The sequence below is a fragment of the Pseudomonas sp. P2S-1 genome (assembly GCF_057197725.1).
In genome coordinates this window covers 3,680,001-3,793,383 of record NZ_CM170068.1, presented here as the reverse complement: position 1 = coordinate 3,793,383, position 113,383 = coordinate 3,680,001, and the positions used below count along the sequence as shown (strand labels likewise).

Below are 113,383 nucleotides of genomic sequence, written 5' to 3'. Positions count from 1 at the left end.
GACGCTGGAGGCCATCGGCGTGACGGACTGCTTCCCGGTGGACAGCGTGCTGGGGCGCGATGAAGCGCCGCCCAAGCCGCATCCGGGAGGATTGCTGAAGCTGGCAGAGGCTTGGGGTGTGCAGCCGGCTGACATGGTGATGGTTGGCGACTATCGTTTCGATCTGGATTGTGGCCGGGCGGCGGGGACGCGGACGGTGCTGGTGAACCTGCCGGACAACCCATGGCCGGAGCTGACGGACTGGCACGCGGCGGACTGCCGGGCGTTGCAGGTCCTGCTCGGACACTGAGATTTTCCGAGGTCTTTCGGGCCTCATCGCTGGCAAGCCAGCTCCCACAGGGACCGCGTGCACCGCCCTTGTGGGAGCTGGCTTGTCGGACCGCCGCACCGCAGCGATAGGGCCCGAGAGACCATCACTCACTCCCAGGAGAACCCATGAGCAAAGCCATTTACGTTCAACCCGGCGGCGGCTACGACAAGGTCGGCCTGGGCACTGCCGAGGCCGCGGCCCCCGTAGCGGGCGAAATCACCGTGCGCCTGCACGCCAACTCCCTCAACTACCACGACTTCGCCGTGGTCAGCGGCATGTGGGGCCCGAGCGCGCCGCGGATCCCCATGGCCGACGGGGCCGGCGAGGTGATCGCGGTGGGCGAGGGTGTCAGCGAGTTTGCCGTGGGCGACTCGGTGGTCAGCACCTTCTTCCCCGACTGGCTCGATGGCGAGCCGCTGGTGGAAGGCTTTGCCACGGTGCCGGGCGATGGCATCGACGGTTATGCCCGGGAACTGGTAACCGCCCGCGCCACCTCCTTCACCCTTGCGCCGAAGGGCTACAGCCATGCCGAAGCCTCGACCCTGACCACTGCCGGCCTTACCGCCTGGCGTGCGTTGATGGCCGATGATTCGCTCAAGCCCGGCGATACCGTGCTGGTGCAGGGCACCGGCGGCGTCTCGATCTTCGCCCTGCAATTCGCCAAGGCCGCGGGCGCCACGGTGATCGCCACCTCGTCCAGCGACGAGAAGCTGGAGCGCCTGAAGACCCTCGGTGCCGACGAGGTGATCAACTACCGCAGCACGCCGGACTGGGGCGGGAAGGTGCGCGCCCTCACCGACAATCGCGGTGTGGATCATGTGATCGAGGTGGGTGGTCCGGCGACGCTGGAGCAGTCGATGATTGCCGCGCGGATTGGCGGGCATGTGTCGCTGATCGGCATCCTGACCGGTGTCGCCGGGCAGTTGCCGCTGGTCCAGGCGCTGGTGCGGCAGATCCGCTTGCAGGGTGTGCTGGTGGGCAGCCGGGCGCAGCAGCAGGCGATGATCCGGGCGATCGATGCCAATGGGCTGCGGCCGGTGATCGACAAGGCGTTCGAGCTGGAGCAGATCGTCGAGGCGTTCCGTTACCAGGAAAGCAACCAGCACTTCGGCAAGATCTGCCTGAGCTTCTAAGCCCCCATCGCCGGCAATGCCGGCGATGAGGCCCTCGATCAGAACGCGTAGGTCGCCGACAGGATCGCCGAGCGCGCATCCCCGTACTCGATCGCCGACGACCGCGCCGCCGTACCGTTCTGCTGGCGCACGCGCTCGACGTAGTCCTTGTCGAACAGGTTGTTCACGTTCAGTTGCAGGTCCAGGTTCTCGTTGACCCGGTACGCCACCATCGCGTTGTGCACCCAGTAGTCCGGCAGCTTGGCGGTGGTGCTGGAACTGACATTGCGTTCGCTGACATAGCGCGCGCCATAGCCCAGGGTCCAGCCGGCCGGCAGCTCGTAGGTGGTCCACAGGTTCAGCGAGCGCGGCGGCGTGTTGCCCAGGGCCTGGCCTTCGCGGGCGATGCCGGCGGCGGTGTCGGCGGCCTTGAGGGTTTCGCTGTCGAGGAAGGTGTAGTTGGCGAACACATCCCATTGCTCGGAGATATGCCCGGTCACGCCGACTTCCACACCTTGCACGCGCTGCTTGCCGGCCAGTTGGGTGGAGCCGTCGGCCATGGTCTCCCGGGCGTTGTCCTTGGTCACCCGGAAGATCGCCGCGTCCAGTTCCAGGCGCTTGTCCAGCAGTTCCCACTTGGTGCCCAGTTCCCAGGTTTCGTTCTTCTCCGGCTCCAGGCTCTCGGTGGTCGCGCTCAAGCCGCCGCCGCTGGAGGCCAGGCTCTCCGCCGACGGGTTGAAGGAGTTGCCCCAGGCCAGGTAGATGCGCCCATTCTCCGCCGGCTTGTAGACCAGGCCGGCGCGGCCGCTGAGCTTGTCGTCGTTGGACTCGAAGGTCGAGGTGCGCACCTTGGTCGCCGAGTAGCCGTGGGCTTCGCCTTCGAAACGGTCGTAGCGCAGGCCGAGGTTGAGGTCCCACTGTTCATGCAGGGCGATGGTGTCGAAGACGTACAGCGCCTTGTTGGTCAGCTCGGTCTCGGTGTAGCCGCTGACGGTCTTGGGGGCCGGGCCGTTCCAGTGGCCGGGCGGGTTGCCCAGGTCGTAGCCGGTGCTTGGGTAGAGCGCGGTGCCGAGGCCGTGGTTGTAGGTCTTCAGATCGAGGGTTTCGCGGGAAATCTCTGCCCCGGTGACCAGGTCGTGGCGCATGCCCAGCAGGTCGAAGTTGCCGATCAGGTTGGTCTGGTTGATCCACATTTCCGTGGTCGCGTCGCGGCCATAGGCCTGCGGGCCGGCCGGCAGGTAGCGGCCGCGTGGTACGCCGACGGTGTTGACGTGGGACGCCGAGACCACGGTATCCCTGGCCACCTGGCTGTAGCGGGTGAGGTTCTGCAGGCGCAGGTTGTCGTTGAAATCGTGTTCGAGGTTGGCGGTGAACGCGCTTTGCTCGATCTCTTCCTTGTCCAGGTTCTTCCAGCCGAAATAGCTCTCGCGGTCGACACCGGCCAGCTTCTTGCCGTCCAGGGCCGGGACGCCGTAGTCCGGCAGGTTGTCGTCTTCCTGGTGGAAGACGCTGAGGGTCAGGCGCGTGTCTTCGCTCAGGCCCAGGCGCAGGGACGGGGCGATGCCCCAGCGTTCGCGGTCGATCTCGTCGCGGCCGGCGACGTCGTTCTGATGGCCCATCAGGTTGATGCGGAACGCGCTGTCATGGCCGACGCCTTCCAGCGGCTGGTTGCTGTCCAGGGTCATGCGGTAGTAGCTGTCGGTGCCGACGCTGCCGCCGAGACGAGTAAAGGCCTGGTCCCGTGGCTGCTTGCTGATCACGTTGATGCTGCCACCGGTGGTGCCGGCGCCGCCGAACACCGAGTTGGGGCCCTTGATGACCTCGACCTGCTCGATATTGAAGGTGTCGCTGCGGGTGGTCTGGGCGCTGTCGCGCAGGCCGTCGATCTGGATGTTGCTGTTGGCCGAGAAGCCGCGGATGTTGATGCTGTCGCCCGAACCGCCGCCGCCTTCGCCTGCATTGAAGGTGATCCCGGAAACGTTCGACAGCACCTGGCGCAGGCTCAGGGCCTGCTGCTCGGCGATCAGCTTGGGCGGGACCACGGTGATGGTCTGCGGAACATCCACCAGCGGCTTGGCGTATTTCGCCGAAGCGGATTGTTCGGTACGCGAACCCTGGTCCTGGGTGGCCTGGACGTTCAGGCTGTCCAGTTCGAGCGGCGGTTTCTGCTCGGCCAGCGCGACCGTGCCGGAAGAGGCAACGGCCATGCCGATGGCAGAGACGAGGAAGCGACGGTGAGGCAAGGCAGACAGCTTGTTTTTGTACATGAGAATCGTTCCCTTTTGAAATCTGGGCGCGATTTAATTACGAAATTTTCACAATTACAAATAATTTACATTTCTATTTGTTGACAAATTTGGATCCAATGTTTCGAGGCCTTTTCCCGGGTAATCCGAATGAACCCCAACGCCTCTGGCTCGCCTAATGGAAACATCCAAACGGGAGACAGCCTATGGAACACGGACATTTGTGGATCGCCCTGGCGGTGCTGCTGGCAGTGCTGGAGGTCTGGGCCATCAAGCGCATCATCGGCAGCCCGGCGCGGGCTGAAGGCAAGATGATGTGGATCATTTTCGTGGTGTTCGTGCCGGTGGTCGGGCTGCTGGTATGGGGTATCAATGGACCGAAATCCCGTCCCGGTGTGCCCCTGTCCAAAGAGGGCTGAATCAGGCGAGCAGGCGCTCGCCCAGCAGCACGGCGGCGATGGCAATCATCGCCACCCCGGACAGGCGGCTGACGTTGCGCGCCGCCGCTGGCCGGGTCTGCAGCACGCTGCGGGCGCTGTAGCCGACCAGCAGGTAGATGATCCCGCAGCTCACCAGGTGGAGCAGGCCGAGGGCGATGATCTGGGTCGCCACCGGCCAGTTCGACAGCGGGTCGGTGAACTGTGGCAGCAGCGCCAGGAACAGCAGGAACACCTTCGGATTCAACCCGCTCACGCAGAACCCGCGCAGCACCCAGCGCGACCACGACTCGGCCTTTTCCTCGCCGGCCGAGGGCGTGGACGGCTTCCACAGCATGTTCACGCCCATCCACAGCAGGTACGTCGCGCCGACCATGGTCATCACCGACAGTGCTGCCGGATTGCTGGCCAGCAGCGCCCCGGCGCCGGCGGCGACGATCAGCGTTGCCAGCAGATGTCCCGACAACAGTCCCGCCACCGCCGGCACCACCCAGCGACCGCGGATGCCTGCGGAAATCACATAGGCCCAGTCCACGCCGGGGGTAATCACGAACAGAAACGACACCGCCCAGAAGGCGGCCAGGACACTGACAGTCATATGGAACTCCCCGGAACTGCGCTGAAGATGTCCTCAGAAGACTACGCAAGCGTCGCGGGGATTATCTTTCGTATATCCTGCGGGTTCGCCCCTAGTGTGGAAGATCCTTCCAGATGGACCGTATTGATCGAAAGATTCTTGCCGAGCTGCAGCGCGATGGCCGGCAATCGCTGACTGAACTGGCCGAGCGGGTCGGCCTTAGTCTCTCGCCCTGTCATCGCCGGGTTCGGGCGATGGAAGAGTCGGGAGTGATCCAGGGATATCGGGCGTACCTGTCGCCTACGGAGCTGGGGCTGAATTTCGCGGCGATCGTCTTCGTGACCTTGCGGGAAGGGCATCAGCAGGCGGTGCAGGCGTTCGAGGCGGCGTTGCCGGAGATTCCGCAGATACTGGAAGCGCAGCGGCTGTTTGGGGATCCGGACTACATGCTGCGTATCGTCACCCGTGATCTGCCGGCGTTCCAGCAGCTGTATGACGAGCATCTGGCCAGGCTGCCGAATGTGCAGCGGTTGAGTTCGACATTGGTGATGAAGCAGGTGATTCAGGGGCGGGCGTTGCCGCTTTGAGAAAATGTCAGCAGTGCTGACACTATTCCGAAGCTGACCGCGAACCCTGTGGGAGCTGGCTTGCCAGCGATTTGGCCGGGCCTGACGACATCATTGCTCCTGCTGGCCTCATCGCTGGCAAGCCAGCTCCCACAGGGTTCGCAGTGAGGCTTCAATTCTTGATCTGATCCCACACCAAATCAAACCGCGCCAGATACTTGCGCAAGCGATCCGCATCATTCGGCGTCTGCTTCGCCTGCCGCGATACCGCGAACAACTGCCGCCCCGCCTCCGACAGATTGCGCGCCTGCCGGCACACCTCAATCACCGCCTGCAATTGCACCCGGTCAAACAGGTCCAGCTCTTCGAACCCATCCCCCAGCAGTTCGCGCAGCGGTTCGGCCTGTGGCGCCGCCCCCCAGGCCCGGCGTAACCTGGCAATCTCTTCCTCCACCAGATCCTCATCGATCCGCCCACTGTCCGCCAACGTCGCCATCCGCGTGATCGAAGCCGACAGCTCCCGGAAATTCCCCGCCCAGCGCGCTTCAGCCGAGTGCGCGAACGCCAGGTACTTGCGTCGTGCCTCCAGATTGAAGCGCACCAACCGCCCCTGCTCCTGGGCATGCCGCTGCAACTCGAAATCCAGGTTCGGCTCGATATCCTCGCGCCGCCCCGCCAGCCCGGGCAGCTCGAAGGTCCACAGGTTGATCCGGGCATACAGGTCTTCGCGGAACAGCCCGTCGGCCACCCGCTCGCGCAGGTCGCGGTGGGTGCCGGCAATCAACTGGAAGTCACTGCTGACCTCGCGATCCGAGCCGAGCGGGAAGAAGCGCTTCTCCTCGATGGCCTTGAGCAACATCGCTTGCTCATCCGCCCCCAGCTCGCCGATCTCGTCGAGAAACAGCATCCCGCCGTCCGCCGCCCGCAGCAGACCCTCACGGGCATTCTGCGCACCAGTGAAGGCACCTTTGACATGCCCGAACAGCGCCGACATGGCGCCGTCGCCGCGCAGGGTGGCGCAGTTCACTTCGACGAAACGCCCCTGGAACTGATGCCGCGCGCGCTTGAGTTCGTAGATGCGCCGGGCCAGGAACGACTTGCCGGCCCCGGTCGGACCGATCAGCAGCATCGGCGCCCTGGAGCGCCCGGCAACCCGCTCGATCTGCTCGATAGAGCGGTTGAACGCGGCATTGCGCGTGGCGATGCCGGACTTGAGGAAGGCCAGGCTCTCCTCGTGCTCACGGCGAAAGCGCGAGGCGATGCGGTCGTAGCGCGACAGGTCGAGGTCGATCAGGTTGGCCTTGCCCTCGGGGTGCTTCGACTCCTCGCGCCTGCGCAGCGGCTGGGTCTGCACCAGCCGCGCCGGCAGGTAGCGCGCCTCGGTCAGGAGAAACCAGCAGATCTGCGCGACGTGGGTCCCGGTGGTGATATGCACCAGGTAGTCCTCGTGCTCGGTATCCAGCGGGTAGCCGCTGACGAAATCGTGCAGGGCGCCGTAGACCTCCTCGAAATCCCAGGGGTTGCGCAATGCCATCGGCTGCAGGCGCACTTCGGTGTGGGGCGAGATGGACTGCACATCCTCGGCGATACGCTTGGCCAGGCCCAGGTCCCGGGCATCCAGGCCATGGATCAGCTCCAGGCGGTCGATGCGCAGGTCCGGCTGCTGGCACAGGCCAACGCTGGGCCGCCAGTGCTGCCAGCGCGCCGCGCCCTTGCCTACCCGGTCGAGGGTGCTGCCGAGAAATCCGAAGGCGACTGTTTTCCTTGCTTGCATGGCTTATCCATAAAGATAAATAGCGATATGTAAATATACGTTCGATCGAGTTCGCAAGCAGCCTGGAAATGCCTCAACTGCGCGGCTTGAAATTTAAATCTCATATAAATCAATAGGTTGATCGTTTATTCAGATTGATTTGGCAAACCTGGCACGTCCCTCGCTATATCCCCTTCGACCATCGCTCCACGGCCCACGGGCTGGGGTTGTTACCCCGCCGGTGCCCGAGCCCGCCTCACAAGGTGTCGGTATCGTGCATGCCGCCGCGGATCAACGAGGTCACGTTTGCGATAGCTCAGTCCGGTAGAGCAATCACCCCGTGGTGATCCGTCGCAGGTTCGAATCCTGCTCGCAAAACGTTCGATAGCTCAGTCAGGTAGAGCGGTCATCCCGGATGACTTGGCGCGGGTTCGAATCCCGCTCGAACACTGCCCTGTTAAGGCAGTTCCACATTGATAGCAGTACCCGCCGGTGGGGCGTGATGGATGTGCAACCTGCATCCCGATCGCCACCGCCGGCCCGCCCGGTACGCGGATCGGGCAGGGGACAAGACGAACGTCGGCCGCAGGGTGCGGCCACGGGGCCAGGAGGTCCGGACGCGTCGTCTCTCCCCGGCTTCATCCGCGCTACCCGGCGGGTCGGCGACCACCGGCACCAAGGACAAACGAAAAAGGAAGACAGAATATGAAAATGCTCAAGCGCTTTACCGTGAAGAAGAACGAACGTGGCCTGCTCTATTCGGAAGGGGACTTCGTCGCCATTCTGGAACCGGGCACCCATCGCCATTTCGACCTGCACAATCGCCTGAGCGTGGAAACCTTCAGCCTCGACCGGCCCCTGTTCGAGCACCGCCTGGCGGGTTATCTGCGCCAATCCGAGCCGGCGCTGGTGGAGCAATACTTCACCAGCATGGACGTCGGCAGCGATGAAGTCGGGCTGCGTTACGAGGACGGCCAACTGGTTGAGATCATGGCACCCGGCATCCGCCGCCTGTACTGGAAAGGCCAGATCGAGCAGCGCCTCGAACGCCTCGATTTCAGCGAGCGTTATCGCCTCGACCCGGCGCTGGTGGCACGGCTCAACCAGCCGGCCCAGCGCGGTCGTGGTATCGCCGGGCTCGACGCGGTGCTGATGGTGCAGGTACCGGCCTACCAGGTCGGCCTGCTGAAAGTGGACGGCGTGGTGGTGGAATTGCTGCCGGCCGGGCAATACGGCTTCCTGCGCTTCAACCGCCAGGTGACGGTGGAAACCGTCGATATGCGGATCCAGGCCCTGGAAGTCGGCGGCCAGGAAATCCTCACCCGCGACAAGGTGAGCCTGCGCCTGAACCTGGTCGCCAGCTGGCGCTACAGCGATGTATTGACTGCCTTCGCGCAATTGAGCAAGCCGCAAGAGCATCTGTACCGCGAGCTGCAGTTCGGTTTGCGCGCAGCGGTCGGCACCCGCACCCTCGATGAATTGCTGGAGAACAAGCAGTTGATCGATGAAGCGGTGACGGCATACCTCGACGAGCGTCTGCCGGGTAGCGGCATCCAGGTCAGCAGCCTGGGTGTACGGGACATCATCCTGCCCGGCGAGATGAAGACCCTGCTGGCCCAGGTGGTGGAAGCGGAGAAATCGGCCCAGGCCAACGTGATCCGTCGTCGCGAGGAAACCTCGGCGACCCGCTCGCTGCTCAACACGGCCAAGGTGATGGAAGAAAACCCCGTCGCCCTGCGCCTGAAGGAACTGGAAACCCTGGAGCGGGTGGCCGAGCGGATCGACCGGATCTCGGTGTTCGGCGGCCTCGACCAGGTATTGAATGGATTGGTATCGCTGAAGCCGGCCTGAGCCGGCTTCGCAATCACGGAACACGATCATGAAAGACACAAGCTACACAGTGCTGGAAGTGGCCGGCGGCAAGCCGGTCAAGGCCTGGATCGACGGCGTACCGCTGGACCCGGGCGCCCGCGAGCAACTGCTGAACACGGCACGCATGCCGTTCATCTTCAAGCACCTGGCGGTGATGCCGGATGTGCACCTGGGCATGGGCTCGACCATCGGCAGCGTGATCCCGACCCAGGGCGCGATCATCCCGGCGGCGGTCGGCGTGGATATCGGCTGCGGCATGCTCGCGGCGCGCACCTCGCTGGTGGCGGCGGACCTGCCGGACAACCTGTTCGGCCTGCGCAGCGCCATCGAAAAGGCCGTGCCCCATGGCAAGACCCATGGCCGTAACGACCGCGGTGCCTGGCAGGACGTGCCGGGCCAGGCCGACCAGGTCTGGGCAACGCTGGCGGGGCGCTTCAAGGCGATCACCGACAAGTACCCGAAGCTGGAGAAGACCAACAACCGCGTGCACCTGGGGACCCTCGGCACCGGCAACCATTTCGTCGAGGTCTGCCTGGATGAAGCGGACCGGGTCTGGTTCATGCTGCACAGCGGCTCGCGTGGCGTCGGCAATGCCATCGGCAGCCTGTTCATCGAACTGGCCCAGGCCGATATGCGTCAGCACATTGCCAACCTGCCGGACCGCAAGCTGGCCTATTTCGAGGAAGGCAGCCGGTACTATGACGACTACGTGGAAGCGGTGGGCTGGGCCCAGGACTTCGCCCGGCAAAACCGCGAACTGATGATGAGCGCGGTGATCGCGGCGACCCGCACGGTGATCCGCAAGCCGTTCGAGGCCAGCCTTGAAGCGGTCAACTGCCATCACAACTATGTGCAGAAGGAGCGGCATTTCGGCGAGGACATCCTGGTCACCCGCAAGGGCGCGGTGTCGGCGCAGAAGGGCCAGTTGGGGATCATTCCCGGGTCGATGGGGGCGAAGAGTTTCATCGTCCGCGGGTTGGGCAACGAGGAGTCGTTCTGCTCCTGCAGTCACGGTGCCGGTCGGCTCATGAGCCGCACCGAGGCGAAGAAGCAGTTCAGCGTCGCCGACCAGCAGCGCGCCACCGCCCATGTGGAATGCCGCAAGGACAAGGACGTGATCGACGAGATCCCGATGGCCTACAAGGACATCGACGCGGTGATGCGGGCGCAGCGCGAGCTGGTGGAAGTGGTGCACACGCTGCGCCAGGTGGTGTGTGTGAAGGGTTAGAGAAGGGAGAATCGTGATGAGCATGGATGAACGCCATCCACTGCCTGCCGCCATGCGCGAGCGGGTGCTGGAGGAACTGGAACGGGTCGAGCGCGAGCATCAGGTCAAGGTGTTGTTCGCCTGTGAATCGGGCAGTCGCGCCTGGGGTTTTGCTTCGCCGGACAGCGACTTCGATGTGCGCTTCGTCTACGTTCACCGGCCGGAATGGTACCTGCGGGTGGAAGAGCCGCGGGACGTGCTGGAGCGGCCGCTGACCGACGAACTGGACCTGTGTGGCTGGGAGCTGCGCAAGGCCTTGCGGCTGGTGCGCAAGTCCAACCCGACGCTGCTGGAGTGGCTGGATTCGCCGTTGGTGTATCGGCAGGACGCTGAGGCTGTGGCGGGGTTGCGTGAGCTGGCGGAGGCGTTCTATTCGCCGGCGGCGGTGCGGGCGCATTACCTGGCGATGATGAAGAAGAACTACCGCACGTACCTGTTGGGCGATGAGGTCCGTTACAAGAAGTACTTCTACGCGCTGCGGCCTCTTTGCGCGGTGCGCTGGATAGACCAGGGGCTGGGACGGCCGCCGATGGTGTTCGAGGCGTTGCTCGACGCGACGCTGGATGATCCGGTGCAGCGGGCAGCGATCGAGGAATTGCTTAGGCTCAAGCGGCGCTCTGGCGAAGCCGAAAGCGGGCCGCCGCGGGCGGTGTTGCAGGCGCTGGTGGAGGCTGAGCTGGAGCGGGCGGAGGCGGGGAGTGCGCCGAGGTCTCCGGCGGGTGATGTGGCGCGTCTGGATGAGTTCCTGCGCAAGTGGGTAGGGATGCCACTCACTTAGGCTTGCCACTAAACCCTGTGGGAGCTGGCTTGCCAGCGATTTGGCCGGGCCTGACAACATCATTGCCCTTGCCGGCCTCATCGCTGGCAAGCCAGCTCCCACAGGTTCAGCGGTGACCGTCAGAAGTGCGCTTTCACCAACAGGCTGATCGCACTCTGGTTGGTCCCACCAAGGATTTCCTCACCCAGGTAGCTCTTGTCGCTGATCCCGTACTTGTCGCTCCAGTAGTCATATTCCACCCCCACATAGAACTTCTCGCCCCAGCCCATGGCCTTGGCCAGGTCGTACTTGATCTGCGGGTTGAAGTGGAAGTTGGCGTGGTAGCTCTTGTCGTTGTCCACCACCCAGTCGATGAAGCCGTCGATCACCACGTTGGAGTTGCCCACCGGCACGGTGTAGCTCCACACCGGGGTGATCTGCCAGACGTTCTTGCCGTCACGCTTGCCATCCGGGGTGCGCAGGTAGGTGTTGAGCTGGAAGTAGTCGAAGCCGGGAATGTTCAGGTCCACCGCCGGGCCGATCAGGTAGGCCTCGACATCGTCCTCGCCGAACTCGTAGGTGGCCGCCAGCAGCACATCCTTGATCGGACCGAACGACAGGTCGGTGCCGCTGATCTTGCCGAACGACAGGCGCGGGCTGATCTCGCCGTAGAAGCTGTGGCCGTCGCCCGCGCCATTGGTGGCCTCGGTGTTGTACTTGATGCCGTCGACGAAGATGAACAGGTCGCCAAAACTCCAGCCGCTGGCATGCTCGAAGGTGACGGTCTGCTGCTTCGGCGGGTCGATCTTGAAGTCGATGCCGTTGAGGTAGGTGAGGCTGTTGTCCTGCCACAGCAACAGGTCGCCGGCCAGCGCCTGGCCAGACGCGAGCAAGCCGCCCGCCAGCAATAGGGAAGGGGTGGTGAGTTTCATCCGGAGCTCCTGGTTTTCTATTTTTTAGACGTGTGTTGTTTGGCAGTCGGGGAATTCAGGCCTTGGCCTCTTCACGGCGATAGGCGTAGGTGTCGGCGAAGCGCGAGAGCATGTAGGCGCTACACGAGACGGCCGGGTATTTCGCCGGGTTGTCGCTGCCGGAGCAGTTCGGCAGGCAGCTGATCTCGGTGTCCGGGTGCGGCTCGGCGAAGAACGGCATGGAGTAGCGATCGACCCCCAGCGGGCTGATCACCCGGTGCGGCGTGGACTTGTAACGATCGTTGCTCCAGCGCGCCATCATGTCGCCGATGTTGACCACATAGGTGCCCTCGATGGGCGGTGCGTCGATCCACGCGCCATCGAGGCTCTGCACCTGCAGGCCGCCGGCATTGTCCTGGTACAGCAAGGTCACGCAGCCATAGTCGGTATGCGCGCCGGCGCCTTGCTGGTCGGCGCTGCTGGCGGTCTGGCGCGGCGGGTAGTGGATCATGCGGAACACGCTGATCGGCTCGGCGAAACGCTGGTCGAAGAAATCCTCCTCGATACCCAGGGCGTCGGCCATGGCCCGCAACAGGGTCAGGGACAGCTGGTGCATATCCTCGTAATGCTGTTGCAGCAGCGCCTCCCAGCCGGGCATGTCCGGGTGGCGGTTGGGCCCGCGCAACGGCTTTTCCGCGAGCACGTCGGGGTGCTCCGCGTCCATGTGGAAACCCATGTCGAAGGTCTCCTTCAGGTCGCTCGGCCGGCTCGGGTCGAGCTGCTCGGTGGCGATGGCGCCATAGCCGCGGTGGTGTGCGCTTTGGGTGATATCGATGCGCAGCTTTTCCTCGGCCGGGCGGGCGAAGAAGTCCTCGGCGATGGCCTTGAGCGCGGCGATGCGCGACGCCGGGATCGGGTGGCCCTTGATGTAGTAGAAGCCCCAGTGGCGGCAGGCGGCGTCGATCTGTTTGGCCACGGCCTGGCGGGCGGCGGGATCGTTCTGGTACAGCGGCGCGATGTCGATGATCGGCAGGGTGTTCATGAATGGCTCCAGGAAGACGGCGGGAGCGCCTGGCGCTCCCGCCCGGCGGTCACTTCGGCAGTTGCGCGGTGATGCCCTTGACGTAGTAGTTCATGCCGGCGAGCTCGGCGTTGGTCGCCACCTTGCCTTCAGGAATCTTGACCGCACCGGCCTGGTCGAGGATCGGCCCGGTGAAGGGGTGGAACGAACCGTCCTTGATGCTCGCGATGATCTGCTCGGCGCCGCTTTTCACGTCGGCCGGGACCAGGTCGCTGATCGGCAGTTCGACGGTGCCTTCGGCCAGGCCGCCCCAGTAGTCCTGGGACTTCCAGGTCCCGTCCATGACCGCCTGGGTGCTCTTGATGTAGTGCGGGCCCCAGTTGTTGACGATGGAGGTCAGTACGGCTTTCGGGCCGAAGTGGGCCATGTCCGAGGCGTAGCCCACGGCGTAGACGCCGCGGCGCTCGGCGGTCTGGATCGGGGCCGGGCTGTCGGTGTGCTGGAACAGCACGTCGACGCCCTGGTCGATCAGGGCGTTGGCGGCGTCGGCTTCCTTGCCCGGGTCGAACCAGGAGTTGACCCACACCACCTTGATCTCGGTGCCGGGGTTGTACTTGTCCAGCGCCAGCTGGATGGCGTTGATGTCGCGCAGCACTTCCGGGATCGGGAAGGAGGCGACGTAGCCGATCTTCCTGGTCTTGGTCATCTTCGCCGCGAGGTAGCCGCCGACGTAGCGGCCTTCGTAGGAAGTGGCCAGGTAGGTGCCGAGGTTCTTGTCCTGCTTGTAGCCGGTGGCGTGCTCGAAGGTGACTTTCGGGAACTGCTTGGCCACCTTGGCGGTGGGGTTCATGTAGCCGAAGGAGGTGGCGAAGACCAGGTCATAGCCGCCCTTGGCCATGTTGCGGATGACCCGCTCGGCGTCGGCGCCTTCCGGCACGTTCTCGACGAAGCTGGTGTCGACCTTGTCGCCGAACTGCTTGATCAGCGCCTGGCGGCCCTGCTCGTGCTGGTAGGTCCAGCCGTGGTCGCCGATCGGGCCGATGTAGACGAAGCCGACCTTCAGCGGGTCGGCGGCGGAAGCGGACAGGGCGGTGCTGAGGCCGATGGCGGCGGCCAGGGTGCGCAGCAGGTTCTTGGTTTTTTTCTGTTGCATCGGGGGTGGGCTCCTGTGGGTCTTTTCTAATGGCCGTGTCGGGCTTTTCTGGGTAGTGCAAAAAGCTGACCAGGTGGGCAAAAAATGCTGTTTCGGGGGTTGCAGGGGGTTTGGGGTGATTGGGGTGGTGCACCAGAGGGGGGAGTGCCCTTGAGTAGTGCAGTGCTGCTGATGGCCTCATCGCTGGCAAGCCAGCTCCCACAGGGATCGTGCAACCTGTGGGAGCTGGCTTGCCAGCGATAGGGCCATCAGCAGCACCGCCCAACTTTCCAGGGTTGCCCCAACGAAACCGGCGCATACAACCGGGTCTTGATCGCATCCCGCGACAGCACCACCAGCACCAGGATCGTCGCGACATACGGCAGCATCGCCAGCAGGTTGGCCGGGAAGCTCACGCCGATACCCTGGGCCACCAGGTGCAGGATGCTGGCAAGGCCAAACAGGTACGCGCCGAGCAGCACGCGGAACACCCGCCAACTGGCGAACACCACCAGCGCGAGAGCGATCCAGCCACGCCCGGCGGTCATGTTTTCCGCCCACATCGGGGTGTAGGCCAGCGACAGGTAACCCCCCGCCAACCCGGCCATGGCGCCGCCGAACAGCACCGCCAGGGTCCGTACCCGCAGCACCGGCAACCCCATGGCACTGGCCGCATCCGGGTTTTCCCCGACCGCCTGGAGAATCAGCCCGGTCCGGCTTTTCAGCAGCACCCAGGCGATCACCGCGAAGAGCACGAAGGACAGGTAGACCAGCACATCCTGGTTGAACAGCATGTGGCCCACGATCGGCAGCTCGGACAGCAGCGGAATCGCCACCGGCTCGAAACCGGTCAGCGGCTTGCCGACCCAGGCGGAGCCGACGAAGGACGACAGCCCCACGCCGAAGATGGTCAGGGCCAGCCCGGTCGCCACCTGGTTGGCCTGGCAACCCAGGGCCACCAGGGCAAACAGCGAGGACAGGAGCATGCCGGCCAGGCAGGCCATCAGCACCCCGAGCCAGAGGTTGCCGGTGGCGAAGGCGGCGATGAAGCCCACCACCGCGCCGAACAGCATCATGCCCTCCTGGCCGAGGTTGAGTACGCCGCTCTTTTCGCAGACCAGCTCGCCCAGGGCGACCAGCAGCAGCGGGGTGCCGCAGCGCACCATGGCGTAGAGGATGTTGCCAAGCAGATCGAGATCCATAGTCGAAGCCTCAGCCCGCGCGCCACCGGCGGCGGGTAAACGAAAGGGTCAGTCGGGGTCAGGCATTCGCCGGTTCGGCCAGCGCCGCAGGTTGGCGCCGCTTCAGTTTCAGCCGCGGCCGGTAGAGGATCAGCACGTCGCAGGCGAGCAGGTAGAACAGCATCATTCCCTGGAACAGCCCGGTCAGGGACTGCGGCAGGTTGAGGCTCATCTGCGCGTTCTCGCCGCCGAGGTAGAGCAGGGCCATCAGCAGGCCGGCGACGAGGATGCCGAGGGGGTTGAGGCGACCGAGGAAGGCCACGGTGATCGCCGCGTAGCCGTAGCCCGGCGACACCTGCGGCACCAGTTGGCCGATCGGCCCGCTGACCTCGCTGACCCCGGCCAGCCCGGCCAGGCCACCACTGATCAGCAGCGCCAGCCAGACCAGGCGCTTCTCGCGGAAACCGACGAAGCCGGCGGCGCGCTGGTCGAGGCCGAGCACCTTGATCTGGAAGCCGAGGAAGCTCTTGTGCAGCAGCACCCACACCGCCACCAGGGCGAGCAGGACGAAGTACAGGCCGATATGCACCCGGCCATCCTCGAACAGCGCCGGCAGGCGGCTGGCATCGCCGAACATCGCCGACTGCGGGAAGCTGAAGCCGTCCGGGTCCTTGAGCGGGCCGTGGACGAAGAACAGCAGCAGGTTCAGGGCGATGTAGTTGAGCATGATGGTGGTGAGGATTTCATTGGCGTTGAAGTGCGTGCGCAGCCATGCCGCGAGCGCGCCCCACAAGGCACCGGCGAGGGTCCCGGCGAGCAGCACCCAGAGCAGCGCCCAGCGGCTGTCCCAGTCGATGATCTGGATCGCCAGGGCACTGCCGGCCAGGGCGCCCATCAGCAACTGGCCCTCGGCGCCGATGTTCCAGATCCGCGCCTGGTAGGCCACGGCCAGGCCGAGGGCGCAGAGCAGGATCGGCAGGGCCTTGAGCAGCAGTTCGGAGACGCCGTAGAGGTCGCTGACCGGTTCGATCAGCAGGGTGTGGAAGGTCTGCAGCGGGTCATGTCCGAGGACGCTGAACAGGATCGCCCCGCTGACCAGGGTCAGCAGGCCGGCGAGCACGGGCGACAGCAGGAGCATGGCGCGGGATTGCCGGGTACGGGGTTCGAGGGATAACAACATGGCGGGCTCTCGTCAGGCGGCGTCTTGCGCGGTATCGAACTGGCCGGCCATCCAGCCGCCGACCTCCACGGTATGGGTTTCGGCGGTGGCCTTGAGCGGGGACAGGCGCCCGCTGCACAGGGCGCCGATGCGGTCGCTGATCTGGAACAGTTCGTCGAGGTCCTCGGAAATCACCAGGATCGCCGCGCCGGCATCGCGCAGGGCGATCAGCGCGCGGTGGATCGCCGCGGCGGCACCGACGTCGACGCCCCAGGTCGGGTGGGCGGCGACCAGCAGCTTCGGGCTCTGCAGGATCTCTCGGCCGAGGATGAACTTCTGCAGGTTGCCGCCGGACAGGCTGCGGGCGCTGGTCTGCGCATCCGGGGTCTTGACCGAAAAGCGCTGGATGATCTGTTCGGCCAGCTCCAGGACCTTGCCCGAGCGGATCAGGCCGCGGCTGACCAGGCCTTGCTGGAAGGCGGTGAGCAGGGCGTTGTCGGCCAGGCTCATGTCCGGCACGGCGCCGTGGCCGAGGCGTTCGGCGGGCACGAAGGCCAGGCCCAGGGCGCGGCGGGCATCCGGGTAGAGGTTGGCCATGGGCTGGTTGTCGAGGGTGATGCGTTCGCGCTCGCCGGACGGCAGGCGGGTTTCGCCGCTGAGCAGGGCCAGCAGTTCGTCCTGGCCGTTGCCGGCGACCCCGGCGATGCCGACGATCTCGCCGCTGCGCACTTCGAGGCGCAGGTGTTCGAAGGAAGTACCGAAGGGGTCCTTGTTGCGCCAGGTCAGGTCGTCCACCCGCAGGCGCGGCAGGCCGCCGGCGCTTTTCGGGTAGCTGGCCTCCAGGCCCTCGGCGTCGCCGACCATCAGCCGGGCCAGTTGCAGGTCACTGCACTCGGCCGGCACGCAATCGCCGGACACCCGCCCGCTACGCAGCACCGTGGCGCTGTGGCAGAGGGCGCGGACTTCGTTGAGCTTGTGGCTGATGAACAGGATCGAGCAGCCCTCGGCGGCCAGGGCGCGCAGGGTGACGAACAGCTCGTCGACTTCCTGTGGGGTCAGCACCGAGGTGGGTTCGTCGAGGATCAGCAGCTTGATGTCCTGCATCAGGCAGCGAACGATCTCGACCCGCTGGCGCTCGCCGATGGACAGGCTGTGTACCAGGCGTTCCGGTTCCAGGCCCATGCCATAGCGCTGGGAGACTTCGCGGATGCGCGGGGCGAGCTGCTTCGGTGTGCCGGCATCGCGGCCCAGGGCCAGGGCGATGTTTTCCGCCACGGTCAGGGTCTCGAACAGGGAGAAATGCTGGAACACCATGCCCACTCCCAGCCCGCGGGCCTGGGCCGGATCGCGCACCTGCACGGGTTGGCCTTCCCACAGCACCTGGCCGGAATCGGGGGCGGTGACGCCGTAGATGATCTTCATCAGGGTGCTCTTGCCCGCGCCGTTCTCGCCGAGCAGGGCATGGATTTCACCGGCGGCGATACGCAGGTCGATGCGGTCGTTGGCCAGGGTGCCGGGGTAGCGCTTGGTAATGGCGCGTAGCTCCAGACGCAGGGGGGATTCGGACATGGGACTGCTCGGGGATCAGTGTGTTGAGCAGCTTGCAAAGCAAAAACATGGCCAAGTGGTCAGATTATTACGGGAAGGGCCGGGGTAAAGGGGTTGGGGGCTGTCGGAAGGTGGTTGTGAGGTGGGCAGGAAAGGGGGAGTGGTTGGTTTTGGGGCGGGTGGGGGCATCAAACTGGTGCGGTGCCGCTGAGGGCCCTATCGCTGGCAAGCCAGCTCCCACAGGTACAGCGGTGCTCTCGAGAACGCTGGTGAACCTGTGGGAGCTGGCTTGCCAGCGATGAGGCCCTTCAGTGCATGAGCATTTTCAGTCCCCACAAAGCCCCCATCCCGACAGCCAGGGTCAGCACGGTATTGCGGGTTTTCCAGGCCACCAGCGCCGCCAGCACCGCCGCCGGGATCTGCGGATTGCCCAGCACGAAATCCCCATGCCCTTCCGGATACACCACCGCCGGCAGCACCAGCGCCGCCAGTACGCTGGCCGGCACGTAGGCCAGGGCCCGGCTCACCAGCGGCGGCACCCGCAGGTTGCCATACAGCTCGACGAAGGACAGGCGCAAGGCAAAGGTCCCCATTCCCACCACCAGGAACAGTCCCCACAAGGCCAGATCGCTCATTGGCGTTCTCCTTCCGGCTGATAGTCCGCTTCCGACGATTTCCTGCGCAGGCTTTCCGCCGTCACCCCGGCAATCACCCCGCCGATCGACGCCGTCACCAACCCAAGGTTGTAGGGCAGGTCCACCGCCGCCACGGCAATCCCGCCACCGACGATGGCCGCGACCAGCGCCGGGATGCTGCGGATCCCCGGCACCAGCAAGGCCAGGAACGACAGCGGAATGGTAAAGCCCAGCGACCAGCTTTCCGGAATGCTCCCACCGACGAATACGCCAGCGACCACCGACAGGTTCCACGCCAGCCACATGGCCACCGCCGTGCCGGCGTAGTAGTGATAGCCATAGCGCCCCAGCTCGCCGGACGACAGCCGCAAAGCGCAAAGCGCGTAGGACTGGTCGGAAAGCATGTACGACAGCGGCCAGGTCCAGCGACGCGGCAGTTGGTGCAGATGCGGCGCCAGCGAAGCGCTGTACATGATGAAGCGCAGGTTGATGATCAGCGCCGTGGCGACGATCGCCACCGGCAGTACGCCGCTGTGGATCAGTTGCAGGGCAACCATCTGCGCCGAGCCGGAATAGAACAGCAGGGTCATGCCAATGGCCATGGTCGGGCTCATGCCCATCTTGATCGCCATGACCCCGGTGACCAGGCCGAAGGGGATGACACCAGGGGTGAGGGGCAGCAAGGCACGGACGCCGGCGCCGAAGGCGGCACGGCCGGAGGGATAAGGCATGTCGCCTCCTCGTTATAGGTTTTGTATGACAGACGCATCCGTCCGCATCGTGGGATAGAGTGTAGGGCTTGGGCGTTGTCGTCCTGAATCGACTTTTTTTCCGGGAAAGCAGGCAGTTTTTGTTATGGCTAAAAACGCTCCGCCAGATCAATCGCTGATCGCCATGCCGTCGTTCAAGGCCGTGCGCTCGTTTGTTGCGGCCGCCAAGTACCGCAATTTCACCCGGGCTGCCGAGTCGCTGTGCGTGACCCAGGCGGCGATCAGCCGGCAGATCCGCGACCTGGAGCTGTACCTCGGCACCGAACTGTTCAACCGCACCGGGCGCGAGGTTTCCCTCACGGCAGCGGGCGCGACGCTGTTCGATGCGGCGCAGTTGTCCTTGCTCAACATCTTCCAGGCCACCGAGCGGATCCGCCGCGACAAGAACGACAAGCGCAGCCTGACCCTGTGCTGCTCGCCGGCCTTTTCCGGGTTGTGGCTGGCGCGGCGCCTGCAGGACTTCTTCGGCGCCAACCCCGATATCGACCTGAACGTGGTCACCACCCAGCATTTCCTGACAATCGAGCCGGGGATCGAGCCGGATATCTTCATCACCCGGATCTTCGATTCGCGGCCCGGCTATCTGCAGATGCCGCTGTTCCACGAAGTCGTCTACCCGGTGTGTTCGCCGGGCTATCTGCAGGCCCATCCCGAGTCGAACACCCTGGAAGGCATTCGTCGCGGCGTGCTGCTGGACGTCAATCCCTATGGCCGCGCGCAGCTGTCGGAGCAGGTCGACTGGGACGTGTGGTTCGCGTTGCATTCCCATGGACAACAGGTGCCGCTGGTCGACGCGACAAAGCGTTTCAGCAGCAATGATTTCGTCCTGCTGATGCAGATGGCCCTGGACGGGCAGGGGCTGGCGCTGGGCTGGGATCATCTGGTCCGCGACCTGATCGAGGAAGGGCGCCTGGTGCGGCCGGTCAGCGATGAGCTGGTCCTGGCGCAAAACCGGCATTGCCTGATCTTCCGCGAAGAACTTGCCGACGACCCGGACTTCCTGCGTCTGAAGGACTGGCTGATCTCCCGGTTCAGCTAGGCCATACGGACAGAAAACGCAGCACACGGACAGATTGCGCCGGCATTTTCCCAGGCCGGCTTTTTGTAATATTCAGTCACATAGCCCTGACGATAGTAGCCGCCTCACTTCGCTCAAAGAGGCTACGCCGTGCTGCTCCGTGTCCTGTTTTCCCTGTCTGCCCTCAGCCTGTCCATCGCCGCCCATGCCGCCGAGACCTACGAGCTCGACACCCCGCGCCTGACCGGCATGGACAACTTCCGTGATATCGCCGGGACCGACACGGCCTACACCACGGCCAATGACGGGACTATGCGCTCGGGTGTGTTCTATCGCTCCAACGCCCTGACCCCGACCGCGTCGGACCTGGCCACCCTCAACACCCTGGGCATCTCCAACGTCTACGACCTGCGCACCCCGAGCGAAATCGCCTCGACCCCGGACACCCTGCCGACCGGCGCGGTCTACCAGAACATCGACATCATCGGCAGCACCACCTCCGGTTCCAACGTCACCAACATTTCCTTTACCAGCGCAGCCCAGGCCGTAGCGATGATGGAGGAAACCAACCGCGCCTTCGTCAGCGATAGCGGCATGCGCGGCCAGTTCGCCGTGCTGTTCAACGAACTGGCTGCGGCGGATGGCGCTGCGTTGTTCCACTGCACCGCCGGCAAGGACCGCACCGGCTGGACCGCCGCCGTGCTGCTGAGCATCGCCGGAGTGGACAGCGCCACCATCATGGAAAACTACCTGGCCACCAACGACTACACCGCCGCCCGCGTCGCTGCGACCCTGGCGATGATGCCGGCGAGCATGGCGGCGATCTACGCGCCGTTGCTGGGTGTGCAGGCCAGCTACCTGCAAGCCGGCCTCGACGAGGTGACCGCCGAGTACGGCAGCATGGACAACTACCTGAAGGAAGGTCTGGGACTGTCCCAGGAAACCATCTACGTACTGCGCGGGAAGATGGTCTTCTACAACAGCCTGCCGGGGGCTGCCGACCTGCTGGGCAACGCGGCGGCGGGGGCGCAACTGCTGTCGCAGTTGCAGAACAGCAGCCTGTCCGGGGACTACACGGCCTACAACTACTACCTGCAGTCGGCCATCGATGCGGGCAGCCTCGGCGGCGTCGAAGCGACCGTGGGCGGGCAGGTGCATGCCGACGCGGCGAGTTACCTGCTGCGCCAGGGCGCGCTGCTGGACAAGGCGGCCGCGCCCTATGCCAGCGGCACCGACCTGAAGATCGGCCAGTACCGGCTGTGGACCACGGCGCTGGCCGGGTACCAGGGCACCGATGGTTCCTCCCGTGCCGCGAGCAGTAACGAACACACCCAGGGCATGATGGTCGGTCTCACCCAGCGCTTCTCCGAGCAGATCAGTGCCCATGCCGGCTTCGGCTACAGCCGTGGCAGCGTCGGGGCGGCGGGTGGTGATGTGGATACGGACCTGACCTTCATCAAGACCGGTGCGCGCTTCGCCTTCGACTCGCTGGACCGTGGGCTCTTCCTCGAAGCCGGGCTGAGTGGCGGCTGGCTGGACTACGACAGCAAGCGCGAACTGGGCGGCGGTCTCGGCGCGGCCAAGGGCGATACCGAGGGCACCCTGGCGGGCGCGAGCCTGGCGTTGGGCTACCGGATGCCAATGTCGGGTGTCACGGTCGAGCCGAGCCTGGGTGTGCGGGTCAGCCGGGTGGACCTCGATGGCTTCCAGGAGAAGGGCAGCGAGCTGGCCTTGCAGGTGGATGGCCTGAAGGAAACCCGGCGCAGTGCCTTCGCCCATGTGAAGGCCACCTTCGCACCGCACGAACTGGGCGCCGGCTGGCAACTGACGCCGGGCCTCGAAGCGGGCTACGAGCATGCGCTGGGCAATCACGAAGTCGATAGCCAGGGCCATCTGCTGGGGCTGGATGTCGAGCAGCGTGCAGCGTTCGACAGCCGTGACCAGTTCAGTGGTGGCTTCAACCTGATGGCGAGCCAGGGGGACTTCAGCGTGGGGGCTGACCTTGGGGTGATCGCGGGTGGCGGCAGTCATGGCGTCAGCGGGAGCCTGAAGGCCAGCTATCAGTTTTGACGAGCTCTAAGCTGCAAGTTGCAAGCGGCAAGAGAGAGCAGCGGCGACGCGGACTGCTCTTTCTTGCTGCTTGAAGCTTGCGGCTTGTAGCTCAAGATCCGTTGCGCAGATCCGCCGGGCTGATCCCGTAGGCACTCTGGAAGTACTGGCAGAAGCGGCCGACATTGCTGAAACCCAGGGCCAGGGAGATTTCGCTGACGGAGCGGGAAGCGTCCTGCTTCAGCGCCTCATACGCCCGTTGCAAACGCACCTGGCGCTGATAGGACACGATCGAGGTTCCCACGAAGCGGCGGAAGCCGTCCTGCAGGGCACGCAGACTGATATTGCTCAGCTCGGCCAGTTCGCTGCCGCTGACCAGGGCGTCGGGGTGGGCCTGGATGTAGTCCATGGCCTGTTTCACATGGCGCGGCGCGATCAGCTTCTGTGGGCACTTCAGCGCTTCGCTGTAGTTGTGCGGCCAAATTTCCAGTACCGAATCCACCAGCATTTCCTGCAGGCGGCTGGGCATCAGCGAGCTGGCGGTCATCAACTGGTCGAATTCGTTGCCGGTGGCCATGCCAACGATGGCCTTGATGCCCTGGAAGGCGTTCGAGGCCAGGTCCACCATGGGACGGAAGCGGATCGGCTGGAGGATCGGTTTGCCCAGCAGGAGAGAGAGGCGGCGGGCGAATACCGAGCGGCGGATCGACATGCCGTATTGGGAGTGGCCGTCGATGAAGCTCACCGATTTCACCGAGGTCTTTTCCACGGCGAGGCCGATCTGTGGAGTGCCGATGATCTCGCTGGAATGGCTGAAGACGATGCGTCCGGCGGTGGGGAAGACGAAGGTGATCTCGTCCTCGGCGTCGGGCAGGCCGGTCAGCAGGTCGCCGCGAAAGCTCAGGTTGCGAAAGCTCACACCGTCGTAGCGACCGTAGACGCCGGCGATGGCCACCTGGCGATCAGGGCGCGGCATGCCGGCGTAGAGGTTGCCGAACATGCGCGTGAACAACGCGCCGAAATCGTCGGTGCTCATGTTGTCGGAGCGGATCATGAAGGACTGGCGGGGGCTGGCTGGGTCCAGATTCATTGTTGGTCTTCGAGGGGATTCTGGGGAAAAGCAGGATAGGAGAGGGTGGTTACAGCCTGATGATGGCGCACCGCATATCCCTGTGGGAGCTGGCTTGCCAGCGATTTGGCCGGCACTGACGAAGATGGTGTCTGGTCTGACGCTATCGCTGGCAAGCCAGCTCCCACAGGGTCCGTGTCTTGCCATATAAAGCTACGAAACTTCGGCTATCTCCGGCTTTCATGTAGGCAACTTCCCAAGCATACTTCCGCGGCTTTTCAGCCATTGCGTACTGAGGAAGTGCTGCCTAGTCTTGCCTCCGTCGCTGATTCCAGCGACCGGTTTGACAGGCCGTGTGTAAGGTTCCATTCAGTGCCGGATTCGCCTGCCACAGCGCGTGCGCCGTGGTTGTTGTGTCATGGTGGCTGTACGTGGGGCGCCTTCGTGCGCGCCGGGATACCTTGCCTCGGTCTGTCAACCCGCGTACAGCTGCCACCCGTTCGTTTGACAGCGATCCCGTGACAGCCTCATCCGCAAGGTGGAATGTCATGAAGAAGATCGTCCCCGATCCACCCGTATCACCGTCCCGCCCCATCACCGTCCACACCCCGTTTGCCTCGTGCGACGGTCACCATCCCCCGTTGTTCGCCGTCTGTGCCGGAGCCGATGTTGAAGAGGCCTTGGTCCACCTCACCGTACTCTTGCGCACTGCCTTCGAAACCAATCTCCAGGCCTGTGACACGGTCAAGGACAACTACCTGGCCGGGATGCTCTGGGCAACCCAGCACAGCCTGGAAGCTTCGCAGGCGTTGGTCGAATCGATGTTAAAGGGGGTCGCGCAGTGGCAGGCATCAGGTTGACCCAAGGGCGCCGCTAAAACCCTGTGGGAGCTGGCTTGCCAGCGATGAGGCCGGCTCAGGCAATGATGTTGTCCCGCCGGGCCAAATCGCTGGCAAGCCAGCTCCCACAAGGTTCGTGTCGGCCGCCCTGTCCGTGTTACACAGTGCATCCGCAAACACCAATGGACGACTGCCAGTGAAGGCCAGCGCTACCTTTTCCGCCAAGGATTTCAAACCCGCCGAACTGACTCCGGTTCCTGCCATCGCCACGGCTCTTCCGGTCTCCGTGATCACCATGGAGAAACACTACAGCGGCGAGATCCAAGGTCACTCCTCCACCCTGTTTACCGCTGCCTTCGACCGTGCCCTGGGCAAGGGCAGCTATGTCGCCATGGAAAGCTTTGAAGGCAGCGTTAACGGCAAGACCGGCACCTTCAACTTCCTGCACTCAGCCTCCACCAGCGGCAGTGACCGGGCGAACGAGTTCTTCAGCATTGTTGAAGGCAGTGGGACAGGGGAACTGGCGGGAATCGCGGGAACGGGCGGGATCAGCGTCGAAAGCGATGGTACGCACCGGATCTGGTTCGAGTACCGGATTGGTGAGCAGGATTCCTGACTCCAAATCACCGCATACCCTGTAGGAGCTGGCTTGCCTGCGATGGACCGCGCTAGTGGTCCCAAAACCTGCCACGCCGGGTTTCTGTGTAATTAACCTAGGGCAGGCGCCGAATCTGGAATGTCGCCTGACAGCAGCTCGTGCTGGATAGATTTGGGACCGCTGTGCGGTCCATCGCAGGCAAGCCAGCTCCTACAGGGGGCGAGTGTAAGCAACCTTCTGCTCGTCATCGTATGTCTTGGCCATCTTAAGAATCCCCGAGCTAGAGCCATCGACCGAAACGCAGCCCCCGTACATCGACGAACCTGAATAAATCCAGCGCACCCAAACCGTTGACACCCCCACCCACCCTTGCTAATAATTCGTTACGTTGTACGACAACACACAACAAAAACTAAAAACAGTGAACCTGCCCATGTCGACATCACCTTCGCTCCATCCGCGCGTCCCCCATCTCCCGATTTCCCCGGCCAGCCCCTTTGGCTCGCCGTGTACCGCCGTGGGCATCTGACCCCCGCGAATTCCAGGTTCCACCCCAAGCCACCCGCCCACACCGCAGGTCGCCGACGCGCGCCCGGTGGACGGACTGCCACACCCTCAGGGAGCACAACAATAATGAAAATCCGCCACACCCTTCCTTTCACCCTGCTCGGCACCGGCCTGCTCGCCAGCCTGCCGATGACCAGCAGCGCCGCCGGCTTCATCGATGATTCCAAGGCCACCCTCGGCCTGCGCAACTTCTACATCAACCGCAATTTCACCAACCCGAGCAACCCGCAGAGCAAGGCCGAGGAGTGGACCCAGAGCTTCATCCTCGACGCCCGCTCGGGCTTTACCGAGGGCACCGTGGGCTTTGGTGCGGATGTGCTGGGGCTGTGGTCGGTGAAGCTCGATGGCGGTGGCGGCACCTACGGCACGGCGCTGTTGCCGCGGCATGACGACGGTCGCCCGGCCGACGATTACGGGCGCCTGGCAGTGGCCGGGAAGATGCGGATTTCCAAGACCGAACTGAAGGTCGGCGAGTGGATGCCGGTATTGCCGATCCTCCGCTCCGACGACGGCCGCTCTCTGCCGCAAACCTTCCGCGGCGGCCAGGTGACCTCCAACGAGATCGCCGGTCTGACCCTCTACGGCGGCCAGTTCCGCGGCAACAGCCCGCGCAACGACGCGAGCATGGAAGACATGAGCTACGGCAGCGGGGTGTCGGACCGCTTCAACTTCGTCGGCGGTGAGTACAAGTTCAACCAGGACCGCACCCTGTTCGGCCTGTGGAACGCCGTGCTGAAAGACGTCTACGAGCAACAGTACCTGCAGGTCAGCCACATGCAGCCGCTGGGTGACTGGACCCTCGGCGCCAACCTCGGCTACTTCCACGGCGACGACGACGGCGCCGCCCGCGCCGGCAAGCTGGACAACAAGACCTACTCCGGCATGTTCTCCGCCAAGTACGGCAGCAACACCTTCTGGCTCGGCCTGCAGCGCGTCGACGGCAACACCTGGATGCGGGTCAACGGCACCAGCGGCGGCACCCTGGCCAACGACAGCTACAACTCCAGCTTCGACAACTCGGAAGAACGCTCCTGGCAGGTTCGCCATGACTTCAACTTCGCCGGTGTCGGCGTGCCCGGCCTGACCCTGATGAACCGCTACATCAGCGGCCAGGATGTGCATACCGGCAACATCACCGACGGTAAGGAATGGGTCCGCGAATCGGAACTGGCCTACGTGATCCAGAGCGGGACCTTCAAGAACCTCAGCATCCGCTGGCGCAACTCGAGTATCCGTCGCGACTACAGCAACAACGAGTTCGACGAGAACCGCCTGATCTTCAACTATCCGCTGTCGCTGCTGTGATCGACCCGGGGGTCACAGGGTGACCCCCGCAACCAGGCGTTGACAGGCAGCGGAATCGCTGTCGATAATCGACAAAAGTCATACGACAACCTACAACAATTCACGACAATTCGGGGCCGGCCATGACCACCACTCCCTTCAATCGCCTGCTGCTCACCGGAGCCGCAGGCGGCCTGGGCAAGATCCTCCGCGAACGCCTGCAAGGCTTCACCGAGGTACTGCGCCTGTCCGATATCAGCCCCATGGCACCTGCCGCGGGCTCCCATGAAGAGGTGGTGACCTGCGACCTCGCCGACAAGGCCGCCGTGCATGCCCTGGTCGAAGGCGTCGACGCCATCATCCATTTCGGCGGCGTGTCCACCGAGCATTCCTTCGAAGACATCCTCGGCCCGAATATCTGCGGCGTGTTCCACATCTACGAGGCGGCGCGCAAGCACGGGGTGAAGCGGGTGATCTTCGCCAGCTCCAACCACACCATCGGTTTCTACCGCCAGGACGAGCGCATCGACGCCCGTTCCCCGCGTCGTCCGGACAGCTACTACGGCCTGTCCAAGTGCTACGGCGAAGACGTCGCCAGTTTCTACTTCGACCGCTACGGCATCGAGACCGTCAGCATCCGCATCGGCTCGTCCTTCGACCAGCCACAGAACCCGCGCATGCTCTGCACCTGGCTGAGCTACGACGACCTGACCCAGTTGATCCAGCGCGGCCTGACCACGCCGGACGTCGGCCACACCATCGTCTACGGCGCCTCCGACAACCGCACCGTGTGGTGGGACAACCGCTACGCCGAGCATCTGGGCTATGAGCCGAAAGACACCTCCGAGGTGTTCCGCGCCCAGGTCGAAGCCCAGCCGGCACCGGCTGCCGACGACCCTTCGATGGTCTACCAGGGCGGCGCCTTCGTGGCGGCCGGCCCGTTCAACTGACCCCACGCGCCAGGAGGCACGGCCCATGAACTGCGAACTGATCGTCGACGCCCGCAACGGCACCGGTGAGAGCCCGGTGTGGCACGCCGGCGAGCAGGCCCTGTACTGGGCTGATATTCCTGCCCGGCAACTGCATCGCTGGAGCGCCGCGGACGGCGCGCACCAGGTCTGGCAGGGCGACGAAATGCTCGCCTGCATCGCCCGCAATGGCGATGGGTGGGTGGCCGGGATGGAGAGCGGCATCTTCCAGGTGACCGCCACCGCTGATGGCCGCCTCGACAGTCGCCTGCTCAGCCCGGTCGAGCATGCCCGCGAGGGCATGCGCTTCAACGACGGGCGCTGCGACCGCCAGGGCCGCTTCTGGGCCGGCACCATGCTGATGGACATGCAGCAAGGCATTCCGGTCGGCGCGCTGTACCGGCACGACGGGGAGGGCCGCCTGCACCGCCAGCTCGACAGCATGCTGGTGCCCAACGGCCTGGCCTTCAGCCCGGACGGCAGGCGCATGTACCTCTCGGACTCGCACCCGAGCGTGCAGACCGTCTGGGTCTTCGACTACGACATCGATACCGGCACGCCGCGCAACCAGCGGGTCTTCGTCGATATGCACGCGTATCCCGGCCGCCCCGATGGCGCCGCCATCGACCAGGACGGCTGCTACTGGATCTGCGGCAACGATGCCGGGCTGATCCACCGTTTTACCCCGGACGGTCGCCTCGACCGCTCGCTGGAAGTGCCGGTGAAAAAGCCGGCGATGTGCGCCTTCGGTGGCGCCAACCTCGACACCCTGTTCGTCACCTCGATCCGCCCGGCGGGTGTCGACCTCGCCGACCAGCCGCTGGCTGGTGGTGTGTTCGCCCTCAACCCCGGCACCAAAGGCCTGGAGGAACCCGCCGCGCGCTACTGATCGCTACACAGCACAACCTGCCGTCATACAAGCCAAACCGGATAACAACAAAACACGGAGCTTCACCATGACCTTCAAACGCAAGCTGCTTCTGGCCGCGCTTCCTTTCGCCTTCTCCGCGTCCGCCTTCGCGCTGGACATCAAGTTCGCCGACGTGCACCCGGCCGGGTACCCGACCGTGGTCGCCGAGCAGAACATGGGCAAGAAACTCGAAGAAGCCACCAAGGGCGAAATCACCTTCAAGATGTTCGCCGGTGGCGTACTGGGTTCCGAGAAGGAAGTGATCGAACAGGCGCAGATCGGCGCCGTGCAGATGGCCCGGGTCAGCCTGGGTATCGTCGGGCCGGTAGTGCCGGACGTGAACGTGTTCAACATGCCGTTCGTGTTCCGCGACCATGACCATATGCGCAAGGTCATCGATGGCGAGATCGGCCAGGAAATCCTCGACAAGATCACCAATTCCGAATTCAACCTGGTCGCCCTGGCCTGGATGGATGGCGGCACCCGCAGCCTCTACACCAAGAAGCCGGTGCGCTCGCTGGAAGACCTCAAGGGCATGAAGATCCGCGTGCAGGGCAACCCGCTGTTCCTCGACATGATGAACGCCATGGGCGGCAACGGCATCGCCATGGACACCGGCGAGATCTTCAGCGCCCTGCAGACCGGCGTGATCGACGGTGCTGAAAACAACCCGCCGACCCTGCTCGAGCACAACCACTTCCAGAGTGCCAAGTACTTCACCCAGACCAGCCACTTGATCCTGCCGGAGCCGGTGGTGATGTCGAAGACCACCTGGAACAAGCTGACCCCGGACCAGCAGGCGCTGGTGAAGAAGGTCGCCCGCGAGGCGCAGTTCGAAGAGCGCGCGCTGTGGGACGCCAAGTCTGCTGCTAGCGAAGAGAAGCTCAAGGCAGCCGGCGTCGAGTTCATCGTCGTCGACAAGAAGCCCTTCTACGACGCCACCGCTTCGGTACGCGAGAAATACGGCGCGCAATACGCCGACCTGATGAAGCGTATCGACGCCGTCGAGTAACCCCTTCCACATCGACCCTGGTCGTGCAGCCGCTGCTGCACGGCCGCTTTGGTGATGCCTATGAAATCGTTCTTCCTGCGCCTGAACGACGTGCTGTACCGCGCCTGCATCTGGATTGCCGGTCTGTCGATCCTGACCATGTCGCTGATCATTCCCTGGGGCATCTTCGCCCGCTACGTGCTGGGTACCGGCTCCAGTTGGCCGGAGCCGGTGTCGATCCTGCTGATGGTGCTGTTCACCTTCGTCGGCGCCGCCGCCAGCTACCGGGCCGGCGCGCATATGGCGGTGGCCATGGTCACCGACCGCCTGGACCCGGCCGTTCGCCGTCTGGTCGGCATTTTCGTGCAGGTGTTGATGATCCTCGTCTGCCTGTTCATGACCTGGTACGGCTTCAAGCTGTGCGTCACCACCTGGAACCAGTACCTGGCTACCCTGCCGAGCATTCGGGTGGGCATGACCTATGCGCCGATCCCGCTCGGTGGCGTGCTGACCCTGAGCTTCGTACTGGAAAAACTCATGCTGGGTGACCAGAGCCACCGCCGCGCGGTGCGCTTCGACCTGGTCGAAGAAAGCGAAGGAGCTGCATAAATGGATGCCTTCATTCTGTTGGGCAGCTTCATCCTGCTGATCCTAATCGGCATGCCGGTGGCCTACGCCCTGGGCCTGGCGGCGCTGATCGGCGCCTGGTGGATCGACATCCCGCTGCAGGCGATGATGATCCAGGTCGCCAGCGGGGTTAACAAATTCTCCCTGCTGGCGATTCCGTTCTTCGTCCTGGCCGGCGCGATCATGGCCGAGGGCGGCATGTCACGCAGGCTGGTGGCGTTCGCCGGGGTGCTGGTGGGCTTCGTCCGTGGCGGGCTGTCGCTGGTCAATATCATGGCCTCGACCTTCTTCGGCGCCATCTCCGGTTCGTCGGTAGCTGACACCGCTTCGGTGGGTTCGGTGCTGATTCCCGAGATGGAACGCAAGGGCTACCCGCGGGAGTTCTCCACGGCGGTGACCGTCAGTGGCTCGGTGCAGGCGCTGCTGACGCCGCCCAGCCACAACTCGGTGCTCTACTCGCTGGCGGCAGGCGGTACGGTGTCGATTGCCTCGCTGTTCATGGCCGGGGTTATGCCCGGGCTGCTGCTCAGCGCGGTGATGATGGGTCTGTGCCTGATCTTCGCGAAGAAGCGCAACTACCCCAAGGGCGAGGTGATCCCGCTGCGCCAGGCGCTGAAGATCGCCGGCGAGGCACTCTGGGGCCTGATGGCCATGGTCATCATCCTCGGCGGCATTCTCTCCGGCGTATTCACCGCGACCGAATCGGCGGCGGTGGCGGTGGTCTGGTCGTTCTTCGTGACCATGTTCATCTACCGCGACTACAAGTGGCGCGACCTGCCCAAGCTGATGCACCGCACGGTGCGGACCATCTCCATCGTGATGATCCTGATCGGCTTCGCGGCGAGCTTCGGCTATGTCATGACCCTGATGCAGATCCCGTCGAAGATCACCACGGCGTTCCTGACCCTGTCGGATAACCGCTACGTGATCCTGATGTGCATCAACTTCATGTTGCTGCTGCTGGGCACGGTGATGGACATGGCGCCGCTGATCCTGATCCTGACGCCGATCCTGCTGCCGGTGATCAACGGCATCGGTGTCGATCCGGTGCACTTCGGCATGATCATGCTGGTCAACCTCGGCATTGGCTTGATCACACCGCCGGTAGGTGCGGTGCTGTTCGTCGGCTCGGCCATCGGCAAGGTCTCGATCGAGTCCACGGTCAAGGCGCTACTGCCGTTCTACCTGGCGCTGTTCATGGTGCTGATGGCGGTGACCTACATCCCTGCAATCTCTCTCTGGCTGCCCAGCGTGGTGCTGTAAGCGGTCATTTGGGGCGGGCCGGTACTGGCCCGCCTTTTTTTTCGCATATGGATTTCGCACATGGCTGTTTCTTCCGCTGCACCTGCGCTGTTTCCGCGCAAGCTGGCGATCGCGCTATTGGCGCTGCTGGCCTGTTCCTTCGCCGGCAACCATATCGCCGCGCGCTTCGCTTTCGATGACGGGACCGGGGTGTTGCTGGCGATTCTTTGTCGATCCGGCATCACCTTGCTGGTGCTCGCCGGATTACTGATTTGGCAGCGTCAACCGCTGGGCTTGCCGGCCGGGACGTTGCGTTGGCAACTGCTGCTGGGCTTGCTGATCGCGACCCAGAGCCTGTGTTTGTATTCGGCAGTGGCGCGGATTCCCGTGGCCCTTGCCTTGCTGGTGGGTAATACCTTTCCGATGTTGCTCGCGCTGTTGGGCTGGGCCCTGGGTGGGCCGCGTCCGACGGGGCGCAGCGTGCTGTTCATGGGCCTGATTCTCTGTGGTCTGGTCCTGGCGCTGGATGTGCCGGCGCGCCTGGCTGACAGCGGCGAGGCCAATCCGCACTGGACCCTCGGTGTCAGCCTGGCGTTCGGCGCGGCCTGTGCCTTTGCCTGCGCGCTGTGGATAACCGACAACAAGCTGGCCGCCATGCGTGGGCCGGTACGCAGCCTGCTGACCTTGCTGATCGTCTTTTCCAGCATGTTGCTCGCCGGGATGAGCGGGGTGATGCCCAGCGGGTTGTCGGCACCGAGCACGGGCGGCGGCTGGCTGGCGCTGGCGAGCCTGGTGGTGCTCTACGGCATCGCCTTCACCTTGCTGTTCGTCTGCGTGCCGCGGTTGAACATGGCGCAGAACGCGCCGGTGATGAATATCGAACCGATCGCCACCATGCTGCTGGGCTGGGCCTTGCTCGACCAGCACCTGGGTGGCCTGCAGTTGCTCGGCGGCGCAGTGGTGGTGGGCGGCATCGTCCTGCTGACCTGGCGCAAGAGCGGCTGAGCCCTTTATCCACAGGAGCCCTCGATGGCCTTGACCGAGTTGTACCTGCAAGACCGCCTGACCCGCCTGAGCATTGCCCCCGAACTGGGCGCGAGCCTGGTCAACTGGGACGTGAAGGCGACCGGGGAAGCGCTGCTGCGCCCGGCCGATGAAGAAGCGAAGGCTGCCGGTACGCCGCGCCGTTTGGGTTGCTATCCGTTGCTGCCTTGGTCCAATCGTATCGCCGAGGGCGGTTTCGAACGGCCCGATGGCTGGCAGGTGCTGGCGCCGAATACCGATCATGATCCCTATCCGATCCACGGCAGCGCCTGGCAACAGGCCTGGCAGGTGGATCATCACAGCGAGCGGCGGATCAGGCTGACCCTCGACAGCGAATGGCCGTTTGCCTATCAGGCGACCCTGGATGTGCATCTGCACGAAGGGTGTCTGAACCTGGATCTGCACGTGACCCATCTGGATGAGCAGGCCAACTGGTATGGACTGGGGCTGCATCCGTATTTTCCTCGGCATCCGGGGACCCGGTTGCTGGCACCGGCGCAGAGTGTGTGGCTGGGGGAGGAGGGACGCTTGCCCTGGTTCGAGGGGGAAATTCCCGAGGACTGGCGTTTCGCCGAGCTGGCCGGATTGCCGGTGCGGCAGGTGGATCATGCGTTCAGTGGCTGGGCTGGGGAGTGTGTGATCGAGCAGCCGGGGTATCGGCTGGAATGCCGGGCTACGGGGGCGGATTACTTCCTGTTGTTTTGCCCGCAGGACAAGCCGTTCTTCTGTGTCGAGCCGGTGAGCCATCCGGTCAATGCCCACCATCTGCCGGGGCGACCGGGGTTGCGATTGCTGGAGCAGGGGGAGGAGGCGAGTCTGGGGTTCAGGTTGCAGTATCTGCCAGCTTGACTCGGGCTGCTGTAGTGAATTGACCACAGCAATCGCTGGCAAGCCAGCTCCCACAGTGACCGCGTCGTGTCCGGAATCGAGGGCTGGCGGAGGATCCTGTGGGAGCTGGCTTGCCAGCGATTGCGGTAGTAGGTCCACCCAATAAAAAAGGGCCGCAAGTGCGGCCCTTGTCTTTTGCGGGATCAGGCAATCGCCTGGTTACCCCCGGTTGAAGCTATCGGACTTGGAGCAGGCACCGAAGTCACTTCCTTAGCCACCTTCCACACCAACAGCGCAGCAATCACATCGAACGCCGCCAGCACCACGAACAGCGGGCTGTAGCCGATCTGCGTCACCAGCACACCGAAGGCCAGGGTGAACACCGTCGCCCCGAGGTACCCGCACATCCCGCCCATGCCGGTAGCGGTCGCGACCTGGTCACGGGTGAAGGAGTCCGAGGTGATCGAGTACAGCGCGCCGGACAGGGTCTGGTGGGCGAAGCCGCCGATGCACAGGAGCAGGATCGCGGTGTAGGGGCTTTCCACCAGGCCGATGCACGCCGGGCCGATCATGCAACTGGCGCCGAACACCAGGACCATCTTGCGCGAGGTGAACAGCGACACTTTGAAGTAGCGATGGAAGAACGGGCTCAGGTAGCCGCCGAGCACGCAGCCGATATCCGCGGCGAGGAACGGCAGCCAGGCGAACATCGCGATTTCCTTGATGTTCATATGGCGCTCGGTCATCAGGTACAGCGGGATCCAGGCATTGAAGGTCTGCCAGGCCGGCTCCGAGAGAATCCGCGCCGAGGCGATGGCGTAGAAGTTGCGGGTCTTGAAGATCTTCTTCCAGGCGCCTTTCTCGCGTTTCTCCTGCTTGAAGTGGGCTTCCTGGCCGGAAAGGATGTAGTCGCGCTCTTCATCGCTCAGGCGTTTCTGATCCCGTGGGTGCTTGTAGAGCAGCATCCACAGCAGGGTCCAGATGATCCCCGCGACGCCGACCAGCACGAACGCCAGTTGCCAGCCACTGTGCAGGATCGCCCAGACCACCAATGGCGGCGCGAGCAGGGCGCCGAACGACGAGCCGATATTGAACCAGCCGATCGCCACCGACCGTTCCTTGGCCGGGAACCACTCGGTGGTTGCCTTGACCCCGGCGGGCAGGCCGGCGGCTTCGGTCATCCCCAACAGTCCGCGCATGAACGCCATGCTCTGCCAGCCGCTCGCTAGCGCCGCGCCGGCACAGGCCGCAGACCAGGCCAGGGCGAACACGGCGAAGCCGAGCTTGGTGCCGATGAAGTCGATCAGCCAGCCGGCGATCGGCTGCATCAGCGCATAGCAGAACTGCCAGGCGGCGACGATCTTGGCGTATTCGGCGGTGGAGATGGAGAGGTCGGTCATCAGGGTCGGTGCGGCCACCGACAGGGTGTTGCGAGCGAGGTAGTTGACGACGAGTCCAGCCGTGACAAGGCTGACCATCCACCAACGGATGCCTTTTATTTTCATGGTTCACCTGGCGTTATTTTTAGAGGTGCGGTGCTTGTCTCGGTGCTGGCATGGCGAAGTGAGACAAAATGTTTCCAGGAAAGGATGGCATGTTGTGTGTCGTCGTACAACACAATTTGCGTGAATTCAGGCCGGGCGTATGCGGTTTCAGTTAATTATTTAGATAGTTATACGATGTCTAGGTGGGCCGCGGGGCCTAGGGGAAGCAAGACTTGGGAGCAGGGCTTCGCAGAGGATATGAAACCCAGGCAACAAAAAAAGCCCTTTGGCGAATGTCGCCAAAGGGCCTTTCTGTCTTGCGTGTTTGGTGGAACCGGGGGGATTTGAACCCCCGTCCGCCAGTACTCCGCTGTCGGTACTACATGCTTAGCCGTGTCTATTGAGTTAATCCGCAGCCGCCCGACGGGCAGGGTGCTTTGGACGAGTTGTGTAAGTTTTAGCCGCTTCGTCCACAACGTACTGCACGGCGATCCTGTTCTGTATGACAATCATTTCGGGTTTACAGGCATCCCCTGATGATTGCTGGAGCCGAAGCTACCAGAAGGGCGGGCTCGGCTGCTTACGCAGCGAGAGCGTAACCCTCGAAGGTTTCGTCATTGGCAACTATAGAAAGTTGCAACAGTGGATTTACGAGTTCTGTTACCAACTCGGCATGCACCTAGAGTTTCATCACCGGCGTCGAATCCTAATCGGCCCCATTTTTACTGCTCTAAGCTGACGCTTTCTCAAGCGCGTAAGGCGGAGTATACGCGATCCGGGCGACGTGTGCCATCGCCCGGACGCTCTGCCTCACTCGCTGCCGCCACCCTTGGTGGTGTTCTGCAGGTCCTGCAGGGCCTTGGTGGTGAGGGCGATGCAGTCCTTGTCGTTGCCGGCAGTCTTCGCGGCCCGCGCATCATCGGCCTGTTCCTTGACGGATTTGACCAGGTCTTCCGACGTGGCGCCGAGGCTGGCCAACTGATCGTCGATCTTCTGCAGGTTGGCGGTACACAGGTCATCTGCCGCAAACACAGGGGAGGCAAGCAACGCGGCGGTCATGAACAGTCCGGTAATCGCAGTACGCTTCATGTGAATCTCCTTGGCTTTGAAGGCCTCGGGAATTGGGCCTTGTGGGGTGGACTGCACCGCCCTTGAAGGAGTTCACAGGAATGTAACGACCGGCTGGCTTGTTGCTCCAGCCGGTTACTAGCACCCGTCAGATGGCGCGCGGACGGGTGACCCGGTCCACGAGATAGACCAGCCCGTGGTAGTCAATGCCTGAATGACTCGACAGACCGATCTCACAGGTCCGACTGGTGGAAATCCCTTCCTCGCAGTACTGCACCGCATCCTTCAGGCTGCGCAGCGAGTGGCTGTTGAGTTCCGGGGTGGTGAAGCCCTTGTCGCCGGCGAAACCACAGCAGTGGATGCCCTCCGGAATCACCACCTGCTTGCTGCACAGCCGCGCCAGGTCGATCAGCGCCTGGCTCTCGCCAAGGTGCTGGGTGCTGCAGGTGACATGCACCGCCACCGGCGCGTCCTGCGGGGTGAACTCCAGCTTGTCGAGCAAGTGGGTGCGGATGAAGCGTACCGGGTCATACATGTCCAGGCGGGTTTCGGCGAGGTCCTGGACCAGGCGCAGGGTGCACGGGCTGGTGTCGCAGTAGATCGGATCGAGCCCGCCGCGGCTGGCGTGGAGCAGGGCGCCGAGCATTTCCTGGCGCTTGTGCTCGGCTTGCTCGGCATAGCCTTTGGAAGCGAACGGCTGACCACAGCAGAGGCTGTCCTGGTTGTCCGGGAAGACCACCTGATAGCCGGCTTTCTCCAGCAACCCCCGGGTCTTGTCCAGCAGCGAGGTCTGCTCCTTGTCACTGGCCGCCGGACCCATGACCCGCGAGACACAGGCGGCCAGATAGACCACCCGCAGCCGGGCATCATTGCTGGTGATGCTGACCTGCGGTGACTTCAGTGGCTGCGGCATGGCTGGCGTCCACTGCGGCAGACGGCCCTTGCTCGCCTTGCTCAACGAATGACTGATGCGGGCGAGACGCGGGGCGCCCAGCAGGCGGCGGGCACCGTTGGCGACACGCAGGGTCAGGCGGGCACCACTGAGAGCCGTATGGAAATTCTCCGCCAGCCAGTCCGCGGTCTTGCCGTGATGTGCGGCTTTTCCACGCAGCTTTTTCACCAGTTCGCCGGTATTGATCCCAACCGGGCAACGCTGAGCGCACAATCCAGTGGCCGCACAGGTATCGATGCCCTGGTACTGGTAATCGCGCTCCAGTGCCGAGGTGTCTTCACCGGCGCGTTTCCTGGCCTGGATATCCCGCCACATGACGATGCGCTGGCGCGGGCTCAGGGTCAGCCCCTTGGACGGGCAGACCGGCTCGCAGAAACCGCATTCGATGCACTTGTCGACGATCTCGTCGGCGGCCGGCAAGGGTTTCAGATTCTTCAGATGGATATCCGGGTCTTCGCTGAGGACCACGTCCGGGTTGAGGATGCCGTTGGGATCAAGCAGGCGTTTGAGCTTCCACATCAGCTCGTAGGCATCGCGGCCCCATTCCAGCTCCACGAAGGGCGCCATGTTGCGCCCGGTGCCGTGCTCGGCCTTGAGCGAACCACCGAACTCCACGGCCACCAGTTGCGCCACGTCCTCCATGAAGGCCTGGTAGCGCGCGACTTCCGTGGCGCTGTTGAAGCCCTGGGTGAAGACGAAATGCAGGTTGCCTTCCAGTGCGTGGCCGAAAATGATCGCTTCGTCGTAGCGGTGCTTGTCGAACAGCTGGATCAGGCGGTTGACGCCTTCGGCCAGTTGTTCGACGGGGAAGGTGACGTCTTCGATGATCACCGTGGTCCCGGTCTGACGCACCGCACCGACGGCGGGGAAGGTGTCCTTGCGAATTTTCCACAGCAGGTTGTACACCGCCGGGTCTTCGCTGAAATCGACCTTCTGCTCCAGCGGGAAATCGGCGATGGAGGCCATGATCTGCGCCAGCTGCTCATGCAGCAGCGTCTGACTGGCGGCGCGGGATTCGATAAGCAGGGCGCAGGCATTCTCCGACAGGCCTTTCACCCATGCCGGCATGCCCGGCTTGTCCTGCACCGAGCGCATGCTGCGACGGTCGAGCAGTTCAACGGCGGACACCGGTTGCTGCTTGAGCACGGTCACCGCACGGCAGCAGCTTTCCACGGTGGGGAAGACGATCAGCGCCGAAGCCTTGTGCGGGTGGTCGGGTACGGTGTCGTAGGTCACGGCGCTGATAAAGCCGAGGGTGCCTTCGGAGCCAACCAGCAGGTGTTGCAGGATATCGAGCGGCTGGTCGTAGTCCACCAGGGCATTGAGCGACAGGCCGGTGGTGTTCTTCAGTCGATACTTGTGCCGGATGCGATCAGCCAGCGCTGTATTGGCGCGGGTTTCGCGACCGAGAAAGGCCAGCTCTTCGAGCAGGTCGGCGTGGCTGTTTTCGAAGGCGGCGACGCTCGCAGGGTCCTCGCTGTCCAGGCGGGTGCCATCAGCCAGCACCAGGCGCAGGCCGGCGAGGGTGTGATAGGTGTTCTGCGCGGTACCGCAGCACATGCCGCTGGCGTTGTTGGCGACGATGCCGCCGATCTTGCAGGCGTTGATCGAGGCTGGATCGGGGCCGATCTTGCGCCCGAACGGCGCCAGCCAGGCGTTGGCCTGGGCGCCGATGACCCCGGGCTGCAGGCGGATCTGTTCACCCTGGCCGCGGATTTCGCGGCCGTTCCAGTTATCGCCGAGGACGATCAGCACCGAGTCGCTGATGGCCTGGCCGGACAGGCTGGTGCCGGCGGCGCGGAAGGTCACCGGCACGCGGTCGCGCTGGGCCAGCTGGACCAGGCCGACCACTTCGTCTTCGGATTCGACCCGCACCACCAGCTTGGGAATCAGCCGGTAGAAGCTGGCGTCGGTGCCGAAGGCCAGGGTCGAGGTCGGGTCGTCGAAACGGCGGTCGGCGGGAATCAGGCGCTCGGCATCGCGGAGGAACGCGGCGGGCAGGCTCATGCAAACTCCTCGCGGAGCCACGGCGTCTGGCGCGCCGCGTGCCCCGGTCAATCAGGCGGTAGGAAGTGCGGGCGCGCGGTCAGGCGCCCAGTTCGCGGACCAGCGAGTCGCGGGTGATCTCGCTGATCGACTTGGCGCCAGTCAGCACCATGGCCACGCGCATTTCCTTCTCGAACAAGTCCAGCAGGTTCTTCACCCCGGCTTCGCCGTGGGTTGCCAGTGCATAGAGGAAGGCGCGGCCGATCATCACGGTGTCGGCGCCGAGGGCGATCATGCGCACCACGTCGAGGCCGCTGCGGATGCCGGAGTCGGCGAGGATCCTGATATCACCCTTCACCGCGTCGGCGATGGCCGGCAGGGCGCGGGCGCTGGACAGCACGCCGTCGAGCTGGCGCCCGCCGTGGTTGGATACGACGATGCCGTCGGCGCCGAATTTCACCGCGTCGCGGGCGTCATCGGCATCGAGGATGCCCTTGATGATCATCGGGCCGTCCCAGAACTCGCGGATCCACTCCAGGTCTTTCCAGGAGATGGACGGGTCGAAGTTGGCGCCGAGCCAGCCGATGTAGTCGGCCAGGCCGGTGGGGTTGCCACGGTATTTGGAAATGTTGCCGAGGTCATGCGGGCGGCCCAGCAGGCCGACATCCAGGGCCCATTGCGGATGGGTCATAGCCTGCCAGACGCGCCGCAGCGGTGCGTTCGCCCCGCTCATGCCGGAGTGGGCGTCACGGTAGCGGGCGCCGGGGACGGGCATGTCGACGGTGAACACCAGGGTTTTCACGCCGGCAGCCTTGGCCCGCTCCAGCGCGTTGCGCATGAAGCCGCGGTCTTTCAGGACATAGAGCTGGAACCACATCGGCCGGTCGATCGCCGGGGCGACTTCTTCGATCGGGCACACCGAGACGGTGGACATGGTGAAGGGAATGCCTTTCGACGCCGCCGCACGTGCCGCCTGGACTTCACCACGACGGGCATACATGCCGGTCAGTCCGACCGGGGCGAGGACCACGGGCATGTTCAGGGTTTCGTCGAAGAGCCGGGTCTGCAGGCTCAGTTCCGACATGTTTTTCAGCACGCGCTGACGCAGGGCGATGCTCGCCAGGTCCTCGACGTTATGGCGCAGGGTGTATTCGGCGTAGGCGCCACCGTCGGCGTAATGGAACAGGAACGGCGGCAGCTTGCGCTGGGCCGCGGCACGGTAGTCGGTGGAGGCAGAAATGATCATGGGATCTCGCAACCAGGTGTGTGAGAAGGCAACTGCCGGGCGCGTCGGAAGCGCGCCCGGCCCCTGTCACTTTAGTGAACCAGCATGCCGGTCAACCAGTAGGCCTGGATCAGGGTGATCAGGCCGACGATGGTGGCAAAGAACAGGCTGTGCTTGAGGGTGAAGCGGAACAGGTCCGATTCCTTGCCGACCAGGCCGGTGGCCGCGCAGGCCACGGCGATGGACTGTGGCGAAATCATCTTGCCGGTCACGCCGCCGCTGGTGTTGGCCGCGACCAGCAGGGTGTCGTTGACGCCAATCTGGTGCGCGGTGGTGGCCTGCAGCGAGCTGAACAGGGCGTTGGACGAGGTGTCCGAACCGGTCAGGAACACGCCCAGCCAGCCGAGGAACGGCGAGAAGAACGGGAACGCGGCGCCCGTGCCGGCCAGGACCAGGGCCATGGTCGAGGACATGCCCGAATAGTTGGTGACGAAGGCGAAGGCCAGGACCATGCCGATGGACAGGATCGGCCAGCGCAGCTCGTAGAAGGTCTCTTTCAAAGTGGTCAGACCAGTTTTGAAGTTGATCTTCAGGACGATCATCGAGATCAGCGCGGAGAGGAAGATCGCGGTGCCGGTGGCGGAGATCGGGTCGAGCTTGAACACTGCCGGGATCGGCGTCGGGTTGGCGACGATCGGCGCGGTCTTGATCACCAGTTGATCAAGGTGCGGGATGGCGAAGTTGAAGACAAAGTTGTACATCGCGCCGCCGCTGGCGAAGGCCGCCTTGAACGGCTTCAGGGTCCAGATGGTGACCAGCACGGTGAGGATCAGGAACGGCGACCAGGCCTTGAAGATCTCGCCGAGGCTGTAAGGCGTGGGCTGGGCGCCGCCCTTGACCACGTCGGCGCCGACACCGGCGGTCACGGTGCTGAAGGATTTCTTCGGCTGCCAGACCTTGAGGAACAGGGTCAGGGCGATCAGCGAAGCCAGGGCCGAGGTGATGTCCGGCAGTTCCGGGCCGATGAAGTTCGAGGTGAAGTACTGGGTGACGGCGAAGCTCAGGCCGGCGACCAGGGCGGCAGGCCAGGTCTCCTTTACGCCTTTCAGGCCGTCCATCATGAACACCAGCCAGAACGGCACGAACAGCGACAGCAGTGGCAGTTGGCGACCGGTCATGGCGCCGATATGGAAGGCGTCGATGCCGGTGACCTGGCCGGCCACGATGATCGGGATGCCCAGGGCGCCGAAGGCCACCGGTGCGGTGTTGGCGATCAGGCACAGGCCGGCGGCGTACAGCGGATTGAAGCCGAGGCCGACGAGCAGCGCGGCGGTGATGGCCACCGGCGCACCGAAGCCGGCCGCACCTTCGAGGAAGGCACCGAAGCAGAAGCCGATCAGCAGGACCTGCAGGCGCTGGTCATCGGTGATCGACAGCACCGAGCTGCGGATCACTTCGAACTGGCCGCTCTTGACCGTCAGTTTGTAGAGGAACACCGCGGCGACGATGATCCAGGCAATCGGCCACAGACCATAGGCAAAACCGTAACCGGCGGCGGCGAAAGCCATGTCGGCAGGCATCTGGAAAGCGAAGATCGCCACCAGGATCGACAGGCCCAGGGTGATGCTGCCCGCGATGTGTCCCTTCATGCGGAACACGGCCAGCGCCAGGAAGAAGAACACGATTGGAATGACCGCCGCCAGGGCGGACAGGCCAAGACTACCAAGCGGACTATAGAGTTGTTGCCAGGTTTGCATGTGGGATGGCCCCTAATTGTTTTTGGTAAGGCGCTGGCATTGGTTAATTGGTAAGACCAATTTACAATGGCGAGGCGCTAGGTTAAAAGCCTCGCTGTGGGTGTGTCAATTTGTCCGCGTGAAACTTTGGTCGCAGGGCCGACGAAAGGCCTGACTGAGTGGTAAGGAAAGTTGCCAACTGATGGGTGTGGCGCGGGGCGGGATAGGCCAGAATAGGCGCCCCGAACTGACTCGGGATTGTGGAGAGCATGTGATGGTTTTCGACCAGGTCCGCCAGCGCCGTTTGTCCGACGATATCGTCGAGCGGCTGGAGGGAATGATTCTTGAGGGCACCCTGACCGCTGGCGAACGCTTGCCGGCCGAGCGGGTGCTGGCTGAACAGTTCGGCGTTTCGCGTCCGTCGTTGCGCGAGGCGATCCAGAAGCTGGTGGCCAAGGGCATGCTGGTCAGTCGCCAGGGTGGCGGCAACTATGTGGCGGAGTCGCTGGGCACGACTTTCAGTGATCCTTTGCTGCAACTGCTCGAAAGCAATCCCGAGGCCCAGCGCGACCTGCTGGAGTTTCGTCATACCCTGGAGGCGTCATGCGCCTACTACGCGGCGATGCGCGCGACCGATGTGGATCGGGAGCGGCTCAAGGCGGCGTTCGATGCCTTGCAGGATTGCTACACCCGCAATGACGAAGTGACCCGGGCCGAGGAGGGCGCGGCCGATGCGCGCTTCCACCTGGCGATTGCCGAGGCCAGCCACAATGCGGTGTTGCTGCATACCATTCGTGGCTTGTTCGACCTGCTCAAGCGCAACGTGGTGACCAACATTGGTGGCATGTACAAGCAGCGTACTGAGACCCGCGACATGCTGATCAGTCAGCACCGGGACCTGTACCTGGCGATCGTCGAAGGGCGGGCGCAGGATGCGCGGGAAGTGTCGAGCCGGCACATTCTGTATGTGCAGGAGGTGCTGGAAGAGGTGCGGCAGGAAGTGCAGAGGGTGGCGCGGGCGGAGCGGCGCAAGGGTCGCTGATCTTGTGTTGTTGCTGAGGGCCCTATCGCTGGCAAGCCAGCTCCCACAGGTTTGGCGGCGCACGCGGTCACTGTGGGAGCTGGCTTGCCAGCGATGAGGCCACCAGAGGCGCCGAAGAACTAGTCTTCCCGCCCCTTGTTGCGCACCGCACGCTGCAGCTCGCGATTGGAATCCCGTTCGCGCTCGGTATCGCGCTTGTCGTATTCCTTCTTGCCCTTGCCCAAAGCAATCTCGCACTTGATCAGGTGCTTGCTCCAGTACATGGACAGCGCGACGCAGGTGTAGCCCTTCTGCTGCACGCCCACGTACAGACGCTCCAGCTCGCGGCGATTGAGCAGCAGCTTGCGGGTACGGGTCGGGTCGGCGATGACGTGGGTACTGGCGGTCGTCAGCGGGGTGATGTGGCTGCCCATCAGCCAGGCTTCACCGTCCTTGAGCAGCACGTAGCTGTCCACGAGGTGCGCCTTGCCGGCACGCAGGCTTTTTACTTCCCAACCGGACAGGACCAGTCCGGCCTCGAATTTGTGTTCGATGAAGTAATCGTGTCGCGCTTTCTTGTTCTGCGCGATGGTCCCTGTCGGATGTTTCTTTTGTTTGGCCATAGGGGCGGCATTATAGGGAGTCGCCGCGTCGGCGGCTACGGGGGAGTGGCGAGCTTGAGGCGACGGAGTGAATCCCGGACAATGCGGCGCATTCTTCTTGTTCACGTTTGGAACTGACGCCTGGATGACTACCCATATTCAACGGTCGGCCCTGCTGCCTTATCCCGCTCAGGCACTCTACGATCTGGTCAATGACGTTGCGAGCTACCCGAAATTCCTGCCCTGGTGCTCGGGCTCCACTGTGCTGGAGTCCAGTGACACGGCCATGCGCGCCAAGGTCGAAGTGGCCAAGGGCGGTCTCAGCCAGCATTTTGTAACGCGTAATGTGCTGGTGCCGGGGCAGTCCATCGAAATGAACCTGGAAGAGGGTCCGTTCAGTCAGTTGCATGGCCTGTGGGTGTTCAAGCCGTTGGGCGAGAAGGCCTGCAAGATCAGCCTGGACCTGTCGTTCGAATATTCCGGCGCGTTGGTCAAGGCGACCCTGGGGCCGCTGTTCAACCAGGCGGCGAATACCCTGGTCGATGCGTTCTGCCAGCGGGCCAAGCAGCTTTACGGCTGATTTTCCGGCAGCCATAAAAAAGCCCGAACTGCTGTTCGGGCTTTTTTGTGCGCGCCGTGATTACTCGGTTTGCAGGGGCGGCGGAGCCGGGACCGGCATGACTTCGATGGTATCGACGTCGCGCTGGATCTTCTCTTCCAGCGAACCCGGGCGTGCAGGCTTCTCTGCTTTCGCCGGCTGGGCCTGTTGCTCGCCTGGCTGGCTGACCGTGGTGCTGCTTTCGTTACCAAGGATTTCCTGGTCACGGCTCACGCCAGGCATGAAGTCGCCGGACAGGCTGGCCAGTTGGTCATTTTCATTGAAGAAAATGCTGATGCGCTCCTGTTGGCGCTCACCGCCGCCAGGCTGCAGGCTGTACAGGTAATCCCAGCGATTGGTGTGGAAGGTATCCTGGATCAGCGGGTTGCCCATGATAAACCGTACTTGGCGACGGGTCATTCCAGGGCGCAATTGGTCTATCATGTCCTGCGTTACGACATTGCCCTGCTGGATGTCGATTTTGTAAACCCCGGGGAACGAGCAACCGGCGAGTGCGAGCAGTCCCACGAGGGTGAGGCTGGTTAGCAAGAGCTTGGTGTTTTGCATCGGTGGGCGACTTCCACTATCTTGGCTGGACAACGTAAACCCCGATCATACCCGTATTCAGAGAAGCTGCGAAGCAGCATCGGCGAGAAAGCTGACCATGGTTGAAAATAGCGAACTGCGCAAAGCCGGTCTCAAGGTGACCCTGCCTCGAGTCAAGATCCTACAGATGCTCGACTCCACCGAGCAGCGCCACATGAGCGCTGAAGATGTCTACAAGGCATTGATGGAAGCTGGAGAAGATGTCGGCCTGGCCACGGTCTACCGTGTCCTGACCCAGTTCGAGGCTGCCGGCCTGGTCGTGCGTCACAACTTCGACGGCGGCCACGCGGTATTCGAGCTGGCCGACGGCGGCCACCACGACCATATGGTCAACGTGGATTCCGGTGAGGTGATCGAGTTCTTCGATCCTGAAATCGAGAAACGCCAGAAGGAAATCGTTGCCCAGCACGGTTACGAGCTGGTCGACCACAATCTGGTGCTGTACGTACGCAAGAAGAAGTAAGCGTTCGCGCTTGCTGCATAAACAAAGAAGGCGATCCGCGGGTCGCCTTCTTTGGTTCTGGATCTCAGCTTTTGCTGGTGACGACCATCTTCTTCGCGTGGGCCAGAGATTCCTTGGTCAGGTCGATGCCGCCCAGCATCCGCGCCACTTCCTCGACCCGCTCGCGTTTGCCCAGGCTGGCGACGGCGGTGTGGGTGGCATCGCTGTCGCGCACCTTGTGCACGAACAGGTGGTGATGACCTTGCGCCGCCACCTGCGGCAGGTGGGTCACGGTCAGTACCTGACCGCGTTCGCCCAGGCGCCGCAGCAACTGGCCGACGATTTCCGCAGTCGGGCCGCCGATGCCCACGTCCACTTCGTCGAAGACCAGGGTCGGAATCCGCGAGGTCTGCGCGGTGATCACCTGGATCGCCAGGCTGATCCGTGACAGCTCGCCGCCCGAGGCGACTTTCGCCAGCCCCTTGAGCGGTTGTCCCGGGTTGGCGCTGACCAGCAGTTCCACCTGTTCCAGTCCGTGGGGGTGTAGGTCTTCGCCATTGCCGGGCCGCAGTTCGATGCGGAAGCGTCCGCCCGGCATGCCCAGGCGCTGAATTTCCTGCTCCACTGCGGCCGACAGCTGGGTCGAGGCGCGCTGGCGCAGGCTGCTGAGTTCGCCGGCCTTCTCGTGATAGTGGCGGGCGTAGGCTTTCAGTTCGTCTTCCAGGCGCTCGATCGACTCATCGTTGGCGTTCAGGCTTTCCAGTTCCTCGCCCAGGCGCTGCTGCAGGTCGAGCAGGCCGGTGGGGTGGATGCGGTGCTTGCGCGCCAGGGTATAGAGGGTGTCGAGGCGCTCCTCGAGCTGTTGCAGGCGCATCGGGTCGGCATCGAAGTTGTCGAGGAAGCGGTTGAGTTCGCCGACCGCCTCTTCCACCTGGATCTGTGCGCTGGCGATCAGGTTGACCGCCTCGCCCAGTGCGCGCGGCGCATTCTGCACGGCGGTCAGGCGATTGACACTGACGGTCAGGGCGCTGAGCACGTTGCCCGAGTCGCTTTCGCTGCAATGGTCGATGACCTGGCGGCAGATGCCGAACAGGGCTTCGGCATTGGTCAGGTTCTTGTGTTCCTGTTCCAGTTGTTCCAGTTCGTTCTCGCCGAGGCCGAGGTTGTCCAGTTCCTCCAGCTGGTAGCTGAGCAACTGGTGGCGGGCGCGCTGTTCATCGCCGGAATTGCGCAGGCGTTCCAGCTCGGTATGGGTCTGCCGCCAGCGCTGCGCGGCCAGCTGGACCTGGCGGGCCAGGTCGGTGGCGCCGGCGTATTCGTCGAGCAGGCGGCGGTGGGTGTCGGTCTTCAGCAGTGACTGGTGCTCGTGCTGGCTATGGATGTCGATCAGCAGCTCGCCCAGCGCCTTGAGGTCGCCGAGGGGGCAGGGCGTGCCGTTGATATAGCCTCGGCTGCGGCCCTCGGCGGTGATCACCCGGCGCAGGATGCACGGGCCGTCGCTGTCCAGGTCGCGCTCCGCCAGCCAGGTGCGGGCCTCGGGGATGTCCACCAGGTCGAAGGTGGCGAGGATGTCGGCCTTGTCCGCGCCGGGGCGCACCACGCCGCTGTCGGCGCGATCGCCCAGGGTCAGGCCCAGGGCGTCGAGCATGATCGACTTGCCGGCCCCGGTTTCGCCGGTGATGACGCTCATGCCGCGGGCGAGTTCAAGGTCGAGGTGTTCGACGATGGCGTAGTTGTGGATGGACAGGTGCACCAGCATGCGGGCGACTCCCAGAATCAAAAGGTCTGGTTATTTATACAGTGTTTTTGAAAATGCTGGCAATGCCCCGCCTTAGTCCGATTCGCTCGCCCGGGGCGGTTTTTGATCGCGGACAGTTATGTGCGCCGCACATTGATGTTCAATCACCCTTGAAGCTGCTTTTTGCGACCCCATATAGGCCGGCAGATGCGCGAGTCGAGCTCGCCGACGACATTGAGAGGAGAGATTTCATGGCTGATGAGCAGAAGCTGGACGAACTGAATCCGAACGCAGACAAAGCCGCCGAAGCGGGTTCCGAGGATCTGGTTGCCCGCGTGCAACTGCTCGAAGAGCAGGTTGCCGCCGCCCAGGACCAGGCCCTGCGCACCGCTGCCGACCTGCAGAACGTACGCCGCCGCGCCGAGCAGGATGTGGAAAAGGCGCACAAATTTGCCCTGGAGAAGTTCGCGGGCGATCTTCTTCCGATCCTCGACAGCCTGGAGCGCGGCCTGGAGCTGTCCAATCCGGATGACGAAAACATCCGTCCGATGCGCGAAGGCATCGAGCTGACCCTGAAGATGTTCGAGGACACCCTCAAGCGCTACAACCTCGAAGCCATCGATCCGCACGGCGAACCCTTCAACGCCGAGCAGCACCAGGCGATGGCCATGCAGGAAAGCGCCGACGTCGAGCCGAACAGCGTGCTCAAGGTGTTCCAGAAGGGCTATCAGCTCAACGGCCGCCTGCTGCGCCCGGCCATGGTCGTGGTCAGCAAGGCTCCGGCACCGGTTTCGCCTTCCATCGACGAGAAGGCTTGAAATTAGCCGGATGGCCCCCATCTAGGTGTCAAGCGTTTAAGTGCTACCGCAGTAGGCAACCACCGCTGCGGCAACCAAATCCAAAGTTTCGGGAGAGTTAACATGGGCAAAATCATCGGTATCGACCTGGGGACCACCAACTCCTGCGTCTCCATTCTGGAAAACGGCAACGTCAAGGTGATCGAGAACGCCGAAGGCGCTCGCACCACGCCGTCGATCATCGCTTACGCCAACGACGGCGAAATCCTGGTTGGCCAGTCGGCCAAGCGCCAGGCCGTCACCAACCCGCACAACACCCTGTACGCGGTAAAACGTCTGATCGGCCGTCGCTTCGAAGAAGAAGTGGTGCAGAAAGACATCCAGATGGTTCCGTACAAGATCGTCAAGGCTGACAACAACGACGCCTGGGTCGAAGTCAACGGCCAGAAAATGGCTCCGCCGCAAATCAGCGCCGAAGTCCTGAAGAAGATGAAGAAAACCGCCGAAGACTACCTCGGCGAGGCAGTGACCGAAGCGGTCATCACCGTACCTGCGTACTTCAACGACAGCCAGCGCCAGGCTACCAAGGACGCCGGTCGTATCGCCGGTCTGGACGTCAAGCGCATCATCAACGAACCGACCGCGGCCGCACTGGCCTACGGCATGGACAAGGCCAAGGGCGACCACACCGTCATCGTGTATGACCTGGGTGGCGGTACCTTCGACGTGTCCGTGATCGAGATCGCCGAAGTCGATGGCGAGCACCAGTTCGAAGTACTGGCAACCAACGGTGACACCTTCCTCGGTGGTGAAGACTTCGACATTCGTCTGATCGACTACCTCGTCGACGAATTCAAGAAAGAAACCGGCATGAACCTGAAGGGCGACCCTCTGGCCATGCAGCGTCTGAAAGAAGCCGCTGAAAAAGCCAAGATCGAGCTGTCCTCCAGCCAGCAGACCGACGTCAACCTGCCGTACATCACTGCCGATGCGACCGGTCCGAAGCACCTGAACGTGAAGATCTCCCGCGCCAAGCTGGAGTCGCTGGTCGAAGACCTGGTTCAGCGCACCATCGAGCCTTGCCGCATCGCCCTGAAAGACGCCGGTATCGACGTCAGCAAGATCGACGACGTGATCCTGGTCGGTGGCCAGACCCGTATGCCGCTGGTGCAGAAGACCGTCAGCGAGTTCTTCGGCAAGGAAGCGCGCAAGGACGTCAACCCTGACGAAGCTGTTGCCATGGGTGCTGCCATTCAGGGCGCCGTTCTGGCCGGTGACGTCAAGGACGTCCTGCTGCTCGACGTCAGCCCGCTGACCCTGGGTATCGAAACCATGGGCGGCGTGATGACCGCGCTGATCGAGAAGAACACCACCATCCCGACCAAGAAGTCGCAGGTGTTCTCGACTGCCGACGACAACCAGAGCGCCGTGACCATTCACGTGCTGCAGGGCGAGCGCAAGCAAGCCGGTCAGAACAAGTCCCTGGGCAAGTTCGACCTGGCCGAGATTCCGCCAGCACCACGTGGCGTTCCACAGATCGAAGTGACCTTCGACATCGACGCCAACGGCATCCTGCATGTCGGCGCGAAGGACAAGGCCACTGGCAAGCAGCAGTCCATCGTGATCAAGGCCAACTCCGGTCTGTCCGAGGAAGAAATCCAGCAGATGGTGCGTGACGCTGAAGTCAACGCCGAGGAAGACCGCAAGTTCGAAGAGCTGGCCGCTGCCCGCAACCAGGGTGACGCGCTGGTCCACTCGACTCGCAAGATGGTCGCCGACGCCGGTGACAAGGTAACCGCCGAAGAGAAGACCGCGATCGAAGCTGCCGTGGTTGCCCTGGAAGCCGCTGTCAAAGGCGACGACAAGGCTGCCATCGACGCCAAGGTCGAGGAGCTGTCGAAAGTCTCCGCGCCGGTTGCCCAGAAGATGTACGCCGAACAGGCCGAGAAGCCGGAAGCTGGTGCCCAGGCCCAGCAGGCTGACGACGCCAAGCACGACGACGTCGTCGATGCCGAGTTCGAAGAAGTCAAAGACAACAAGTAATTGCTGTTCGTTGTCGGCCGGTTGACTGATGTTTGACGTTGACTGGTAGGATGTCGCCGCGCGGGGGCTTGCTCCCGCGTTGGCGTGTCTGGAATACCCGAATTTTTTCCAGCACTGGTCTTGATGCCGGTGCTGACGGCACAGCGCTGATGCGCAGAGGTTTGCCGAACGTCCTCAAGAGTGCAAAGAACCATGGCAAAGCGTGACTATTACGAGGTTCTGGGAGTCGAGCGGGGCGCGAGCGAGGCCGATCTGAAGAAGGCCTACCGTCGCCTGGCGATGAAGCACCACCCGGACCGTAATCCCGACAGCAAAGAGTCGGAAGAACTGTTCAAGGAGGCCAACGAGGCCTACGAAGTCCTTTCCGATGCCAGCAAGCGCACGGCGTACGACCAGTACGGCCATGCCGGCGTCGACCCGAGCATGGGTGGCGGCGGTGCCGGTTTCGGTGGCGCCAACTTCTCCGACATCTTTGGCGATGTCTTCAGTGATTTCTTCGGTGGTGGTCGTGGCGGCTCCCGCGGCGGCGCCCAGCGCGGCAGTGACCTGCGCTACACCCTGGAACTGAACCTGGAAGAGGCGGTGCGCGGTACCACGGTCAACATCCGTGTGCCGACGCTGGTCAACTGCAAGCCGTGCGACGGTTCGGGCGCGAAGAAAGGCTCGTCGCCTGCAACCTGCCCGACCTGTGGTGGTATCGGTCAGGTGCGCATGCAGCAAGGCTTTTTCTCGGTGCAGCAGACCTGCCCGCGCTGCCATGGCCAGGGCAAGATCATCACCGACCCGTGCGATTCCTGCCACGGCGAAGGCCGCGTCGAAGAGTACAAGACCCTGTCGGTGAAAGTGCCGGCTGGCGTCGACACCGGCGACCGCATCCGCCTCTCCGGCGAAGGCGAAGCTGGCACCCAGGGTGGCCCGACCGGCGACCTGTACGTGGTGATCAACGTTCGCGAACACCCGATCTTCCAGCGTGACGGCAAGCACCTGTACTGCGAAGTACCGATCAGCTACACCGATGCCGCCCTGGGTGGCGAGCTGGAAGTGCCGACCCTCGATGGTCGGGTCAAGCTGAAGATTCCGGAAGGCACCCAGACCGGCAAGCAGTTCCGTCTGCGCGGCAAGGGTGTTGCCCCTGTACGTGGCGGCGGTGCTGGCGACCTGATGTGTCGTGTGGCGGTCGAGACCCCGGTCAACCTGAGTCGTCGCCAGCGCGAGCTGCTCGAAGAGCTGCGTGCTTCCCTGGAAGGCGACAGCTCCCATTCGCCCAAGGCCAGTGGCTGGTTCGAAGGTGTAAAACGCTTCTTCGGCGATCTGTAAGGAAGGAATGACGCATGCGACGTATTGCGGTAATGGGCGCGGCAGGGCGCATGGGCAAGACCCTGGTCGAAGCGATCCAGCAAGCCCCGGGCGCAGGCCTGACGGCAGCGGTGGATCGTCCGGACAGCACGCTGGTCGGCGCCGACGCCGGTGAGCTGGCGGCGCTGGGCCGGATCGGCGTACCGATCTCGGACGACCTGGCCAAGGTGGTGGAAGAGTTCGACGTGCTGATCGACTTCACCCATCCTTCGGTGACCCTGAAGAACCTGGCGTTCTGCCGCAAGGCAGGCAAGGCCATGGTCATCGGTACCACCGGTTTCAGTGCCGAGGAAAAACAGCTGCTGGTCGAGGCGGGCAAGGAGATTCCGATCGTCTTCGCCGCCAACTTCAGCGTTGGCGTCAACCTTTGCCTGAAGCTGCTCGATACGGCCGCCCGCGTGCTGGCTGACGAAGTGGACATCGAGATCATCGAGGCTCACCACCGTCACAAGGTCGATGCGCCGTCCGGTACTGCGCTGCGCATGGGTGAAGTGGTTGCCCAGGCCCTGGGTCGTGATCTGAAGGAAGTGGCGGTGTATGGTCGCGAAGGCCAGACCGGCGCCCGCGATCGCCAGACCATCGGTTTCGCCACCGTGCGTGCCGGCGATGTGGTTGGTGATCACACCGTGCTGTTCGCTGCCGAAGGCGAGCGCGTCGAGATCACCCACAAGGCTTCGAGCCGCATGACCTTCGCCAAGGGCGCGGTGCGTGCCGCCATGTGGCTGGACGGCCGCGAGGCTGACCTGTACGACATGCAGGACGTGCTCGAGCTGCACTGATCCGCCATTCGCTTTACCCGGGAGCGGGTCGGCCTTTCAGGGTCGATCCGCTGTCGCGGCCCTCTCCGATGCGCCCTGTCGCATTCCTGCGTCTTTCAGACACATCAGTGGTAGACCAAAAAAGCGTTTTTCTGTAAGCTACAGCTTTAGTGTGTCCACTAAAAGCGCGCAGATAATTCGACGAAGAAAGCGGGGTGACGTGTCTATACGTCATTCCGCTTTTTTGCAACCTGCGATCGCCCCTTCAGGCTTGATTTACGGGAGGTCTTCTTGACTAAGCCAGCCATACTCGCCCTTGCCGATGGCAGCATTTTTCGCGGTGAAGCCATTGGAGCCGACGGTCAGACCGTTGGTGAGGTGGTGTTCAACACCGCAATGACCGGCTATCAGGAAATCCTGACTGACCCATCGTACTCGCAACAGATCGTTACCCTGACTTACCCGCACATCGGCAACACCGGCACCACCGCCGAGGACGCCGAGTCCGACCGCGTCTGGTCGGCCGGCCTGGTCATCCGCGACCTGCCGCTGATTGCCAGCAACTGGCGTAACACCCTGTCCCTGAGCGACTACCTCAAGGCCAACAATGTCGTGGCGATCGCCGGTATCGATACCCGCCGCCTGACCCGCATCCTGCGTGAGAAGGGTGCGCAGAACGGCTGCATCCTGGCCGGCGACAACATCAGCGAAGAAGCCGCCATCGCCGCTGCCCGTGGTTTCCCGGGCCTGAAGGGCATGGACCTGGCCAAGGTGGTCAGCACCAAGACCGCCTACGAGTGGCGCTCCAGTGTCTGGGAGCTGAAAACCGACAGCCACCCGACCATCGAAGCCGCCGACCTGCCGTACCATGTGGTTGCCTACGACTACGGCGTGAAGCTGAACATCCTGCGCATGCTGGTCGCCCGCGGCTGCCGTCTGACCGTGGTGCCAGCACAGACCCCTGCCAGCGAAGTGCTCGCCCTCAATCCTGATGGCGTGTTCCTGTCCAACGGCCCTGGCGATCCGGAGCCTTGCGACTACGCCATCCTGGCGATCAAGGAGATCCTCGAAACCGAGATCCCGGTCTTCGGTATTTGCCTCGGTCACCAGCTGCTGGCCCTGGCTTCCGGCGCCAAGACCGTGAAAATGGGTCATGGTCACCACGGTGCCAACCACCCGGTCCAGGACCTGGACACCGGCGTGGTGATGATCACCAGCCAGAACCACGGTTTCGCGGTCGATGAGGCCACGCTGCCAAACAACGTCCGCGCCATCCACAAGTCGCTGTTCGACGGTACCCTGCAGGGTATCGAGCGTACCGACAAGAGCGCGTTCAGCTTCCAGGGGCACCCTGAAGCCAGCCCTGGCCCGACCGACGTCGCGCCACTGTTCGATCGTTTCATCGATGCCATGGCCAAGCGCCGCTAAGCATCCCTGCGAGAAGGCCCTGGACCGGTCGCGACCGGTCCAGCAGCGCCTGACCAAGATTGTTCAAGACGGCTTGCCGACTGACCTGCGGATTTGAGTGACAACCATGCCAAAACGTACAGACATTAAAAGCATCCTGATTCTCGGCGCTGGCCCGATCGTGATCGGCCAGGCCTGCGAATTCGACTATTCCGGCGCCCAGGCTTGCAAGGCCCTGCGCGAGGAAGGTTTCCGCGTCATCCTGGTGAACTCCAACCCGGCCACCATCATGACCGACCCGGCCATGGCCGACGCCACCTACATCGAGCCGATCAAGTGGCAGTCCGTGGCCAAGATCATCGAGAAGGAGCGCCCGGACGCCCTGCTGCCGACCATGGGTGGCCAGACCGCACTGAACTGCGCCCTGGACCTGGAGCGCGAAGGCGTCCTGGAAAAATTCGGCGTGGAAATGATCGGCGCCAACGCCGACACCATCGACAAGGCCGAAGACCGCTCGCGCTTCGACAAGGCGATGAAGGCCATCGGCCTGGAGTGCCCGCGCTCCGGTATTGCCCACAGCATGGACGAGGCCAATGCGGTCCTCGAGAAGCTGGGCTTCCCGTGCATCATCCGTCCGTCCTTCACCATGGGCGGCACCGGTGGCGGTATCGCCTACAACCGTGAAGAGTTCGAAGAAATCTGCGCCCGTGGTCTGGACCTGTCGCCGACCAAGGAACTGCTGATCGACGAATCCCTGATCGGCTGGAAAGAGTACGAGATGGAAGTGGTCCGCGACAAAAAGGACAACTGCATCATCGTCTGCTCCATCGAGAACTTCGACCCGATGGGCGTGCACACCGGTGACTCGATCACCGTTGCTCCGGCACAGACCCTGACCGACAAGGAATACCAGATCATGCGCAACGCCTCGCTGGCGGTGCTGCGTGAAATCGGTGTCGAGACCGGCGGTTCCAACGTGCAGTTCGGTATCTGCCCGGACACCGGCCGCATGGTCGTGATCGAGATGAACCCGCGGGTATCCCGTTCGTCCGCCCTGGCGTCGAAAGCCACCGGCTTCCCGATCGCCAAGATCGCCGCCAAGCTGGCGGTCGGCTACACCCTCGACGAGCTGCAGAACGACATCACCGGCGGTCGCACCCCGGCGTCCTTCGAGCCGTCGATCGACTACGTCGTTACCAAGCTGCCACGCTTCGCCTTCGAGAAATTCCCGAAAGCCGACGCCCGTCTGACCACCCAGATGAAGTCCGTGGGTGAAGTCATGGCCATCGGCCGTACCTTCCAGGAATCCCTGCAGAAAGCCCTGCGCGGCCTGGAAGTCGGCGTTTGCGGCCTCGACCCGAAAGTCGACCTGGCCAACCCGGAAACCCCGAGCATCCTCAAGCGCGAGCTGACCGTGCCGGGCGCCGAGCGTATCTGGTACGTGGCTGACGCCTTCCGTGCCGGCATGACCCGCGACGAAATCTTCGCCCTGACCAGCATCGACCATTGGTTCCTGATTCAGATCGAAGACCTGATCAAGGAAGAAGAGAAGGTCAAGACCCTGGGCCTGGCCGCCATCGACAAGCAACTGATGCTGAACCTGAAGCGCAAGGGCTTCTCCGACCAGCGTCTGGCCAAGCTGCTGGGCATCACCGACAAGAACCTGCGTCGTCACCGCCACAAGCTGGAAGTGTTCCCGGTGTACAAGCGCGTCGACACCTGCGCCGCCGAGTTCGCCACCGACACCGCCTACCTGTACTCGACCTACGAGGAAGAGTGCGAGGCCAACCCGTCGACTCGCGACAAGATCATGATCCTGGGTGGCGGTCCTAACCGTATCGGCCAGGGTATCGAGTTCGACTACTGCTGCGTACACGCCGCACTGGCCCTGCGTGAAGACGGTTACGAGACCATCATGGTCAACTGCAACCCGGAAACCGTCTCCACCGACTACGACACCTCCGACCGCCTGTACTTCGAGCCGCTGACCCTGGAAGACGTGCTGGAAGTGGTGCGCGTCGAGAAGCCGAAGGGCGTCATCGTCCACTACGGCGGCCAGACCCCGCTGAAACTGGCCCGCGCCCTGGAAGAAGCCGGCGTACCGATCATCGGTACCAGCCCTGACGCCATCGACCGCGCCGAAGACCGTGAGCGCTTCCAGCAGATGGTCCAGCGCCTGAACCTGCTGCAGCCGCCAAACGCGACAGTGCGCAGCGAAGACGAAGCCATTCGTGCCGCTGGCAGCATCGGCTACCCGCTGGTGGTTCGTCCGTCCTACGTACTGGGCGGCCGCGCCATGGAAATCGTCTACGAGCTGGACGAGCTGAAGCGCTACCTGCGCGAAGCGGTCCAGGTCTCCAACGACAGCCCGGTGCTGCTCGACCACTTCCTCAACTGCGCCATCGAGATGGACGTGGATGCGGTCTGCGACGGCACCGACGTGGTGATCGGCGCGATCATGCAGCACATCGAGCAGGCCGGTGTTCACTCCGGTGACTCCGCGTGCTCCCTGCCACCGTACTCGCTGCCTGCCCACGTGCAGGACGAAGTCCGCGAGCAGGTCAAGAAGATGGCCCTGGAGCTGGGCGTCGTCGGCCTGATGAACGTGCAGCTGGCCCTGCAGGGCGACAAGATCTACGTGATCGAAGTCAACCCGCGCGCTTCGCGTACCGTACCGTTCGTATCGAAGTGCATCGGCACCTCGCTGGCGATGATCGCGGCCCGTGTCATGGCCGGCAAGACCCTGAAAGAGCTGGGCTTCACCAAGGAAATCATTCCTAACTTCTACAGCGTCAAGGAAGCGGTGTTCCCGTTCGCCAAGTTCCCAGGGGTTGACCCGATCCTCGGCCCTGAGATGAAATCCACCGGCGAAGTCATGGGTGTGGGCGACAGCTTCGGTGAAGCCTTCGCCAAGGCCCAGATGGGTGCCAGCGAAGTGCTGCCGACCGGCGGTACCGCGTTCATCAGCGTGCGTGACGACGACAAGCCACAAGTGGCTGGCGTTGCCCGCGACCTGATCGCCCTGGGCTTCGAAGTGGTCGCAACGGCCGGTACCGCCAAGATCATCGAAGCGGCTGGCCTGAAAGTGCGTCGCGTGAACAAGGTGACCGAAGGTCGTCCGCACGTGGTCGACATGATCAAGAACGACGAAGTGTCGCTGATCATCAACACCACCGAAGGTCGCCAGTCGATCGCCGATTCCTACTCGATTCGCCGCAATGCGTTGCAGCACAAGATCTACTGCACCACCACCATTGCGGCCGGTGAAGCTATCTGCGAAGCGCTGAAGTTCGGTCCTGAAAAAACCGTTCGCCGCTTGCAGGATCTGCATGCAGGACTCAAAGCATGAGCATTACCAAGTACCCGATGACCGTCCAGGGCGCTCGCGCCCTGGAAGACGAGCTGACCTTCCTCAGCAAGACCGAGCGCCCGCGCCTGAGCCAGGCGATCGGTGAAGCGCGGGAGCTGGGCGACCTCAAGGAAAATGCCGAATACCACGCCGCTCGTGAAGAGCAGGGCATGGTCGAGGCGCGGATCCGCGATATCGAAGGCCGTCTGCAGAACTCGGTGGTGATCGACGTCACCACCATCGCCCACACCGGCAAGGTGATCTTCGGTACCACCGTGGATCTGGAAAACACCGAAACCGGCGATCAGGTGACCTACCAGATCGTTGGCGAGGACGAGGCCGACATCAAGAAGGGCAAGCTCTCTGCGAGCGCGCCCATCGCCCGTGCCATCATCGGCAAGGAAGAAGGTGATGCGGTCGTGGTGAAAACCCCGAGCGGCACGGTCGAGTACGAGATTGTCGAAGTCAAGCACATCTGACGACAGCCTTGGCGGGCTTCCCGTCGAGGCCATCCTCTGGCAACTGGCCCAGGTGTTCTGGGTCGGTGGCTTGTGGGTGTTTCATGTCGGGCTGGTGCCGGCATTGAAGGTCAGCAGTCTGGCGCCTCTGCTGGTGCAGGATATCTCCGTGCAGATCGACCGCTGGTTGATCGGCGTGGCGGCGCTTGGGTTGTTGACCCAAATGGCGGTGCTGCTGCGCCTGAGGGGTGTGGCGGCATTCGGAAAGCTGTTCAGCGGCAAGTTGCTGCTGGTCGGTTTTACCGCATGCATTGGTTACTACACATTGCGTTACGGCGTTTCCGCTGGGGAGCGCTGGCAGGTGTTCTGCTTCGTCGTACTGGGTTTCAGCGGTATCGCGCTGGTGGCCCAGCCCGTTCCGACCAGGGCGCGTTGAAACGCGCCACTGGCTGGAGCCACCGTCACTTGTAACGGTGGATATTGGACAGCTGCTTGTTCGGCTGCGGGTTGCGGCGGTACAGCAGGACCATCTTGCCGATGATCTGTACCTGCTCGGCACGGCCGACCTTGGCCAGCTCGTCCATGACGGCGCGACGTTCTTCCCGGTCTTCGAGCTTGACCTGCACCTTGATCAGTTCATGATCTACAAGGGCACGTTCCAGTTCGCCGAGGACACCTTCGGTCAAGCCATTGCCTGCCACGATCAGGACCGGTTTCAGGTCGTGACCAATGGATTTGTACTGTTTCTTCTGCTCGTTATTGAGCGGCATAATCTGACCCTTTCGTCTGGATTCTGTAAAAATGGCGGCCATTTTACCCGAGGGCCCGTGGCTCCGCCCAGTTAATCACGACGCTTAATCATCGAGGTGCCCAGTGGCGCAGCGTTCCAAGAGCAGCCATAACTGGCTGAGAGAGCATTTCAACGATCCTTTCGTCAAACAGGCGCAGAAGGATGGCTATCGCTCGCGCGCGAGCTACAAACTGCTGGAGATCCAGGAAAAGGACCGCTTGATCCGTCCGGGCATGAGCGTGATCGACCTCGGCGCGGCGCCAGGTGGCTGGTCCCAGGTCACCAGTCGGTTGATCGGCGGGCAAGGCCGGCTGATCGCCTCCGACATCCTGGAAATGGACAGCATTCCCGACGTCACCTTCATTCAGGGTGACTTCACCCGCGACGACGTGCTCGCGCAGATTCTCGAGGCCGTAGGTAATTCGCAAGTGGACCTTGTGATTTCCGATATGGCCCCCAATATGAGTGGTACGCCTGCCGTCGATATGCCACGGGCGATGTTCCTGTGTGAGTTGGCCCTTGATCTGGCCAGCCGGGTCCTACGCCCGGGTGGGGATTTTCTGATCAAGATCTTCCAGGGTGAAGGTTTCGACGTTTATCTGAAGGACGTTCGTCAGAAATTCGAGAAGGTCCAGATGCGCAAGCCGTCGTCTTCACGTGACCGTTCACGCGAGCAGTATCTGTTGGCGAGAGGGTATCGCGGCGAATAAGGCGTCAGCGCGGCAGCTTTCGGGCCTTCCGATAGGTTTTTCCAATCGGTGGGCCTGCCTGATGTGGATGAATATCGTGTAGTCTGAATTCACAAAGGGTTACAGACGGCGCCAACAGCCGTTGTAGGTAATGTAGTAAGTTAAGCCGCTGATTATCATGCGAGGCACGGTTGCGCCTAAACCTGCTTCAGAGGGTAGCGAATTGAACGATATGGCAAAGAATTTGATCCTGTGGTTGATCATCGCGGCCGTCCTGGTGACGGTGATGAACAACTTCTCCAGCCCGAATGAGCCGCAGACCCTCAACTATTCCGACTTCATCCAGCAAGTCAAGGATGGCAAGGTCGAGCGCGTCACGGTCGACGGTGCTGTCATTACCGGCAAGCGCAGCGACGGCGATACCTTCAAGACCATCCGTCCGGCGATCCAGGACAACGGCCTGATCGGCGACCTGGTCGACAACCACGTGGTGATCGAGGGTCGTCAGCCAGAGCAGCAGAGCATCTGGACCCAGTTGCTGGTCGCGAGCTTCCCGATCCTGGTGATCATCGCCGTGTTCATGTTCTTCATGCGCCAGATGCAGGGCGGTGCCGGCGGTAAAGGCGGCCCGATGAGCTTCGGCAAGAGCAAGGCGCGCCTGCTGTCGGAAGACCAGGTCAAGACTACCCTGGCCGACGTCGCTGGCTGCGACGAAGCCAAGGAAGAAGTCGGCGAGCTGGTCGAGTTCCTGCGTGATCCGGGCAAATTCCAGCGCCTAGGCGGTCGTATCCCCCGTGGCGTGCTGATGGTCGGCCCGCCTGGTACCGGTAAGACCCTGCTGGCCAAGGCCATCGCAGGTGAGGCCAAGGTGCCGTTCTTCACCATTTCCGGTTCGGACTTCGTGGAAATGTTCGTCGGTGTCGGCGCCAGCCGTGTGCGCGACATGTTCGAGCAGGCCAAGAAGCATGCACCGTGCATCATCTTCATCGACGAGATCGACGCCGTGGGTCGCCATCGTGGCGCCGGCATGGGCGGCGGTCATGACGAGCGCGAGCAGACCCTCAACCAGTTGCTGGTCGAGATGGACGGCTTCGAAATGAACGATGGCATCATCGTCATCGCCGCCACCAACCGTCCTGACGTGCTTGACCCGGCGCTGCTGCGTCCCGGTCGCTTCGACCGCCAGGTGGTGGTCGGCCTGCCGGACATCCGTGGTCGCGAGCAGATCCTGAAAGTGCACATGCGCAAGGTGCCGATCGGCGAGAACGTCAATCCGGCGGTGATTGCCCGTGGTACTCCTGGCTTCTCCGGTGCCGACCTGGCCAACCTGGTCAACGAGGCTTCCCTCTTCGCGGCACGTGGCGGCAAGCGCGTGGTCGAGATGAAGGAGTTCGAGCTGGCCAAGGACAAGATCATGATGGGCGCCGAGCGCAAGACCATGGTCATGTCGGAAAAAGAGAAGCAGAACACTGCCTACCACGAGGCGGGTCACGCCATCGTCGGGCGCATCGTTCCCGAGCACGATCCGGTCTACAAGGTTTCCATCATCCCGCGCGGTCGTGCGCTGGGTGTGACCATGTTCCTGCCGGAAGAAGACCGCTACAGCCTGTCCAAGCGTGCGCTGATCAGCCAGATCTGCTCGCTGTACGGCGGCCGCATCGCCGAGGAAATGACCCTGGGCTTCGATGGCGTGACCACCGGTGCCTCCAACGACATCATGCGTGCCAGTCAGATCGCCCGGAACATGGTGACCAAGTGGGGTCTGTCGGAAAAACTCGGCCCGCTGATGTACGCCGAGGAAGAAGGCGAGGTGTTCCTGGGTCGTGGCTCGGGTGGCCAGCACACCAACGTGTCTGGTGAAACCGCCAAGCTGATTGATTCCGAAGTGCGCAGCATCATCGACCAGTGCTATGCCACCGCCAAGCAGATCCTCACGGACAACCGTGACAAGCTCGACGCCATGGCCGATGCACTGATGAAGTACGAAACCATTGACGCCGACCAGATCGACGACATCATGGCAGGTCGTACTCCGCGCGAGCCGCGTGACTGGGATAACGATTCTGGCACCTCGGGCACCACTGCTTCGCAGGGTGACCGTCCTGAATCCCCGATCGGTGGTCCGGCTGCGCAACACTAAGGGCTGACATGACTTCACAGCAGTACCCAACCCGGTTGCCTTGCGGCAACCGGGTTCTTGACCTTTCCCGTGCCCATGTCATGGGTATCCTCAATATCACCCCGGATTCCTTCTCCGATGGCGGCCGTTTCACGCAGCGGGATGCGGCGTTGCGGCATGCCGCGGAAATGGTCGCGGCCGGTGCCACGCTGATCGATGTCGGGGGCGAGTCCACCCGCCCTGGTGCGCGGGTGGTGACGGCGCTCGAGGAACTGGAGCGCGTTGCACCCATCGTCGAAGCGCTGAATCGCGAACTGGATGTGGTGATCTCCGTGGACACCTCCACGCCGGCGGTCATTCGCGAGTCGGCGCGGCTGGGGGCGGGGCTGATCAACGATGTCCGCTCGCTGTCACGCGATGGCGCCCTGGATGCCGCCGCGGCGACCGGCTTGCCGGTGTGCCTGATGCACATGCGCGGCGAGCCCGGAAACATGCAGGACGACCCGCACTACGAGGATGTGACTGCCGAGGTCGGCCGCTATCTCGAAGCGCGCATGGCGGCTTGCGCGGCGGTGGGTATCGAGGCGGAACGCATAATTCTTGATCCGGGTTTCGGCTTTGCCAAGAACCTGGAGCATAATCTCAGCCTGTTCAAACATATGGACAGCTTGCAGCGCCTGGGGCGCCCGCTGCTGGTGGGTGTTTCACGCAAGAGCATGATAGGCCTGACCTTGAATCGGCCAGTCAACGAGCGGATGTACGGCAGCCTGGCGCTGGCTGCCTTGGCGATGACCAAAGGGGCGAGCATCCTGCGTGTTCATGATGTCGCTGAAACCGTCGATGTCGTACGGATGATCGCCGCTGTACAGAACGCCGAATAAAGAGTGATGGAGCATTTATGAGCAGAAAATATTTTGGTACCGACGGCATTCGCGGTCGTGTCGGGGAGTACCCGATCACCCCTGATTTCATGCTCAAGCTCGGCTGGGCGGCGGGCATGGCCTTCCGCAAGCAGGGCAACTGCCGGGTGCTGGTGGGCAAGGACACGCGCATTTCCGGGTACATGTTCGAGTCGGCGCTGGAGGCCGGTCTGTCCGCCGCCGGTGCGGACGTCCTGCTGCTGGGGCCGATGCCGACCCCGGCCATCGCCTACCTGACCCGGACCTTCCACGCCGAAGCCGGTATCGTGATCAGTGCCTCGCACAACCCGCACGACGACAACGGCATCAAGTTCTTCTCCGGACAGGGCACCAAGCTGCCGGATGAAGTCGAACTGATGATCGAGGAGTTGCTCGATCAGCCGATGACCGTGGTCGAGTCCAGCAAGCTGGGCAAGGTCTCGCGGATCAACGACGCGGCCGGCCGCTACATCGAGTTCTGCAAGAGCAGCGTACCGAGCAGCACCGATTTCTCCGGTCTCAAGCTGGCCATCGACTGCGCCCATGGTGCGACCTACAAGGTTGCCCCGAGCGTGTTCCGTGAGCTGGGTGCCGAGGTGACAGTGCTGGCCAACCAGCCGGACGGCCTCAACATCAACGAAAACTGCGGTTCGACCCATATCGAGTCGCTGCAGGCGGCGGTGCTGGTCGGGCATGCCGACCTCGGTATCGCCTTCGACGGTGACGGTGACCGCGTGCTGATGGTTGACCACACCGGCGCCATCGTTGATGGTGACGAGTTGCTGTTCATCATTGCGCGCGACCTGCAGGACCGCAACAAGCTGCAAGGCGGCGTAGTCGGGACCCTGATGAGCAACCTGGGCCTGGAGCTGGCGCTGAAGGACCTGGATATTCCCTTCGTGCGTGCCAAGGTCGGTGACCGCTACGTGATGGCCGAGCTGCTGGAGCGCGACTGGATCATCGGTGGCGAGAACTCCGGGCATGTCGTGTGCTGCAGTCACACCACCACCGGTGATGCGATCATTGCCGCGTTGCAGGTGCTGATGGCCCTCAAGCGCCGCGGCGAGACCCTGGCGCAAGCCCGCCAGGCCGTGCGCAAATGCCCGCAGGTGTTGATCAACGTGCGTTTCGGTGCGAGCAAGGTCGATCCGCTGGAGCACCCTGACGTGAAGGCGGCGTGCGAGCGCGTCACCGAGGAAATGGCCGGGCGTGGTCGCGTGTTGCTGCGCAAGTCCGGAACAGAGCCTCTGGTGCGTGTGATGGTCGAAGGCGACGACGAAACCCAGGTCCGCGGCCACGCCGAAGCCCTGGCAAAACTGGTAAGTGAAGTTTGCGTTTGAATTGCGCTTGCCAGCCATGAATTGGTTGGGTAACATCTGCGCCCACTTTGACCCACGAGGTAAAGCATGCGTCGCCCAATGGTAGCTGGTAACTGGAAAATGCACGGTACCCGCGCCAGCGTCGCTGAGCTGATCAAGGGCTTGAGCAATCAGGTCCTGCCGAGCGGGGTTGATGTCGCGGTGTTCCCACCGAGTCTGTTCATCAACCAGGTGATCGACGGCCTTGAAGGCAAGTCGATCGCGGTGGGTGCACAGAACTCCGCGGTGGAGCCTCAGCAAGGGGCTCTGACCGGAGAGGTGGCAGCGAGTCAGTTGGTCGATGCCGGTTGCAAGCTGGTGTTGATCGGTCACTCGGAGCGACGTCAGATTTTGGGCGAGCAAGACTCGACCTTGATCCAGAAGTTTGCAGCGGCACAGTCCTGTGGCTTGAAGCCTGTGTTCTGTGTAGGGGAAACCCTCGAAGAGCGCGAAGCGAACAAAACGCTCGAAGTAGTAGGGCGTCAGTTGGACGGCATCATCGACCAACTGGGTATATCTGCCTTTGCAGATGCGATTATCGCTTATGAGCCTGTATGGGCCATCGGCACCGGCCTTACGGCCACTCCGCAACAAGCGCAGGATGTGCATAAAGCCATTCGCGAGCAGTTGGCGGCGAAGGATCCAGAAGTTGCGCAGAATGTGCCTCTTCTATACGGCGGCAGCGTGAAGGCGGCCAATGCGGCTGAGCTGTTCGGCATGCCGGATATCGATGGGGGCCTGATTGGTGGGGCTTCCCTGAACGCAGACGAATTCGGTGCAATTTGTCGCGCCGCAGGAAACTGAAAAATGCTGGAAACAGTTATTGTCGTTCTTCATCTGTTGGGCGCACTGGGTTTGGTAGTGCTGGTTCTGCTGCAACAGGGTAAAGGTGCGGAAGCGGGTGCATCTTTCGGCGCAGGTGCTTCAAATACTGTGTTCGGAAGCCAAGGTTCTGCTACCTTTCTGAGTAAGTTTACTGCTATACTAGCTGCCTCTTTCTTCTTAACTGCTCTTGGGTTAGGATACTTTGCTAAGGAGAAAGCTCACCAGCTGACTCAAGTAGGGTTGCCAGATCCAGCAGTGTTGGAAGTGCAGCAAACCAAACCGGCAACAGATGATGTACCGGTGCTCCAGGGGCAGCAACAACAGAAGAACGAAGCTGGTAACAACAGCGATGTTCCTCAAGCTCCAGAGCAGAAGTAACGGGTTTCAAAAGTAGTATTGCCGAGGTGGTGGAATTGGTAGACACGCAACCTTGAGGTGGTTGTGCCCATAGGGTGTAGGGGTTCGAGTCCCCTTCTCGGTACCAATTGAAGCATGGGAGCCCGCGTCAGCGGGCTTTCTTGCAGGTGGAGGTTGATTGACCCTCCCAGGGTTCGGTCGTATACTTTCGCCCCAGCTTTGTCGCGGGGTGGAGCAGTCTGGTAGCTCGTCGGGCTCATAACCCGAAGGTCGTTGGTTCAAATCCAGCCCCCGCAACCAGTTTTAGCGGAGCCCCTTTTCAGGGGCTTTTTGTTAGCTAAACAGTTCTCAGGCGCCATATTCCACGGCGCATTTCACGATGGGCGCTTGCCCATTTTTTATTTGCACAGCATGCACGAGGGGGTTCAGGTGTCGAGCAAGCTAGAACAGTTGCAGGCCTTGTTGGCCCCGGTAGTCGAAGCGCTTGGCTATCAATGCTGGGGGATCGAGTTCATTTCCCAGGGCAAGCATTCGGTACTGCGTATCTATATCGACAAAGAGGACGGCATCCTGGTGGATGACTGCGAAGTCGTCAGTCGCCAGGTCAGCGGTATTCTGGACGTTGAAGATCCCATCAGCACCGAATACACCCTGGAAGTCTCCTCCCCTGGCATGGACCGCCCACTGTTCACCCTTGAACAGTTCGCTTCGCATGCCGGTGAACAAGTGAAGATCAAGCTGCGTACGCCCTTCGAAGGTCGTCGTAACTTTCAGGGCCTGATCCGTGGTGTGGAGGAGCAGGACGTCGTGGTCCAGGTGGACAATCACGAGTTCCTGCTGCCGATCGACTCGATCGACAAGGCCAACATTATTCCCAGTTTTGACTGAGACATGCCGGAGCCGCGGTTGACGCGGTTCCAATGGCTTGCGAAAGGCGAGGCGTACGATGAGCAAAGAAGTACTGCTGGTTGTTGAGTCGGTATCCAATGAAAAGGGTGTACCGGCGGGCGTGATTTTCGAAGCGCTGGAAGTGGCCCTGGCCACTGCAACCAAAAAACGTTTTGAAGACGAAGTGGACCTGCGTGTGGAAATCAACCGCCACACCGGTAACTACGAGACCTTCCGCCGCTGGACCGTGGTCGAGGACGAAGACCTGGATGACCCGGCGATCGAGCTGGCCGTGGACCAGGCCCAGGCCAGGAAGCCGGGCGCGGTCGCTGGCGAGATCATCGAAGAGAAGATCGAGTCCATCGAGTTCGGTCGCATCGCTGCCCAGACTGCCAAGCAAGTCATCGTGCAGAAGGTTCGCGAAGCCGAGCGCGCACAGGTGGTCGACGCTTACCGCGAACGTCTGGGCGAGATCATCTCCGGCACCGTGAAGAAAGTCACCCGCGACAACGTCATCGTTGACCTGGGTAACAACGCCGAAGCGCTGCTGGCTCGCGAAGACATCATCTCCCGCGAGACCTTCCGTGTCGGCGTGCGCGTTCGCGCGCTGCTCAAGGAGATCCGCACCGAGAACCGCGGTCCGCAACTGATCCTGTCGCGTACTGCGCCACAGATGCTGATCGAACTGTTCCGCATCGAAGTGCCGGAAATCGCCGAAGGCCTGATCGAAGTGATGGCCGCGTCCCGTGACCCGGGTTCCCGCGCCAAGATCGCCGTCCGTTCCAAGGACAAGCGTATCGACCCGCAGGGCGCCTGCATCGGCATGCGCGGTTCGCGCGTCCAGGCCGTTTCCGGCGAACTGGGTGGCGAGCGTGTCGACATCGTCCTGTGGGACGACAACCCGGCGCAGTTCGTCATCAACGCCATGTCGCCGGCCGAAGTGGCCGCGATCATCGTTGACGAAGATGCCCACGCGATGGACATCGCCGTAGCGGCCGACAACCTGGCCCAGGCCATCGGTCGTGGTGGTCAGAACGTTCGCCTGGCGAGCCAACTGACCGGCTGGACCCTCAACGTGATGACCGAATCGGACATCCAGGCCAAGCAGCAAGCCGAAACCGGCGACATCCTGCGCAACTTCATCGAAGAGCTGGAAGTCGACGAAGAACTGGCCCAGGTGCTGGTCGACGAGGGCTTTACCAGCCTCGAAGAAATTGCCTACGTACCGCTGGAAGAAATGCTCAACATCGATGGCTTCGACGAGGAAATCGTCAACGAGCTTCGCGCTCGGGCCAAGGACCGCCTGTTGACCAAAGCCATCGCTACCGAGGAAAAACTGGCAGACGCCCACCCGGCCGAAGACCTGCTCTCCCTCGAGGGCATGGACGACGACCTGGCAGCGGAACTGGCGGTGCGCGGCGTGGTTAACCGCGAAGACCTGGCCGAGCAGTCGATTGATGACCTGCTCGACATCGACGGCATCGACGAAGAGCGTGCCGGCAAGTTGATCATGGCCGCCCGAGCGCATTGGTTCGAGTAAGCAGGCTGGCCTGAGGAGAGAAGTGCATGACGCAAGTCACGGTGAAAGAATTGGCCCAAGAGGTCGCTGCACCGGTAGAGCGCCTGCTGCAGCAGATGCGTGAGGCAGGTCTGCCGCACACCGACGCCGGTCAGCTGGTGAGCGATAGTGAAAAGCAGGCTCTGCTGACCCATTTGAAAAGCAGCCACAAGGCGAAAGTGGAAGAGCCGCGCAAGATTACCTTGCAGCGCAAGACCACCAGCACCCTGCGTGTTGCCGGCAGCAAGAGCATCAGCGTAGAAGTACGCAAGAAGAAGGTTTTCGTTCAGCGCAGCCCGGAAGAAATCCAGGCCGAGCAGAAGCGTGAGCTGGAAGAGCGCCGCGCGGTAGAAAACGCTGCCCGCGAGAAGTCCGAAGCCGAAGCGCGCCAGCGTGCCGACGAAGAAGCGCGTCGTCAGGCCGCTGTCGAGAAGGCTGCGGCACCTGCTTCGGCGGCCCAGCCAGCTGCTCCGGCGCCTGCCCCGGCTGCCGTAGAGCCTGCTGCTGCTCCGGCTCCGGCTGCCGATCGCAAGAAAGACGATGCCCGTCGCAACGACCGTGCCCGTGACGACGACCGTCGCGGTGGCGAGCGTCGCAACGAAGCGCCGCGCGTTTCGGTCAAGGTCAAGGAGAAAGAGAAAGCTCCGACCCCACGGGCTGCCCCACGTACCACTGACGAGGAAAGCGATGGCTTCCGTCGTGGCGGTCGCGGCAAGGCCAAGCCGAAGAAGCGCAACGCCCATGGTTTCCAGAACCCGACCGGTCCGGTTATCCGCGACGTGACCATCGGCGAGACCATTACCGTTTCCGAACTGGCGCAACAGATGTCGGTCAAGGCCGCTGAAGTCGTCAAGTTCATGTTCAAGCTGGGCACTCCGGTGACCATCAACCAGGTGCTCGACCAGGAGACCGCTCAACTGGTCGCCGAAGAGCTGGGTCACAAGGTCACCCTGATCAGCGACACCGCCCTGGAAGATTCCCTGGCCGAATCGCTGAAGTTCGAAGGCGAGAGCGTTTCCCGTGCGCCGGTCGTGACCGTCATGGGCCACGTCGACCACGGCAAGACCTCGCTGCTCGACTACATCCGTCGTGCCAAGGTTGCTGCTGGCGAGGCCGGTGGTATCACCCAGCACATCGGTGCCTACCACGTGGAAACCGACCGCGGCATGGTCACCTTCCTCGACACCCCGGGCCACGCCGCGTTTACCGCCATGCGTGCCCGTGGTGCCAAGGCCACCGACATCGTGATCCTGGTGGTTGCGGCGGACGACGGCGTGATGCCGCAGACCGTCGAAGCCGTCCAGCACGCCAAGGCTGCCGGCGTACCGCTGGTGGTTGCGGTGAACAAGATCGACAAGCCGGGTGCCGACCTCGATCGCATCCGCAACGAACTGTCGGTCCACGGCGTGACCTCCGAGGACTGGGGTGGCGACACTCCGTTCGTCAAGGTTTCGGCGAAGATGGGTACCGGTGTCGACGAACTGCTCGAAGCCGTTCTGCTGCAGGCCGAGATCCTCGAGCTCAAGGCAATGCCTACCGCTCCGGGTCGTGGTGTCGTGGTCGAATCGCGTCTGGACAAGGGCCGCGGCCCGGTCGCTACCGTGCTGGTTCAGGACGGTACCCTGCGTCAGGGCGACATGGTCCTCTGCGGTTCCAACTACGGCCGCGTCCGCGCCATGCTCGACGAAAACGGCAAGCCTGTTAAGGAAGCCGGTCCGTCGATCCCGGTCGAGATCCTCGGCCTGGACGGCACTCCGGATGCCGGTGACGAACTGAGCGTTGTGGCTGACGAGAAGAAAGCCCGTGAAGTCGCCCTGTTCCGTCAAGGCAAGTTCCGCGAAGTCAAACTGGCTCGCGCACATGCCGGCAAGCTGGAAAACATCTTCGAAAGCATGGGCCAGGAAGAGAAGAAGACCCTCAACATCGTCCTCAAGGCCGACGTTCGTGGTTCTCTCGAGGCTCTGCAAGGCTCCCTCGGTGGCCTGGGCAACGACGAAGTACAGGTTCGCGTGGTCGCCGGCGGTGTCGGTGGTATCACCGAGAGCGACGCCAACCTGGCGCTGGCTTCGAATGCGGTCCTGTTCGGCTTCAACGTGCGTGCCGACGCCGGTGCACGGAAGATCGTCGAGCAGGAAGGTCTGGATATGCGTTACTACAACGTGATCTACGACATCATCGAAGACGTCAAGAAGGCCCTGACCGGCATGCTCGGCAGCGATGTTCGCGAGAACATCCTGGGTGTCGCCGAAGTGCGTGACGTGTTCCGTTCGCCGAAGTTCGGCGCCATCGCCGGTTGCATGGTCGTGGAAGGTACGGTCTACCGTAACCGCCCGATCCGCGTACTGCGCGAAGACGTGGTTATCTTCGAAGGCGAGCTGGAATCGCTGCGTCGCTTCAAGGACGATGCCTCCGAAGTCCGTAACGGCATGGAGTGCGGTATTGGCGTCAAGAGCTACAACGACGTCAAGATCGGCGACAAGATCGAGGTCTTCGAGAAAGTCCAGGTGGCTCGTACGCTCTGATGCGCGAGCTTGGAAGCGCCAGGCAGGTGGCCGCAAGGCCCCGCTGGAGGCTCTGAACGCAACGCCCGGTCAGGCTTTATGCCTGGCCGGGCGTTTGCCGCTTTAGTTACAGGTAGCAAGACATGGCAAAAGAATATAGCCGTACCCAACGCATCGGCGATCAGATGCAGCGCGAGCTGGCCCAGCTGATCCGTCGTGAAGTGAAAGACCCGCGTGTCGGCCTGGTGACCATCACCGCCGTCGACGTCAGCCGCGATGTTGGCCATGCCAAGGTGTTCATCACCGTCATGGGCCAGGAAGGCGACGATGCGATCCAGCAAAGCCTCAAGGTCCTGAACGCTGCCGCCGGTTTCCTGCGCATGCAGCTGGGCCGCGAAATGAAGCTGCGCAGCGTGCCGCAACTGCATTTCCACTACGACGAGAGCGTCAGCCGCGGTGCCCACCTGTCGGCCCTGATCGAGCGTGCCGTTGCCGAGGACAGCCTGCACCAGAGCGCCGACGCTCCGGACAGCGACAAGGAGTAACCGGTGGCCCAGGTCAAACGCATCCGCCGTAACGTCAGCGGCATCATCCTGCTCGACAAGCCGCTGGGGTTCACCTCCAACGCCGCGCTGCAGAAAGTCCGCTGGCTGCTTAATGCCGAGAAGGCCGGGCACACCGGCAGCCTCGACCCGCTGGCCAGTGGCGTGCTGCCGTTGTGCTTCGGCGAAGCCACCAAGTTCTCCCAGTACCTGCTCGATTCCGACAAGGGCTACGAGACGGTCATGCAGTTGGGCCAGACCACCAGCACCGCGGATGCCGAAGGCGAAGTCCTGCGCACCCGCGACGTGACCGTTGGTCGCGCGGACATTGAAGCGGTTCTGCCACAATTCCGTGGTGAAATCAGCCAGATACCGCCGATGTACTCGGCCCTCAAGCGTGATGGCCAGCCGCTGTACAAACTGGCCCGTGCAGGGGAAGTAGTGGAGCGTGAAGCGCGTTCTGTTACTATTACCCGCCTGGAACTGCTGGAGTGCGAAGGCACCCGGGTTCGCCTGTCGGTCGGTTGCAGCAAAGGCACCTACATCCGCACCCTGGTCGAGGATATCGGCGAGGTTCTGGGCTGTGGCGCTTATGTCGCAGAACTGCGCCGGACCCAGGCCGGACCGTTCGAGCTGGCCCAGACCGTGACCCTCGAGGAACTCGAGGCAGCACACGCCGAAGGTGGCAACGAAGCGATCGACCGCTTCCTGATGCCGTCCGACAGCGGTCTGCAGGACTGGCCCCTGCTGCAGTTCTCCGAGCACAGTGCTTTCTACTGGCTGCATGGTCAGCCGGTACGTTCGCCGGACGCGCCGAAATTCGGCATGGTCCGCGTTCAGGATCACAACGGTCGTTTCATCGGAATCGGTGAAGTGAGCGAAGACGGGCGCATCGCGCCGCGTCGACTGATTCGGTCGGAATGACCGAAACCGTCAGTGCAGGGCTCCGGCCCGGTATTGGTGGAGACGAGGGTGGCTGTCAACAGGCACGGTCACATCTCATTTTTTAATACAGGGTTTGTCCCTGGCCTGTTGGAAGCCCTCGGGTTTCCGTTTATTGGAGAAAGCCAAATGGCACTCAGCGTTGAAGAAAAAGCCCAGATCGTTGCCGACTATCAGCAAGCCGCCGGCGACACCGGTAGCCCGGAAGTGCAGGTTGCCCTGCTGACCGCCAACATCAACAAGCTGCAAGGCCACTTCAAGGCCAATGGCAAAGACCACCACTCCCGTCGTGGTCTGATCCGCATGGTTAACCAGCGTCGCAAGCTGCTGGACTACCTGAAGGGCAAAGACACCACCCGTTACAGCGCCCTGATCGGTCGTCTGGGTCTGCGTCGCTAATAGCGGCCCGACCAGTGGTGTGCGCGGCGTGCTGCGGTCGTCAGCCGGGGGCTTCGGTTCCTCGGCAGGCGAACGCACCCCGCGTATCCGAGAGGTTGGTTGGCTGTTTCGCCGGAGCGCTTTGCGCGATGGCGGGGCAGGCTTCCAACCTCTAGTTTTATCTGGACGGTCGATGGGGCCGATTCCCCGTGCTGCCCAAGAATTCGCAAGAAACCAGTTCCCCCAAGTGCAACTGAAGAGAAGGTAGGAAACCGTGAACCCGGTAATCAAGAAATTCCAGTTCGGTCAATCGACCGTAACCCTCGAAACGGGCCGTATCGCCCGTCAGGCGTCCGGTGCCGTTCTGGTCACCGTCGACAATGATGTCACCGTGCTGGTCACCGTCGTCGGTGCCAAGCAGGCTGATCCGGGCAAGGGTTTCTTCCCGCTGTCCGTCCACTACCAGGAAAAGACCTACGCTGCCGGCAAGATCCCTGGCGGCTTCTTCAAGCGTGAAGGCCGTCCTTCCGAGAAAGAGACCCTGACCTCGCGCCTGATCGACCGTCCGATCCGTCCGCTGTTCCCGGAAGGCTTCATGAATGAAGTGCAGGTTGTCTGCACCGTCGTTTCCACCAGCAAGAAGACCGATCCGGACATCGCTGCGATGATCGGTACCTCGGCTGCCCTGGCTGTCTCCGGCATTCCGTTCGAAGGCCCGATCGGCGCCGCCCGCGTTGCGTTCCATGAAAGCACCGGCTACCTGCTGAACCCGACCTACGAGCAACTGGCTGCCTCCAGCCTGGACATGGTCGTGGCCGGTACTTCCGACGCCGTACTGATGGTTGAATCGGAAGCCAAAGAGCTGACCGAAGACCAGATGCTGGGCGCCGTGCTGTTCGCCCACGACGAATTCCAGGCCGTGATCCAGGCCGTCAAGGAATTCGCCGCCGAAGCTGCCAAGCCGACCTGGGACTGGAAACCAGCGGTTGCCAACACCGAACTGCTGAACGCCGTTCGCGCTGAATTCGGCGAAGCCGTTTCCCAGGGCTACACCATCACCGTCAAGGCCGACCGCTACGCTCGCCTGGGCGAGCTGCGCGACCAGGCGGTTGCCAAGTTCTCCGGCGAAGAAGGCCAGCCAAGCGCTGGTGAAGTGAAGGACATCTTCGGCGAGATCGAATACCGCACCGTTCGCGAAAACATCGTCAACGGCAAGCCACGTATCGACGGCCGCGACACCAAGACCGTTCGCCCGCTGAACATCGAAGTCGGTGTCCTGCCGAAGACCCACGGTTCCGCACTGTTCACCCGTGGCGAGACCCAGGCCCTAGTCGTTGCGACCCTGGGTACTGCCCGTGACGCACAGTTGCTGGACACCTTGGAAGGCGAGAAGAAAGACCCCTTCATGCTGCACTACAACTTCCCTCCGTTCTCGGTGGGCGAGTGTGGTCGCATGGGCGGTGCTGGCCGTCGCGAAATCGGTCACGGCCGTCTGGCCCGTCGTTCGGTCCAGGCCATGCTGCCGGCCGCTGACGAATTCCCGTACACCATCCGCGTCGTATCGGAAATCACCGAATCCAACGGTTCCAGCTCCATGGCTTCGGTCTGCGGTGCTTCCCTGGCCCTGATGGACGCCGGTGTACCGATGAAGGCGCCGGTTGCCGGTATCGCCATGGGTCTGGTCAAGGAAGGCGAGAAGTTCGCCATCCTGACCGACATCCTGGGTGACGAAGACCACCTGGGCGACATGGACTTCAAGGTGGCCGGTACTGCCAAGGGCGTTACCGCGCTGCAGATGGACATCAAGATCAACGGCATCACCGAAGAGATCATGGAAATCGCCCTGGGCCAGGCCCTGGAAGCGCGCCTGAACATCCTCGGCCAGATGAACCAGATCATCGGTCAGTCCCGTAGCGAACTGTCGGAAAACGCTCCGACCATGATCGCCATGAAGATCGACACCGACAAGATCCGTGACGTCATCGGTAAAGGCGGCGCGACCATCCGTGCCATCTGCGAAGAAACCAAGGCTTCGATCGATATCGAAGACGACGGCTCGATCAAGATCTTCGGTGAAACCAAGGACGCCGCTGAAGCTGCTCGCCAGCGCGTACTGAGCATCACCGCCGAGGCCGAGATCGGCAAGATCTACGTCGGCAAGGTAGAGCGCATCGTCGACTTCGGCGCGTTCGTCAACATCCTGCCGGGCAAGGACGGTCTGGTGCACATCTCGATGCTCAGCGATGCTCGCGTCGAGAAAGTCACTGACGTGCTGAAGGAAGGCCAGGAAGTCGAAGTACTGGTACTGGACGTGGACAACCGCGGCCGTATCAAGCTGTCGATCAAGGACGTTGCTGCTGCCAAGGCATCGGGCGTCTGAGTCCTCGCGACTTGAGCTGAAAGAAAGGGTCCTTCGGGGCCCTTTTTTTATGCAGTCTGAAAGCTTGCACCGACCCTGTGGGAGCTGGCTTGCCAGCGATGGCGTCGGTGAATTCACTACCGCTATCGCTGGCAAGCCAGCTCCCACAGGTTGCGCGGCGCGCTTTCGAACAACTTGCATCTTGCAAGCGAAACGGCAGCCCACTTTGCAAATTGCACGATCCTGCAAATCACATGAATTCGTAAGCTACTGTTTTTAAAGGATTTTATTTGGGTGAAAAACTGGCACAGCCCCTGCAATAACCCAAGTACACCTGCCGCCAGGACATGTCGGCGCAGGACCTTTCGAAAAACAGGAGTGTCTCGTATGAAGAAGTTCGCTATCGCTGCTGCCACCGCTGCTGCCCTGACCATGACTCTGGGCAACGTCGCCTTCGCTCAACAGTCCACCCAGGCTCCGATGATGCTCGCAGCCGGTGAAGTGACCAAAGCCAAGGAAGCCACTTCCGACACCTGGATCACCACCAAGGTCAAAGCGGACCTGGTCACCGAGAAAGGCATTCCAGGTACCGACATCAAGGTCGAGACCAACAAGGGCGTGGTATCCCTGTCCTCCGACGTAGCCGTGAGCGAGTCGCAGAAAGACATGGCCGTTGCCATCGCCAAGAAAATCAAAGGCGTCCAGGCCGTATCGGCTGATGGCCTGAAAACCAACTAAGGATTGTTCCGCTCGCTGACCCTGACGGTTCATGCGACAGCCCAAACGGATTTGGGCGCCCCGAGCCCCGGCCATGTGCCGGGGCTCATCTTTTTACGGTCAGGACATTACTCGGCGTCGAGGTGCATCGGGGTGATGACCCGGCCATCGGACTCGGCCTGGCCGAGGGTGGCATCGATGAAGTAGACGCGATCGTCCTCCAGCTTGCCCTTGTCCACCAGGTAATCCTTGATGCTGCTGGCCCTGGCCTGGCCCAGTTGGCGTAGCAGCACGCTGCTTTCCGCCCAGGTCTTGAGCACCGCGTCGCGCATATTGCCGATGCGCTGCTTGGTATCGAGTTGTTCCCACTCTTTCGGCGGCTGCTGCTTCAGGCGAGTGCGATAGATGCCTTCGAGCATGGCCGGCTTGTCGTCTTCCGGCACCTGCAGCAGGGAGGCCTGCGCCGGCACCTTGTCGCCGCGGCGCTGAAGCATCTTGTAGTAGGTGCTCTGGTATTCCCGTTCCAGCCGTTGCCCGGCAATCAGCGGGCCGTCGCTGCTCTGGGCGCTGGTGCCTTCGATTTCCAGGCGCAGGGTCGGGCGTTTTGCCAAGGCGGCGGCGAGCTTGTCGAGGGAGCCTTGCGCGTCCGCAGTGAGGTCGCTGGAGCCGGGGGCGAAGGCGACGGTGCCAAGGTCCTCGGAGCCACCGCCGGCAATCAGGCCTCCGATCATCTTGAACGGCGCCTGTACCGCACGCAGCACCAGGTTGCGCAGGGTCTGCCAGACGATCGGCATGACGCTGAACTGCGGGTTGTTGAGGTCACCCGTGACCGGCAGCTCGATGGAGATCTTGCCCTCGGTGTCCTTGAGCAGGGCGATCGCCAGGCGCACCGGCAGGTCCACGGCATCCGGGCTGTCGACTTTCTCGCCCAGTTGCAGCTGCTCCACCACCACCTTGTTCTCGGCCTTGAGCTGGCCGTTGGTGATCAGGTAATGCAGGTCGAGATTGAGCCGGCCCTTGCGGATGCGATAACCGGCGAACTTGCCGGAATAGGGGGTCAGGGTGGTCAGCTCGACGCGCTTGAAGCTGGTGGCGATATCCAGGCTGGCCAGCGGGTTGAACGGGTTGAGCGCGCCCTTGATGGTCACTGGCGCGTAGCGGTCGACCTTGCCCTTCACATCGACCTTGGCCGGAATCGGCTGACGGTTGTCGATGGTGCCGATCTGGCCGTTGAGCTGCTGCACGGCGGTGGCGAAGTTCGGCGTCAGGCTGAAGTCGGCGAAGTTGGCCGAGCCGTCGTTGATGTTGATCTGGCCGATGCGAATGCCCATGGGCTTCTCACTGCTGGCAGCGGCCTTGGCCTGGGGCTTGGCGCTCTTGTCGGCGGGCTGGGGGATCAGCAGGTCATCGACGTTGGTGGTGCGGTCCTCGTTGATCATGAAGCGCGCGTAAGGCTGTTGCAGATCGACCCGGGCAATGCTCAGCGCGTCGCCGTGGCGGTAGTCGATACCGCTCAGGTCGAGCTGCTGCCATTTGACGAAGTCCCGGTCCTTGATGGTGTCGAGGGTATGCAACTGGTTGACCCGGGCCTTGCCGGCGATGCTGAAAGCCAGCGGCTCGGTGCTTTGCAGATCGACGTCGAGGTCACTGCCGAGCATGCCGCTGCGCAGTTCGAGGCGGATGAACGGGCTGATATAGGCCTGGGCGACCCGCAGGTCGATATCCTGGGTGCTGACCTTCAGCTTCGCCTTGACCGGGGCCAGGTTGACCTCGCCGGAGGCCTGCAGCTTGCCCTGCTTGCCGATACCGCTGTCCAGTTTGAGGGTGAAGGGCGATTTGTTCAGGCTGTCGAAGTTCTGCAGGTCGGCGTTCAACGGACCGACATCCAGGGTGACCGGCTCCTTCTGGGTACGGTCGGCCAGGTGCACCTGATAGTTACGGACCTGGGTGTGTTTCAGCAGCACTTGCCATGGCTTGCTTTCCACGGCCTGTTCTTTCGGCGTGGGCTCGGCAGTAGCGGGTTCGGCCTTCTGCTTTTCCGTGGCCTTGGGCGGCTGGCTGGCGAACAGCTTTTGCCAGTCCAGTTGCCCGTCGGCCTCCACTGCAGCCCAGGTTTCCAGCTGTTCGCTGCGGACCTTGCCGACGGTGACCAATTGCTTGGCCAGGTCGATGGACGTCTCGCTGACATCCAGCTTGGCCAGGCGCACCAGCGGTCGGCCATCCGGTGCCTTGATGGCGAAGGCGGAAACGCTCAGCGCAGTGTTTTCCAGCAACAGCTCGGTCTGCTTGCCGAGGCTGAAGGTGTAGTCGCTTTGCAGGTTGTAGGTGCCGTCCTCCAGCACCAGCGGCACGGCGTCACGGACGTAGGGCCAGAAAGCCTTCATCTTGGCGTCGCTGACCTTCAGCGAGCCCTTGGAAGCGATCGGCGACAGGCTGAAGGTGCCTTTCCAGTCGATCTGCCCGCCGTGGGGGCCGGTGGCCAGGAGGGTCATGTCGGTGTTGTCGTCGGGCAGGGTGCTGAGTTTCTTCAGCTCCAGGTTCATGTCGTCGTAGAGGAACTCGATCGGTTCGCTGGGGCGGGCGTCTTCGAAATGCACATAGCCACCGGCCAGCTTGATGCTGTCGATGCGCAGGGGGAAAGGATCGCTGGCCGGTTCTTCGGGCTTGGGCTCGCTGGGCGGCAGCGTGAACAGGTTGGCCAGGTTGAGCTGGCCATCCTTGGCGAACAGCACTTCAGTGCGCGGCTTGACCAGTTCGACCTGCTCCAGGTGCAGGGCCTTGGTCCACAGGCTGTCCACCTGCAGGTTGGCGTAGAGCTTCTCGAAGCCGATCTGTTCCTTGCCGGGCTCGCCGATCTGCAGGCCCCACAGGGTCAGTTCCAGGCTGAACGGGTTGAGTTCGATGCGTTGCAGATGCGCGGGCACGCTGGCGTACTGTGCCAGTTGCTGATTGGCAATTCGAAGGGCAACGCCAGGAAGGATGAAAAAGCCGAGAAGGCTGTACAGGGCCAGGGCAACCAGCAAAGCGCCGAGGGCGCGTTTCAATCCTTTGGGCATGTGCGGCATCTGCGTGAAGAGCGGGACGCTTAGAGTATGGCAGGTAAATGGAGTTCCGAAGGCTGTCGGAGCGCTCCGACAGCCTCGCCAGGCCGTTTTACTTGAGGTGCAGGACCAGGGTTTTCAGCGGCGGTCGGCCGTCCTGGGAAGGGAAGTCGGCAGCCGGAGAGATCACCTGCCATTCGCGCACCGGGCGCCCGGCTTTTTCCGCGCAGCGCAGGACCAGTTCGCGCCAGTCGTCCATATCGACCTTGGCCAGGTTGTTGTTGCAGATCAGCACGCCGTCCTCGGCCGTGGCCAGCAGCGCCGGCTTGAGCAGGCTCTGGTAGTCGCGCAGCAGATCGACGGTGCCGAAGGCGCTCTTGGCCCAGGCCGGCGGGTCGAGGAACACCAGGTCGTACTGGCGCCCTTGCAGGCGCGGATAGGACGGCAGCTTCTGCCCGCGGCGCTGGCTGATCGGCAGGCCGGCCAGTTGGCGGATCGCCGGGAAGTAGTCGGACTGGACGAATTGCATGGTGGGCAGTTGTGGATTGAGCGCACCGTTCTCGCGGCCGACGGCCAGGTTGCCCTCGGCGAAGTCGAGGTTGCACACCTCCCGCGCACCACCTGCCGCCGCAGCAAGGCCGACGCCGCAGGTGTAGGCGAACAGGTTCAGCACACTTTTGCCGGCACTGTGCTGCTTGACCCAGCCGCGGGCATTGCGCAGGTCGAGGAACAGCAGTGGATCCTGACCGGCATGGCGCCCACGTACCCGGTAGTTCAGGCCCCACTCGTGCCCGATCATATCCACCAGGGCCTCGTCGCTGGCCTGGTACACCGCGTCATGCCGGTCGACCCGGCTGTTGCCACGGGAACGGTCGTTGTAGACCAGGTGCAGCGGCAGGCCGAGAAACCCTTCGATGGTCGCGTGCAGGTCCAGCAGATCATCCCGCTCTACTGCCTGGTGAAAGCTCTGCACCAGCAACTGCGGGCCATAGCGGTCGGCGGTGAGGCCGGGCGCGCCTTCCTGGCTGCCATGGAACAGGCGATAGCAATCGGTGCCCTGGGCATGCAGTTCGGCGAGCAGGGATTGACGGTGGTCGAGGGCGGCGCGCAGCGCCTGATTCAAGGAGGACATGCACGTGGCCTTGGTTGCGGGCGTGCAGTTTACCAGTTGGTGTAGCAGGGAGGAGCCAGGCTGGCTCCTCCCGTATCGATCAGCGCTCGATCGCCAGGGCCACGCCCTGACCGCCGCCGATGCACAGGGTGGCGAGACCCTTCTTCGCATCGCGCTTGATCATTTCATGCAGCAGGGTCACCAGTACGCGGCAGCCGGAAGCGCCGATCGGGTGGCCGATGGCGATGGCACCGCCATTGACGTTGACCTTCGAGGCGTCCCACTGCAGCTCCTTGCCTACCGACAGGGCCTGGGCGGCGAAGGCTTCGTTGGCTTCGATCAGGTCGAGCTGGTCGAGGGTCCAGCCGGCTTTTTCCAGGCAGCGACGGGTGGCGCCGACCGGGCCGATGCCCATGATCGCCGGATCGACACCAGCGTTGGCGTAGGCCTTGATCCGTGCCAATACCGGCAGTTTCAGTTGCTCGGCCTTGGCCGCGCTCATCAGCAGCACGGCGGCGGCGCCGTCGTTGAGCGAGGAGGCGTTGCCGGCGGTGACGCTGCCGTCCTTCTTGAACGCCGGCTTGAGCTTGCCCAAGGACTCGGCGGTGGTGCCGGCGCGGGGTTGTTCATCGGTAGCGAAGGCGACAGGATCGCCCTTGCGCTGCGGAATCAGGATCGGGGTGATTTCATCGACGAAGCGCCCGCCCTCGATGGCAGCGGCGGCTTTCTGCTGGGAGGCAGCGGCGAAAGCGTCCTGTTCTGCGCGGCTGATGCCGTATTTCTCCACCAGGTTCTCGGCGGTGATGCCCATGTGGTAGTCGTTGAAGGCATCCCAGAGGCCGTCGCTGATCATGCTGTCGATCAGGCTGGCGTGGCCCATGCGCAGGCCGGTACGGGCGCCGGGCATGACGTAGTTGGCCAGGCTCATGTTCTCCTGGCCGCCGGCGATGATGACGTCGGCGTCGCCGCAGCGGATCGCCTGGGTGGCCAGGTGCAGGGCCTTGAGGCCGGAGCCGCAGACCTTGTTCAGGGTCATGGCGGGCACGGCGTGGGGCAGGCCGGCCTTGATCGCAGCCTGGCGGGCGGGGTTCTGGCCGGCGCCGGCGGTCAGTACCTGGCCGAGGATGACTTCGTCGACCTGCGCGCCGTCCAGGCCGGTCTGGGCCAGCAACCGGCGGATCACGGCGGCGCCGAGATCGACCGCGGGAATGTTCGCCAGCGCGCCCTGGAAGCTGCCGACCGCGGTGCGGGTGGCGGCAACGATTACGACATCTTGCATGCTCTAGTCCTCTGTATTGTTCGATTTGACGTTGAGTCTGCGGTGGGCTCGCGCATAGTCGCACAGATGGGCAGGTCGGGGCAGTGTGGTGATGCTCATGGCCTCATCGCTGGCAAGCCAGCTCCCACAGTGTTCGCGTCGAACATAAACCCTGTGGTCAACACAAAACCCTGTGGGAGCTGGCTTGCCAGCGATGAGGCCATCAAAGTCACTGCAGACCCATCCGCCGCCGCGCCCGATGCACCGAGCCATCGCGCATCGCCCAGCGCAACACCGGCCCGACCACCGTATTCATGCCCAGATCGACCACCCCTTGCTTCACCGGCCCCAACCTCAACCCCAACATGTCACCGGCCCACTCCGGTAGCAGCCCGATCCCCGCCTGCATCATCAGGCGCCCCACCGGCCGGGCGATCCGGCTCGGCGCCGGGGCGTCCAGCAGCACCCGCACCACCTCCCGGCTGCGCTCATCGCAAACCAGTTGCGGCCGCACCCTGCGCAGATAATCCGCCACTTCCTGCCGCGACCGCGGTACATCCCGCGCGCCAAGCCGCTCGGCGATCAGGGCGATCTCGCTGTAGTAGAGGTCCTGCGCCGCATCGGTCATGTGGGGATTGCGGTAACGCAGGTGCGCCGCGAGGAAGCTGCGTACTTCGGCGACATGCACCCAGGTCAGCAGGTCGGGATCGCTGGCGGCGTAGGGCGTGCCGTCGGCGGCGTGGCCGACTACCTGCAGGTGGATGGCCCTGACCCTTTCGATCAGCCACTCGGCATCCCGGGTGGCGCCGAAGGTGGTGCCGGAAATGAACTGGCTGGTACGGCGCAGGCGGCCAAGCATGTCTTCGCGGAAATTGGAGTGGTCCCAGACCCCGGCCAGGGCCAGCGGGTGGAGCATTTGCAGGAGCAGGGCGCTGATGCCGCCGACCAGCATGCTGGAGAAGTCGCCGTGCACCTGCCAACTGAGGCTGCGAGGGCCGAACAGGCCGGGGTCGCCCTTGGGGTTTTCCAGGTCGAGCTGGCCGAGGGACAGGCCGGTGAGGCTGAGAAGCTGGGTTTCGATGCGGCGGCGTAGGGCTTCCATGAATACCTTTGGGCTCAGGTCACTGGGACCGCTTTGCGGTCCCAAAAGTAGCCGGTATATCAGGTATTCAAGCGCTTATCGATCAGCCCTTGAACAACGCCGGGATCCGCCAGCGTCGAGGTATCCCCCAGGTTCTCCAGCTCGTTGCAGGCAATCTTGCGCAGGATCCGCCGCATGATCTTCCCCGAGCGGGTCTTGGGCAGCGCCGGTGCCCACTGGATCAGCTCAGGCTTGGCAAAACTGCCGATCTCCTTGCTCACCAGGGCCAGCAGTTCCTTCTTCAACGCCTCGTCCGGCTCGACCCCGTTCATCGGTGTGACAAAGGCATAGATCCCCTGGCCCTTGAGGTCATGGGGATAACCCACTACCGCCGCCTCGGCGATGCTGTCATGCAGCACCAGCGCGCTCTCGACCTCGGCAGTGCCGATGCGGTGCCCGGACACATTGATCACGTCGTCGATCCGCCCGGTTATCCACAGGTCGCCCTGTTCGTCGCGACGGGCGCCGTCACCGGTGAAGTAATATCCGGGAAAGGGTTTGAAATAGGTGTCGATCATTCGCTGATGATCGCCGTACACACTGCGGATCTGTGCCGGCCAACTGGCCTTGATCGCCAGCAAGCCGGCGCCGGGGCCCTCGATCAACTGGCCTTTTTCGTCCAGCAGGACCGGCTGCACACCGAACATCGGCCGCGTCGCGCAGCCGGGCTTGATATGCCGGTTGCTGATCAATGGGGTGAGCATGATCCCGCCGGTTTCGGTCTGCCACCAGGTATCGACGATGGGGCAGCGCTGCTCGCCCACCGCATTGAAATACCACTCCCAGGCTTCCGGGTTGATCGGCTCGCCAACACTGCCGAGCAAGCGCAGGCTCTTGCGCGAGGTACTGTTCAGCGGCCCCTCGCCTTCACGCATCAGGGCACGCAGGGCGGTGGGCGCGGTATAGAAGATATTCACCTGGTGCTTGTCCACCACCTGCCAGAAGCGCGAGGCGTCCGGGTAGTTCGGCACGCCTTCGAACATCAGGCTGGTGGCGCCATTGGCCAGCGGGCCGTAGACGATGTAACTGTGCCCGGTGACCCAGCCGACATCGGCACTGCACCAGAACACCTCGCCGTCGCGGTAATCGAACACCACCTTGAAGGTCATCGCCGCCTGCAGCAGGTAACCGGCAGTGGTGTGCAGCACGCCCTTGGGTTTGCCGGTGCTGCCGGAGGTGTAGAGGATGAACAGCGGGTCCTCGGCGTCCATCGGCTCCGGCGGGCAGTCATCGCTGGCCTGGGCCGTGGCTTCGTGGTACCAGAGGTCCCGCCCATCGTTCCACTCCACCGCGCCGCCGGTTCGCCGCACCACCACCACGCTGCCGACATTCGGGCAACTGGCCAGGGCCTTGTCGACGTTCTGCTTGAGGGCGATGGTCTTGCCACCGCGCACGCCTTCGTCGGCAGTGATCACGGTGCGGCAGTCAGCGTCGAGGATACGGTCGCGCAGGGCGTCAGGAGAGAAGCCGCCGAATACGACGGAGTGGATTGCGCCAATCCGCGCGCAGGCGAGCATGGCGAAGGCCGCTTCCGGGATCATCGGCATGTAGATGCACACCCGGTCGCCTTTCGTCACCCCGCGCTGCTTGAGCACATTGGCCAGGCGGCAGACCTGCTGGTGCACCTGGCGGTAGGTGAGGGTGGCGGAGCGGGCGGGATCGTCGCCTTCCCAGATGAACGCCGGCTGGTCGCCGCGCTGTTCCAGGTGACGGTCGAGGCAGTTGTAGCTGACGTTGAGCCTGGCGTTCTTGAACCAGATGGCCTTGCCGCTGCGGATATCGCAATCCTGTATCACGCTCCACGGACTGATCCAGTCCAGGCGGCGCGCCTGTTCGGTCCAGAATTGCTCGGGTTGTTCGATGGATTGGCGGTAAAGGCGATCGTAGTCGCCCTGGCTCAGTTCGGCGGCACGGCTGACGGCATCGGCTTGGGGGAATTGACTGATATCGAACATGGGCACGACCTGTCCTGTTGTTATGGGACGGCGTTGCCTTCAGCGAAGACGCAAGGAAGCCTTTCGAAGGCAGCCGGGGTCAGGACAGTGTAGCCGCTGCCCCCGGCCATGCCCGGGGGCAGCGACCGGGGGTCAACCGCGGTGACGGCCGCGGAAGTAGTTGATCAGGCCCTGGGTCGAGGCGTCTTCGGCCGGCTCTTCGATGCCGCCGGTCAGACGCTGGTAGACGCCCTTGCCGAGCTCCTTGCCCAGTTCCACGCCCCACTGGTCGAAGGCGTTGATGCCCCAGACCACGCTCTGCACGAAGACCTTGTGCTCGTACATCGCCACCAGCGCGCCGAGACGCCGCGGGCTGATGCGCTCGACCACCAGGGTGTTGCTCGGGCGGTTGCCCGGGATCACCTTGTGCGGTGCCAGCTTCTGCACGTCGGCTTCGCTCATGCCCTTGTCGCGCAGCTCGGCTTCGGCCTCGGCGCGGGTCTTGCCGAGCATCAGCGCCTGGCTCTGCGACAGGCAGTTGGCGTACAGCCACTGGTGATGGTCGGCGACCGGGTTGAAGCTCACCACCGGGACGATGAAGTCGGCCGGGATCAGTTGGGTGCCCTGGTGCAGCAACTGGTGATAGGCGTGCTGGCCATTGCAGCCGACGCCGCCCCAGATCACCGGACCGGTGTCATGGTTGACCGGCGTGCCGTCCTGGCGCACGTGCTTGCCGTTGGACTCCATGTCCAGCTGTTGCAGGTGCTTGGTGATGTTGCGCAGGTAATGGTCGTACGGCAGGATCGCGTGGCTTTGCGCGCCCCAGAAATTGCCGTACCAGACGCCGAGCAGGGCCAGCAATACCGGCATGTTCTGCTCGAACGGGGCGGTCTGGAAATGCTGGTCCATTGTGTAGGCACCGGACAGCAGTTCCTTGAAGTTGGCGGTGCCGATGGCCAGGGCGATCGGCAAACCGATGGCCGACCACAGCGAATAACGCCCGCCGACCCAGTCCCACATCGGGAAGATGTTCTCTTCGCGGATGCCGAAGGCGACGGCGGCCGCCTTGTTGCTGGAAACGGCGATGAAATGACGGTACAGCTCGGCTTCCGAGCCACCCTGGGCCAGGTACCAGGCGCGGGCGGCCTGGGCGTTCTTCAGGGTTTCCAGGGTGTTGAAGGATTTCGAGGAAACGATGAACAGTGTGGTTTCGGCACGCAGCTTGGCCGACAGCTCATGGAACTCGCTGCCGTCGATGTTCGCCAGGTAATGGCAGCGCACGCCGCGCTGGGCGTAGGGCAGCAGGGCCTCGGAAACCAGCTCCGGACCGAGGAAGGAGCCGCCGATACCGATGTTGACCACGTCGGTGATCGGCTTCTCGCTGTAGCCGCGCCACAGCCCGTCATGGATCTTGCCGACCAGCTCGGTGACCTGGTTGAGCACCTTGTGGACGTCCGGCATCACGTTGACGCCATTGACGCTGAGTTTGTCGCCCACCGGCCGGCGCAGGGCGGTGTGCAGCGCCGGGCGGCCTTCGGAGGCGTTGACGATTTCGCCGGCGAACAGCGCCTGGATCGCGTCTTTCAGGCCGACGTCATTGGCTAGGCCGACCAGCTTGTCGCGGGTTTCGGCATTGATCAGGTTTTTCGAGTAGTCGAGGAACAGGCCGCAACTGCTCAGGGAAAACTGGTTGAAGCGCTGCGGGTCGGCATTGAAAGCCTCGCGCATGCTGAAATCCTGCATGGCTTCGCGGTGTTGCTGGAGTGCCTGCCAGGCTGGCAGAGCGGTGACATCATGAGGAGTACGGTAATACGCCATCGCTGCAGGGTTCCTTGATTGCTTGACTGCCTTGGACACGGAGAACGTGTAGCCGTTACCGGCCCGTCGCGGATTATTTCGCGGCGGGCCGGTAAAAGCCATTGAGATATGTCATTTCGCTACAACCTGCGCCCCGGGCGGGTTGGTCCGGGGCATCCCGAGAGCTTAGCCGGCGTCGAGATCGAGGTGCAGGTTATCGATCAGGCGGGTCGGGCCGAGGTAGGCGGCGACCAGGATCACCAGATCGCGGTCGGTATCCAGGGCCGGGCGCAGGTTGAGTGCCTGGCGGACTTCCAGGTAGTCGGGCTTGAGGCCGGCGGCGACCAGCGTCTGCTGGCCCTCGGCGATCAGCGCCGGGAAGTCGCGGCGGCCCTGGCGGATGCCATCGGCCAGTGTGCTCAGGGTGCGATAGACCACGGGTGCGGTAGCCCGCTGCTCGGCATCCAGGTAGCCATTGCGCGACGACAGGGCCAGGCCGTCCTCGGCGCGTACCGTCGGCTCGCCGATGATCTGGATCGGCATGTTCAGGTCGCGAACCATGGCGCGGATCACCGCCAGTTGCTGGAAATCCTTTTGGCCGAACACCGCGATATCCGGCTGGACCATGTTGAACAGCTTGCTGACCACGGTCGCTACGCCTTCGAAGTGCCCGGGACGGCTGGCGCCGCAGAGGCCTTCGGAGAGCTGCGGGACGCTGACCCGGGTCTGCACGCCCATGCCGTCCGGGTACATCTCTTCGACGGTCGGGGCGAACAGCAGGTTGCAGCCGGCTTCGAGGAGTTTTTCCTGGTCGGCGGCGAGGGTTCGCGGGTACTTGTCGAGGTCTTCGCTGGGCCCGAACTGCAGCGGGTTGACGAAGATGCTGGCGACCACGAAGTCGGCGCGCTGGGCCGCCTTGGTCACCAATGCGGCGTGACCGCTGTGCAGGTTGCCCATGGTCGGCACGAAGGCGATGCGCTTGCCTTCGCCGCGGGCACGGGCGACGGCGGCGCGCAGTTCGAGGACGGTCTTGACGGTGTTCATGCGCTGAACCCGTGTTCGCTGCCTGGGAAACTGACGTCCTTGACCGCCTGGACGTAGGCCTGGAAGGCGCTCTGGATATCCGGCTGGCCCGCCATGAAGTTCTTCACGAACTTCGGTGCGCGGCCGCTCAGGGACAGGCCGAGCATATCGTGCATGACCAGGACCTGGCCGTCGGTGGCGCTGCCGGCGCCGATGCCGATCACCGGGATGCTCACCGCCTGGGTGATTTCCGCAGCCAGCTCGCTCGGCACGCATTCCAGCAGGAGCATGGCGGCGCCGGCCTGTTCCAGGGCGATGGCGTCGGCGCGCATCTGCCGGGCCTGGTTTTCCTGACGACCCTGGACCTTGTAGCCACCGAGGATATTCACCGCTTGCGGGGTCAGGCCCAGGTGCATGCACACCGGCACACCGCGGTCGGCCAGCTGGCGCACGGTCTCGCCGAGCCAGGCCGCGCCTTCGAGCTTGACCATGTGCGCACCGGCGCGCATCAGCTCGGCGCAGTTGGCGAAGGCCTGCTCGGGGGTGGCGTAGGCCATGAACGGCAGGTCGGCGAGGATCAGCGCGCCTTCGTTGCCGCGCTTGACGCTGGCGACGTGGTAGGCCATGTCGGCATTGGTCACCGGCAGGGTGCTGTCGTGGCCCTGCAGGACCATCCCCAGGGAGTCGCCAACCAGCAGGATCTCGACGCCGGCACGGGCGGCGGCCTGGGCGAAGGTCGCGTCGTAGCAGGTCAGCATGGCGATTTTTTCCCCCTTGGCCTTGAGGGCCTGCAGGGTGGTCAGGGTTACGTCTGGCATGAAAAGCGATCCTCGTTCAGGCGCTGTGAAAACCACTGGAACGGCACATCATCGAGTGTGGTGTTTGGGGTCAATCCGTTCCCGGCCTTTGTAGACGGCACGGTCGTGCCACGGGACGCCTATAGTCGTGAGCGCGCGGGGGGAAGTCAATTACCGTGTTACCGCATTGTTACGTCGGAACTGTTACGGGCGTTACCGCTGGGGGAACGCCCGGCTACAGGCGTTCGAGGCCGACGAACGGGCAGGCTGCCAGCAGTTCTGCGAGAGGGCGCTGGTCCGCCAGACGGAAGTCTTCCGGCACCAGTTCAGCAAGGGGATACAGCACGAACGGACGGGCATGCATGTGGTAATGCGGGACTTTCAGACGCGGCTCGTCAATCACCTGATCGGCATAAAGCAGGATATCCAGATCAAGCGTCCGCGGCCCCCAGCGTTCCTTGCGCTCGCGACCCTGGTCAGCCTCGATGCCTTGCAGGGCATCGAGCAGGTCGAGTGGCTCGAGATCGGTATCCAGCGCGGCCACCGCGTTGGTATAGCGTGGCTGGCCGGGAGACAGCGAGTCACTGGCATAGAACGACGATACACCGGCCAACTGCGTCCCCGGCAACTGCGCCAGCGCCTCGAGGGCGCTGCGCAGTTGTGCGTCCGGGTTGGCCAGGTTGCTGCCCAGGCCGATGTAGGCGCGCTGGCTCATTCGCCAGCGCCACCGTCGGCACGCCGGCGCTTGCTCGGGCTGCGCTTGCGTTTGCGCGGGCCGGCACCGGTGCCTTCGTCACGACCACCAAGGTCGCGGATCATGTCGCGGCGCTCGCTTTCGTTGCATTCCTGGTAGTCGGTCCACCACTGGCCGAGGTCATCGGTGTCCTCGCCGGCGCTTTCGCGCAGCAGGAGGAAGTCGTAGCCGGCACGGAAACGCGGGTTGTCGAGGAGCAGGTCGGCGCGTTTGCCGCTACGCCGTGGCAGGCGTTCCTGCATGTCCCAGATCTCGCGGATCGGCAGGGTGAAGCGCTTCGGAATGGCAATGCGCTGGCACTGTTCGAAGATCAGCTGGTGGGCCGCTTCGTTCATCGCCGGGATCGGCGGCATGCCGCGGCTCTGCAGGTGCAGGGCGCGCGCCGGCAAGGCTGGCCAGAGCAGGGCGGCGAAGAGGAACGCCGGAGTGACCGGCTTGCCCTGGCGCACCCGCAGGTCAGTGTTGATCAGCGCGTTGCTGATCAGGGTGTGGGTGTAGGTCGGCTGCTCTTCGAGGGCCTCGGCACTGGCCGGGAACAGCGGATCGAACAGTTGCAGGTCGACCAGCATCTCGAAGGTGTCGGCGGCATGCCCGGACAGGAACAGCTTCAGCGACTCCTCGAACAAGCGCGCCGCCGGGATTTCCCGCAGCATCGGCGCCAGCTCGCGGATCGGCAGCACGGTGTGCTTCTCGATCCCGAAGTTGAGCTTGGCGGCGAAGCGCACGGCCCGCAGCATGCGCACCGGGTCTTCCTGGTAACGCTGGGTCGGATCGCCGATCAGGCGGATCAGGCGGTTGCGCACGTCGTGCACGCCGTTGGCGTAGTCGAGGATGCGCTCGCTGACCGGATCGTAGTACAGGGCGTTGATCGTGAAATCGCGGCGCTGGGCGTCGTCTTCCAGGGTGCCGTAGACGTTGTCACGCAGGATCCGTCCGCTTTCGTTGCGGGACGACTGGTGACTGTTTTCCTCTTCGTCATCTGGATGATTGGCACGGAAGGTCGCGACTTCGATGATCTCGCGGCCGAAATGCACGTGGACCAGCTTGAAGCGCCGGCCGATGATTCGCGCATTGCGGAACTCCGCGCGGATCTGCTCCGGCGTGGCACTGGTGGCGACATCGAAGTCCTTGGGCGTGATGCCCAGCAGCAGGTCGCGCACGCAGCCACCGACCAGGTAGGCCTGGTAACCGGCGCCTTGCAGGCGCTCGACGATATTCACCGCATGGCGGCTGAATTGATGGCGCTGCAGCGAGTGCTGCGAATGAGTGATCACCTCGGGCGTGGTGCGCTTGTGGTGCTGGACGCGCGCCGGGGGACGGAAAGACTGGAACAGCTTCTTCAGCATGGGATGCACTGTTTGAAGGAATTTTCGGCCAGAAACGAAGAATGGCCGCATGATGGGCACGGATTCTAGCATTTAGTCGGAAAAGGGTGTAGGCACCCGAGAAACGGGCTGCAAGGGCAGGGGAAGACGGGTTTTCCGAAAGGCGGAAACTACAAGGGGAGCCGAAGCTCCCCAAGAAGTAGTTGCGTGCTCTTATTGTTTTTGGGTCGGGCTTTTTGTTTTTGTTGAGTGCCCTGATCCACTGAATGCCCTGGGGCCCGTGGACTGTCTCCCTAATCGGGAGTACAAGAGCAAACGGATTGCTTTGGCCGCTGTATTGCGATGATCATTCGATCCAACCAGTTCAGGCTCTGCTTGAGTGCAGTTTTTGTTGTTCTCTGCCTGGTTGTGGGGCAAGCCCCAAACACAACACCTCTCCAAAAGAATCAGTTAGCTGCGCCTCCGCCGTCTTGTTCTTATTGTGCGTGAGCCGATTCGTCTTATTTTTATTGTGTTTTGCCGTGCTTGTTATTGTTCTTGTACCGAACATATAGCAGGTGCCGTGCCAACTTTTGCAAAGCCCAGTAAAACAAGGGGTTAGCGCGATTCGGGGGTGATTTCAGGGCGTAAAAAAACCGGGGTTTCGTTACCGTAAGCCCCGGTTTCTGTTACGACGTCGCGCAGAGGTAACAGTTTTTGGCCGAAACGCGGTGTTACCCGAATGAGGGTGACACCGTGTCGCACCCTCCTGCTCAGCTCTCGCTGGTGGCTCCACTCTTGCGCCGTGGAATGCCCAGGCGCTGGCGCCGTTCCCACAGGCACTTGCGGCTGACACCCAGCTTGCGGGCCAGCTCGGTCTCGGTCATGTGGTCCTGGTGCTCGAGGACGAAGTGCTGGAAGTAGTCTTCCAGCGACAGGTCCTCGGTGGGCTCGTGGCTGGCAGCGTTGGCCTGGCTGGCGATGACCGGCAGGCTGTCGAAGGTTTCGTCGTCTTCCAGGTCGCCCAGTTCGATATCGATGCCCAGCAGATCCGCGGAAATGTCCGGGCTCTCGCAGAGAATCACCGCCCGCTCCACGGCGTTTTCCAGTTCACGCACGTTACCCGGCCACGAATAGTGGCGGATCGCTTGTTCGGCATCGTGGGCGAACTTCAGGTCGTTGCGCCCGATGCGTGCGGCCTGGCGGGCGAGGAAGGCGTTGGCGATCTCGTTGACGTCGGCACCGCGCTCGCGCAGGGCCGGCAGCTTGAGCGCGATGACGTGCAGGCGGTAATACAGGTCTTCACGGAACTGGCCGACCTTGGCCAGGTTCTTCAGGTCGCGGTGGGTCGCGGCGATCAGGCGCACATCGACTTTCTGCGACTGTACCGAACCGACCCGGCGGATCTCGCCTTCCTGCAGCACGCGCAGCAGGCGGGCCTGGGCTTCAAGCGGCAGTTCGCCGATCTCGTCGAGGAACAGCGTGCCGCCGTCCGCAGCCTCCACCAGGCCGGCACGCCCGGCGCTGGCGCCGGTGAACGCGCCTTTCTCGTGGCCGAACAGTTCGGACTCGATCAGGGTTTCCGGGATCGCCGCGCAGTTCACCGAGATCATCGGCGCCTTGGCCCGACGGGAAAGGTTATGCAGGGCGCGCGCCACCAGCTCCTTGCCGGTGCCCGACTCGCCCTGGATCAGGACGTTGGAGTCGGTAGGCGCGACCTTGCGGATCTTGCTGTACAGGTCCTGCATGGGGGGGCAGGAGCCGATGATGCCGATTTCGCCGTTGGCATTGGCCGTGCCCGCAGCCTTGTCGGCGGCTGGCGCCTTGCCGTTGCTGCGCTCCGCCGGCACTGCCGGGGCGTTCTGCCGGTCGCGCAGGATGCGCGCGACGGCCTGAAGCATCTCGTCATGGTCGAACGGCTTGGCGATGTAGTCCACCGCGCCCATCTTCATCGAGTCGACCGCCGAACGCAGGCTGGCGTAGCTGGTCATGATCAGTACCGGCGTGCCCTGGCCCAGCTTGATCAGCTCGGTGCCGGGCGCGCCGGGCAGGCGCAGGTCGCTGACGATCAGGTCGAAGGTGGCGATGCTGAATCGCTCCTGGGCTTCCTGGACCGATCCGGCCTCGCTGACCTGGTACTGGTTACGCTCCAGCAGGCGGCGCAGGGCGGAACGGATGATGGTTTCGTCTTCGACGATCAGAATATGAGGCATTGATTCAATTCTCTCGACGGTCTCAGTTCACAGCGGACGTCGCTTCGACATGTCGTGGCAAGGTCACACGGATGCGCGTGCCACGTTGGCTCTTGGTATCGGCCGGGCTGTCGATGGTGATTTGTCCATAATGCTCTTCCACGATGGAATAGACCAGAGCGAGCCCCAGCCCGGTTCCCTCGCCCGGATCCTTGGTGGTGAAGAAGGGTTCGAACAGACGGTCCATGATGTTTTTCGGAATGCCGCTGCCTTCGTCCTCGACGATCAGGTCCACGGTATGTTCGCTGGCCTCGCTGCGCACCCGCACCGCCGCACCGGGCGGGGAGGCGTCGCGGGCGTTGGAGAGCAGGTTGATCAGCACTTGTGCGAGACGCTGCGGGTCGCCCTCGACCCAATGCTCCGGGTCGCACAGGTTGAAGAACTGCACTTCGAAATTGCGTCGGTTCAGGGCCAGCAGGCCGATGGCGTCCTGTGCGACTTCCGCCAGGCACACCGGTTCGTCGCTGTGCTGGTGGCTGCCGGCGTGGGCGAAGCTCATCAGCGACTGGACGATGCGCGAGATACGCTTGGTCTGTTCGAGAATCTGGCTGCTCAGTTCGGTGATCTCGCCGTCGTCCTCGCGCTCCTCGCGCAGGTTCTGCGCCAGGCAGGCGATACCGGTCACCGGGTTGCCGATCTCATGGGCGACCCCGGCGGCCAGGCGACCGATGCTGGCCAGGCGTTCGGAGTGCACCAGCTTGTCTTCGAGCATCTGGGTTTCGGTGAGGTCTTCCACCAGCAGCACCAGGCCACTGTTACCCGGGGCCAGCGGCTCGTCGATGGCCGCTTTGTGCAGGTTCAGCCAGCGGGTCTGGCCGTCGAGCGCCAGGCGCTGCTTGTGCAAGTGTTCGTCGGGCACGTTGATGAAGCCCAGGAGCAGCCCGCGCCACGGTTCGACGATGGTGCTCAGGCGCGAACCGACCACGCGCTTGGCGGGGATCCCGGTGAGCTCTTCCATCGCCTTGTTCCACATCAGGATCTCCTGGTCCTTGGCCAGGGAACAGACGCCCATCGGCAGTTCCTGCAGGGTCTGGCGGTGGTAGCGGCGCAGGGCGTCGAGTTCGGCGGCCAGGCCGGTGAGGCGCGAGTGATAGTCCTCGAGGCGGCTTTCGATGAAGTGGATGTCCTCGGTGACGTAGTTCTCGCTGCCGGACTTGTAGGGCAGGAAGGTTTCCACCATGTCCTGGGCCACGCTCGGGCCCATCAGGCCGGAGAGGTTGGCCTCGATCCGGTCGCGCAGGCGGCGCAGAGCGTAGGGGCGGCGCTCATCGAAGGGCAGGTAGAGATCGCGCAGCGCCTGCTCGACTTCCTTCTGCGCTGCCTTGGCGCCCAGCGGCTTGGCCAGTTGCGTGGCGAATTCCTGTGGTGAGGCGGCGTATAGCTCGCGGCGCTGCGGGCGGCGCACATTGTCCACGGCACAGGCTTCGGCGGCGCCGACCTCCTCGGAACTGGCATTGGTGAACAGCGAAATCAGGGTGAACAACAGCACGTTGGCCGCCAGCGAGGCGATTGCCGCCATGTGCCAACTGGTGTCGTCGAGCACGTAGATCATGTTCAGCAGCGGGATATAGAAGCCCTGCAGGTTGCCCACCAGCGGCAGCAGCATGGTCACCATCCACACGGTGATCCCGGCCAGCAGTCCGGCGATGAAGCCGCGCCGGTTGGCGGTCGGCCAGTAAAGCACCGAGAGTACGCCGGGGAGGAACTGCAGGGTGGCGACAAAGGCAACGATACCGAGGTTGGCCAGGTCCTGTTGCGCGCCGAGCAGCAGGTAGAAGCCGAAGCCGGCGGCGATGATCGCGACGATCAGGGCGCGGCGGGTCCATTTCAGCCAGCGGTAGATATTGCCCTCGGCCGGAGGCTGGTAGAGCGGCAGCACCAGGTGGTTGAGGGCCATCCCCGACAGCGCCAGGGTCGTCACGATGATCAGCCCGCTGGCCGCCGATAGCCCGCCGATATAGGCGAGCAGGGCCAGGCCCTGGCTGTTGGCGGCGAGGCCCAGGCCGAGGGTGAAGTATTCCGGATTGGTGCTGGCGCCGAGCTTGAGGCCGGCCCACAGGATCAATGGCACCGCCAGGCTCATCAGCAGCAGGAACAGCGGCAGGCCCCAGCTGGCGCTGACCAGCGAGCGCGGGTTGAGGTTCTCGGTAAAGGCCATGTGATACATGTGCGGCATGACGATGGCCGAGGCGAAGAACACCAGCAGCAGGGTGCGCCATGGTCCTTCCTGCAACGGTGTGTGCAGGGCGGCGAGGGCGGTCTGGTTCTGCAGCAGCCAGACTTCCAGCTGGTGCGGCCCGCCGAATACGCCGTACAGCGCATACACGCCGATCCCGCCCAGGGCGAGCAGCTTGACCACCGACTCGAAGGCGATGGCGAACACCAGGCCTTCATGCTTCTCGCGGGTGGCGATATGCCGGGAACCGAAGAAAATGGTGAACAGCGTGATCATCGCGCAGAAGGCCAGGGCCACCCGGCTCTTCACCGGTTCGCCGGTGAGGATGCTGATGGAGTCGGCCACCGCCTGGATCTGCAGGGCCAGCAACGGCAGTACGCCGATCAGCATGAACACCGTGGTCAGCGCCCCGGCCCAGGTGCTGCGGAAGCGGAAGGCGATCAGGTCGGCCAGCGACGAGAGCTGGTAGGTGCGGGTGATCTTGAGGATCGGGTAGAGCAGCACCGGCGCCAGCAGGAAGGCCCCGGAAACCCCGAGGTAACAGGCGAGGAAACCGTAGCCGTACTGGTACGCCAGGCCGACCGTGCCATAGAAGGCCCAGGCGCTGGCATAGACGCCGAGCGACAACGTGTAGGTCAGGGGATGACGGATGATCGCCCGGGGGATCATGCCGCGTTCGCTGATCCAGGCCACGCCGAACAGCACCATCAGGTAGGCGGCGCTGATCAGGATCATCTGGGTCAGGCTAAAGCTCATCGGCATCACGTTGGCTCTGCAGGATAAAGGTCACGACGATCAGGATCAGCCAGAGCAGGTAAGGGCGATACCAGGCACCGGTCGGCTCGATCCACCAGTCCATGATGGCCGGGGAGAACAGGTAGATCCCCACGACCAGAAGCAGGACCAAACGATAGATGTACATGCTGGCCTCGATGGAATTGTGCGCTGCGGACTGGATTTATTATTGGCGCAAAACGCGGGTGATGGTAACGGAAGGGCGGGCGCCTGCAAACGGGCAGGCGAATCTGGCCCAAGGGTTTGAATCTATTGGCCTTTCCGCTACCCGGCAAACACTTAGCGCAGATCCGCTTCGGGCAAGGTCAGGCTGCGCGGAATCGCTTGCGCATCCCACTGCCGGGCAGCATGGGCCAGGACTTCGGCGGGGCGGGCCTCGGCCATCGCGGCATCGGTGGCCTGGCCCAGGGCGCGCAGGGCCCGCAGGATCAGCGGCGAAGCCTGCTCGGCCGGGAGTGGCGCCGAGCGGTAGGTCTTGCCCAGCTTGTGCCCGTCCGGCTGGATGATCAACGGCACGTGCAGGTAGCGCGGTTGCGACAGGCCCAGCAACTCCTGGAGGTAGAGCTGGCGCGGGGTGTTGTCCAGCAGGTCGGCGCCGCGCACGATGTCGGTCACGCCTTGCCAGGCGTCATCCAGCACCACGGCCAGTTGGTAGGCGTAGAGGCCGTCGCGGCGGCGGATGATGAAGTCGCCGACGTCCTTGCCCAGATGCTGCTGGAAATGCCCCTGGACGCGGTCGGTGAAGCTGTAGGTCAGTTCCGGCACGCGGATGCGAATCGCCGCGTCTTCCTGGCTGTGACCGAGATTGCGGCACAGCCCTGGGTAGATGCCGTTATAGCCTTCCAGTTGTTTGCGCGAGCAGGTGCAGGCGTAGGCCAGGCCCTGGCGGAACAGGCGGTCGATGACTTCGGCGTAGGCCTGATGGCGGTCATGCTGGTAGACCACCTCGCCGTCCCATTCCAGGCCGTAGCTTTCCAGGGTGTCGAGGATCGCCTTCTGCGCGCCGGGGGCTTCCCGGGGCGGGTCGATGTCTTCCATGCGCAGCAGCCATTGGCCGCCGACGGCGCGGGCATCGAGCCAGGAGGCGAGGGCCGCGACCAGCGAGCCGAAATGCAGGAAACCGCTGGGGGTGGGGGCGAAGCGCCCGATGTAGCGGGAGTCGGTCATGATCTGTGCAGGCTATATAAATGAAACGGGGCGCATGATGCGCCCCGTTCTGCAGGAGTCAGGATCAGCCTTTGCCGACCTGCTTTTCCTTTTTCTCGGCGAGTTCCTTGCAGTCGAAGCACAGGTCCGCGGTGGGACGGGCTTCCAGGCGGCGCAGGCCGATCTCGATGCCGCACTGCTCGCACCAGCCGTAGTCATCGTCCTGGATTTTCTGCAGGGTCTTGTCGATCTTCTTGATCAGCTTGCGCTCTCGGTCGCGGTTGCGCAGTTCCAGGGCAAACTCTTCTTCCTGGCTGGCACGGTCGGCCGGGTCGGGGAAGTTGGCGGCTTCGTCCTTCATGTGGTCCACGGTGCGGTCGACACTCAGCATCAGGTCCCGTTTCCAAGCGTCGAGCAGCTTGGTGAAGTGAGCCTTCATGGGCGCGCCCATGTACTCCTCGCCTTTGGTCTCCGCGTAAGGGTCGATACCGTACATGGAATGACCGGCTTTTTGCTTTTCTACGGTGGACATGAATAGACCGCCTCTCACTCATCTGATCCAATGCGCAGGCATGTTTCCGTATCCGGCGACCGCCGGCCCTGCGACTGCGAGCCGCCGAACTTACCAGATAGGATCGGGGTGCGCTACTCCCGGTTATCTCCGGTAGGACAGCGGGGTTTATCCATACGTTCACCGCAACGCGCGGTTAGAATCATCAGTCTAGTCCTGATTGAGAGAAGGCCAATGGCTCAGTCCTACAGTGCGCGCAGTCGCGCCATCGAACCCTTTCATGTGATGGCGTTGCTGGCGCGGGCCAATGAGTTGCAGGCCGCCGGCAACGACGTCATCCACCTGGAAATCGGCGAGCCGGATTTCACCACCGCCGCGCCCATCGTCGAAGCCGGCCAGGCCGCGCTGGCCGCCGGGCATACCCGCTACACCGCGGCCCGGGGGCTGCCGGCGCTGCGTGAGGCGATCTCCGGGTTCTATGAGCAGCGCTACGGGCTGAACATCGATCCCCAGCGCATTCTCATCACCCCGGGCGGTTCCGGCGCGCTGCTGCTGACCAGCAGCCTGCTGGTGGACCCAGGCAAGCACTGGCTGCTGGCCGACCCGGGGTATCCGTGCAACCGGCATTTCCTGCGCTTGGTCGAAGGTGGCGCACAGCTGGTGCCGGTGGGGCCGGAGGTCAACTACCAGCTCAACGCCGACCTGGTGGAGCGCTACTGGGACCACGATACCGTCGGCGCCCTGGTGGCCTCGCCGGCCAACCCGACCGGCACCGTGCTCGACCGTGAGGCGCTGGCCGGCCTGTCCCGGGCAACCCGGGCGCACAACGGCCACCTGGTGGTGGACGAGATCTACCACGGCCTGACCTACGGCCTGGATGCGCCAAGCGCCCTGGAAGTCGACGACCAGGCGTTCATTCTTAATAGTTTCTCAAAATATTTCGGCATGACCGGCTGGCGCCTTGGCTGGATGGTCGCGCCACCGGCGGCCGTCCCTGAACTGGAGAAGCTGGCGCAGAACCTCTATATCAGTGCCCCGAGCATGGCCCAGCATGCGGCGCTGGCCTGCTTCGAGCCGCGTACCATCGAAATCCTCGAGGAGCGCCGTGCCGAATTTGCCCGTCGTCGCGATTTCCTCCTGCCTGCCTTGCGCGAGCTGGGCTTTGGCATCAGCGTCGAGCCGCAGGGCGCCTTCTATCTTTACGCCGATATCAGCACGTTCGGTGGTGACGCCTTCGCCTTCTGCCGGCACTTCCTGGAAACCGAACATATTGCCTTTACTCCGGGCATCGATTTCGGCCGCCACCAGGCCCATCACCATGTACGTTTCGCCTACACCCAGAGCCTGCCGCGCCTGCAGGAAGCGGTGGAGCGGATTGCCCGTGGCTTGCGGAGCTGGCAAGGCTGATGGAATTTGCCCCGTTGCTCGAGCAAGCGCGCCTGCTGAAACGCTACAAGCGCTTCCTCGCCGATATCGAAACGCCCAGCGGCGAGCTGCTGACCATCCACTGCCCGAATACCGGCTCGATGCTCAATTGCATGAAGGAGGGTGGTCAGGTCTGGTTCAGCCGTTCCAGCGATCCCAAGCGCAAGTTACCGGGTACCTGGGAGATCAGTGAAACCCCGCAGGGCCGTTTGGCCTGTGTGAATACCGGGCGCGCCAACGCCATCGTCGAAGAAGCGCTGCGTGCCGGGCTGATCAGCGAGTTGGCCGGCTTCACGGCGCTGCGCAGGGAGGTGCCCTACGGCGAAGAGAAAAGCCGGATCGACTTCCAGCTGACCTACGACAGCGGCCTGGCCTACGTCGAAGTGAAAAGCGTGACCCTTGGCTTCGATGGCACCACCACGGCAGCCTTTCCGGATGCGGTGACCCAGCGCGGCGCCAAGCACCTGCGCGAGTTGGCGGCCCTGGCTCGCCAAGGCGTGCGGGCGGTGCAGCTGTATTGCGTGAACCTGACCGGTATCGAGGCGGTGCGCCCGGCCGAGGAAATCGACCCGGGCTATGCCATGGCCTTGCGTGCGGCGGTGCTCGACGGCGTCGAGGTCCTGGCCTACGGTGTAGCGCTGGACGAACACGGGGTACGGATCGACCGGCCCTTGCCGGTGCTCCTCAATCCCTGAGCCAGATGCCCTGGCTGTCCTCGTGGCAGTCCAGGGCTTCCAGCAGTTCGCCCTCGCAGGGGCCGGCAACGCATTCGCCGGTCTCGACCAGGAACAGCGCGCCATGATGGGCGCAGGCGATCAGGCTGGTGCTGCTGTCGAGAAAGTCGTTCGGCTGCCAGTTCAGCGGGATGCCACGGTGTGGGCAGCGGTTGCGGTACAGAAAGACCTGGCCCTGGCGGCGCACGCCCAGCAACTCAATGCCGGCGTGCCTGAAGCCACGGCTCTGGCCTTCGCCCAGTTCGGCAGACGTGCATAGAAGGTGCATGGGAAACTCCGTGACAGGTGAGGTCGGCTTGACGCTCAAATGCAAATAATTATCAAATTACCGACTCGGGCCGCGTCGGGCGTCTTTATACCCTGTCCGTCATCCCCCTCCTAACACCCTGAACAGGAAGCTTCGTTATGCGCCGATGTGCCAGCCTGGTTGCCCTTTGTATCGGGCTTGTGTTCAACCCGGCCCAGGCGGAGCAACTGCCGCAGCGCTGGGTCAGCGCCGGTGGTGCGCTGAGCGAATGGATCGTCGAGCTCGGCGCAGAGCCCCGCCTGGTCGGTGTCGATACCACCAGCCAGCATCCTGAAACCCTGAAGGCGCTGCCGAGCATCGGCTATCAGCGCATGCTCTCCGCCGAGGGCGTGCTGAGCCTGCGTCCGGATGTGCTGGTGGGCACCGAGGAAATGGGCCCGCCGCCGGTGCTGGCGCAGGTTCGTGGCGCCGGGGTGCGGGTCGAGCTGTTCTCCAGCCAGGCCGATCTGGACGCCGTGCATGGCAACCTCAAGCATCTGGGCGAGCTGCTGGGCAAGCCGGAGCAGGCCGAGCAGCGCTTCGTCGCCTACCGCCAGCAACTCGGCGGGCTGCAGGCGAAGATCAAGGCGGTGCAGGCTTCCGAAGAGGCACCGGGGGTGATCCTGCTGGTCGGCCATGCGGGGGCCAAGCCGATGATCGCGGGCAAGGGCACCGCCGGTGACTGGCTGATCGAGCAGGCTGGCGGGCGCAACCTTGCGACCAACGAAGGCTACAAGAACTTCTCCACGGAAACCCTGGCTGCGCTGAATCCGCAAGTGGTGGTGTTCTCCGACCGCGCCCTGACTGGCGATGCGGCGTTGCAGGCGCTGATCAAGGAAAACCCGGCATTGGCCGCGTCCCGTGCGGTACGCCTGAAACGCCTGGTCGATCTTGATCCGACCTTGCTGGTCGGCGGCCTCGGTCCGCGCCTGCCAGCCAGCCTGCAAACGCTGGCACAGGCGTTCTATCCAGCGGCCAAGGCCCAACTCGCCCCATGACCCGACTGGTAACGCCCCGCACGCTGTTTATTGCCCTGAGTCTGTTGTGCCTGCTGGCGGTGTGGCTGTCGCTGGCCCTCGGGCCGGTCAGCCTGCCGTTGCTGGATACCTTGCGCGCTGGCCTGCGTTTGATGGGCATGCCGGTGAATGGCGAGGGGCTGGAGCAGGCGGAACTGATCCTCGGGCAGATCCGCCTGCCGCGGACCTTGCTTGGTCTGGCGGTAGGCGCTGTACTGGCGCTGGCCGGGGTTGCGATGCAGGGACTGTTTCGCAATCCGCTGGCGGACCCGGGGCTGGTCGGGGTGTCCAGCGGTGCGGCACTGGGGGCGGCGATCGCTATTGTCGGCAGCACCTGGATTGGCGGCGTGCCGGAGGTGTTCGCACCTTATCTGCTGTCGTTGTTCGCGTTTCTCGGCGGTCTGGGCGTGACCGCGCTGGTCTACCGGCTTGGCCGCAAGGACGGGCAGACCAGCGTCGCGACCATGTTGCTGGCCGGTATCGCCCTGACTGCACTGGCCAGTTCGGCGGTCGGCCTGTTCACCTACCTGGCGGACGACGCCACCTTGCGCACTCTGACCTTCTGGAACCTCGGTAGCCTCAATGGCGCCAGTTACCAGCGCCTCTGGCCGCTGGTGCTGGTGGCGACCGGTGTCGCGCTCTGGCTGCCACGTCGGGCCGAAGCCCTGAATGCCCTGTTGCTGGGTGAGTCAGAAGCGCGCCACTTGGGCTTCGAGGTGGAAAAACTCAAGCGCGAGCTGGTGTTCTGCACGGCCCTGGGTGTCGGCGCTGCGGTGGCGGCGGCCGGGTTGATCGGCTTTATCGGCCTGGTAGTACCGCATCTGGTGCGCCTGCTGGCCGGGCCTGACCATCGCGTGCTGCTGCCTGCCTCGTTGCTGGCCGGCGCCTCGCTGCTGCTGTTCGCCGACCTGATCGCCCGCCTGGCGCTGGCGCCGGCAGAACTGCCTATCGGTATCGTCACCGCGTTCATCGGTGCGCCGTTCTTTCTCTATCTGCTATTGCGGGGGCGCGCCTGATGCTCCAGGTCCGGGATCTGCAGGTCATTCGCGGGCACAAGAGCGTGCTCGACGGTATCAGCCTCGATGTCGCGCCGGGGCAGGTGCTCGGTGTGCTCGGCCCCAACGGGGCGGGGAAAAGCACACTGCTCGGAGCCCTGTGTGGCGAGCTGACGCCGCATCGGGGGCGTGTCCTGCTGCATGACCGGCCATTGACCGACTGGGCGGGGCCGGAGCGGGCACAGCGCCTGGCAGTTTTGCCGCAGGTGTCGAGCCTCGGCTTTGCGTTCCGTGTCGAGGAAGTCGTGGGGATGGGGCGTTTACCCCATCGCACCGGGCAGGCCCGCGACCGCGAGATCGTGACCGAGGCACTGCAAGCGGCGGATGCCCTGCATCTGGCCGATCGCAGTTACCTGGCATTGTCCGGCGGCGAGCGCCAGCGGGTGCATCTGGCCCGGGTGCTGGCGCAGCTATGGCCGGGCGAGGAGGGGCGGACGTTGTTGCTCGACGAGCCGACCTCGGCCCTTGACCCGCTGCACCAGCACACCACCCTGCAGGCGGTGCGCGGTTTCGCCGATCGCGGCGCGGCGGTGTTGGTGATCCTGCACGACCTGAACCTGGCCGCACGCTATTGTGATCGCATCCTGCTGCTGGAAGACGGCCAGCCCTATGCTCTCGACGTGCCGGATACCGTGCTGCAACCGGCGGCGCTGAAGGCGGTGTTCGGCCTCGATGTGCTGGTGCAGCGTCATCCCGAGCGGGGGCATCCGCTCATCATTGCCCGATAGGAGTCGTACATGTCCCGGTCCCGCGCGTTTGGCCTCGTCTTCCTGCTGGCCTGGGGGCTGGCGGGGTGTCAGTCCACGGCCACGCCCCCCGCCTTGCCGCCGCTGCCGGCATGGCAGAGCCCGGAAGGCCGCGAACATGCCGACCTGGGGCTGATTCGCGAGACGGCCAGTGGCAAGGTGCTGACGCCGGAGCAACTGGTCCAGCGCCTGGCTGCGGCACCGCGGGTGCTGGTTGGCGAGCAGCACGACAATCCTGACCATCATGCCCTGCAACGCTGGCTGCTCCAGGCGCTGAACCAGCAGCGAGCGCAGGGCAGCGTGCTCCTGGAAATGCTCGAGCCGGTGCAGCAGGTCAAGGTGGACCTGGTGCGGCAACAGAATCCCCTGCCCACGGACCTGGCCAAGGCCATCGACTGGCAGCAAGGCTGGGACTGGAAATTCTATGCGCCGATCATTCGTGACGCCTTTGCCGAGGGCTACCCGGTGCTGGCGGCGAATCTGGATCGTGGGGAAATGTCGGCCATCTATCGCAATCCGCCGGAGCTGACGGGGGTTCGATCCACTGCGTCAGCGGTGCGCGAGGTGTTGATGGAAGAAGTGCGCAGCGGCCACTGCGGCATGCTCCCGGAAAGCCAGTTGCCGTCGATGCTTGCCGTGCAACAGCAGCGTGACCGGCGCATGGCCGAGCGCATGCTGGCCGCGCCGGCCCCGAGCCTGCTGCTGGCGGGTGGGTATCACGTGCGCAAGGATGTCGGCGCGCCGGTGCACCTGGCGGACCTGGGGGCGGAGCTGGGGACGTTGGTGTTGATGCTGGCGCAGGTTGGGGAGGAGGTTGGCCCGCAGATGGCTGATTTCGTCTGGTACACGGCGGCGCTGCCGAAGAAGGATTACTGCGCCGATCTACGCTGAGTTTTGTGCTGTTCATTCTGGCCTCATCGCTGGCAAGCCAGCTCCCACAGGGTTCGCGGTGCACGCAAGACCTGTGGGAGCTGGCTTGCCAGCGATGAGGCCGGTACTGCCAACACCAATTTTCGAGCAGGCAAAAAAAGACCCGGCAAAGTGCCGGGTCAATAACCGTGATTAGCCTGATGAGGAGATAATCTGAGAGTCCGAACCAGGGGCTTTCAGCTTATCCAACCAGTCTCGCGACCAGTTGTGATAATCATAACGATTCTCATTTCGAAGTCAACCGGCCAATCCAGTTATTTTCAATTTTTTTTCCGCAGGCTCGTCGCATCGAGTTGCTGGTTCAGCGCTTCCTTGCGTTCGGCGGGGATATCGTTCCAGTGCACATCCAGCAACGCGCCTTCAATGGCGTACAGCAGCACCTTCGATGCCCGGAATCCCCGCGTGCGTACTGCCCGATAGGCATCCACCGCGCCAAGGCGGCGCAGGTCCGATGCGCTGTGGATGCCTACCGCGTGCAACCACTGCGCCGAGGTCTTGCCAAGATTCTTCAGGTGCTGGAGTTCATCGTTCATCTAGCCTCCTTGCGCCGGCTGAACGGGTCTTGTGGAGGAAGTCGTGGAATATCAATCAGCAGTGTAGCGGCACTTGGCAATAACGCGGCCTTTTGCCAGTGCCGTTGGGAATACCGCTTTGCGCGGACGTTGAGGCTGATCCTGTGGAAGGCTTTAGCGCGTGCGATAGCGCATGCGGGTACCGAATTTCACCGACATGAGAATTTCGTCGGCGCTCAGTTCGGCAGGGAAGTAGGTCCCGGAGATTTGCGCATGGGCCAGGCTCGCACCTTCCAGCGGCACATCGCGCAGGTCGAGGCCGCGCAGGTCGGCGGCGCGGAAGTAGGCATCGCGGAAATCGACGCCGGCGGGGTCGAGGTCGCGCAGGTCGAGGCCGCGGAAGTCTCCACCCCGGAAATCGATGCTGGCGTCCTTGGGTTTCTCGCGGTTGAAGCCCGCGATGTCCTCGTTGCGAATCAATGCAAACAGCGAACTGTCCAGTAGCCGTGGCTGATTCATGGTGAGCGCCTCGTGATCGGCCGGAGGGAGGTGGCCGGATACTGGCATTATAGTGTCACTGGCTCCGCAGGCAGGAGCAGAGGCGTGAAGTGTGGACTGCTTCACGCCTCCAGGGGCTTACAGGCCCGGCAGGCGCTGGCGGATCTGTTCGATCAGCTTGTCCAGGCTGTTGCTCTCGTTGGTTTCCACGCGCTTGCTGTGCAGTTGCTCGTCGGCGTCCAGGGCGTCACGGCTGGCCTGTTGCGCGGCGATCACTTCCAGGGTGGCGTCGGACGGATCGTTGCGGTCTGCCTGGCGTTGGGCCAGCCAGCTGGCGATCACCGCATCCGGCGCGTTGCAATCGAGGATCAGGAACGGCACGCCGGTTTCGCTGGCGACTTCGGCCGCAGCCTGGCGCTGTGGCTGCTTCAGGTAGGTGGCGTCGATCACCACCGGGAAGCCGGCGCGCAGGATCACCGCGGCCAACTGGTGCAGGCGCTCGTAGGTGGTCTGGCTGGCGTCGTTGCTATAGATACCGGCTTGCAGTTCGCCGGCCGCGTCGCTGGTCTGCTCGCCAAACAGGCGCTTGCGCTCCACGTCCGAACGCAGGCGGATGGCACCGAGGGCCTCGACCAGGCGCATCGCCACATGGCTCTTGCCCACGGCGGAAACACCATGGGTGATCGCCAGCAGGCGCGAAGGGATGGCGCTGTAGCTTTCCGCCAGGTTGGCGTAGTTGCGGTACTGGCGCAGGGTAGTGGCGCGCTGCACGCCGTCGGCATCGGCCGGCATGCTGAACAGCGCGACCTTGGCCCGGACCAGGGCACGGTAGGCCTTGTAGAAGTTCAGCAGTTCCAGGCCAGCGTAGTCACCGGTCAGTTCCAGGTACTGGCTGATGAAGCGTCGGGCCAGGCATTTCAGGCCGCGGTCTTCCAGGTCCATGGCCAGGAAGGCGGTATCGGCGTAGACGTCGGTCAGGCGGAACGGCTCGTTGAACTCGATGCAGTCGAAGATCACCACTTTGCCGTCGATGACGGTGGCATTGCCCAGGTGGATATCGCCATGGCATTCACGGATGAAGCCCTCGGCCTTGCGCGCTTCGAGCAGCGGGTGCAGGCGGTCGAAGCTGCTGCGGGCCCAGGCCTGCAGGGCGTCGAGCTGTTGCAGGTCGGCCTTGTCGGGGAGGAACGGGCGGATCTGCTCGAAGTTCTGCTCCACCGGGGCCATCACGCTTTCAGGAGTGCCCAGCGGGTGCTCGACGGCGACGCGTGGCGCCTGCAGATGGAAGTCGGCGATCTGTTTCGCCATCTGGTCGATATGCGCGGCGGTCAGTTCGCCGTTGGCCTGCAGGGTGCTGAGCATCTGCTCCTGGGGGAACTGGCGCATCTTCAGGGCGAACTCGATGGCCTCGCCTTCACCACCCAGTTGTGGCGCTTCGGCGCTGCCGGTGATCGGCAGGACTTCCAGGTACAGGTCGTCGGTCAGGCGCGTGTTCAGGCGCAGTTCTTCGTTACAGAAGTGTTCACGATCGGCCAGCTCGGTGAAGTCGAGGAAGCCGAAATTCATCGGTTTCTTGACCTTGTAGGCGTAGTCGCCAGTGAGCACGACCCAGGAAATATGCGTCTCGATAACCCGGAAATCCTTCACAGGATGCGGGTACAGGGCGGGGTTCTGCAGGGCTGTGATCAGGGCTTGGCTCACGGGCGGTCCTTCCGGGGCAAATGGGATTCTAATCGGCCATTATGGCGGCAAGCATGCCGTCTGGAAACCGCCGGGGGGCGTCTGTCGATGAACGATAAAGTGCGTATAATCCGCGCCCATGACACGTACCCGATCTTCCCGTACCCCCAAAAAACAAGCGTCCGGCCGCTCTCGCGCCTGGCTCGGCTGGGTCATCAAGCTCAGCCTGGTCGGCCTTGTAGTGCTGGCCGGTTTCGCCGTCTACCTCGATGCGGTCGTCCAGGAGAAATTCTCCGGCAAGCGCTGGACCATCCCGGCCAAGGTGTATGCCCGGCCGCTGGAGCTGTTCGTCGGCCAGAAGCTGAGCAAGGAAGACTTCCTCGTCGAGCTCGATGCCCTCGGCTATCGCCGCGAAAGCGTGGCCAATGGTCCGGGCGCGGCGGCGGTGAGCGGCAATACCGTGGACCTGAACACCCGCGGCTTCCAGTTCTATGAAGGCATGGAGCCGGCGCAGAAGGTCAGTGTGCGCTTCTCCGGCGATTACGTGGCCGGCCTCAGCGCCGCCAACAACGCCAAGCTGGCGGTGGTGCGCCTGGAGCCGCTGCTGATCGGCGGCCTGTATCCGAAGAACCTCGAAGACCGCATCCTGATCAAGCTCGACCAGGTGCCGCCATACCTGCTGGAAACCCTGGTGGCCGTGGAAGACCGCGACTTCTATCACCACTTTGGTGTGTCGCCCAAGTCCATCGCCCGTGCCGTCTGGGTCAACACCTCGTCCGGCGCCATGCGCCAGGGCGGCAGTACCCTGACCCAGCAGTTGGTGAAGAACTTCTTCCTGACCAACGAGCGCAGCCTCAGCCGCAAGCTCACCGAAGCCATGATGGCGGTGCTGCTGGAGATGCATTACGACAAGAAGGAAATCCTCGAGGCCTACCTGAACGAAGTGTTCATCGGTCAGGACGGCCAGCGCGCGGTGCACGGCTTCGGCCTGGCCAGCCAGTTCTTCTTCAGCCAGCCGCTGTCGGAACTGAAGCTGCACCAGGTGGCCTTGCTGGTGGGCATGGTCAAGGGACCGTCCTACTACAACCCGCGGCGTTATCCGGAGCGTGCCATCCAGCGCCGTAACCTGGTGCTCGACCTGCTAGCCGAGCAGGGCGTGGCGACCCCGGAAGCGGTGGAAGCGGCGAAGAAAATGCCGCTGGGCGTGACCAAGCGCGGCAGCCTGGCCGACAGCTCGTTCCCCGGCTTCCTCGACCTGGTCAAGCGTCAGCTGCGCCAGGATTACCGCGACGAAGACCTGACCGAAGAAGGCCTGCGCATCTTCACCAGCTTCGACCCGATCCTGCAGATGAAGGCAGAGTCGTCCATGGCCGACACCTTCAAGCGCCTTGCCGGGCGCAAGGGCTCGGATGAAGTCGAAGCAGCAATGGTCGTGACCAACCCGGAAACCGGTGAGGTCCAGGCCCTGATCGGCAGTCGCCAGGCCGGTTTTGCCGGCTTCAACCGGGCCATCGACGCGGTGCGGCCGATCGGCTCGCTGGTCAAGCCGGCGGTGTACCTGACCGCGCTGGAGAAACCGAGCCAGTACACCCTCACCAGTTGGGTCCAGGACGAGCCATTCTCGGTCAAGGGCGCCGACGGCCAGGTGTGGAAACCGCAGAACTACGACCGCCGGGCCCACGGCACCATCTACCTGTACCAGGGCCTGGCCAACTCCTACAACCTGTCGACGGCCAAGCTGGGCCTGGAACTGGGTGTGCCGAATGTGCTCAAAACCATTGGCCGTCTCGGTGTCGAGGTCGACTGGCCGGCATTCCCGGCGATGCTCCTGGGCGCCGGCGGCATGTCGCCGATGCAGGTCGCGACCATGTACCAGACCCTGGCCAACGGTGGTTTCAATACGCCGATGCGCGGTATCCGCAGCGTGCTGACCGCCGAGGGCGAGCCGCTCAAGCGTTACCCGTTCCAGATCCAGCAGCGCTTCGACCCGGGCTCCATCTACCTGGTACAGAACGCCATGCAGCGCGTGATGCGCGAAGGTACTGGCCGTTCGGTGTACAGCGTGCTGCCGAGCTCGCTGAACCTGGCGGGCAAGACCGGTACCAGTAACGATTCCCGCGACAGCTGGTTCGCCGGCTTCAGCCAGGACCTGCTGGCGGTGGTCTGGCTCGGTCGTGACGACAACGGCAAGACGCCCTTTACCGGTGCCACCGGTGCCCTGCAGGTCTGGACCAGCTTCATGCGCAAGGCCGACCCGCTGCCGCTGGACATGCCGCAACCGGACAACGTGGTGCAGGCCTGGGTCGATCCGCACACTGGCCAAGGCTCCGATGCGAGCTGCCCGGGTGCGGTGCAGATGCCTTATATTCGCGGAAGCGAGCCGGTCGCGGGCACGGCCTGCGGTGGCGAACAGACCCCGGCCGATTCAGTCATGGACTGGGTCAAGGGCTGGATGAATTGATCGGCGATAGCCAAGAGGACCTGACGTGAAAAAATGGTGGTTTCCAGCCCTGACGGCGCTGGCATTGCTCAACGGCTGCGCCACCGTGCAGCGTGGTTCGATCCCGGTGGTGGACTCGGGTACCCGGGTCTCCAACAGCGAGCGTGTGCAGGCCAATCGTGGCAATACCGCGGCAGTGCGCAATGGCACCAGCCAGGCGCAATCCGTACCGCAGGACAGCGGCGTGACCGTGATGATCCCGCAAGGCAGCGGAGCCGCACCGATCCAGACCTTCCCGGCGTCTACCGCACCGTCCGGTATCAGCACCGGGCCAATCGTCCCGGGGCCGTCGACGTCGCAGCCGTACACCCCGCAAGGAAACAGCAGCACCTACACGATGCCGTCGGCACCGACCGGCATTCCGCGGGCCAACACCAGTTCGGGCGGCCTGTCGGCTGACGAGCAACTGGACGGTCCGGTACTCGCGCTATTGACCACCGCCCAGCAACAGCAGGGCAGTGGCGACTACAACGGTGCTTCGTCGAGCCTGGAGCGTGCCCAGCGCATCGCCCCGCGTGAGCCGCAAGTGCTTTACCGCCTGGCCCAGGTGCGCCTGGCCCAGGGTGACGCCGCGCAATCCGAGCAACTGGCGCGTCGTGCGCTGACCTATGCGAACGGCCGACCTGACCTGCAGGCCGGGCTGTGGAACATCATCGCCCAGGCCCGCGACAAGCAGGGCGACGCTGCGGGTGCCGCTCAGGCCCGGCAGAAAGCCCAGGCGACCCTGTGATGGACCAGCGTATTCTCGATATCGCCGATCACCTGCTGCTGATCGAGCGCGAACTGCATGTCCAGGGCTGGTGGAGCGACGAGGCGCCGAGTGCCGAGGCGCTGGCCAGCACCGTGCCTTTCGCCGTCGACACAATGGGCTTCGATCAATGGCTGCAATGGATCTTCCTGCCGCGCATGAAGCAGATCCTCGAGCACGGCCTGGCATTGCCCAATGCCTCGGGCATCCTGGTCATGGCCGAGACGGTGTATGTGGATCGTCCGGAGGAAAGTCGCGAGTTGCGCCGGCTGCTGGCCGAGTTCGACCAATTGATTAGTCCATCTGCCTGATTTGCTTGCCGTTTATCGACCGGGGCCGCTTTTGCGGCCCCGTTTCGTTGTGGCTGGGCCTCGGCAAGGGCAGGGCAAACGTTTCCGCCCGGCTGGCAAAGGCCCTGCGGCGGAATTTAAACGGTGAAGTCACTTGACTTGCGCAGTTCGAATCACAACAATCCGAAGTCCGCTGTAGGGGGACTGCCAGAAGCAGACCCGCTAAGCAGATCATGAGGCGCACACCCGCGCCGACCTGTTACACCCCGCAACGCGTTACCTCGCGCTGGGTGGGAAAACCCCGCAACACTTTGGGGCGCTCCCAATACTTGCTCAGTCAGTGCTGACGTAGTGGCATTTTCGTCGCTCATGCTCTGCTTGGCAGTAAACCTATTAAGACCCGTTCCGGAGCGAACGGTATTCTGGCGTTTTAGAGGTGAACAACGTGGAGCTTTTATCCGGCGCTGAAATGGTCGTCCGCTTCTTGCGTGACGAAGGCGTTAAGCACATCTATGGGTACCCTGGCGGTGCTCTCCTTCATGTTTACGATGCCCTGTTCAAAGAACCGGAAGTGCACCACATCCTGGTTCGCCACGAGCAGGCCGCTACCCATATGGCGGACGGTTATGCCCGTGCCACCGGCAAGGCCGGCGTGGTACTGGTGACCTCCGGTCCGGGCGCGACCAATGCCATCACCGGCATTGCCACCGCGTACATGGACTCCATCCCGATGGTCATCCTGTCCGGTCAGGTGCCAAGCACCATGGTCGGCACCGATGCCTTCCAGGAAACCGACATGATCGGCATTTCCCGGCCGATCGTGAAGCACAGCTTCATGATCAAGCACGCCTCGGAAATCCCCGAAGTCCTGAAAAAAGCCTTCTACCTCGCCCAGTCCGGTCGTCCGGGCCCTGTGGTCGTGGACATTCCGAAGGACATGACCAACCCGGCTGAAAAGTTCGAGTACGTCTATCCGAAGAAGGTCAAGCTGCGCTCCTACAGCCCGGCCGTCCGTGGTCACTCCGGCCAGATCCGCAAGGCTGCCGAGATGATCCTCGCGGCCAAGCGCCCGATCATCTACGCCGGTGGCGGCGTGATCCTCGGTGGTGGCGCCGAGCCGCTGACCGAGCTGGCACAACTGCTGAACGTCCCGGTCACCAACACCCTGATGGGCCTCGGTGGCTATCCGGGTACCGACCGCCAGTTCATCGGCATGCTGGGCATGCACGGCAGCTACACCGCCAACCTGGCGATGCACCATGCCGATGTTATCCTCGCTGTCGGCGCGCGTTTCGACGACCGCGTGGTCAACGGCCCGGCCAAGTTCTGCCCGAGCGCCAAGATCATCCACATCGACATCGACCCGGCGTCCATCTCCAAGATGATCAAGGCCGACGTCCCGATCGTCGGTCCGGTCGAAAGCGTTCTCACCGAAATGCTCGCTGCGGTTCGCGAGATCGGTGAAAAGCCTGAGAAGGCGGCGATGGATGCCTGGTGGAAGCAGATCGAAGAATGGCGTGGCGACCGCGGCCTGTTCCCTTACGACAAGGGCGACGGCAGTGTCATCAAGCCACAGACCGTGATCGAGACCCTGTGCGAAGTCACCAAGGGCGACGCTTTCGTCACCTCCGACGTTGGCCAGCACCAGATGTTCGCGGCGCAGTACTACCGCTTCAACAAGCCGAACCGCTGGATCAACTCCGGTGGCCTGGGCACCATGGGCTTCGGTTTCCCGGCGGCCATGGGCGTCAAGCTGAACTTCCCGGAGGCTGATGTAGCCTGCGTTACCGGCGAGGGCAGCATCCAGATGAACATCCAGGAGCTGTCGACCTGCCTGCAGTACGACCTGCCGGTGAAGATCGTCAACCTGAACAACGGTGTACTGGGCATGGTTCGCCAGTGGCAGGACATGGCCTACAACAGCCGTCACTCGCATTCCTACATGGAGTCGCTGCCTGATTTCGTCAAGCTGGCCGAGGCCTATGGTCATGTGGGTATCCGCATCACCAGCCTGAAAGACCTCAAGCCCAAGCTCGAAGAAGCCTTCGCCCTCAAGGATCGCCTGGTGTTCATCGACATCCAGGTCGACAACAGCGAGCACGTCTATCCGATGCAGATCAAGGATGGTTCGATGCGCGACATGTGGCTGAGCAAGACGGAGCGGACCTGATATGCGGCACATTATTTCCCTGCTGTTGGAAAACGAACCCGGTGCCCTGTCCCGCGTCGTCGGCTTGTTCTCGCAACGCAACTACAACATCGAAAGCCTGACCGTAGCGCCGACCGAAGACCCGACCCTGTCGCGTCTGACGCTGACCACGGTCGGTCACGATGAGGTGATCGAGCAGATCACCAAGAACCTGAACAAACTGGTTGAGGTGGTCAAGCTGGTCGACCTGTCGGAAAGTGCTCACATCGAGCGCGAACTGATGCTGGTCAAGGTCAAGGCCACTGGCGCCCAGCGTGCCGAGATCAAGCGCACCACCGATATCTTCCGTGGGCAGATCGTCGACGTCAGCGCCAGCGTGTACACCGTGCAGCTGAGCGGCACCAGCGACAAGCTCGACAGCTTCATTCAGGCTATCGGCACTGCGTCCATCCTGGAAACCGTGCGTAGCGGTGTCACCGGGATTGCCCGTGGCGACAAAGTGCTGAGCATCTAACTTCTACAAAATTAGCGAATGGCCTGAACAAGGCCGAGATAACAGGGGTATTTCATGAAAGTTTTCTACGATAAAGACTGCGATCTGTCGATCATCCAGGGCAAGAAAGTTGCCATCATCGGTTACGGCTCCCAAGGCCACGCTCAAGCGTGCAACCTGAAGGACTCCGGTGTGGATGTCACCGTCGGTCTGCGTAAAGGTTCGGCTACCGTTGCCAAGGCTGAAGCCCACGGCCTGAAAGTCGCTGACGTCGCTACCGCCGTCGCTGCTGCCGACCTGGTCATGATCCTGACCCCGGACGAATTCCAGGGCACCCTGTACAAGAACGAAATCGAGCCGAACATCAAGAAGGGCGCTACCCTGGCCTTCTCCCACGGCTTCTCGATCCACTACAACCAGGTCGTTCCTCGCGCCGACCTGGACGTGATCATGATCGCGCCGAAGGCTCCAGGCCACACCGTTCGTTCCGAGTTCGTCAAGGGCGGCGGTATTCCTGACCTGATCGCTATCTACCAGGACGCTTCGGGCAATGCCAAGAACGTCGCCCTGTCCTACGCCGCTGGCGTTGGTGGCGGCCGTACCGGCATCATCGAAACCACCTTCAAGGACGAAACCGAAACCGACCTGTTCGGTGAGCAGGCCGTTCTGTGTGGCGGTACCGTCGAGCTGGTCAAAGCCGGTTTCGAAACCCTGGTCGAAGCGGGCTACGCGCCGGAAATGGCCTACTTCGAGTGCCTGCACGAGCTGAAGCTGATCGTTGACCTCATGTACGAAGGCGGCATCGCCAACATGAACTACTCGATCTCCAACAACGCCGAGTACGGTGAGTACGTCACCGGTCCGGAAGTCATCAACGAAGAATCCCGCAAGGCCATGCGCAACGCTCTGAAGCGCATCCAGGACGGCGAGTACGCGAAGATGTTCATCTCCGAAGGTGCTACCAACTACCCATCGATGACCGCCAAGCGCCGTAACAACGCCGCTCACGGCATCGAAATCATCGGCGAGCAACTGCGCTCGATGATGCCTTGGATCTCGGCGAACAAGATCGTCGACAAGGCCAAGAACTGATTGTTCTTGATGCAATGAAAACGCGGCTTCGGCCGCGTTTTTTCATTTCCGGGGTCAGGTTCTGGTATAAGCTTTCCATCCGTTTGTCGGCGAACCCTTGCCGCAAACCTTTGTCAAAACTTTCCAAACCGTTGCAAGGTAATCTCAATGAGCGAACGTCCCGAAGAGCCGAACAAGGCCTCTGACGCCGAAAGCCTGCTACCGATCGATGAGCATGTCGAAGAAGGACATGACGCCGAAGGACGCAAAGTCCGTCACCGCGGCATCTATCTGCTGCCTAACCTGTTCACCACCGCGAACCTGTTCGCCGGTTTCTACTCCATCATCAACTCGATGAGCGCCCAAAGCGCCTTGAGTGCCGGTGATCCGAAGGAGGCGAGCAAGTATTTCGCCTTTGCCGCGATCGCCATTTTCGTGGCCATGGTCCTCGATGGGCTGGATGGTCGCGTTGCGCGCATGACCAATACTCAGAGTGCCTTCGGTGCCGAGTATGACTCGCTGTCCGACATGGTCGCCTTCGGCGTGGCTCCGGCCTTGCTGGCCTTCGGCTGGGCGCTGGGTGACATGGGCAAGGTCGGCTGGATGGTGGCCTTCATCTATGTCGCCGGTGCGGCGCTGCGCCTGGCACGCTTCAATACCCAGGTCGGCAAGGCCGACAAGCGCTACTTCATTGGCCTGGCCAGTCCGGCTGCGGCGGGCGTGGTGGCCGGTACCGTGTGGGCCTTCAGCGACTTCGGCATCCAGGGCTCGAAGCTGTCGTTCCTGGTGGCGTTGCTGGTGGCCGGTGCGGGCATGCTGATGGTCAGCAACATCAAGTACAACAGCTTCAAGGAGCTGGACCTGAAGGGCCGCGTGCCATTCGTGGCGATCCTCGCCGTGGTCCTGGTGTTCGCTGTGGTCTTCAGCGACCCGCCGCGCATCCTGCTGCTGGTGTTCCTTGCCTATGCGGCCTCTGGTCCTGCGCAATATCTGTTGCGTATGCGCCGGCGCAAAAACGTCGAGTAGGGCTGCAATATTTTCAGGACTCCGTAGTCTACTGCTGCATCTGTCCAGCGGTTCTGCGGAGTCATCATGCTGATCAAGTTCCCCCGGGCCTCCGACTGTTCCGAGTCGGAGGTCACGCCCGAGTCGCTTTACCTTTCCCGTCGTTCCCTGTTGGGTGCCTCCATGGCCGGTCTGGCCGTTGCCGGGCTGCCATCGTGGGCGCGGGCGGCCGATGCATCGCGTTATGCCGATGTGGAGGCGGGTTCGCCGCCAGCCTGGTTCACCGAGAAACTGCCCGGGGTTCGCTGGCAGGCGGTGACCGTGCAGGGCGAGGCGATCACCCCGTTCAAGGACGCGACCCACTACAACAACTTCTATGAGTTCGGTACCGACAAGGGCGATCCGGCGGAAAACGCCGGCAGCCTGCCGACCTCGCCCTGGACCGTGGTCATCGACGGTGAAGTGGGCAAGCCGGGGCGTTACGCCCTGGAAGACTTCATGAAGCCGTATCAGTTGGAGGAGCGGATCTATCGCCTGCGCTGCGTGGAGGCATGGTCGATGGTCATTCCCTGGCTGGGCTTTCCGCTGTCGGCGCTGCTCAAGGCGGTCGAGCCTACGTCCAAGGCGAAGTACATCCGCTTCGAGACGCTGCAGGATCCCAAGCATATGCCCGGACAGCGCTCGGGTTTCGCCCTGATCGACTGGCCTTATGTAGAGGGGCTGCGCCTGGACGAGGCGATGAATCCGCTGGCGATTCTTGCGGTGGGCATGTACGGGCGTGAGTTGCCGAACCAGAACGGCGCGCCGCTGCGTCTCGTGGTGCCGTGGAAGTATGGCTTCAAGAGCGTGAAGTCGATCGTGCGGATCAGCCTGGTCAGCGAGCAGCCGCGGACCACCTGGGAGAAGATCGCTCCGGACGAGTATGGCTTCTATGCCAACGTCAATCCGACCGTGGATCACCCGCGCTGGACCCAGGCGCGAGAGCGGCGTCTGCCCAGCGGGCTGTTCAGCCCCAATGTGCGCGAGACGCAGATGTTCAATGGCTATGCCGATGAGGTGGCTTCGTTGTATACCGGTCTTGATCTGCGGAAGAACTATTGATGCGTTATCCCCTGTTTCGCCTGTGCATCTTTATCCTGGCGGCGGTCTGGCCGTTGCTGTGGCTGTACCAGGCCTGGATCTTTGCCCTGGGGCCGGACCCGGGCAAGGTGCTGGTCGATCGCCTGGGGCTGGGCGGGCTGATCTTCCTGCTGATCACCCTGGGCATGACGCCGTTGCAGCGCATGACCGGCTGGGCCGGCTGGATCGTGGTCCGCCGCCAGTTGGGGTTGTGGTGCTTTGCTTATATAGCCTTGCACCTGAGTGCATA

At 63.2% G+C, this 113,383-nt stretch carries 99 protein-coding genes, 4 tRNA genes and 1 other RNA gene (2 of these 104 only partly in view); 63 read left to right on the top strand and 41 right to left on the bottom strand.

Features of this window, described 5'->3' with window-relative positions; genetic code table 11:
- Together AC2CQI_RS16810 and AC2CQI_RS16805 are read left to right on the top strand one after the other, a co-directional pair.
- Window positions 1–289 carry the 3' portion of an HAD family hydrolase gene (locus AC2CQI_RS16810; RefSeq protein ID WP_484577371.1) on the top strand. Its footprint begins 305 nt before the window's first position, so the window shows 289 of its 594 coding nt (coding positions 306–594); its start codon lies off the left edge, out of view; its stop codon occupies window positions 287–289.
- 146 nt (window positions 290–435) lie between these two features.
- Window positions 436–1,443 carry a zinc-dependent alcohol dehydrogenase family protein gene (locus tag AC2CQI_RS16805; protein ID WP_484577370.1) on the top strand — a complete coding sequence of 336 codons (1,008 nt, stop codon included), beginning with the start codon at window positions 436–438 and terminating at the stop codon, window positions 1,441–1,443.
- A gap of 38 nt (window positions 1,444–1,481) precedes the next feature.
- On the opposite strand, the gene AC2CQI_RS16800 is transcribed toward AC2CQI_RS16805, so the two are convergent.
- Window positions 1,482–3,689, bottom strand: coding sequence for a TonB-dependent receptor (locus AC2CQI_RS16800; protein ID WP_484577369.1), 2,208 nt, complete (start codon window positions 3,687–3,689; stop codon window positions 1,482–1,484).
- A 185-nt stretch (window positions 3,690–3,874) separates the two neighbouring features.
- Between AC2CQI_RS16800 and AC2CQI_RS16795 the strand changes: the two genes are divergently transcribed.
- On the top strand, window positions 3,875–4,087 hold the full coding sequence (locus tag AC2CQI_RS16795; RefSeq protein ID WP_075802186.1) for a PLDc N-terminal domain-containing protein: 213 nt from the start codon (window positions 3,875–3,877) through the stop codon (window positions 4,085–4,087).
- Between the two features lies 1 nt (window position 4,088).
- Here the strand turns inward: AC2CQI_RS16795 and AC2CQI_RS16790 are convergent, their stop codons facing one another.
- Window positions 4,089–4,703 (bottom strand): LysE family translocator, encoded by a 615-nt coding sequence (locus tag AC2CQI_RS16790; protein WP_484577368.1) that lies wholly within the window; start codon window positions 4,701–4,703, stop codon window positions 4,089–4,091.
- Window positions 4,704–4,816: 113 nt separating this feature from the next.
- Between AC2CQI_RS16790 and AC2CQI_RS16785 the strand changes: the two genes are divergently transcribed.
- On the top strand, window positions 4,817–5,269 hold the full coding sequence (locus AC2CQI_RS16785) for an Lrp/AsnC family transcriptional regulator (RefSeq protein ID WP_075802184.1): 453 nt from the start codon (window positions 4,817–4,819) through the stop codon (window positions 5,267–5,269).
- A gap of 151 nt (window positions 5,270–5,420) precedes the next feature.
- Here AC2CQI_RS16785 and rtcR read toward each other — a convergent pair whose 3' ends face one another.
- Window positions 5,421–7,022 carry an RNA repair transcriptional activator RtcR gene (gene rtcR / locus AC2CQI_RS16780; protein ID WP_484577367.1) on the bottom strand — a complete coding sequence of 534 codons (1,602 nt, stop codon included), beginning with the start codon at window positions 7,020–7,022 and terminating at the stop codon, window positions 5,421–5,423.
- 284 nt (window positions 7,023–7,306) lie between these two features.
- Here rtcR and AC2CQI_RS16775 point away from each other — a divergent pair.
- From AC2CQI_RS16775 to AC2CQI_RS16755, 5 genes are all read left to right on the top strand, one after another.
- Window positions 7,307–7,379: transfer RNA gene (locus tag AC2CQI_RS16775), tRNA-OTHER, on the top strand.
- Window positions 7,380–7,451 (top strand) — tRNA-Arg (locus AC2CQI_RS16770).
- 255 nt (window positions 7,452–7,706) lie between these two features.
- Window positions 7,707–8,852, top strand: coding sequence for a slipin family protein (locus tag AC2CQI_RS16765; RefSeq protein WP_484577366.1), 1,146 nt, complete (start codon window positions 7,707–7,709; stop codon window positions 8,850–8,852).
- A gap of 28 nt (window positions 8,853–8,880) precedes the next feature.
- Window positions 8,881–10,101 carry an RtcB family protein gene (locus AC2CQI_RS16760; RefSeq protein ID WP_484577365.1) on the top strand — a complete coding sequence of 407 codons (1,221 nt, stop codon included), beginning with the start codon at window positions 8,881–8,883 and terminating at the stop codon, window positions 10,099–10,101.
- A 16-nt stretch (window positions 10,102–10,117) separates the two neighbouring features.
- A complete protein-coding gene (locus tag AC2CQI_RS16755) occupies window positions 10,118–10,918 on the top strand; it encodes a nucleotidyltransferase domain-containing protein (RefSeq protein ID WP_484577364.1) in 801 nt (266 codons plus the stop codon).
- Between the two features lie 119 nt (window positions 10,919–11,037).
- Here the strand turns inward: AC2CQI_RS16755 and AC2CQI_RS16750 are convergent, their stop codons facing one another.
- The 8 genes from AC2CQI_RS16750 to AC2CQI_RS16715 form a co-directional block, all read right to left on the bottom strand.
- A complete protein-coding gene (locus AC2CQI_RS16750) occupies window positions 11,038–11,829 on the bottom strand; it encodes an outer membrane protein OmpK (protein WP_484577363.1) in 792 nt (263 codons plus the stop codon).
- 55 nt (window positions 11,830–11,884) lie between these two features.
- A complete protein-coding gene (locus AC2CQI_RS16745; protein ID WP_484577362.1) occupies window positions 11,885–12,850 on the bottom strand; it encodes an isopenicillin N synthase family dioxygenase in 966 nt (321 codons plus the stop codon).
- Between the two features lie 49 nt (window positions 12,851–12,899).
- Window positions 12,900–13,982, bottom strand: coding sequence for a BMP family ABC transporter substrate-binding protein (locus tag AC2CQI_RS16740; RefSeq protein WP_075802177.1), 1,083 nt, complete (start codon window positions 13,980–13,982; stop codon window positions 12,900–12,902).
- A 248-nt stretch (window positions 13,983–14,230) separates the two neighbouring features.
- Window positions 14,231–15,163: an ABC transporter permease gene (locus AC2CQI_RS16735; protein ID WP_484577361.1), complete on the bottom strand. Its 933-nt coding sequence runs from the start codon at window positions 15,161–15,163 to the stop codon at window positions 14,231–14,233.
- A 58-nt stretch (window positions 15,164–15,221) separates the two neighbouring features.
- Window positions 15,222–16,322 (bottom strand): ABC transporter permease, encoded by a 1,101-nt coding sequence (locus AC2CQI_RS16730; RefSeq protein WP_484577360.1) that lies wholly within the window; start codon window positions 16,320–16,322, stop codon window positions 15,222–15,224.
- 12 nt (window positions 16,323–16,334) lie between these two features.
- Entirely contained in the window at window positions 16,335–17,870 is a 1,536-nt protein-coding gene (locus AC2CQI_RS16725) for an ABC transporter ATP-binding protein (protein WP_484577359.1), read from the bottom strand.
- Between the two features lie 287 nt (window positions 17,871–18,157).
- On the bottom strand, window positions 18,158–18,484 hold the full coding sequence (locus AC2CQI_RS16720; RefSeq protein ID WP_075803567.1) for an AzlD domain-containing protein: 327 nt from the start codon (window positions 18,482–18,484) through the stop codon (window positions 18,158–18,160).
- Entirely contained in the window at window positions 18,481–19,215 is a 735-nt protein-coding gene (locus tag AC2CQI_RS16715; RefSeq protein ID WP_075803566.1) for an AzlC family ABC transporter permease, read from the bottom strand. The genes AC2CQI_RS16720 and AC2CQI_RS16715 overlap by 4 nt, the downstream gene beginning before the upstream one ends.
- Window positions 19,216–19,339: 124 nt before the next feature.
- Between AC2CQI_RS16715 and AC2CQI_RS16710 the strand changes: the two genes are divergently transcribed.
- Together AC2CQI_RS16710 and AC2CQI_RS16705 are read left to right on the top strand one after the other, a co-directional pair.
- Entirely contained in the window at window positions 19,340–20,293 is a 954-nt protein-coding gene (locus tag AC2CQI_RS16710) for a LysR family transcriptional regulator (RefSeq protein ID WP_484577358.1), read from the top strand.
- Window positions 20,294–20,422: 129 nt separating this feature from the next.
- Window positions 20,423–22,342 (top strand): tyrosine-protein phosphatase, encoded by a 1,920-nt coding sequence (locus tag AC2CQI_RS16705; protein WP_484577357.1) that lies wholly within the window; start codon window positions 20,423–20,425, stop codon window positions 22,340–22,342.
- Between the two features lie 91 nt (window positions 22,343–22,433).
- Here AC2CQI_RS16705 and AC2CQI_RS16700 read toward each other — a convergent pair whose 3' ends face one another.
- Window positions 22,434–23,411, bottom strand: a complete 978-nt coding sequence (locus AC2CQI_RS16700) for a helix-turn-helix domain-containing protein (protein WP_484577356.1) — start codon at window positions 23,409–23,411, stop codon at window positions 22,434–22,436.
- A 527-nt stretch (window positions 23,412–23,938) separates the two neighbouring features.
- Here AC2CQI_RS16700 and AC2CQI_RS16695 point away from each other — a divergent pair.
- The 10 genes from AC2CQI_RS16695 to AC2CQI_RS16650 all read left to right on the top strand — a co-directional run bounded on the left by AC2CQI_RS16695 (window position 23,939) and on the right by AC2CQI_RS16650 (window position 33,309).
- On the top strand, window positions 23,939–24,250 hold the full coding sequence (locus AC2CQI_RS16695) for a DUF3077 domain-containing protein (protein WP_484577355.1): 312 nt from the start codon (window positions 23,939–23,941) through the stop codon (window positions 24,248–24,250).
- Between the two features lie 175 nt (window positions 24,251–24,425).
- Window positions 24,426–24,845, top strand: coding sequence for a DUF3224 domain-containing protein (locus AC2CQI_RS16690; RefSeq protein ID WP_484577354.1), 420 nt, complete (start codon window positions 24,426–24,428; stop codon window positions 24,843–24,845).
- A 615-nt stretch (window positions 24,846–25,460) separates the two neighbouring features.
- Window positions 25,461–26,699, top strand: coding sequence for an OprD family porin (locus AC2CQI_RS16685; RefSeq protein WP_075803560.1), 1,239 nt, complete (start codon window positions 25,461–25,463; stop codon window positions 26,697–26,699).
- Between the two features lie 122 nt (window positions 26,700–26,821).
- Complete coding sequence (locus AC2CQI_RS16680) at window positions 26,822–27,628, top strand: NAD-dependent epimerase/dehydratase family protein (protein ID WP_484577353.1); 807 nt, start codon at window positions 26,822–26,824, stop codon at window positions 27,626–27,628.
- A gap of 25 nt (window positions 27,629–27,653) precedes the next feature.
- The gene (locus AC2CQI_RS16675) at window positions 27,654–28,535 is read left to right on the top strand and encodes a glucurono-1,5-lactonase (RefSeq protein WP_484577352.1); all 882 of its coding nucleotides are present in this window, start codon (window positions 27,654–27,656) and stop codon (window positions 28,533–28,535) included.
- A 67-nt stretch (window positions 28,536–28,602) separates the two neighbouring features.
- Complete coding sequence (locus AC2CQI_RS16670) at window positions 28,603–29,568, top strand: TRAP transporter substrate-binding protein (protein ID WP_075803557.1); 966 nt, start codon at window positions 28,603–28,605, stop codon at window positions 29,566–29,568.
- 60 nt (window positions 29,569–29,628) lie between these two features.
- Window positions 29,629–30,156: a TRAP transporter small permease gene (locus tag AC2CQI_RS16665; RefSeq protein ID WP_484577351.1), complete on the top strand. Its 528-nt coding sequence runs from the start codon at window positions 29,629–29,631 to the stop codon at window positions 30,154–30,156.
- Entirely contained in the window at window positions 30,157–31,437 is a 1,281-nt protein-coding gene (locus AC2CQI_RS16660; protein ID WP_075803555.1) for a TRAP transporter large permease, read from the top strand. It begins immediately after the preceding gene.
- Between the two features lie 60 nt (window positions 31,438–31,497).
- Entirely contained in the window at window positions 31,498–32,421 is a 924-nt protein-coding gene (locus AC2CQI_RS16655) for an EamA family transporter (protein WP_484577350.1), read from the top strand.
- 24 nt (window positions 32,422–32,445) lie between these two features.
- Window positions 32,446–33,309, top strand: a complete 864-nt coding sequence (locus AC2CQI_RS16650) for an aldose 1-epimerase (RefSeq protein WP_484577349.1) — start codon at window positions 32,446–32,448, stop codon at window positions 33,307–33,309.
- A 182-nt stretch (window positions 33,310–33,491) separates the two neighbouring features.
- Here AC2CQI_RS16650 and AC2CQI_RS16645 read toward each other — a convergent pair whose 3' ends face one another.
- From AC2CQI_RS16645 to AC2CQI_RS16620, 6 genes are all read right to left on the bottom strand, one after another.
- Window positions 33,492–34,793 (bottom strand): MFS transporter, encoded by a 1,302-nt coding sequence (locus AC2CQI_RS16645; protein WP_484577348.1) that lies wholly within the window; start codon window positions 34,791–34,793, stop codon window positions 33,492–33,494.
- Window positions 34,794–35,098: 305 nt separating this feature from the next.
- Window positions 35,099–35,490, bottom strand: a transfer-messenger RNA (tmRNA) gene (ssrA, locus tag AC2CQI_RS16640).
- 92 nt (window positions 35,491–35,582) lie between these two features.
- Window positions 35,583–35,861 carry a hypothetical protein gene (locus AC2CQI_RS16635; RefSeq protein ID WP_075803551.1) on the bottom strand — a complete coding sequence of 93 codons (279 nt, stop codon included), beginning with the start codon at window positions 35,859–35,861 and terminating at the stop codon, window positions 35,583–35,585.
- A gap of 127 nt (window positions 35,862–35,988) precedes the next feature.
- Window positions 35,989–38,799 (bottom strand): FAD-binding and (Fe-S)-binding domain-containing protein, encoded by a 2,811-nt coding sequence (locus AC2CQI_RS16630; RefSeq protein ID WP_484577347.1) that lies wholly within the window; start codon window positions 38,797–38,799, stop codon window positions 35,989–35,991.
- A gap of 79 nt (window positions 38,800–38,878) precedes the next feature.
- Entirely contained in the window at window positions 38,879–40,024 is a 1,146-nt protein-coding gene (lldD, locus tag AC2CQI_RS16625) for an FMN-dependent L-lactate dehydrogenase LldD (protein ID WP_075803549.1), read from the bottom strand.
- A 71-nt stretch (window positions 40,025–40,095) separates the two neighbouring features.
- Window positions 40,096–41,760, bottom strand: a complete 1,665-nt coding sequence (locus tag AC2CQI_RS16620) for a lactate permease LctP family transporter (protein WP_075803548.1) — start codon at window positions 41,758–41,760, stop codon at window positions 40,096–40,098.
- Window positions 41,761–42,013: 253 nt separating this feature from the next.
- On the opposite strand from AC2CQI_RS16620, the gene AC2CQI_RS16615 reads away from it, so the two are divergent.
- Window positions 42,014–42,781: an FCD domain-containing protein gene (locus AC2CQI_RS16615; protein ID WP_075803547.1), complete on the top strand. Its 768-nt coding sequence runs from the start codon at window positions 42,014–42,016 to the stop codon at window positions 42,779–42,781.
- A gap of 119 nt (window positions 42,782–42,900) precedes the next feature.
- Here AC2CQI_RS16615 and smpB read toward each other — a convergent pair whose 3' ends face one another.
- Window positions 42,901–43,383, bottom strand: a complete 483-nt coding sequence (gene smpB / locus AC2CQI_RS16610; protein WP_075803546.1) for an SsrA-binding protein SmpB — start codon at window positions 43,381–43,383, stop codon at window positions 42,901–42,903.
- Window positions 43,384–43,507: 124 nt separating this feature from the next.
- On the opposite strand from smpB, the gene AC2CQI_RS16605 reads away from it, so the two are divergent.
- On the top strand, window positions 43,508–43,942 hold the full coding sequence (locus AC2CQI_RS16605) for a type II toxin-antitoxin system RatA family toxin (RefSeq protein ID WP_075803545.1): 435 nt from the start codon (window positions 43,508–43,510) through the stop codon (window positions 43,940–43,942).
- Window positions 43,943–44,002: 60 nt separating this feature from the next.
- Here AC2CQI_RS16605 and AC2CQI_RS16600 read toward each other — a convergent pair whose 3' ends face one another.
- Window positions 44,003–44,527 (bottom strand): outer membrane protein assembly factor BamE, encoded by a 525-nt coding sequence (locus AC2CQI_RS16600; RefSeq protein ID WP_075803544.1) that lies wholly within the window; start codon window positions 44,525–44,527, stop codon window positions 44,003–44,005.
- Window positions 44,528–44,624: 97 nt separating this feature from the next.
- Between AC2CQI_RS16600 and fur the strand changes: the two genes are divergently transcribed.
- The gene (fur, locus tag AC2CQI_RS16595; protein ID WP_042125706.1) at window positions 44,625–45,029 is read left to right on the top strand and encodes a ferric iron uptake transcriptional regulator; all 405 of its coding nucleotides are present in this window, start codon (window positions 44,625–44,627) and stop codon (window positions 45,027–45,029) included.
- Window positions 45,030–45,093: 64 nt separating this feature from the next.
- Here the strand turns inward: fur and recN are convergent, their stop codons facing one another.
- A complete protein-coding gene (gene recN / locus AC2CQI_RS16590; protein WP_484577346.1) occupies window positions 45,094–46,767 on the bottom strand; it encodes a DNA repair protein RecN in 1,674 nt (557 codons plus the stop codon).
- Window positions 46,768–46,997: 230 nt separating this feature from the next.
- Between recN and grpE the strand changes: the two genes are divergently transcribed.
- The 8 genes from grpE (at window position 46,998) to AC2CQI_RS16550 (ending at window position 57,350) form a co-directional block, all read left to right on the top strand.
- On the top strand, window positions 46,998–47,564 hold the full coding sequence (grpE, locus tag AC2CQI_RS16585; RefSeq protein WP_075803542.1) for a nucleotide exchange factor GrpE: 567 nt from the start codon (window positions 46,998–47,000) through the stop codon (window positions 47,562–47,564).
- A 102-nt stretch (window positions 47,565–47,666) separates the two neighbouring features.
- On the top strand, window positions 47,667–49,586 hold the full coding sequence (gene dnaK / locus AC2CQI_RS16580; RefSeq protein WP_484577345.1) for a molecular chaperone DnaK: 1,920 nt from the start codon (window positions 47,667–47,669) through the stop codon (window positions 49,584–49,586).
- Window positions 49,587–49,778: 192 nt separating this feature from the next.
- The gene (gene dnaJ / locus AC2CQI_RS16575) at window positions 49,779–50,903 is read left to right on the top strand and encodes a molecular chaperone DnaJ (protein WP_075803540.1); all 1,125 of its coding nucleotides are present in this window, start codon (window positions 49,779–49,781) and stop codon (window positions 50,901–50,903) included.
- Between the two features lie 14 nt (window positions 50,904–50,917).
- Window positions 50,918–51,721: a 4-hydroxy-tetrahydrodipicolinate reductase gene (gene dapB / locus AC2CQI_RS16570; protein ID WP_484577344.1), complete on the top strand. Its 804-nt coding sequence runs from the start codon at window positions 50,918–50,920 to the stop codon at window positions 51,719–51,721.
- Between the two features lie 270 nt (window positions 51,722–51,991).
- Complete coding sequence (gene carA, locus AC2CQI_RS16565; RefSeq protein WP_484577343.1) at window positions 51,992–53,128, top strand: glutamine-hydrolyzing carbamoyl-phosphate synthase small subunit; 1,137 nt, start codon at window positions 51,992–51,994, stop codon at window positions 53,126–53,128.
- Window positions 53,129–53,234: 106 nt separating this feature from the next.
- Entirely contained in the window at window positions 53,235–56,456 is a 3,222-nt protein-coding gene (gene carB, locus AC2CQI_RS16560) for a carbamoyl-phosphate synthase large subunit (protein ID WP_484577342.1), read from the top strand.
- Window positions 56,453–56,935 (top strand): transcription elongation factor GreA, encoded by a 483-nt coding sequence (greA, locus tag AC2CQI_RS16555; RefSeq protein ID WP_075803536.1) that lies wholly within the window; start codon window positions 56,453–56,455, stop codon window positions 56,933–56,935. Before carB ends, greA begins: the two co-directional genes overlap by 4 nt.
- A complete protein-coding gene (locus AC2CQI_RS16550; protein WP_075803535.1) occupies window positions 56,913–57,350 on the top strand; it encodes an MFS transporter in 438 nt (145 codons plus the stop codon). The genes greA and AC2CQI_RS16550 overlap by 23 nt, the downstream gene beginning before the upstream one ends.
- 25 nt (window positions 57,351–57,375) lie before the next feature.
- Here the strand turns inward: AC2CQI_RS16550 and yhbY are convergent, their stop codons facing one another.
- Complete coding sequence (gene yhbY, locus AC2CQI_RS16545) at window positions 57,376–57,684, bottom strand: ribosome assembly RNA-binding protein YhbY (protein ID WP_075803534.1); 309 nt, start codon at window positions 57,682–57,684, stop codon at window positions 57,376–57,378.
- A 103-nt stretch (window positions 57,685–57,787) separates the two neighbouring features.
- On the opposite strand from yhbY, the gene rlmE reads away from it, so the two are divergent.
- The 16 genes from rlmE to AC2CQI_RS16465 all read left to right on the top strand — a co-directional run bounded on the left by rlmE (window position 57,788) and on the right by AC2CQI_RS16465 (window position 73,857).
- Complete coding sequence (gene rlmE, locus AC2CQI_RS16540) at window positions 57,788–58,414, top strand: 23S rRNA (uridine(2552)-2'-O)-methyltransferase RlmE (protein WP_075803533.1); 627 nt, start codon at window positions 57,788–57,790, stop codon at window positions 58,412–58,414.
- A 211-nt stretch (window positions 58,415–58,625) separates the two neighbouring features.
- Window positions 58,626–60,533 carry an ATP-dependent zinc metalloprotease FtsH gene (gene ftsH / locus AC2CQI_RS16535; protein WP_075803532.1) on the top strand — a complete coding sequence of 636 codons (1,908 nt, stop codon included), beginning with the start codon at window positions 58,626–58,628 and terminating at the stop codon, window positions 60,531–60,533.
- An 8-nt stretch (window positions 60,534–60,541) separates the two neighbouring features.
- Window positions 60,542–61,393, top strand: a complete 852-nt coding sequence (gene folP / locus AC2CQI_RS16530) for a dihydropteroate synthase (RefSeq protein WP_075803531.1) — start codon at window positions 60,542–60,544, stop codon at window positions 61,391–61,393.
- 17 nt (window positions 61,394–61,410) lie between these two features.
- Window positions 61,411–62,751: a phosphoglucosamine mutase gene (gene glmM / locus AC2CQI_RS16525; RefSeq protein WP_075803530.1), complete on the top strand. Its 1,341-nt coding sequence runs from the start codon at window positions 61,411–61,413 to the stop codon at window positions 62,749–62,751.
- A 66-nt stretch (window positions 62,752–62,817) separates the two neighbouring features.
- A complete protein-coding gene (tpiA, locus tag AC2CQI_RS16520; RefSeq protein WP_484577341.1) occupies window positions 62,818–63,573 on the top strand; it encodes a triose-phosphate isomerase in 756 nt (251 codons plus the stop codon).
- 3 nt (window positions 63,574–63,576) lie between these two features.
- Complete coding sequence (gene secG, locus AC2CQI_RS16515) at window positions 63,577–63,972, top strand: preprotein translocase subunit SecG (protein ID WP_075803528.1); 396 nt, start codon at window positions 63,577–63,579, stop codon at window positions 63,970–63,972.
- 20 nt (window positions 63,973–63,992) lie between these two features.
- Window positions 63,993–64,078 (top strand) — tRNA-Leu (locus AC2CQI_RS16510).
- Window positions 64,079–64,174: 96 nt separating this feature from the next.
- Window positions 64,175–64,251: transfer RNA gene (locus AC2CQI_RS16505), tRNA-Met, on the top strand.
- Between the two features lie 129 nt (window positions 64,252–64,380).
- A complete protein-coding gene (gene rimP, locus AC2CQI_RS16500; RefSeq protein ID WP_009404298.1) occupies window positions 64,381–64,839 on the top strand; it encodes a ribosome maturation factor RimP in 459 nt (152 codons plus the stop codon).
- A 58-nt stretch (window positions 64,840–64,897) separates the two neighbouring features.
- Window positions 64,898–66,379: a transcription termination factor NusA gene (gene nusA / locus AC2CQI_RS16495; RefSeq protein WP_075803527.1), complete on the top strand. Its 1,482-nt coding sequence runs from the start codon at window positions 64,898–64,900 to the stop codon at window positions 66,377–66,379.
- Between the two features lie 26 nt (window positions 66,380–66,405).
- Window positions 66,406–68,919, top strand: a complete 2,514-nt coding sequence (gene infB, locus AC2CQI_RS16490) for a translation initiation factor IF-2 (protein ID WP_075803526.1) — start codon at window positions 66,406–66,408, stop codon at window positions 68,917–68,919.
- Window positions 68,920–69,041: 122 nt separating this feature from the next.
- Window positions 69,042–69,443, top strand: a complete 402-nt coding sequence (rbfA, locus tag AC2CQI_RS16485; RefSeq protein WP_075803525.1) for a 30S ribosome-binding factor RbfA — start codon at window positions 69,042–69,044, stop codon at window positions 69,441–69,443.
- Window positions 69,444–69,446: 3 nt separating this feature from the next.
- Window positions 69,447–70,364: a tRNA pseudouridine(55) synthase TruB gene (gene truB / locus AC2CQI_RS16480; protein WP_075803524.1), complete on the top strand. Its 918-nt coding sequence runs from the start codon at window positions 69,447–69,449 to the stop codon at window positions 70,362–70,364.
- A gap of 147 nt (window positions 70,365–70,511) precedes the next feature.
- Window positions 70,512–70,781 (top strand): 30S ribosomal protein S15, encoded by a 270-nt coding sequence (rpsO, locus tag AC2CQI_RS16475; protein WP_009404303.1) that lies wholly within the window; start codon window positions 70,512–70,514, stop codon window positions 70,779–70,781.
- Window positions 70,782–71,034: 253 nt separating this feature from the next.
- Window positions 71,035–73,140: a polyribonucleotide nucleotidyltransferase gene (gene pnp / locus AC2CQI_RS16470; protein ID WP_075803523.1), complete on the top strand. Its 2,106-nt coding sequence runs from the start codon at window positions 71,035–71,037 to the stop codon at window positions 73,138–73,140.
- A 366-nt stretch (window positions 73,141–73,506) separates the two neighbouring features.
- Entirely contained in the window at window positions 73,507–73,857 is a 351-nt protein-coding gene (locus AC2CQI_RS16465) for a BON domain-containing protein (RefSeq protein WP_075803522.1), read from the top strand.
- Window positions 73,858–73,964: 107 nt separating this feature from the next.
- On the opposite strand, the gene AC2CQI_RS16460 is transcribed toward AC2CQI_RS16465, so the two are convergent.
- From AC2CQI_RS16460 to dksA, 15 genes are all read right to left on the bottom strand, one after another.
- On the bottom strand, window positions 73,965–76,892 hold the full coding sequence (locus tag AC2CQI_RS16460) for a DUF748 domain-containing protein (RefSeq protein WP_484577340.1): 2,928 nt from the start codon (window positions 76,890–76,892) through the stop codon (window positions 73,965–73,967).
- Window positions 76,893–76,989: 97 nt separating this feature from the next.
- Complete coding sequence (locus AC2CQI_RS16455; protein ID WP_484577339.1) at window positions 76,990–78,009, bottom strand: class I SAM-dependent rRNA methyltransferase; 1,020 nt, start codon at window positions 78,007–78,009, stop codon at window positions 76,990–76,992.
- A 79-nt stretch (window positions 78,010–78,088) separates the two neighbouring features.
- Entirely contained in the window at window positions 78,089–79,267 is a 1,179-nt protein-coding gene (locus tag AC2CQI_RS16450) for an acetyl-CoA C-acetyltransferase (protein ID WP_484577338.1), read from the bottom strand.
- A gap of 208 nt (window positions 79,268–79,475) precedes the next feature.
- A complete protein-coding gene (locus AC2CQI_RS16445; protein WP_075803518.1) occupies window positions 79,476–80,348 on the bottom strand; it encodes an oxygenase MpaB family protein in 873 nt (290 codons plus the stop codon).
- A 59-nt stretch (window positions 80,349–80,407) separates the two neighbouring features.
- Entirely contained in the window at window positions 80,408–82,342 is a 1,935-nt protein-coding gene (gene acs, locus AC2CQI_RS16440; protein WP_484577337.1) for an acetate--CoA ligase, read from the bottom strand.
- Between the two features lie 132 nt (window positions 82,343–82,474).
- Window positions 82,475–84,139, bottom strand: a complete 1,665-nt coding sequence (pgi, locus tag AC2CQI_RS16435) for a glucose-6-phosphate isomerase (protein WP_484577336.1) — start codon at window positions 84,137–84,139, stop codon at window positions 82,475–82,477.
- 165 nt (window positions 84,140–84,304) lie between these two features.
- A complete protein-coding gene (panC, locus tag AC2CQI_RS16430) occupies window positions 84,305–85,162 on the bottom strand; it encodes a pantoate--beta-alanine ligase (protein WP_075803515.1) in 858 nt (285 codons plus the stop codon).
- Complete coding sequence (gene panB / locus AC2CQI_RS16425; RefSeq protein ID WP_484577335.1) at window positions 85,159–85,959, bottom strand: 3-methyl-2-oxobutanoate hydroxymethyltransferase; 801 nt, start codon at window positions 85,957–85,959, stop codon at window positions 85,159–85,161. The genes panC and panB overlap by 4 nt, the downstream gene beginning before the upstream one ends.
- Window positions 85,960–86,173: 214 nt before the next feature.
- Window positions 86,174–86,653, bottom strand: coding sequence for a 2-amino-4-hydroxy-6-hydroxymethyldihydropteridine diphosphokinase (folK, locus tag AC2CQI_RS16420; protein WP_484577334.1), 480 nt, complete (start codon window positions 86,651–86,653; stop codon window positions 86,174–86,176).
- The gene (locus tag AC2CQI_RS16415; RefSeq protein WP_484577333.1) at window positions 86,650–88,038 is read right to left on the bottom strand and encodes a polynucleotide adenylyltransferase PcnB; all 1,389 of its coding nucleotides are present in this window, start codon (window positions 88,036–88,038) and stop codon (window positions 86,650–86,652) included. The genes folK and AC2CQI_RS16415 overlap by 4 nt, the downstream gene beginning before the upstream one ends.
- A 731-nt stretch (window positions 88,039–88,769) precedes the next feature.
- The gene (locus AC2CQI_RS16410; RefSeq protein ID WP_484577332.1) at window positions 88,770–90,209 is read right to left on the bottom strand and encodes a sigma-54-dependent transcriptional regulator; all 1,440 of its coding nucleotides are present in this window, start codon (window positions 90,207–90,209) and stop codon (window positions 88,770–88,772) included.
- A 22-nt stretch (window positions 90,210–90,231) separates the two neighbouring features.
- On the bottom strand, window positions 90,232–93,186 hold the full coding sequence (locus tag AC2CQI_RS16405) for a sensor histidine kinase (RefSeq protein WP_484577331.1): 2,955 nt from the start codon (window positions 93,184–93,186) through the stop codon (window positions 90,232–90,234).
- The gene (locus AC2CQI_RS16400; RefSeq protein ID WP_003250005.1) at window positions 93,170–93,346 is read right to left on the bottom strand and encodes a hypothetical protein; all 177 of its coding nucleotides are present in this window, start codon (window positions 93,344–93,346) and stop codon (window positions 93,170–93,172) included. The genes AC2CQI_RS16405 and AC2CQI_RS16400 overlap by 17 nt, the downstream gene beginning before the upstream one ends.
- A 152-nt stretch (window positions 93,347–93,498) precedes the next feature.
- Window positions 93,499–94,386, bottom strand: coding sequence for a tRNA glutamyl-Q(34) synthetase GluQRS (gene gluQRS, locus AC2CQI_RS16395; protein ID WP_484577330.1), 888 nt, complete (start codon window positions 94,384–94,386; stop codon window positions 93,499–93,501).
- 64 nt (window positions 94,387–94,450) lie between these two features.
- Entirely contained in the window at window positions 94,451–94,897 is a 447-nt protein-coding gene (dksA, locus tag AC2CQI_RS16390; RefSeq protein ID WP_075803508.1) for an RNA polymerase-binding protein DksA, read from the bottom strand.
- Window positions 94,898–95,110: 213 nt separating this feature from the next.
- Between dksA and AC2CQI_RS16385 the strand changes: the two genes are divergently transcribed.
- Both AC2CQI_RS16385 and sfsA read left to right on the top strand, forming a co-directional pair.
- Complete coding sequence (locus AC2CQI_RS16385) at window positions 95,111–96,283, top strand: pyridoxal phosphate-dependent aminotransferase (protein WP_075803507.1); 1,173 nt, start codon at window positions 95,111–95,113, stop codon at window positions 96,281–96,283.
- Entirely contained in the window at window positions 96,283–96,996 is a 714-nt protein-coding gene (gene sfsA, locus AC2CQI_RS16380) for a DNA/RNA nuclease SfsA (protein ID WP_075803506.1), read from the top strand. Before AC2CQI_RS16385 ends, sfsA begins: the two co-directional genes overlap by 1 nt.
- Here sfsA and AC2CQI_RS16375 read toward each other — a convergent pair.
- On the bottom strand, window positions 96,986–97,303 hold the full coding sequence (locus tag AC2CQI_RS16375) for a Rieske (2Fe-2S) protein (RefSeq protein WP_484577329.1): 318 nt from the start codon (window positions 97,301–97,303) through the stop codon (window positions 96,986–96,988). The two genes, sfsA and AC2CQI_RS16375, sit on opposite strands and share 11 nt — an antisense overlap.
- A gap of 137 nt (window positions 97,304–97,440) precedes the next feature.
- Here AC2CQI_RS16375 and AC2CQI_RS16370 point away from each other — a divergent pair, with 137 nt between their 5' ends.
- The 4 genes from AC2CQI_RS16370 to AC2CQI_RS16355 are packed head-to-tail and all read left to right on the top strand — an operon-like array spanning window position 97,441 to window position 101,029.
- Window positions 97,441–98,319, top strand: a complete 879-nt coding sequence (locus AC2CQI_RS16370) for a heme/hemin ABC transporter substrate-binding protein (protein WP_484577328.1) — start codon at window positions 97,441–97,443, stop codon at window positions 98,317–98,319.
- A 50-nt stretch (window positions 98,320–98,369) separates the two neighbouring features.
- Entirely contained in the window at window positions 98,370–99,353 is a 984-nt protein-coding gene (locus tag AC2CQI_RS16365; protein ID WP_484580630.1) for a FecCD family ABC transporter permease, read from the top strand.
- Window positions 99,354–99,397: 44 nt separating this feature from the next.
- Window positions 99,398–100,120, top strand: coding sequence for a heme ABC transporter ATP-binding protein (locus tag AC2CQI_RS16360; protein WP_484580629.1), 723 nt, complete (start codon window positions 99,398–99,400; stop codon window positions 100,118–100,120).
- A 9-nt stretch (window positions 100,121–100,129) separates the two neighbouring features.
- On the top strand, window positions 100,130–101,029 hold the full coding sequence (locus AC2CQI_RS16355; protein ID WP_484577327.1) for a ChaN family lipoprotein: 900 nt from the start codon (window positions 100,130–100,132) through the stop codon (window positions 101,027–101,029).
- A 299-nt stretch (window positions 101,030–101,328) separates the two neighbouring features.
- Here the strand turns inward: AC2CQI_RS16355 and AC2CQI_RS16350 are convergent, their stop codons facing one another.
- The 3 genes from AC2CQI_RS16350 to AC2CQI_RS16340 all read right to left on the bottom strand — a co-directional run bounded on the left by AC2CQI_RS16350 (window position 101,329) and on the right by AC2CQI_RS16340 (window position 103,779).
- Window positions 101,329–101,601 carry a TfoX/Sxy family protein gene (locus AC2CQI_RS16350; RefSeq protein ID WP_009398805.1) on the bottom strand — a complete coding sequence of 91 codons (273 nt, stop codon included), beginning with the start codon at window positions 101,599–101,601 and terminating at the stop codon, window positions 101,329–101,331.
- 153 nt (window positions 101,602–101,754) lie between these two features.
- A complete protein-coding gene (locus AC2CQI_RS16345; protein WP_075803500.1) occupies window positions 101,755–102,099 on the bottom strand; it encodes a pentapeptide repeat-containing protein in 345 nt (114 codons plus the stop codon).
- A gap of 117 nt (window positions 102,100–102,216) precedes the next feature.
- Window positions 102,217–103,779: a bifunctional aminoglycoside phosphotransferase/ATP-binding protein gene (locus AC2CQI_RS16340; RefSeq protein WP_484577326.1), complete on the bottom strand. Its 1,563-nt coding sequence runs from the start codon at window positions 103,777–103,779 to the stop codon at window positions 102,217–102,219.
- Between the two features lie 118 nt (window positions 103,780–103,897).
- Here AC2CQI_RS16340 and mrcB point away from each other — a divergent pair, with 118 nt between their 5' ends.
- From mrcB to msrQ, 9 genes are all read left to right on the top strand, one after another.
- Window positions 103,898–106,219, top strand: a complete 2,322-nt coding sequence (mrcB, locus tag AC2CQI_RS16335; RefSeq protein ID WP_075803498.1) for a penicillin-binding protein 1B — start codon at window positions 103,898–103,900, stop codon at window positions 106,217–106,219.
- Between the two features lie 25 nt (window positions 106,220–106,244).
- Entirely contained in the window at window positions 106,245–106,988 is a 744-nt protein-coding gene (locus AC2CQI_RS16330; protein WP_484577325.1) for a tetratricopeptide repeat protein, read from the top strand.
- Window positions 106,985–107,317, top strand: coding sequence for a YqcC family protein (locus tag AC2CQI_RS16325; protein WP_075803496.1), 333 nt, complete (start codon window positions 106,985–106,987; stop codon window positions 107,315–107,317). Before AC2CQI_RS16330 ends, AC2CQI_RS16325 begins: the two co-directional genes overlap by 4 nt.
- A 424-nt stretch (window positions 107,318–107,741) precedes the next feature.
- The gene (locus AC2CQI_RS16320) at window positions 107,742–109,466 is read left to right on the top strand and encodes an acetolactate synthase 3 large subunit (protein ID WP_075803568.1); all 1,725 of its coding nucleotides are present in this window, start codon (window positions 107,742–107,744) and stop codon (window positions 109,464–109,466) included.
- Window position 109,467: 1 nt separating this feature from the next.
- Window positions 109,468–109,959 carry an acetolactate synthase small subunit gene (gene ilvN / locus AC2CQI_RS16315; RefSeq protein ID WP_008096911.1) on the top strand — a complete coding sequence of 164 codons (492 nt, stop codon included), beginning with the start codon at window positions 109,468–109,470 and terminating at the stop codon, window positions 109,957–109,959.
- 54 nt (window positions 109,960–110,013) lie between these two features.
- The gene (ilvC, locus tag AC2CQI_RS16310) at window positions 110,014–111,030 is read left to right on the top strand and encodes a ketol-acid reductoisomerase (protein WP_099455328.1); all 1,017 of its coding nucleotides are present in this window, start codon (window positions 110,014–110,016) and stop codon (window positions 111,028–111,030) included.
- Window positions 111,031–111,177: 147 nt separating this feature from the next.
- Complete coding sequence (gene pssA / locus AC2CQI_RS16305; protein ID WP_009398818.1) at window positions 111,178–112,035, top strand: CDP-diacylglycerol--serine O-phosphatidyltransferase; 858 nt, start codon at window positions 111,178–111,180, stop codon at window positions 112,033–112,035.
- Window positions 112,036–112,101: 66 nt separating this feature from the next.
- Window positions 112,102–113,115: a protein-methionine-sulfoxide reductase catalytic subunit MsrP gene (gene msrP, locus AC2CQI_RS16300; RefSeq protein ID WP_484577324.1), complete on the top strand. Its 1,014-nt coding sequence runs from the start codon at window positions 112,102–112,104 to the stop codon at window positions 113,113–113,115.
- A protein-coding gene (msrQ, locus tag AC2CQI_RS16295) for a protein-methionine-sulfoxide reductase heme-binding subunit MsrQ (RefSeq protein WP_075803493.1) crosses the window boundary here: on the top strand, window positions 113,115–113,383 show its 5' portion. The gene runs 352 nt beyond the window's last position; only the first 269 of its 621 coding nucleotides appear in the window; it begins with the start codon at window positions 113,115–113,117; the stop codon falls past the right edge of the window. Before msrP ends, msrQ begins: the two co-directional genes overlap by 1 nt.

What these genes read in the sequence shown, in the direction of transcription:
- AC2CQI_RS16410 (WP_484577332.1), bottom strand. Translation starts at nt 90,209, where the DNA reads ATGCCTCATATTCTGATCGTCGAAGACGAAACCATCATCCGTTCCGCC.
- AC2CQI_RS16730 (WP_484577360.1), bottom strand. Translation starts at nt 16,322, where the DNA reads ATGTTGTTATCCCTCGAACCCCGTACCCGGCAATCCCGCGCCATGCTC.
- AC2CQI_RS16760 (WP_484577365.1), top strand. Translation starts at nt 8,881, where the DNA reads ATGAAAGACACAAGCTACACAGTGCTGGAAGTGGCCGGCGGCAAGCCG.
- pgi (WP_484577336.1), bottom strand. Translation starts at nt 84,139, where the DNA reads ATGGCGTATTACCGTACTCCTCATGATGTCACCGCTCTGCCAGCCTGG.
- AC2CQI_RS16615 (WP_075803547.1), top strand. Translation starts at nt 42,014, where the DNA reads ATGGTTTTCGACCAGGTCCGCCAGCGCCGTTTGTCCGACGATATCGTC.
- AC2CQI_RS16445 (WP_075803518.1), bottom strand. Translation starts at nt 80,348, where the DNA reads ATGGAAGCCCTACGCCGCCGCATCGAAACCCAGCTTCTCAGCCTCACC.
- dksA (WP_075803508.1), bottom strand. Translation starts at nt 94,897, where the DNA reads ATGTCCACCGTAGAAAAGCAAAAAGCCGGTCATTCCATGTACGGTATC.
- AC2CQI_RS16355 (WP_484577327.1), top strand. Translation starts at nt 100,130, where the DNA reads ATGTCCCGGTCCCGCGCGTTTGGCCTCGTCTTCCTGCTGGCCTGGGGG.
- AC2CQI_RS16790 (WP_484577368.1), bottom strand. Translation starts at nt 4,703, where the DNA reads ATGACTGTCAGTGTCCTGGCCGCCTTCTGGGCGGTGTCGTTTCTGTTC.
- AC2CQI_RS16635 (WP_075803551.1), bottom strand. Translation starts at nt 35,861, where the DNA reads ATGAAGCGTACTGCGATTACCGGACTGTTCATGACCGCCGCGTTGCTT.
- AC2CQI_RS16740 (WP_075802177.1), bottom strand. Translation starts at nt 13,982, where the DNA reads ATGCAACAGAAAAAAACCAAGAACCTGCTGCGCACCCTGGCCGCCGCC.
- dnaK (WP_484577345.1), top strand. Translation starts at nt 47,667, where the DNA reads ATGGGCAAAATCATCGGTATCGACCTGGGGACCACCAACTCCTGCGTC.
- AC2CQI_RS16670 (WP_075803557.1), top strand. Translation starts at nt 28,603, where the DNA reads ATGACCTTCAAACGCAAGCTGCTTCTGGCCGCGCTTCCTTTCGCCTTC.
- AC2CQI_RS16405 (WP_484577331.1), bottom strand. Translation starts at nt 93,186, where the DNA reads ATGCCGATGAGCTTTAGCCTGACCCAGATGATCCTGATCAGCGCCGCC.
- acs (WP_484577337.1), bottom strand. Translation starts at nt 82,342, where the DNA reads ATGTTCGATATCAGTCAATTCCCCCAAGCCGATGCCGTCAGCCGTGCC.
- AC2CQI_RS16720 (WP_075803567.1), bottom strand. Translation starts at nt 18,484, where the DNA reads ATGAGCGATCTGGCCTTGTGGGGACTGTTCCTGGTGGTGGGAATGGGG.
- AC2CQI_RS16675 (WP_484577352.1), top strand. Translation starts at nt 27,654, where the DNA reads ATGAACTGCGAACTGATCGTCGACGCCCGCAACGGCACCGGTGAGAGC.
- nusA (WP_075803527.1), top strand. Translation starts at nt 64,898, where the DNA reads ATGAGCAAAGAAGTACTGCTGGTTGTTGAGTCGGTATCCAATGAAAAG.
- AC2CQI_RS16680 (WP_484577353.1), top strand. Translation starts at nt 26,822, where the DNA reads ATGACCACCACTCCCTTCAATCGCCTGCTGCTCACCGGAGCCGCAGGC.
- AC2CQI_RS16650 (WP_484577349.1), top strand. Translation starts at nt 32,446, where the DNA reads ATGGCCTTGACCGAGTTGTACCTGCAAGACCGCCTGACCCGCCTGAGC.
- dapB (WP_484577344.1), top strand. Translation starts at nt 50,918, where the DNA reads ATGCGACGTATTGCGGTAATGGGCGCGGCAGGGCGCATGGGCAAGACC.
- ftsH (WP_075803532.1), top strand. Translation starts at nt 58,626, where the DNA reads ATGGCAAAGAATTTGATCCTGTGGTTGATCATCGCGGCCGTCCTGGTG.
- carB (WP_484577342.1), top strand. Translation starts at nt 53,235, where the DNA reads ATGCCAAAACGTACAGACATTAAAAGCATCCTGATTCTCGGCGCTGGC.
- AC2CQI_RS16400 (WP_003250005.1), bottom strand. Translation starts at nt 93,346, where the DNA reads ATGTACATCTATCGTTTGGTCCTGCTTCTGGTCGTGGGGATCTACCTG.
- fur (WP_042125706.1), top strand. Translation starts at nt 44,625, where the DNA reads ATGGTTGAAAATAGCGAACTGCGCAAAGCCGGTCTCAAGGTGACCCTG.
- AC2CQI_RS16750 (WP_484577363.1), bottom strand. Translation starts at nt 11,829, where the DNA reads ATGAAACTCACCACCCCTTCCCTATTGCTGGCGGGCGGCTTGCTCGCG.
- AC2CQI_RS16655 (WP_484577350.1), top strand. Translation starts at nt 31,498, where the DNA reads ATGGCTGTTTCTTCCGCTGCACCTGCGCTGTTTCCGCGCAAGCTGGCG.
- AC2CQI_RS16805 (WP_484577370.1), top strand. Translation starts at nt 436, where the DNA reads ATGAGCAAAGCCATTTACGTTCAACCCGGCGGCGGCTACGACAAGGTC.
- AC2CQI_RS16450 (WP_484577338.1), bottom strand. Translation starts at nt 79,267, where the DNA reads ATGCAAGATGTCGTAATCGTTGCCGCCACCCGCACCGCGGTCGGCAGC.
- panC (WP_075803515.1), bottom strand. Translation starts at nt 85,162, where the DNA reads ATGAACACCGTCAAGACCGTCCTCGAACTGCGCGCCGCCGTCGCCCGT.
- AC2CQI_RS16460 (WP_484577340.1), bottom strand. Translation starts at nt 76,892, where the DNA reads ATGCCCAAAGGATTGAAACGCGCCCTCGGCGCTTTGCTGGTTGCCCTG.
- AC2CQI_RS16735 (WP_484577361.1), bottom strand. Translation starts at nt 15,163, where the DNA reads ATGGATCTCGATCTGCTTGGCAACATCCTCTACGCCATGGTGCGCTGC.
- AC2CQI_RS16415 (WP_484577333.1), bottom strand. Translation starts at nt 88,038, where the DNA reads ATGCTGAAGAAGCTGTTCCAGTCTTTCCGTCCCCCGGCGCGCGTCCAG.
- folP (WP_075803531.1), top strand. Translation starts at nt 60,542, where the DNA reads ATGACTTCACAGCAGTACCCAACCCGGTTGCCTTGCGGCAACCGGGTT.
- AC2CQI_RS16345 (WP_075803500.1), bottom strand. Translation starts at nt 102,099, where the DNA reads ATGAATCAGCCACGGCTACTGGACAGTTCGCTGTTTGCATTGATTCGC.
- rpsO (WP_009404303.1), top strand. Translation starts at nt 70,512, where the DNA reads ATGGCACTCAGCGTTGAAGAAAAAGCCCAGATCGTTGCCGACTATCAG.
- gluQRS (WP_484577330.1), bottom strand. Translation starts at nt 94,386, where the DNA reads ATGACCGACTCCCGCTACATCGGGCGCTTCGCCCCCACCCCCAGCGGT.
- AC2CQI_RS16765 (WP_484577366.1), top strand. Translation starts at nt 7,707, where the DNA reads ATGAAAATGCTCAAGCGCTTTACCGTGAAGAAGAACGAACGTGGCCTG.
- dnaJ (WP_075803540.1), top strand. Translation starts at nt 49,779, where the DNA reads ATGGCAAAGCGTGACTATTACGAGGTTCTGGGAGTCGAGCGGGGCGCG.
- ilvN (WP_008096911.1), top strand. Translation starts at nt 109,468, where the DNA reads ATGCGGCACATTATTTCCCTGCTGTTGGAAAACGAACCCGGTGCCCTG.
- AC2CQI_RS16600 (WP_075803544.1), bottom strand. Translation starts at nt 44,527, where the DNA reads ATGCAAAACACCAAGCTCTTGCTAACCAGCCTCACCCTCGTGGGACTG.
- tpiA (WP_484577341.1), top strand. Translation starts at nt 62,818, where the DNA reads ATGCGTCGCCCAATGGTAGCTGGTAACTGGAAAATGCACGGTACCCGC.
- AC2CQI_RS16715 (WP_075803566.1), bottom strand. Translation starts at nt 19,215, where the DNA reads ATGCCTTATCCCTCCGGCCGTGCCGCCTTCGGCGCCGGCGTCCGTGCC.
- AC2CQI_RS16700 (WP_484577356.1), bottom strand. Translation starts at nt 23,411, where the DNA reads ATGAATCTGGACCCAGCCAGCCCCCGCCAGTCCTTCATGATCCGCTCC.
- mrcB (WP_075803498.1), top strand. Translation starts at nt 103,898, where the DNA reads ATGACACGTACCCGATCTTCCCGTACCCCCAAAAAACAAGCGTCCGGC.
- AC2CQI_RS16755 (WP_484577364.1), top strand. Translation starts at nt 10,118, where the DNA reads ATGAGCATGGATGAACGCCATCCACTGCCTGCCGCCATGCGCGAGCGG.
- AC2CQI_RS16385 (WP_075803507.1), top strand. Translation starts at nt 95,111, where the DNA reads ATGGCTCAGTCCTACAGTGCGCGCAGTCGCGCCATCGAACCCTTTCAT.
- AC2CQI_RS16455 (WP_484577339.1), bottom strand. Translation starts at nt 78,009, where the DNA reads ATGTCCTCCTTGAATCAGGCGCTGCGCGCCGCCCTCGACCACCGTCAA.
- AC2CQI_RS16605 (WP_075803545.1), top strand. Translation starts at nt 43,508, where the DNA reads ATGACTACCCATATTCAACGGTCGGCCCTGCTGCCTTATCCCGCTCAG.
- AC2CQI_RS16695 (WP_484577355.1), top strand. Translation starts at nt 23,939, where the DNA reads ATGAAGAAGATCGTCCCCGATCCACCCGTATCACCGTCCCGCCCCATC.
- ilvC (WP_099455328.1), top strand. Translation starts at nt 110,014, where the DNA reads ATGAAAGTTTTCTACGATAAAGACTGCGATCTGTCGATCATCCAGGGC.
- recN (WP_484577346.1), bottom strand. Translation starts at nt 46,767, where the DNA reads ATGCTGGTGCACCTGTCCATCCACAACTACGCCATCGTCGAACACCTC.
- AC2CQI_RS16745 (WP_484577362.1), bottom strand. Translation starts at nt 12,850, where the DNA reads ATGAACACCCTGCCGATCATCGACATCGCGCCGCTGTACCAGAACGAT.
- infB (WP_075803526.1), top strand. Translation starts at nt 66,406, where the DNA reads ATGACGCAAGTCACGGTGAAAGAATTGGCCCAAGAGGTCGCTGCACCG.
- AC2CQI_RS16725 (WP_484577359.1), bottom strand. Translation starts at nt 17,870, where the DNA reads ATGTCCGAATCCCCCCTGCGTCTGGAGCTACGCGCCATTACCAAGCGC.
- AC2CQI_RS16710 (WP_484577358.1), top strand. Translation starts at nt 19,340, where the DNA reads ATGGCTAAAAACGCTCCGCCAGATCAATCGCTGATCGCCATGCCGTCG.
- grpE (WP_075803542.1), top strand. Translation starts at nt 46,998, where the DNA reads ATGGCTGATGAGCAGAAGCTGGACGAACTGAATCCGAACGCAGACAAA.
- msrP (WP_484577324.1), top strand. Translation starts at nt 112,102, where the DNA reads ATGCTGATCAAGTTCCCCCGGGCCTCCGACTGTTCCGAGTCGGAGGTC.
- AC2CQI_RS16660 (WP_075803555.1), top strand. Translation starts at nt 30,157, where the DNA reads ATGGATGCCTTCATTCTGTTGGGCAGCTTCATCCTGCTGATCCTAATC.
- AC2CQI_RS16370 (WP_484577328.1), top strand. Translation starts at nt 97,441, where the DNA reads ATGCGCCGATGTGCCAGCCTGGTTGCCCTTTGTATCGGGCTTGTGTTC.
- AC2CQI_RS16800 (WP_484577369.1), bottom strand. Translation starts at nt 3,689, where the DNA reads ATGTACAAAAACAAGCTGTCTGCCTTGCCTCACCGTCGCTTCCTCGTC.
- smpB (WP_075803546.1), bottom strand. Translation starts at nt 43,383, where the DNA reads ATGGCCAAACAAAAGAAACATCCGACAGGGACCATCGCGCAGAACAAG.
- AC2CQI_RS16350 (WP_009398805.1), bottom strand. Translation starts at nt 101,601, where the DNA reads ATGAACGATGAACTCCAGCACCTGAAGAATCTTGGCAAGACCTCGGCG.
- AC2CQI_RS16795 (WP_075802186.1), top strand. Translation starts at nt 3,875, where the DNA reads ATGGAACACGGACATTTGTGGATCGCCCTGGCGGTGCTGCTGGCAGTG.
- secG (WP_075803528.1), top strand. Translation starts at nt 63,577, where the DNA reads ATGCTGGAAACAGTTATTGTCGTTCTTCATCTGTTGGGCGCACTGGGT.
- panB (WP_484577335.1), bottom strand. Translation starts at nt 85,959, where the DNA reads ATGCCAGACGTAACCCTGACCACCCTGCAGGCCCTCAAGGCCAAGGGG.
- AC2CQI_RS16620 (WP_075803548.1), bottom strand. Translation starts at nt 41,760, where the DNA reads ATGCAAACCTGGCAACAACTCTATAGTCCGCTTGGTAGTCTTGGCCTG.
- AC2CQI_RS16375 (WP_484577329.1), bottom strand. Translation starts at nt 97,303, where the DNA reads ATGCACCTTCTATGCACGTCTGCCGAACTGGGCGAAGGCCAGAGCCGT.
- AC2CQI_RS16465 (WP_075803522.1), top strand. Translation starts at nt 73,507, where the DNA reads ATGAAGAAGTTCGCTATCGCTGCTGCCACCGCTGCTGCCCTGACCATG.
- pssA (WP_009398818.1), top strand. Translation starts at nt 111,178, where the DNA reads ATGAGCGAACGTCCCGAAGAGCCGAACAAGGCCTCTGACGCCGAAAGC.
- AC2CQI_RS16645 (WP_484577348.1), bottom strand. Translation starts at nt 34,793, where the DNA reads ATGAAAATAAAAGGCATCCGTTGGTGGATGGTCAGCCTTGTCACGGCT.
- AC2CQI_RS16665 (WP_484577351.1), top strand. Translation starts at nt 29,629, where the DNA reads ATGAAATCGTTCTTCCTGCGCCTGAACGACGTGCTGTACCGCGCCTGC.
- sfsA (WP_075803506.1), top strand. Translation starts at nt 96,283, where the DNA reads ATGGAATTTGCCCCGTTGCTCGAGCAAGCGCGCCTGCTGAAACGCTAC.
- folK (WP_484577334.1), bottom strand. Translation starts at nt 86,653, where the DNA reads ATGAGCCAGCGCGCCTACATCGGCCTGGGCAGCAACCTGGCCAACCCG.
- rbfA (WP_075803525.1), top strand. Translation starts at nt 69,042, where the DNA reads ATGGCAAAAGAATATAGCCGTACCCAACGCATCGGCGATCAGATGCAG.
- greA (WP_075803536.1), top strand. Translation starts at nt 56,453, where the DNA reads ATGAGCATTACCAAGTACCCGATGACCGTCCAGGGCGCTCGCGCCCTG.
- AC2CQI_RS16685 (WP_075803560.1), top strand. Translation starts at nt 25,461, where the DNA reads ATGAAAATCCGCCACACCCTTCCTTTCACCCTGCTCGGCACCGGCCTG.
- glmM (WP_075803530.1), top strand. Translation starts at nt 61,411, where the DNA reads ATGAGCAGAAAATATTTTGGTACCGACGGCATTCGCGGTCGTGTCGGG.
- rtcR (WP_484577367.1), bottom strand. Translation starts at nt 7,022, where the DNA reads ATGCAAGCAAGGAAAACAGTCGCCTTCGGATTTCTCGGCAGCACCCTC.
- yhbY (WP_075803534.1), bottom strand. Translation starts at nt 57,684, where the DNA reads ATGCCGCTCAATAACGAGCAGAAGAAACAGTACAAATCCATTGGTCAC.
- lldD (WP_075803549.1), bottom strand. Translation starts at nt 40,024, where the DNA reads ATGATCATTTCTGCCTCCACCGACTACCGTGCCGCGGCCCAGCGCAAG.
- AC2CQI_RS16785 (WP_075802184.1), top strand. Translation starts at nt 4,817, where the DNA reads ATGGACCGTATTGATCGAAAGATTCTTGCCGAGCTGCAGCGCGATGGC.
- AC2CQI_RS16630 (WP_484577347.1), bottom strand. Translation starts at nt 38,799, where the DNA reads ATGAGCCTGCCCGCCGCGTTCCTCCGCGATGCCGAGCGCCTGATTCCC.